Origin of the sequence: Pseudomonas sp. efr-133-TYG-103a (genome assembly GCF_030209235.1) — a bacterium.
Lineage (GTDB): Bacteria > Pseudomonadota > Gammaproteobacteria > Pseudomonadales > Pseudomonadaceae > Aquipseudomonas.
On record NZ_JARVSK010000001.1, the window covers coordinates 346,029 to 431,609 of the forward strand.

An 85,581-nucleotide genomic window follows, 5' to 3' on the forward strand; every position below is an offset into this window, starting at 1 on the left:
TGCGGAATAGCTGCCACTGAGGTTCTCGACGAATACGGCGCCCAGTCCCTGGATGCCATAACTGCCGGCCTTGTCGCAAGGTTCGCCGCTGGCCCAGTATGCCCGCGCTTCCTGCTCGGAAATGGGACGGAACCGCACGCGGCTGCTGACCACGCGGGTTTCGCAATGCTGCTCGTCCACCACGGCGACGGCGGTCAGGACATCGTGTTCGCGATTGGAAAGTGCCGCGAGCATGGCCAGCGCCTCGGTTTCGTCCGCAGGCTTGCCGAGAATCCGCCCATCGAGCACCACGGCGGTGTCGGCCCCGAGGACGCAAGCCGTCGAGTAAGCGGGATCGTTGGCGAGCTGCAGCAGACCGGCATCGGCCTTGCCGCGAGCAAGGCGCTCGACGTAGGCGGCGGGGGTTTCGTCTTTGAGCGGGGTTTCGTCGATGTCGGTGCCAAGGGTCTTGAACGGCACGCCGATCTGCGTCAGCAACTCACGACGACGCGGGGAGCCAGAAGCGAGAAGAAGTTGGGGCATGGGACGTCTCCGTGTCAGTGATCTTCAGCTTAGGCGTTGCGTGAAAACAGGTGACGCTTGCTCTGAGACATCGCTCCCACAGGAGGCTGCGCGCAATCTGCTGTTTCAGTTGATCTTCAAGCGCAAGCGTAGCCCGCGCAGGCCGTAACTGACCCACGGCCACAGCAATGCGCTGACCAACGCCGGCAGCACCAGCGCAAGCGTCGGCTGACGGTTGCCGGTCAGCGCGCTTAGCCACAGCTGCACCAGTTGCGCGAGGCCGAAAATCACCAGAATCACCAGGCATTGCTGCCACATCGGGAACATGCGCAACCGTTGCTGCAGCGACAACACCAAAAACGTGATCAGCGTGAGAATCAGGGCATTCTGCCCAAGCAGCGTTCCGTACAGCACATCCTCGGCCAGACCCAGCATCCAGGCGGTCACCATACCGATCTTGTGCGGCAGCGCGAGGGCCCAGAACGCCAACAGCAGCGCGAGCCACAGCGGGCGGAAGATTTCCATGAATTGCGGCAGCGGCGAAACGCTGAGCAGCAGGCCGATGACGAAGGTCAGCCAGACCACCCAGCCGTTTCTGGCCGGAGCGTGACGAGCCATTATTCTTCCCTCTCGCGGGGCGCTGCAGGCGCAGCGGCGGGCGCGGCCGGTTTAGGCGCCGCAGGCTTGGTCGCAGGTTTTGCGGGCGGTTTGCTGGCCGGCGGCTTGGCGGACGTTGCCGCCGGGGCCGTGGCCGGCGCTGCAGCCGGAGGGGTCGCACTGGCGGGTGCAGCCGAGGTGCCGTGCCCCGCAGCCGCGGGCTTGGGCACCGTGGCCGGAACCACTGGCTTGTTCGGTGTGGCGGCAGGTGCAGCACCCGGCACCGTCGCCGACGGCACGGCCGACGGATCGGCGGATTGACGGTCCAGCGATTCCTGCTGCTGGGCAGCGTCGGCGGCGCGCTCTTCCGGCGAGCGCCCATCGGAAAACACCAGCAACAGATAACGGCTGCGATTCAACGCCGCTGTCGGCACCGCGCGAACGATGGCGAACGGCTGACCGGAATCGTGAATCACTTCCTTGACCGTTGCCACGGGATAGCCCGCCGGGAAGCGCTGCCCCAGACCGGAGCTGACGAGCAGGTCGCCCTCCTTGATGTCCGCGGTGTCCGCCACATGGCGCAGTTCCAGACGCTCCGGATTGCCGGTCCCGCTGGCGATGGCGCGCAGGCCGTTGCGATTGACCTGCACCGGGATGCTGTGGGTGGTGTCGGTCAGCAGCAGAACGCGCGAGGTATACGGCATCAACTCGACAACCTGCCCCATCAGCCCGCGCGCATCGAGCACCGGCTGGCCCAGCACAACGCCGTCGCGCTCACCTTTGTTGATGATGATGCGGTGGGTGAAGGGATTGGGGTCCATGCCGATCAGTTCGGCCACTTCCACTTTTTCGTTGACCAATGCCGAGGAGTTCAGCAACTCGCGCAGGCGCACGTTCTGCTCGGTCAGGGCAGCCAGTTTTTGCAGGCGGCCTTGCAACAGCAGGTTCTCGGTCTTGAGTTTTTCGTTTTCGGCGGCAAGCTCGGTGCGGCTGCCGAACTGACTGGCAACACCCTGATACAAACGCTCCGGCAGATCGGCGATCCAGTAGGACTGCATCAGCACCAGCGACATCTGACTGCGAACAGGCTTGAGCAGCGTGAAGCGTGCATCCACGACCATGACGGCCACGGACAGGACGACCAGCACCAACAGGCGAACGCCCAGCGACGGGCCCTTTGAGAAAAGCGGTTTAATAGGCCGCTCCTTCCAGGGATGCTTGTGTTTGGCTGTGCTTATTCATGCGACATGAAACCGGCCTGGTGCGGATTGATGGAAGTACAGGGTGTCAGACTTGCAGCATCGCGCCTTCAATACAACAGCAGGACGTCAACAGGTCGGACACGAACAGGCAGCACCGTTAAGTGCCGCCCGTTACGCTCATCATGGTAGCGTTTCCGGCGAGTTATTCGCTGGAGAGCAGGTCCATGGTGTGCTTGTCCATCATTTCCAGCGCACGGCCACCGCCGCGCGCAACGCAGGTCAGCGGGTCTTCGGCAACGATGACCGGCAGACCGGTTTCCTGAGCCAGCAGCTTGTCCAGATCGCGCAGCAACGCGCCGCCGCCGGTCAGCACCAGACCGCGCTCGGCGATGTCCGAAGCCAGTTCAGGAGGCGACTGCTCCAGCGCGCTCTTGACGGCCTGAACGATGGTCGCAAGAGATTCCTGCAACGCTTCCAGCACTTCGTTGGAATTCAGGGTGAAGGCACGTGGCACGCCTTCGGCCAGGTTACGGCCACGAACGTCGACTTCACGCACTTCGCCGCCCGGATAGGCCGTACCGATTTCCTGCTTGATGCGCTCAGCGGTGGATTCGCCGATGAGGCTGCCGTAGTTGCGACGCACGTAAGTGATGATCGCTTCGTCGAAACGGTCGCCGCCAACACGTACGGATTCGGCGTACACCACACCGTTGAGCGAGATCAGGGCGATTTCAGTGGTACCACCGCCGATGTCCACGACCATCGAGCCGCGGGCCTCTTCGACCGGCAGACCGGCACCGATGGCGGCAGCCATGGGCTCTTCGATCAGGAAGACTTCACGTGCACCGGCACCCAGAGCGGATTCGCGAATGGCGCGGCGCTCGACCTGGGTGGATTTGCAAGGAACGCAGATCAACACGCGAGGACTGGGTTGCAGGAAGCTGTTTTCGTGCACTTTATTGATGAAGTACTGGAGCATTTTTTCGCACACGCTGAAATCGGCGATCACGCCGTCTTTCATCGGACGAATGGCAGCGATGTTGCCCGGGGTACGGCCCAGCATACGCTTGGCTTCCATCCCGACAGCAACAACGCTCTTCTGATTTCCGTGGGTCCGAATGGCCACAACCGATGGCTCGTTCAGGACGATACCGCGCTCACGCACGTAAATAAGGGTGTTGGCAGTGCCCAGGTCGATGGAAAGATCGCTGGAAAACATGCCACGCAGTTTCTTGAACATGGGAAAGGGACCCTAGGGAACGCGTGGGTAAAAAAGTGCGGCAAACTCTAACAACGACAGGGATTTTGGGCAAGGAGCCAATATGCTAAATTGGCTGTTTTTCCGAGCGCTACCCTCGACGATCGCGGCCTTATGACCGTCTGAAGGGCGTAGTGTTCCGCAATCTGACGTACGGCTCATTCCGTGCGCATTCCACTGGAGAACCCCATGGCGCTTGATCGCTCCGACGTGGAAAAAATCGCTCATCTGGCCCGACTGGGCCTCAATGACGCCGATATCCCGCGTACTACCGAAGCACTGAACAGCATTCTCGGGCTGGTCGACCAGATGCAAGCAGTCGACACTACCGGTATCGAACCCCTTGCGCACCCGCTTGAAGCGTCGCAACGCCTGCGTGAAGACGCGGTCAGCGAAGCCAATCACCGCGATTCCTATCAAGCCATCGCACCAGCGGTCCAAGACGGCCTTTATCTGGTTCCGAAAGTCATCGACTAAGGGAATGAGCCTGCAATGCATCAAATGACTCTGGCAGAGATCGCTCGCGGACTCGCCGATAAAAAGTTTTCTTCCGAAGAACTGACCCGCAGCCTGCTGCAGCGCATCGCTGAGCAGGACCCCAAGGTCAACAGCTTCATTACTGTCACCGAAGACCTGGCCATCACCCAGGCCCAGGCCGCTGACGCCCGGCGTGCCGCAGGTGAGACCGGCGCATTGCTGGGCGCTCCACTGGCGCACAAGGATCTGTTCTGCACCAAGGGCATCCGCACCAGTTGCGCGTCCAGAATGCTCGACAATTTCAAGGCGCCTTATGACGCCACGGTCGTTGCCAGGCTCGCCGCTGCCGGCACCGTGACGCTGGGCAAGACCAACATGGACGAATTCGCCATGGGTTCGGCCAACGAGTCCAGCCACTACGGCGCGGTGAAAAACCCGTGGAACCTCGAACACGTACCCGGTGGCTCGTCCGGCGGTTCGGCCGCGGCCGTTGCTGCTCGCCTGTTGCCTGCCGCGACTGGCACCGACACCGGCGGCTCGATTCGCCAGCCCGCCGCGCTGACCAACCTCACCGGCCTGAAGCCGACGTATGGCCGCGTCTCGCGCTGGGGCATGATCGCTTATGCGTCCAGCCTGGATCAGGCAGGTCCGATGGCGCGTACCGCTGAAGACTGCGCGCTGTTGCTGCAAGGCATGGCCGGCTTCGACATCAACGATTCCACCAGCATCGATGAGCCGGTGCCTGATTACAGCGCCGGCCTGAATGGCTCGCTGCAAGGCCTGCGCATCGGCGTGCCGAAAGAATATTTCAGCGCCGGTCTGGATTCGCGCATCGCCGATCTGGTCATGGCCAGCGTCGAGGAGCTGAAAAAGCTCGGCGCCGTGGTCAAGGAAGTCAGCCTGCCGAACCTGCAGCACGCGATTCCTGCTTACTACGTGATCGCCCCAGCGGAAGCCTCTTCCAACCTCTCGCGTTTCGACGGCGTGCGCTTCGGCTATCGCTGCGAAGACCCGAAAGACCTGACCGACCTGTACAAACGCTCCCGCGGCGAAGGCTTCGGGCCTGAAGTGCAGCGCCGGATCATGGTGGGTGCTTACGCGCTGTCCGCCGGTTACTACGACGCGTACTACCTGCAGGCGCAGAAGATCCGTCGCCTGATCAAAAACGACTTCATGAACGCATTCAAGGACGTCGACGTCATCCTGGGCCCGACCACGCCGAACCCGGCCTGGAAGATCGGCGCCAAGAATGCCGACCCGATCGCTGAATACCTGGAAGACTTCTACACCATCACCGCCAACCTGGCCGGCCTGCCTGGCCTGTCGATGCCCGCCGGTTTTGCCGACGGTCTGCCAGTGGGTGTGCAATTGCTGGCGCCGTACTTCCAGGAAGGCCGCCTGCTGAACGTCGCTCATCAATATCAGCAAGTCACTGACTGGCATCTGCGTTCACCTGCAGGCTTCTAAGGAGAAGACACATGCAATGGGAAGTCGTCATCGGGCTGGAGATTCACACCCAGCTCACCACCCAATCGAAGATTTTCTCCGGTAGCGCCACCACGTTCGGCTCCGAGCCCAACACCCAGGCCAGCCTCGTCGACCTGGGCATGCCGGGCACGCTGCCGGTGCTGAACAAGGAAGCCGTGCAGATGGCGGTCAAGTTCGGCCTGGCCATCGATGCCGAAATCGGCCAGCACAACGTGTTTGCCCGCAAGAACTACTTTTATCCGGACTTGCCGAAGGGCTATCAGATCAGCCAGATGGAATTGCCGATCGTCGGCAAGGGTCACTTGGACATCACCCTTGAAGACGGCACCATCAAGCGCATCGGCGTGACGCGCGCCCACCTTGAGGAAGACGCCGGCAAGAGCCTGCACGAAGACTACAGCGGCATGACCGGTATCGACCTGAACCGCGCCGGCACGCCACTGCTGGAGATCGTTTCCGAACCGGACATGCGTTCGGCCAAGGAAGCGGTCGCCTACGTCAAGGCCATGCACGCGCTGGTGCGCTATCTGGGCATCTGCGACGGCAACATGGCCGAAGGTTCGCTGCGCTGCGACTGCAACGTCTCGGTCCGCCCGAAAGGCCAGGTCGAGTTCGGCACCCGCTGCGAGATCAAGAACGTCAACTCGTTCCGCTTCATCGAGAAAGCGATCAACAGCGAAATCCAGCGTCAGATCGACCTGATCGAAGACGGTGGCAAGGTCATTCAGCAAACGCGCCTGTACGACCCGAACACCAACGAAACCCGCGCCATGCGCAGCAAGGAAGAAGCCAACGACTACCGTTACTTCCCCGACCCTGACCTGTTGCCGGTGATCATCGAAGATGCGTTCCTGGAGCAGACCCGCGCCAGCCTGCCGGAGCTTCCGCCGCAGAAGCGCGAGCGCTTCCAGTCTCAGTTCGGTCTGTCGCTGTACGACGCCAGCGTGCTGGCTTCCAGCCGCGAGCAGGCGGACTACTTCGAGAAAGTGGTCGGCATTGCAGGCGACGCCAAACTGGCGGCCAACTGGGTCATGGTCGAGCTGGGTTCGCTGCTGAACAAGCAAGGCGTGGAAATCGACGAATCGCCGGTCAGCGCCGAGCAATTGGGCGGCATGCTGCAGCGCATCACTGACAACACCATCTCCGGCAAGATCGCCAAGATGGTCTTCGAGGCGATGGCAAACGGCGAGGGCAGCGCGGACGAGATCATCGAGAAACGCGGCCTCAAGCAAGTGACCGACAGCGGCGCCATCGAGTCGATTCTTGACGACATGCTGGCCGCCAACGCCGAGCAGGTCGAACAATACCGCGCCGCCGACGAGGCCAAGCGCGGCAAGATGTTCGGCTTCTTCGTCGGCCAGGCGATGAAGGCCTCCAAAGGCAAGGCAAACCCAGGCCAGGTCAACGAGCTGTTGAAGCGCAAGCTGGAAGGTTGACGCATACCAACCCGATCCGGAACTTCCTTGGTCGGGACCGGCCAAACTCCACGATTGTTCCCATGCTCCGCGTGGGAACACATCCTCGGACGCTCTGCGTCCGTTTTTGTGACGCGGAGCGTCACGCGCGGCATTCCCACGCGGAGCATGGGAACGATCAAGGACTGTACCCATGTGGCGGCTACTCAGCACATGCGCCCTGCTCTCCATGCTGGCCGGTTGCGCCAGTGAAAGCATCATCGATCCACACGGCTACAACGCCACCGGCGGCGCCTCTTATTACGGCTCTCGCCACCAGGGCAAGCGCACCGCCAGCGGTGAACGCTTCGACCAGAATTCCCTGACCGCCGCCCATCGCCAGCTGCCATTCGGCACGCGCGTACAGGTCACCAACCTGGACAACGACCGCAAGGTTGTCGTCCGCATCAATGATCGAGGTCCGCACACGCGCGGGCGGCTGATCGATGTATCGCGTGCAGCCGCCGAACAATTGGGTATGCTGCGCAGCGGAACCGCCCAAGTGCGGGTACAAGCCCTCGACGACTGACAGGTGCCCTGAATTCTCGCCCTCTCCAACCTGCCACTGCCCACGCTGATCGAGCTGGTCTGTGGCCTTCTGCTGATGATCATCGGCGCCGAGCTGTCCGTGCGGGCTGCCGTGGTGCTGGCTGCCCTGCTGAAAACCCGTCCGCTGTTTCTCGGCCTGACTGTCATTGCGCTGGGCAGCAGCGCGCCGCAGATGGCGGTCGGTTTGCAGGCTGCGCTCACTGACAGCACCGATATCGCGGTGGGCAGTGTGATCGGCAGCAACATCTTCAATGTGCTGGTGACCCTGGGTTTATCGGCGCTGATCATTCCACTGCGCGTGGCGCGACAACTGGTGCGCGTCGACCTGCCGCTGATGATCGCCGCCACGGCGCTGGTCGCGGCGCTGGCCTGGAATGGCGTGCTGAGCGCGCTGGATGGCGTGCTGCTGTTGCTGGGCATGGCGGGCTATCTGTTTATCGTGCTGCGCCAGTTCGCCCACGGCGTACGTCATGTCGCCGCCACCGACACGGCGCCGCGCCGGCGGATCTGGCCGATCATCGGCCGTCTGGCCCTGATGTCCGGCGGTCTGGCGCTGCTGATTCTGGGCAGCCACCTGCTGGTCGGCGCCGCCGTGGTGGTGGCGGAGGATCTCGGCCTGTCCGAGCGCGTCATCGGCCTGACCGTCATTGCGGTGGCGACGTCGCTGCCGGCGCTGATGACCTCGCTGATCGCAGCCTTGCGCGGCGAGCGCGACATCGCGGTGGGCAATATCATCGGCAGCAACCTGTTCAACCTGCTGGGCGTGCTCGGGGTGACGGCGCTGATTTCGTCCGGCCCCCTGTCGATTTCGCCCAATGCGCTGGATTTTGACCTGCCGGTGATGCTCGGCGTCGCCTTCCTGTGCCTGCCGCTGTTTTATTCGGGATACCGGATCACCCGGCTGGAAGGGTTGTTGCTGCTGGGTCTGTACGCGGTTTACGGCCTGCACATCGTTTCGTTCGCGACCGGTATGCCTCTGGCTGAACGCCTTGAGCGGCTAATGGTGCACTACGCGCTACCGGTGCTGGGCTTGGGTGTGCTGATCAGTACGTTCAGGGCCTGGCGTCGGCAGCATTGAGAAACGGGTCAGGCGTAGCAGAGAGCGCGCTTGCGCTGTGCGGTCTTCCGACAATTGCGGCGCATCAAGCAACGTCATGGCACGTGACATGACGCATGCGCGCAAGCCCACTTTTCACCGCGACGGCGATAGTCGCTAGATCCAGCCGCCCCATTGCAAGATGAAGATGCCGATGTTAGTCGTCACGGCGGCGGCCAGCGTGGTGATGACGATGATCGACGCCGCCAGCTCGTGGTTGCCGTTGGCAGCGCGCACCATCACGAAGCTGGATGACGCCGTCGGCGCGCCGAAATACAGAAACAGAATTCCGAGTTCGGCATGCCGGAAGCCAAGCAACCATGCCCCCAGCGTACACACCAGCGGCAACCAGACCATTTTCATCATGCTGGCGCTGATCGCCAGCCCGCCACTTTCCCGCAGCGACTTGAGCGACAGCGTGCCGCCGATGCACATCAGCGCCAGCGGCAATGTCATCTGAGCCAGATAGCTGCCGGAGGTGTCGAGCCATTTGGGCAGCGGAATCTGAAAATACGCGAACGGCGTGGCGGCGACGATGCTGATGATCAACGGGTTCGCCATCACACTTTTGGTGATGCTCCACGGGTCGGACTTGATCACCGGGCTGTAGACCGCCAGCACCACTGTCGACAGCGTGTTGTAGAAGAGAATGACCAGCGCAGCGAGGATCGCCCCGAGGGAGATGCCGTAATCCCCGTACATGCTGGCGGCGAGCGCCAGGCCGATGACGCCGTTGTTACCGCGAAAGGCCCCTTGCGTGTATGTCCCGCGCTCGACGAACGGCACCCGATAAATCGCCCAGCCCCAGACCAGCGCGAAGCCTGCGAGCGTTGCCACGATGAAATAGATCAGCACACCCGGTTGCAGCGCTGAATGAAGGTCCGCGTGGATGATGCCCAGGAACAACAACGCGGGCATCGTGCAGTTGAACACCAGCGCCGATGCGGTATGGATGAAACCGTCGTTGATCCATCCGACCCGTTTGAGCAGCACCCCCAGAAACAGCATCGCGAAGACCGGAGCCGTGATGTTCAGGGTTTCCAGAAAAATTGCCAGCATGCACACCAAACCCTGAGCTGTCGTTAGGTGGCTAATGATAGGCCAGGGAACGGCTAAGTGTTACCGAGAATTGCAAAGTGATCGTACAACCACAGGAGGGAGCCGTCACATCGGCCCGTGCGGAAGTGTGGAAGTTTGGAAGTTTGGAAGTGAGCAAGCTTGCGAAGACTGACGCCGGGCCGGCGCATCTCCACAGCATGCACCGGCCTATTCCCGACTAAAGCCGGTCCTACAGATCGCAAACTTTTCGTAGGACCGGCTTCAGGGAAAGCGTCGGGTGTAAGGCCGTAGATCGAAGGCGGCGTTAAAGACCGTTGGCTCACTCCAAAGGCCTCACCCATTCATTCAGCGCCTGACTCAAACCTGCGCAGGCACGAGCTTCTTCTCGAACACCGATACGCCATCCAGATCCCGCAGGGTCACGGTCATTTCGCCGCTCCGACCGTCGATGTTCACTTCGCCAAAAAACTGAAATCCGGCAAAGGGCGACGTGTTCTGCGCAGGCGGCGCTTTCTGGAACACCAGTTCGGGACCAAAAGTCTTGTCCAGCGGATTGGGCCCGTAACTTCCTGCGTTGAGCGGCCCGGCGACGAACTCCCAGAACGGATCGAAATCCTGGAACACGGCCTGATCCGGATGATAATGATGCGCGGCGCAGTAGTGCACATCGGCGGTCAGCCAGACGGTGTCGCGAATCTTCTGCTGACGCATGAAACCGAGCAGCTCCGCGACTTCCAGCTCGCGACCTTTGGGCGCGCCGTTATCAGTGTTGGCGATCGCTTCCCAACGCATCACGCCGGGGCTGATCTCACCGTCCGGCACGCCGAGACCGATCGGCATGTCGGCGGCGATGACCTTCCACTGCGCCGTGGAACCCTGCAATTCGCGCTTGAGCCAGTCGAGTTGTTCACGCCCCAGAAAGGCCGTGGTCGGTCCGGGCTTGTCGGCCAGGTTGGCATCGTTGCCGTCGCGATAGCTGCGCATGTCGAGCACGAAGACGTCGAGCATCGGCCCGTAGCTGAGCTTGCGATAGACGCGGCCCCCGTTGTCGGCACTCTGCAAACGCATCGGCGCGTACTCGAGAAACGCCTGGCGGCCACGCGAGGCCAGCAACTGAATGTCCTTGACCTTGTACCGGTCATCCAGCTGCTTGCTTGGCGACCAGTTGTTGCTCACTTCGTGGTCGTCCCACTGCCAGATCTGCGGCACCTCGGCGTTGAAGCGGCGCAGGTTTTCATCCATCAGGTTGTAGCGGTAGGCGCCGCGATACTCATCAAGGGTCTCGGCAACCTTGCTCTTTTCTTCGGTGGTGATGTTGCGCCAGATCCTGCCGCCTTCGGTGACCACTTCGGCAGGCACCGGCCCATCGGCGTAAATGGTGTCGCCGCTGTGGATGAAGAAGTCCGGCAAGCGCAGGCGCATGGCTTCGTAGATGCGCATCCCGCCAATGTCCGGATTGATGCCGAAGCCTTGGCCGACGGTGTCGCCGCTCCAGACGAAACGAATGTCGCGGCGCGTCTGCGGCACGCTGCGCAGATGACCGAACCAGGGCTCGCTGGCAACGCCGGTCTGGGCGTCTTCGAAGAACACGCGATAGAAAATGGCTTGATCAGTGGGCAGGCCGGTGAGTTCGACGCGGGCCGTGAAGTCGGTGCGCTGATCGGCGAGCAGCGAAACCGCGCGGCGCGGCTGGGTGAACATGCTGCGCGTGTCCCACTCGACCACCATCCGCGACGGACGATCGCTGCGGCTCCAGACCATGGCACGATCGCCAAGCAGATCACCCGACTGCACGCCGTCGGTCATTTTCGGGCGGTCTTTCACCGAAGCGATCACCGCAGGCGCCAGCCCCGGTAAAAGCAGACCGGCACCGGCGGCCTGGATGATGCGGCGGCGGGTCAGGTCGAACTGAGTCATTTCTATCCCCCTCAAGCAAATGGCAAAAGAGGAACCTAACAACGCAATGTTGGGGGAATGTGACAGCGACGACGCATTGGAGGTACGCATCACCTGTGGGAGTGAGCTTGTCCGCGAAGCAGGCGTGTCCGGTGGAGATGCAGTGGCTGGAAGTCAGTCTTCGCGGGCAAGCGCGCTCCTACGGGAGTTGGGTGTGGCCGGAGAGTTCGGGAATACCCGGAGATCTCTGTGGGAGTGAGCTTGCTCACGAATGGGCCGGTACATCCAACATACGTTTAGCGTCCATCACACAGCCTTCGCGAGCAAGCTCACTCCCACAGTTGAATGTGATCCTCTGTAGGAGCGCGCTTGGCCGCGGGTGTCTTGCTCCGTTCGAGCATCAAGCGCCGGCAGGCACCGCATCCAGCTCCACGACTTCCGGGCGTTTGAGCAACGCGTACAGAACGCCGGTCACCACGCTGCCGGCGACGATCGCCAGCAGGTACAACAACGCATGGTTGATCGCATTCGGGATCAGCAAGACGAACAGACCGCCATGGGGCGCCATCAGCTTGCAACCGAAGAACATCGACAGCGCCCCCGTCAGCGCGCCGCCTGCGATGCTTGCGGGAATCACGCGCAGCGGGTCCTTGGCGGCAAAGGGAATCGCACCCTCGGAGATGAAGCACAGGCCGAGCACGAACGCCGCTTTGCCCGCTTCCCGCTCGCTCAGCGCGAACTTGCGCCGGGCCAGCAGCGCGGCGATGCCCATGCCGATCGGCGGCACCATACCGGCCGCCATGGTTGCAGCCATCGGCGCCCCGCTGCTCGATGCCAGCAGCCCGACCGAGAACGCATACGACGCTTTGTTGATCGGCCCGCCCAGATCGGCGCACATCATCGCACCGAGCAGAACCCCCAGCAGCACGGCATTGGCAGTGCCCATGGTGTCGAGGAAGTGAGTCAGGCCTTCGAGCATGTCCGCCACCGGCTGGCCGACGACGTAAATCATCACCAGCCCGGTGAACAGGCTCGCCAGCAACGGGATGATCAGAATCGGTTTGAGCGCCTCGACGCTGGCCGGCAACTTCGCATAGCGATTGACCGCCCAGGCGCTGTAGCCGGCGAGAAACCCCGCCACGATCCCGCCGATGAAACCCGCGCCCAGCGTGCTCGCCAGCAATCCACCGATCATGCCGGGCGCAAGGCCTGGTCGATCGGCGATGGAATAGGCGATATACCCGGCCAACAGAGGCACCATCAACTGAAACGCCGCACCGGCGCCGATCTGCTTCAGCGCGGCGGCGAGGCTGCCGGGCTCATCCGCGGCGTGAATGCCGAACACAAACGACAGCGCGATCAGCAAACCACCTGCCACCACCATGGGCAGCATGAACGACACACCGGTGAGCAAATGCTTGTAGACGCCGGTCTTTTCCTTCTTCGCAGGTGCCTTTGCCGCTGACTGCAAGGACTCGACTTCGCCCTCGGCCAAGGCTTTTTTCAGCGTGGCTTCCGCTTGCTTCAGCGCAACGCCGGTGCCGCAACGATAGATGCGCTTGCCGGCAAACCGCTCGGTCGCCACTTCAATGTCGGCGGCCAGCAACACCACGTCGGCGTCAGCGATGGCCTGCGCGGTGAGTGGATTACGCGCCCCCACCGAGCCTTGTGTTTCGACATCCAGGACGTAACCCAGCTTCTTGGCTGCCTGCTGAATTGCCTCAGCGGCCATGAACGTGTGGGCCACGCCAGTCGGGCATGCCGTGACCGCCACCAACCGAGGCTGAGCGCCAGTGCCGGTTGAGACCGGACCCGCCACGGCAGTGTGCACGGTCGCCAGTTCAGCCGCGGAACGCAGAAACCCGTCGACATCCTGCAACGCACGCGAAGGCGTGGCCTGGTACAGGCGTTTGCCAGAGAAACGGTTGAGGTCGAGCGGGCCGGTGTTGACGACCAGAATCCAGTCAGCGGCGTCGATGTCGGCGGCCGACAACTGCTTTTCCGGATGGCGCGGATCGTGAATCTCCACGCAGGTTTCCCAACCCTGACGCTGCGCAGCCGCATCCAGCAGACGCGCGCTGAGGACGCTGCTGATCTTGCCGTTCGGACAGGCCGTAACGATGGCTAACTTCATCACACTTCCTCTCTTGTCATGCGGTCAGGGTGCGTACGCTGACGCCGCTTTCCAGCCGTTTGAGCTGCACAGTGTCGTTGATGCCGAAGCCGATCTGGGTCACCGCCATCGCCGCGATGGCCGTCGCCGTGCGCAAGGTCTGCTCGGGCTTGTGGGCGCTGAGCAGGCCGTGAACCATTCCGGCGAGCAGCGAATCCCCGGCGCCGACCGTGCTAACCACGCTGACCTTGGGGGGCAATGCCTGAAGCGCGACGTTTGCGCTGAACCAGTGCACGCCTTCCGAGCCTTGAGAGATGACCACGTGTTCGATGCCGCGCTGACGCAACGCAGCGGCAGCCTGCGCCTGGGCCGCAATGGAGATGATCGGCGCATCGAGCGCGTCGGCCAGCTCCTCAGTGTTGGGTTTGATCATCCAGGGCGATGCCTCCAGCCCCGCGCGCAGCGCTTCGCCGCTGGTGTCCAGCGCGACTTTCAGGCCCAGCGCATTCAGGCGCAGCAACAGGTTTTTGAGCCACTGCGCATCGACGCCACGGGGCAGACTGCCCGCCACGACGACAACGTCGAAATCGCTGGCAATCTGTTCGATGCGGGTCGCCAGGGCCTGCTGTGCCTGCTCGCTCACGACCGGGCCTGGGCCGTTCAGGTCAGTGATCCGGCCGCTGCTTTCGGCCAGTTTGATGTTGCTGCGGGTCTCGCCCGGCACCCGCACGAACTCATCGACGAACCCGCGCCTGGCGAACAGCGTTTCGAACGGCTGCTGGTTGTCGACGCCCAGAAAGCCCGCAACGGTCAGCTCATGCCCGAGATCGGCCAGCACTTGAGCGACGTTGATGCCTTTGCCCGCCGCGTGGCAGAGCATGGCTTCGCTGCGGTTGACCTGGCCGACGTGCAGCGGGCCCAGCTGGACGGTCAGGTCCAGCGCCGGGTTCATGGTCAATGTCAGAATTCTCGCCATTACAGCCCCTCCACGAGGGCACGCACTTGCGCCGCGCTGCCGACCGCCAGCGCGGCCTGCGCCAGTCGCCGGGCATCGGCCACATTCAAATCACGGACGCAGGCTTTGACTTCGCCCACACTGCGCGCCGCGACACTCAATTCATCCACGCCCAGCCCCACCAGAACCGGCACGGCCAACGGGTCGGCCGCCAGTTCGCCGCACACACCGACCCATTTGCCATGGGCGTGGGCTGCGCGAACGGTGATGTCGATCAGTTGCAGGACCGCCGGGTGCAAGCCGTCGGCCTGGGCGGACAGGGTCGGATGACCCCGATCGATGGCCAGGGTGTATTGCGTCAGGTCGTTGGTGCCGACGCTGAAAAAGTCCACTTCCGCTGCCAGCACCGGCGCCAGCAACGCAGCCGACGGCACCTCGATCATGATCCCCAGTTGCAAATCGCTGACCGGGATCTGCGCACGCAGCCGCTCGGTCATGTCCCGGGCCTGGCGCCACTCCTCGACCGTGCCGACCATTGGAAACATGATCCGCAGCGGCCGGTTATCGGCAGCGCGCAGCAACGCCCGCAGTTGGCTTTCCATGATGTCCGGCCGTTGCAGGGTCAGGCGTATGCCGCGCACGCCGAGAAACGGATTCTCTTCCTTGTCGATCGGCCAGTACGGCAGCGGCTTGTCGCCACCGACATCCAGCGTGCGCACCACCAGCGGTCGCCCTTGCAGGTCGTCGAGCACACGCCGGTACTCGGCCTCCTGCGTGGCCTCATCGGGCGCGCTGCTGTGCGCCATGAACAGCAATTCGGTGCGCAACAGGCCGATGCCTTCGGCGCCCTGCTCCACTGCCGCCGGCGTGCCTGCGCTGTCGCCGATATTGGCGAAGACTTCCACGGCATGACCGTCCCGGGTGATCGCCGGCTCCATGCGCAATGCGGCCGCGGCCTTGAGCCGCTGATCGCGTGTGTCGCGGTCGAGCAAAGCGCGTTGCAGCGTCGGCTCATCCGGGGCGACGTCGAGACGGCCACGCTGGCCATCGATCAACAGCGTCGTACCGGACTTGATCAGCAGCACCGCATCGCCCGCGCCTACCAGCGCCGGAATACCCAGCGCCCGCGCCACGATGGCGCTGTGGGCCGTGGCGCCACCTCGCGCGGTAAGAATGCCGGCCACCCGCACCGGATCAAGCCGCGCCACATCGGAAGGCCCGACTTCATCCATGACCAGGATGTACGGCTCATCGGGTTCGACCAGGTCGTCAACGCCGCAGAGCTGCGCCAGTACCCGACGTCCGACGTCACGCAGGTCGGCAGCTCGCTCGGCCAGCAGTACATCTTTGAGTTGTTCCTGTTGCCGAGCAGCGTCCTCAATGACGCTCATCCACGCCGCCGCCGCGCTCTCGCCTTCCTTCATCCGCAGAGAAACGGCGTCCACCAGTTCCGGGTCGGCGAGCATTTCCTGGTGCGTGACGAAAATTTCCCGAATGGCTTTCGCGGTGCTCCGCTCAATGAGCTGTTCGATGTCAGCACGCACCTGAGCCAGCGCTGTGTGTAGCCGTTCGCGCTCGACGCCGTAGGATTCGCCCTGCAGCGGGTACTCGAACACCGGCAGCACGTGCACATGGGCAGGTCCCACGGCAATGCCCGGCGCGGCGGCGACGGCCTGGATCTGCGCGCCAGCGGCGGGCGCGACTGGTGATTTCTCGATGACCGCGGACATCGGCGTCGGCGCGCTGTGAGTCGCGAAAGGCTCGACCTCTTCGCCCAGCCCTTCGAGAACCGCGCCGACCAGTGCAGGCAAGGCATCGGTCGCGATCGTCGGCTCGACGATGAACTCAAGCAGCTGCCCACGGCTCACGCCCAGGCTCAGCAATTTGCTCAGGCTTTTGGCCGATACCGGGTTCTCGACGGCGTCCACCACGCGCACGCGAATGTCGCCTTCGAACCCTTTGGCCAGTTGCGCAAGGATCTTCGCCGGGCGGGCATGCAGGCCGTGGGCGTTGGCCAGCCTCACCCGCTCGCTCGGCCAGTCTGGCGGAACGTCGCCACCCAGCGCCTGGAGCACGGCACGGCTGCTGGTGGCCTGGCCCAGTTCATGACCCCGACCTTCAATCAATAATGCACAAAGGCGCTCGAGCAACGCCTGATGGGATTCGCCCAGGCTGGCAAGGCAAAACAGTCCGGTGAGTGGCTGCCCCAGATGACGCATGGGCTTGTCCGGCGTGACGAACGCCAGGCCCGGTTTGTTGACCATCTGCTCACTGTGCAGCCACCACAATCCCTCGCCCAAGGGCAACGGCTCGACTTGCTGCAAGACGGCAGCGAAACCGTTATTGACGCACTCCGCGCGGCGCAACAACCTGGCGCCGCGCCAAACCAGCTCTTCGAAATCGTCCACCGAGGCGCCGAGGCTGATCATCTGCGCATCCAGCGCCAGTTCCTGCGGGGCACCTTGCAGCAGGCCGAGCAACGCTTCAGGCGTTTTCGCCTGGCGCAGGGCTTCGCCCAGGTCGGTCTCGCCCAGAGCTCGGGTCAGTAATTGCAGCAAGCGCAGATGTTCGTCGGATTTCGCCGCGATGCCGATGGCCAGATATACGGTTTGCCCCTCGCCCCAGTCCACCCCTTGGGGGAACTGCATCAGACGCACGCCGGTGGCGAACACCTGATCGCGGGTCTGTGGCGTGCCGTGGGGGATCGCGATGCCTTGACCGAGGAAGGTCGAACCCTGCTGCTCGCGCGCTTGCAGGCCCTGCAGATAGCCTTCGGCGACCAGTCCGTCTGCGACCAGTCGATCGGCCAGCAGCTGCAGCGCGGCGGGCTTGTCCGCTGCCGACTGATCCATGGAAATTTGCTCAACGGTGAGTTCGAGCATGCCGTTCTCCTGTGCCGCGCACGGTGCGCGTGATTCTTGTTGTAGACCGGGCATCGTGACCGGGCGCTTCAATCGACATCGGTACGGACACCGAAGTTTTACCTGTTTTCAGCAATAAACACTCATGCTGAATCGTTTAATCTGATTCGCCGCGCACGTTACTCGATAATCTCGGCAGTTTGAAGCTCAGCTGGTCGAATGATGTAGGAAGAATCCTCAAAAACCCTGTAGCTTCAATCCTGACGACGGTCTGCTGTAATGATGCCCACGAATGGGTGAAAATCTCGGCACCTGCCAACGACAAAAGGAATGTTCGGCTTGAAACTCAGTGATATTGCGCGTCTGGCGGGTGTCTCCGTGACCACGGCCAGCTACGTGATCAACGGCAAGGCCGAACAGCAGCGCATCAGCAATGCAACGGTCGAGCGTGTGCGAGCGGTGGTCGAGGCGCATGGCTTCCGCCCTAATCCGCAGGCGGCGGGCCTTCGCAGTCGCCACACACGCACTCTGGGGTTCATCCTGCCCGATCTGGAAAACCCCAGCTACGCGCGCATTGCCAAGCAACTGGAGCAAGGCGCTCGCGCTCGCGGCTACCAGTTGCTCATCGCCAGTTCCGACGATGATCCCATCAGCGAATTGCAGTTGTTGCAGCTGTTTCGTGCCCGGCGCTGCGATGCATTATTCGTCGCCAGTTGTCTGCCCGCCAGCGACGACAGCTATCGGGCGCTGCAACAGCAAGGCACCCCGGTCATCGCCATCGACCGGGAAATGGACCCGGCGCACTTCTGTTCGGTGGTCAGCGACGACCACGACGCCAGCCAGCAACTGACCCGCAGCCTGCTGGAAACCCGGCCACAGCACATTGCCCTGATCGGCGCACGGCCGGAACTGAGCGTCAGTCAGGCGCGGGCCGGAGGTTTCGAGGACGCGCTGGAAGGCTTCACCGGCTCAGTCATCATCGAACACGGCGAGGCCTTCAGTCGCGCATGCGGCCTGCAGCTGGCCAGCGATATGCTGGACCGGCTCGGGTACTTTCCCGATGCGCTGATCACTACGTCTTACGTTCTGTTGCAGGGCGTCTTCGATCTGCTGCATCAGCGTCGGCTCAATCCCGATCAACTGCATTTGGGGACGTTCGGTGACACGCAGTTGCTCGATTTCCTGCCGCTCCCGGTCAACGCCATGGCCCAGCAGCATCATCTGATCGCAGAAAAGGCGCTCGCGCTGGCGCTGTCGGCGGTCGAGCAGGATCAGTACGAACCCGGCGTACACGCCATCGTGCGGACCTTCAAGCAGCGCATTCACGAGGCCTGAGCGTGAAGCTGATCGACACCCACACGCACCTGGATTTCGACGACTTCGACGACGATCGGGCCCGCGTGCTCGAGCACTGCCGGCGATTGGGCGTGGAGCGTCTCGTGGTGCTTGGCGTCTATCAGCGCAATCTGCAACGGGTGTGGGATCTGGCGGCGCGCGAGCCAGCGGTTTACGCCGCGCTGGGCTTGCACCCGATTTACCTGGACGAGCATCGCCCGGAGCATCTTCAAGACCTGCGCGACAGGCTGGCGCATCTGGCCGGGCATCCCAAACTGTGCGCCGTGGGCGAGATCGGCCTGGATTACTACGTCGAATCGCTGGATCGCCAGCAGCAACAGCGCCTGTTCGACGCCCAGTTGCAAATGGCCGCCGACTTCGACCTGCCGGTGCTGCTGCACGTGCGTCGCAGTCACGCCGACACGATTGCCGCCCTCAAGCGCTTCAGGCTCAGACGCAATGGCATCGTCCATGCGTTTGCGGGCAGTCGCGAGGAAGCGAAGGAGTACATCAAGCTGGGCTTCCGGCTCGGGCTCGGCGGCGCCGCGACCTGGCCGCAAGCCCTTCGCCTGCACCGCGTCATCGCCGAGCTGCCCTTGAGCAGCGTGGTGCTGGAGACCGATTCTCCCGACATGGCGCCTGCCATGTACCCCGGCCAGCGCAACAGTCCCGAGCATTTGCCCGACATCTGCGTGGCGCTGTCCGAATGGCTTAACGTAACGCCACAGCAACTGGCACAGGTCAGCACCGACAACGCCAGGGATGTCTTCGGCTGGACCTGACGCGCCGCTTGCCCGATTTAATTTTGTAAGAAGAAATTTCAACAACCTACTGTGGTCATTTGGATATCTCTTTCCAAAGTTAAGGACACCGGTAATGACATTTTCCAAGTTCGCACAGGCATTGTCGAAATGGACCGGCAGCCCTCGGACCTTTCTCGTCGCTGTGTTTCTGATCTGCGTGTGGGCGGCGACCGGGCCGCTGTTTCATTACAACGACACCTGGCAGCTGATCATCAACACTTCCACGACCATCATCACTTTTCTGATGGTGTTCCTCATTCAGAACACTCAAAACCGCGACACCGATCAACTGCACATCAAGATCGATGAGCTGCTGCGTGTCACCAAAGACGCACAGAACGCCGTACTCAGTCTGGACAATCTCGACCAGAAAGAGCTGCACGAGCTGCGCAAGAAGTACAAGGCGATGGGCGACCGAGAAGAAGCGGATCACACCAAACCGTTCCCCGAATGCGAAGCCGATGCGGCGCGGCAAATGGCTGGCGAGACCTCTGACCATTGATCAGCGCCGAGGAACTACGTGGCCTGATGCTCTTCATACGTCATGAGCGGCGCAGCACACGCGCCGCATCGAAATGAAATGGGAGACTGAAAATGCCCACACAAAATAAAGACAAGTACACCACCGAACAGAAGCGTAAAGCCGCGCACATCGAAGACAGCTACGAATCCAAAGGCGTGTCGAAAGGTGAAGCCGAAGCTCGCGCCTGGGCCACTGTGAACAAACAATCCGGCGGCGGCGAAAAGAAAGGCGGCTCCGGGACGAAAAAGTCCGCCAGCGCGAAAACCCACGACCGTAAGGACTCGGCCAAACGCGCGGTTGCCGCCAAGCAAGGCGCCCCGCGCAACACCGGCGGACAGTCGCTGGACGCGCAGACCAAGGTCGATCTGATGCAGCGGGCCCGTGGCCTGAACATCTCAGGTCGTTCGACGATGACCAAGCAGGAACTCATCAGCGCGATCCGCAAAGCGGCTTGACGCTGCCGGTGAATCTGGAGATGCGTCTGGCTTGCCGATGCAGCTCGATCACATCGAGATCGGCGGCAAGCTGGATTCAATAGTTCGTTGCATTGTCTCGGTTGCATCGTCGCCACACGTGCGCCAACAGGGAGTTAGCCCATGAGCGGATCACGCAGCACTGTTAAGTCTGAAGTTGTTCTGCTGGCCACCCACAAAAAACTCGCCACCCACGAAACCGTTGTTCAACAAGCTCTTGGCGACCGTATCGCCAGGCTGTTGGGCGCAACGTTCGCAGGCGCTTACGACCCAGCGCTGCACAAGGATCACGCGCTCTATTACATCCCTTCCGACACGCTGATCGGCAAGCGGCAAGGCGAAGCGCTGAACATTCGCACGGTCGACGATTTCTTCGGTGGACTGATCGATTACCCGTTTATGGCAACCAAAGCCATTTCCCATCCTTTGATCACTGACGCGACTTCGCGGCCCGAAGGCTGGTCTGATCGTTTCTTCGAAGACGCCGCGGACGCCGTACTGGCCGGTTTCAGCGTGTTCAATGAGGCCGATGCCAGGCGCGCAGGCCGCCTGCTGCTCAAGGACGGTCCCGTGCGCGTCAAGCCAGTGCTGGCGACGGCAGGACGCGGCCAGCGGGTCGTGACGTCCGAAGCGGAACTGGACGCCGCCCTCGCCCAGCAGGACATGCGCGAAGTGGAAGAATGGGGCCTGGTGCTGGAGGAGGACCTGACCGGCGTCATCACTTACAGCGTCGGACAGGTTCAGGTCGCCGGCATGACCGTCAGCTACCACGGCACTCAGAGCCTGACGGAAGACAACGCGGGCGAAACCGTCTATGGCGGATCGCAATTGTGGCTGGTGCGTGGCGACTATGACGCGTTGCTCAAACTCGACCTCGATCCGGACGTGCGTCGCTCGGTGACGCAGGCGATGTGTTACGAGCGCGCGGCGCTGGATTGTTTTCCTGACTTCCTGGCCTCACGCCGCAACTATGACATCGCCCATGGCACCAACGCGCGGGGCCAGGTCTGTTCCGGCGTGCTGGAGCAATCGTGGCGGATCGGCGGCGCGAGTCCAGCGGAAGTCGAGGCACTGGTCGCCTTTGCGGCAGACCCGCAATTGCAGCGTATTTCAGCCTCCAGCCATGAAGTCTACGGGCAAGCCACGCTGCCCGCCGATGCTCATGTTCTTTACGAGGGCGACGATCCGGATGTCGGCCTTATCAGCAAATTCACACAGGTCCAGCCTTATGACCGTACGCAGTGAAACCATCGACATTCGCGTCAGCGACGACCACATCTCCGGCACGATCCTCACGCCGGGCGCCAAGATGCCCGGCATTCTTTTCGTCCATGGATGGGGCGGCAGCCAGCAGCGCGATCTGGCGCGAGCCAAAAACATCACCGGTCTGGGTTGCGTGTGCCTGACCTTCGATCTGCGTGGACACGAACGCACCCATGAAATGCGTGCGTCGGTTTCCCGTGAGCACAGCATGGAAGACTTGCTGGCGGCGTATGACAGACTCGCGAGCCATCCTGCGGTCGACAACAACGCCATCGCCGTGATCGGCAGCAGTTACGGAGGTTATCTGGCGACCATTCTCAGCGGCATGCGCCCGGTGCGCTGGCTGGCCCTGCGCGTGCCGGCGTTGTACTGGGATGCCGATTGGGACATGCCCAAACAAGCGCTGGACCGCGACAAGCTGGCTCATTACCGACGCTCGGCGGTGACTGCGGCGGATAACCGGGCGCTGGCTGCATGCAAGGACTTCAAGGGTGATGTGTTGCTGGTCGAATCCGAACAGGACGACTATGTGCCCCACGCGACGCTGATGAGCTACCGAGCGGCCTTTGATCTGGCGCATTCGCTGACCTACCGGCTGCTCGATGGCGCTGATCACGGCCTGAGCAGTGACACCAGCCAGCACGCCTACACGACGCTGTTGACCGACTGGATCAGTGAAATGGTCATCGGCTCGCGTCTGGTGGATTATCCGCACCACGCCGCATCGTATTCCTGATGCTGGTGATGCAGCCAACCTGCGGAAGTGGTAACGCCCGCAGGTTGATGCAGCTGGCCGAATTCAGAGAAGCATTCAGCCTCAGAGCGCCTTACAGGTGTGCATCATTGACGGAAGGATCCACGCGACTGTCAAAGCCCGGGGTAAGAATGACCTTGCGGCAGTCCTCCTCGCGCTTGTCGAAGATGGCGTACCCTTCGGCCGCCTCTTCCAGCGACATCCGGTGCGTGATGATCGCTTCAGGCGCCAGCCTGCCCTCTTCGATGTGCTCGAGGAGCTCAGGCAGATAACGATGCACGTGGGTCTGACCCATTTTGAAGGTCAGCCCCTTGTCGAACGCGTCGCCGAACATGAAGCCGTGGATAAACCCGGCATAGACACCAGGCACGCTGACTGTGCCGCCGCGCCGCACGGCTGCGATGCATTGACGCAGCGCCTTGCCGCTGCTGCCTTCGAGCTTCAGCGTGGCAAGAATGGTTTCCGTCGTGCTGCCTTTGGCCTCGAAACCCACTGCGTCGATGACACCGTCCACCCCGCGCATGCCGGGGGTCTGGCGAATGATGGTATCGGCCGGGTCATCGTCCTCATCGAAATTGATCGGGATCACGCCGTACGTGAATTGCGCGTACGCCAACCGGTACGGGTGATGATCGACCATGAAGATCTTCTCGGCGCCGCGCATTTTCGCACAGGCTGCGCTGAGTAATCCCACCGGACCCGCGCCATAGATGGCAACGCTGGAACCCGCCTTCACGCCAGCATTCAGTACGGCCTGCCAGGCAGTGGGCAGAATGTCGCTCAGGAACAGCACCTTCTCGTCCGCCAGTGTGCCCGGCACTTTGAACGGCCCGACGTTGCCTTTGGGCACGCGCACGTACTCGGCCTGGCCGCCCGGCACGCCACCATACAAATGGCTGAAGCCGAACAACGCCGCGCCCGGTGGAATGGACTTTTTGTTGAGGATCGCTCCGCGCCCTGTGTTGGTGGTTTCGCAGGCGGCGAACGCATCCATCTGGCAAAAGAAGCAACTGCCACAGGCAATCACGAAGGGAATCACTACCCTGTCACCCGGTTTGACGGCGGTGACCTGTGGCCCCACTTCTTCCACGATCCCCATGAACTCATGACCGAAGATATCGCCCTGCTCCGTCGCCGGTATCTTGCCCCGGAACAAGTGCAGGTCAGAGCCGCAGATAGCTGTGGCCGTCACCTTCAGCAACACGTCATCGGGTTCCTGAATGATTGGGTCTGCAACGGTCTCGACACGCACATCGTGAGCGCCGTGGTAAGTCAGTGCACGCATGAACTTCTCCTTGTCTGGCAAGCAAACCACCCAGAGTTACGGCTTCTGAGGGACATGAAATAGGGATCAGCCGCGCGCGGACGAAGTTCGTGACAAGTGACCAGCGGACGCGTGGCTGCCGTAGAATCCTCGGCAGTCCAAGTCGATTCAGGCGATATTGCTCGCCTCGTCCAACACCGTTTCCGCATCACGGGAGTCATCATGGGTTTTCCCTCAACGCGCATTTGCATTGCCGGCGCGGGTGCCATCGGTTGCACGCTGGCCGCGCGCATCGCGCTGACCGGGCGCCCGGTCAATGTGTTCGCCCGCGGCCGCACGCTCGCGGCGCTGCAGCGCAATGGCATTCATCTGCAAGACCTGCAGGGTCGCCATCACGTGAAGGTCAATGCCAGCGACAGCGCTGCCGAGCTTGGCGAGCAAGACGTGCTGTTTCTGTGCACCAAGGCGCCGTCGCTGAGCGGACTGCTGCCCAACATTGCTCCGCTGATTGGCCCCGAGACGCTGGTCGTACCGGTCATCAACGGGGTTCCGTGGTGGTATTTCCATGGCGAGGGCGGCCGGTTCGAAGGCAATCGGGTGCACGCCGTGGATCCGGACGGCAGCCTTACTGACACGCTCGATCTCTCCAGACTGATTGGCTGCGTGGTGTTCATCACCGCGCAGAGTTCGGCGCCTGCCGTGGTGAAGACCCATAACCCGTATCGCATCATTCTCGGCGAACTGGACAATCAGCTGACGCCGCGCTTGGAAGGCCTGCGAGCGCTGATCGAAAGTGCCGGAATCGAGGCGCAGGGGACTGACCGGATACGCGATCAGCTGTGGACCAAGATCATCGCCAACCTGACATCGAACCCGGTGTCAGTGGTCACGGGCGCGACGCTTGAGCAGATTTATGGTCATGCGCAGATGCGCGAACTGGCGCTGGCGACGTTCAATGAAGCGATGCAAGTGGCGGCGGCTTACAAGGCGAAGCTGAGCATGGAGCCGACGACGTTCATGCAGTTCGGCGCCAGCATGGGCGCTGTTCGCACCTCGATGCTGCAGGACTTCGACAAAGGACTGCCGCTTGAGCTGGCGGCGATTGGAGACGCGGTTCTTGAACTGGCGGAGAAAGTGAACATACCGATGCCGATCACCCGAAGCGTGCTGACCCTGGCGCGTTTCTGCGCAGAGCATCCACACCATAAGGAGCATGGGCGGCATTAAGGCCTGACAGACGGCAGATGGAAGATATTGCAGGAGTATTTGCACGAGCGTGACTTGTCTCGCGATTGGCTGCAGGGCAGTCGCTGACCATCCAACTTATCCGGCACGTCCACTCTGCCGGGGTCACAACGACATCGTGCCGTTCGCGGGACAAGCCGCGCTCCTACAGGATGCGGCTTGTTCGCTGAGAGGGTTGAATCAGGTAATCGGTGCCGGGTTGAACAGGGTGATGTCGTTGTGCAGACGATAGTGCTCGGTCCAGGTCTTCTTCTTGCCGCTGGCGACATCAAGATAGAAATGGAACAGCTCCCAACCCAGGTCCTCGATACTGGCGCGACCGGTGGCAATGCGCCCGGCATCGATGTCGATCAGGTCAGGCCAGCGATGGGCCAGTTCGGTCCGGGTCGAAACCTTGACCACCGGTGACATCGCCAGGCCATACGGCGTACCGCGGCCGGTCGTGAACACATGCAGGTTCATGCCGGCTGCCAGCTGCAGCGTGCCGCAGACAAAATCGCTGGCCGGTGTGGCACAGAAGATCAGGCCTTTGCGATTGACCCGCTCGCCAGGGCCAAGCACCCCGTTGATCGCGCTGTTGCCGGATTTGACGATCGATCCCAGGGACTTCTCGACAATGTTCGACAACCCGCCTTTCTTGTTGCCCGGCGTGGTGTTGGCGCTGCGGTCCGCTTCGCCCTTGGCCAGGTAACGGTCGTACCAGTCCATTTCGCGCACCAGTTCTTCGGCCACTTGCGTGGTCTCGGCGCGGGAGGTCAGCAGGTAGATCGCGTCACGCACTTCGGTCACTTCCGAAAACATCACGGTCGCACCAGCGCGCAGCAGCAGGTCGGAGGCGTAGCCCAGGGCCGGGTTGGCGGTGATGCCGGAAAATGCATCACTGCCGCCACACTGCATGCCCAGAATCAGCTCGGACGCCGGCACGGTTTCGCGACGACGCTGATCGAGCTTTTTCAAACGGGTTTCGGCCAGTTCCATGATCTGCTCGATCATTTCATTGAAGCCGTGCTTGGAATCCTGCAGGCGGTACATCCACTCCTCGCTCAGATCGACCGAGGGGTCGTTCTGATGCATCACCTGGTCGGCCTGCAGTTTCTCGCAGCCAAGACCGATGACCAGCGCCTCGCCACCCAGGTTCGGGTTGCGCGCCAGGTTGCGCACGGTGCGGATCGGGATGTACGCGTCCTTGGCCGTGATCGCCACGCCACACCCGTAAGTGTGAGTGATTGCCACCACGTCATCGACGTTCGGGTACTTGGGCAGCAGTTCCTCGCGGATACGTTTGACGGCGAAGTCCAGCACGCCGGTGACGCACTGCACCGTCGTGGTGATGCCCAGGATATTGCGCGTGCCGACGGTGCCGTCGGCGTTGCGATAACCTTCGAACGTGAAGCCTTCCAGCGGCTCGCCCTTGCCCGGCACTTCGGTGGACAGCGGCAAGCTGTCCAACGGCGGCGCGCTCGGCATGCGCAACTGATCTTCCTTGACCCAACTGCCGCGCGGAATTGGCTGCAGGGCATACCCGATGGTCTGCCCGTAACGAATCACCGGACCGCCCTCAGGAATGTCCACAGTGTTGACCTTGTGGCTCTGCGGCACGTTATCGATGGTCACCAGACCATTGTCGAATTCTGTCCCCGCCGGAACGCCCTGGTCATTGACCACGACGACAACGTTATCGCGCTCATGCAAGCGGATGTAACGTGGCGAGTCGGCATGTTGAATCAAGTTCATCACGGTTTTCCTCAGTTTTTCGCTTCAGCTCAGCTTTTGGCTTGGGAAACTTCGCCTATTTCGCTGGCTCGCAATCCACCCTGCGCTGGGGTGTCTTTCAATTCCACACGTTTGATTTCGCCCACGATGAACACGTAGCTGATCACCGCCACCAGCGCGTTGGCGCCGACGAACACCAGTGCCCATTTGAAAGAGCCGGTGGAGCTGATGATGTAGCCGATGACGATCGGGGTGGTGATCGATGCGATGTTACCGAACATGTTGAACAGACCGCCGCTAAGACCTGCGATTTGTTTCGGCGATGCGTCGGACATGACCGCCCAACCCAGTGCGCCAACGCCTTTACCGAAGAAGGCCAGTGCCATGAAGCCGACCACGACCCATTCGATATCCACATAGTTGCAGGTCACGATAGAAGTCGAAAGCAGCAGGCCGCCAATGATCGGCGCCTTGCGAGCAAACGTCAGCGATTTGCCGCGACGCAACAGGTAGTCGGAAATGATCCCGCCGAGCACACCACCGATGAAGCCGCAGATCGCAGGCAACGAGGCAATGAAACCGGCCTTGAGGATGGTCATGCCGCGTTCCTGAACCAGGTACACCGGGAACCAGGTCAGGAAGAAGTAGGTGATGCCGTTAATGCAGTATTGGGCCAGGTAGATGCCAAGCATCATGCGGTTGGTCAGCAGTTGCTTCACGTAGTCCCATTTCGGGCCGCCGCTTTTGCCTTTGCCCTGATCGTTATCCATGTCGACCATGCCGCCGTTGCTGGCAATGTGGTCAAGCTCTTCCTTGTTGATCATCGGGTGAGCGCGCGGGCTGTGAATGACTTTCAGCCAGATCAGCGAGAACAGGATGCCGATGCCGCCCATGACGATGAACACGTGCTGCCAGCCGAAGGTGAACACGATCCAGCCCATGATGGGCGCGAACAGCACGGTCGCGAAGTACTGCGCCGAGTTGAAGATCGCCGAAGCCGTGCCGCGCTCGGAAGTCGGGAACCACGCAGCGACGATGCGGGCGTTGCCCGGAAAGGACGGCGCCTCGGCCAGCCCCACCAGAAAGCGCAGCATGAACAGCGCGACGATGGCGGTGGAAAGACCGAATTCACCGACATAGCCTTGCAGCACGGTGAACAGCGACCAGGTGAAGATGCTCAATGCGTAAACTTTTTTGGAACCGAAACGGTCAAGCAACCAGCCGCCAGGGATTTGACCGGCGACGTAGGCCCAACCAAAAGCGGAGAAGATGTAACCGAGGGTGACGGCGTCGATGCCGAGGCTTTTCTGCAGACTGGAGCCAGCGATGGCGATGGTGGCACGGTCGGCGTAATTGATTGTGGTCACCAGAAAAAGCATGAGCAGAATCAAATAGCGGACGTGCGTCGGCTTGGATTTTTGCATGTTCGAAACTCCCACTAATTATTTTTTTGCGCGGGTTAAACGATCTTTTATGTGTGTGCTGCTCGCCTCTGCCCCTAAATCCAGATGCGATTGAAGCATGTGTCACGGTGACGCCTGGGGTAAAACTCACGCACAAGCGGCCTTGCCTGCGCGAACTGCTCGAAAGATTCGGTACGTGGGAAAACAAGGCCCCGACGGCAAAAAACCGCTGATCGCTCAGCGGTTTTGCGAAGGGTCAGCGCTTACTGCTGGCCTTGCTTGTCCATCAGTGCAGCGAGCATTTCGAACTCTTCTTTGGTCAGGTCAGTCAGCGGAGCGCGGACTGGACCTGCGTCGTAACCGGCGATTTTCGCGCCCGCTTTGACGATGCTCACCGCGTAGCCGGCTTTGCGGTTACGGATGTCCAGGTAAGGCAGGAAGAAGTCGTCGATCAGCTTGCCGACAGTGGCGTGATCGTCCTTGGCGATAGCGTGGTAGAAGTCCATCGCCAGCTTCGGTACGAAGTTGAACACGGCCGAGGAGTAAACCGGCACGCCCAGCGCCTTATAGGCTGCTGCGTAAACTTCAGCGGTAGGCAGACCGCCGAGGTAGGAGAAACGATCGCCCATGCGGCGACGGATCGAAACCATCAGCTCGATATCGCCCAGGCCGTCTTTGTAGCCGATCAGGTTAGGGCAGCGCTCGGCCAGTTGTTCCAGCAGCGCAGGGGTCAGGCGGCAGACGTTACGGTTGTAGACAACAACACCGATCTTGACCGATTTGCAGACCGCTTCAACGTGAGCGGCAACGCCGTCCTGGCTGGCTTCGGTCAGGTAGTGAGGCAGCAGCAGCAGGCCTTTGGCGCCCAGACGCTCAGCTTCTTGAGCCATCTCGATGGCTTGACGGGTAGGACCACCCACGCCCGCCAGAATCGGCACGGACTTTTCGCAGGTGTCGACGGCAGTCTTGATGATTTCAGAATATTCGCCGCTGGTCAGGGAGAAGAATTCGCCTGTACCGCCCGCAGCGAAGAGTGCGGAAGCGCCATACGGGGCCAGCCACTCAAGACGTTTGATATAGCCAGCGCGATGGAAATCGCCCTGAGCATTGAAATCGGTAACCGGGAAGGACAGCAGACCGTGGGAAAGGATGGACTTCAGTTCTTGTGGATTCATTATTCGAACACCCTGAGAAGCTAATTGTATGAATGGATCACCAGTCCTGCGCTGATGTCGTAAGTCATCGTACAACTAGGAATGACATCTCTCAATAGGGGTGTGGAATTATTTATCTGTCGAAGGGATGAGCGGTGGTCCGGCGGGATTTCCCTGGCCCTGCGGCAGTCCTGTCTACAGGCAGCCACGCCATTCAACTTGCCACCGCCGGCAAGCCGGACGGCTACAACCGCCTGGCATCGTTGCGGTAATCAGGTCGTACGACCCCAAGCGCGCTGCGAATCGCCCCTCTCGCAGGACTGTTCCGTAGTCCACCCTCTCACCCGCTTGTAGGCCATCTCTGAAGTTGATCCGACACCCCCCTCTCCGCGCTTTGATGCGATGTCACCGGTCGCTACAGTTCCTTCGCAGCATCAACGGACCACTTACCGCAGGGACATAGCATGGCAATTGACGCATTTCTGAAGATCGAAGGCATCCCGGGCGAATCGCTCGACGCTCAATTCGGCGACTGGATTGAAATGGAAGACTTCGATGTCGGGGCAAGCCAATCAGCCTCCGCCACCAAGACCAGTTCAGGAGGTGCCACAAGCGGCCGGGCACGGATGAGTGATCTGTTCTTCCGCAAGGCCGTCGACAAGGCAACACCCAAACTTCACGAAGCCTGCTGCAGCGGCAAGCATTTCAAAGAAGTGAAGATCGCGCTCAATCGCACCGGGACCGAGAAGGTCAAGTACATGGAGATCACGCTGGAAGAGGTGATCATCTCCTCCGTATCACTGGCCGGAAATGGCAGCGTCGAGGGCGGATTCCCAAGCGAAATCGTTCGCCTGAACTATGCGCGGATCAAGATGGCTTACATCCAGCAAAAACGCTCGGATGGATCAGGCGGCGGTCAGGTGGTGGGCGGTTGGGATGGCGTGGCCAACAAGGTTTACGCCTGATCAGGGAGATCTGGAATGAGCAATAAGGAAGCATCTTCCGACCTTGTATATTGCACCTATGTACTTAATGGAGAGCCCTTGAGTCGATTGGTGTGTGATGGGGTGTCTTACGATGCGTTTTCTGGCGATGCTGCCAGTTATGTCAATGATGTTCGGTATCAGGATGTTCCAGATCTTGGTCCTTTGCCACTTGGGAGGTATTACATTCTCGATAGAGAGTCGGGAGGGTTGACTGGGTGGTTAAGGGATCCCATCCAAGACTACTTCGCGGGCACTGATAAAAGTGAATGGCTGAGCCTCTATCGCGACGATGATTTAGTTGACGACAAGACCGTCATCAACAATACAAAAAGAGGTGCATTCCGAATACACCCCATCGGACCACGCGGTATCAGTCAGGGTTGCGTCACGCTTTTCTCGCCACTTGCGTTCGTAGCACTCAGACAATACATACGTAACCGACGAGGGGAAACATTTCCTGGAAGGTGCGTTAAGTACTACGGAATACTTGACGTTATTCCTGAGAACAAGACAAGTGCACCATGAGGACGACCTCCATACTGCTTGCAAAAATCAGCTTTACGCTGGCACTGACCGTATTCTTAACCTACTGCATTATGAATATGGGACCTTTCAAGTGGATTCTCCAGACTTACAGCGGTATGCGAGCGTACGTCTGGCTACTGCATTCGTGGGGTGGTAGCGGAATTGAAGATGGTGAGGGAATGTTGACCATTCTCGCGTTCATCACGGCGCTGACATTATCCGTTTTAGCCTGCAGTTCGATATCGGCGCTCATAAAAAAAGTCGGACTTCGGCGTCGAAAACGCTAGCTCACCGCTTACCAGGGAGGGTTCTAGTCTTCGCGCTGGAGATCGTATTTACGCTCGGGCTTGTCAAACGACTGGCCTTTGTTCTGTTCAACCTTGGGCTCGCAGGATGGCTGTATGAGACCCGACTTGGCTCGAACGCACTGCGATGGCTGCTCCAGATGGGGTGGCAAGAAATCGAAGACGCACTGGACACACTGAGTTTCATGTCGTACGGCTCCGTACTGCCACCTTCGATATGGATCTGCGTCCTGCTGCTTCGTCGTTTAAAGAAACTCATACGTTAGATAAATAAAAATTGATCGACAAAAAGTTAATCAGGAACATATCAACAAAAGTCCTACAGAGTGCATTCACACTTGCGATGGTGATTCTTCTTGCCTATTGCATCATGAATTGGGGGCCTATTGACTGGATGCTTCAAACAAGTCTAGGGCGAGACGCCCTTTATTGGTTAATGAGCCAGTTTGACTGGGAGGGTTGCGAGAGCGCCTTGGATGCACTCGTCATCATGTCATGCGGTGCAGTGATGCCTCTGGCAGTCTGGCTGTGCATGTTGCTGACTCGTTACCTGCGCCAGAAGGTGCGCACTGCCCCCTCTGCTGAGCCGTAAGGCACTGCCCGCTTGCAGAGCCTTTCGCAAGAGAAATCATTCGACCTCAAGCGCGCTGCGATTCTGCCTCTTCATGAGCATGACGCAGGCGTTCGCGGCTGTTGGTCAGGTGCAGGCGCATGGCGGCGCGGGCGGCGTCGGAGTCCTGGCGGGCGATGGCATCGTAGATTTCTTCGTGCTCGCGGCTCAGGCGATTCATGTAGTGCTGGTGATCGTCATGGGCCAGACGCGCAGAATTCAGGCGCGTGCGCGGAATGATGCTGGTGCCGAGGTGATTCATGATGTCGGTGAAGTAACGGTTGCCGGTGGAGAGGGCAATCGCCATATGGAACTGGAAATCTGCCCCCACGGCATCGCTGGCATGCGCCGCGCTTTCATTGAGCGCATCGAGGGCGGCGCGCATGTCGGCCAGTTGTTCGTCCGAACGACGCTGGGCTGCCAGGCCGGCGGATTCGACTTCGAGGCTGATGCGCAGCTCAAGAATCGCCAGCACGTCGCGCAGTGTCACGATAGTGGCCGGATCGATGCGGAAACCGCTGGGGCTCGGCGTATCAAGAACGAAAGTGCCGATGCCGTGGCGTGTCTCCACCAGACCGGAGGCCTGCAAACGTGAAATAGCTTCACGCACGACGGTGCGACTGACGCCCTGCTCTTCCATGATCGCAGACTCGGTAGGCAGCTTGTCGCCGCGCTTGAGTTCGCCGTTGCGAATGCGCTCGGAGAGTTCGGTTACCAACTCTTGCGCGAGGCTGCGGTGCTTTCTGCGGGCGCGAGGCGGAGCACTCTGATTTTCCATATCCAACATGCATCTCTAAATCGGTGAAAGATTCATCATAGCTCACCGGGTTGTACGATCACATAACAAACCCGGCGAGTTCGTAGGTTTTTGCGGCACTTTGGCGTCAGCGACCTCAAACCACGCTTTCAGTCTGCGGCTGCTCACGCAACTGGCCGCCATCGATGCGCAAATGGCGACGATGGAAACGCTTCAGACTGCTGCGATGGCCGATGCTCAGTAAGGTCAGACCGGGCAACTCATCGAGCAAGGCCTGATACAACGCCGCCTCGTCTTCCTCGTCCATCGCCGATGTCGCTTCGTCCAGATACAGCCAATCGGGCGCGAACAGCAAGGCCCTCGCAAACGCGACCCGCTGTTGTTCGCCTGGAGACAGCATGCGCTGCCAGTGATTGCTCTCGTCCAGGCGTGAAACCAGATAGTTCAGGCGGCAGGTTTCCAGCACCTGGGCAAAGCGCTCGGCCGGGTACACTTCAGGCGCTTGTGGATAACTCAAGGCCTCGCGCAACGTGCCGATGGGCAGATACGGTTTCTGCGGCAGGAAAAACGCGCGTTTCGCCGGCAGCCGGACTGCACCGTGACCTTCGTTCCACAGCCCACCCATGGCGCGCAGCAAGGTACTTTTGCCGCTGCCGGAGCGGCCGCTGAGCATGACCTTCTCGCCAGCGGCAATGTCGATATTGGCGTTATCGAGCAACTGCCGGCCGCCCACCAGCGACAGCGCCAACCCTTCCAGATGCAGACCATTGCTCTCATGGCTGACCTTGATGTCCGGCACGCGCGCCTCGTTTTCATCCATGGCCTGGCGGAAGCTGAGCAGACGATCACAGGTCGCCCGCCACGATGCCAGCTGCGTGTACGCGTCGATGAACCAACTGAAGTTCTCTTGCACGTTGCCGAACGCCGAGTTGATCTGCATCAGCTCGCCCAGCTCGATCTTGCCGGCAAAGTAGCGAGGCGCGGCCACGACGAAGGCGAACACGATGGCGATCTGTGAATAGCCCGCGGTGAAGAACGTCAGGCGCTTCTGCACCTTCATGATGGTCCAGAAGTTGCTCCACACCATGCCGAACCGCGCGCTCAGACGCTGATTCTCGTTGGCCTCGCCATCGGACAGCGCGATGCTTTCGGCATTCTCGCGAACCCGCACCAGCGAGAAACGCATGTCAGCCTCATACCGCTGTTGCTGATTGCTCAGGACGATCAGCCGCTTGCCGATCAGATGCGTCAGCCAGCTGCCGACTGCGGCATAAAGGAGCGCGGCCCAGAACATGTACCCGGGAATCGTGATGCCGAACAGTTCAATGCTGCCGGATACGCCCCACAGAATGACCGAAAACGACACCAGACTGACCACGGTCCGGAGAAGACCAAGGCTCAGACTGAGGGTGTCGGACGTGAAGTTGTTCAGGTCTTCGGACAGGCGCTGGTCAGGGTTATCGGTGTACCCGCCCTGTTCCAGCCGGTAGTAATTCTTGTGTGCAAGCCATTTGGTGAAATGCTTTTCGGTCAGCCAGCGACGCCAGCGAATGGTGAGCATCTGCGTGAGGTAGAGGCGATAGACCGCGCCAAGAATGGCGATGGCAGCGATGCCGCAGAAATACAGGATCAGGTGGGTGAACGCTCCGAGATCCTTGTTCTGCAGCGCGTTGTAGAAGTCCCGGTACCAACTGTTGACCAGCACGGAGATGAACACGCTGAACAACGACAGCGCGATGACGGCAATCAGCAAGACCCAGGCCATGCCCTTTTCTTCGCTGCGCCAGTAGGGCGTGACCAACTTCCAGACCCTGGAAAAGAAACTTCCGGTCACAGCGTCGTTGACCCTGGATTCATCGATATCAAAATTCATGGTGAAGGCTCGGCGGCAGGCATTGAATGACGTTGGCACCAATGTGCCAGACGCCACTGACGGTCTTCCATGAAGAAATCTTTATGAAGCGATCCTTGCTTAACGACGGACCGGTCGCTTCTGCAGCTTGCGTTGAAGCGTGCGCCGATGCATGCCCAGAGCCCGCGCGGTAGCCGAGATGTTGCCTTCGTGCTCGGTCAGCACGCGCTGAATATGTTCCCACTGCAAGCGGTCCACCGACATCGGGTTTTCCGGCACAAGGGTATCCAGATCGGCATGCTCGGAGAGCAGTGCCGCCAGCACATCATCGGCATCGGCCGGTTTGCACAGGTAGTTGCAGGCGCCGCGCTTGATCGCTTCGACAGCGGTAGCGATGCTCGAATAACCGGTCAGTATCAGGACCCGCATTTCCGGGTCCAGTTCCAACAGCTTGGGCAACAGCACCAGGCCGGAGTCGCCCTCCATCTTCAGGTCGACAGTCGCATAGTCGGGAATGTCCTGCTGCGCGAGGGTCAGCCCTTCCTCGGCGGAGCTGGCGGTACTGACCCGGAAGCCGCGGCGGGCCATGGCGCGCGCCATCACGCGGGTGAAGGTGGCATCGTCGTCCACCAGCAACAGGTGCGGCAGTTCTTCGCCCTCGACCTGGATTTCATCAGTCATGCTTCATCTCCTGTTGCGTTCCGCGGCAGGCGCAGCTCGGTGAGCGTGCCGCCTTCCTCGTGAGGATAGAGTTTCACCGAGCCGCCTGCGCGAGTCACGCTGGCCTTGCTCAGAAACAGGCCCAGACCGAAGCCTTTGCCTTTGGTGGTAAAAAACGGTTTGCCAATCTGTTCTGCGACGGCCAGCGGCACGCCGGCCCCATGATCGCGGATGCTGATGCGAATCTCCGAAGCGTTCCAGTCCAGGTTCACTTCCAGCCCTTCCGGGCAGGCGTCCGCGGCGTTGTTCAGCAAGTTCAGCAGCGCCTGAGTCAGATCGGGCGGCGGCGCGACCATCGGTACTTCGCCCTGCCCCAGCCGCTGGAAACGATAGCTGGCTTCGGGACGCATCAGATGCCACCGATTGAGTGCCTGATCCAGCCAGTGCGTGACGGTTTGTTCCTGGACTTTGAGACGGCGGTTGGCCTCGGCGGCGCGCACCAGTTGCTGCAGCGTCTCCTTGCACAGCTTGACCTGATCCTGAAGCACCGAAAGATCTTCCTGCAGCGCCGGATCCTTGTGGTCCTGTTGCATCTCCTTGAGCAGCACGCTCATGGTCGCCAGTGGTGTGCCCAGCTCATGGGCCGCGCCGGCGGCCTCAGTGGCAACGGCGAGCAACTGCTGATCGCGGGCGCCTTCCTCGCGACGCAGCGCACGCATCTGCTCCTGACGACGTAATTCTTCCGCCATCCGCGCCGCGAAGAAGGTAATAACCCCGGCAGCCAGCGCGAAACTCAGCCACATGCCGTAGATCTGCATTTTTTCGCGGGCGATGGCGAAGGCTTCGACCGGGTAGAAGTTGGCCAGCATCAAGGTGTAAAGCGCCAGAGCGATACCGGAAAGAATCAGCGAATACCGCCACGGCAGCGTGACGGCGGCGATGGTCAAGGGCACCAGGTAATAAGAAACGAAGGGGTTGGTCGACCCGCCGGAGAAATACAGCAGCGCGCTGTGGATAAACAGGTCGAAGGCCAACTGCACGGCGTATTCGAGCTCGGTCACCGGCCAGGAAGTACGCAGCCTTATCGCGGTCAGCAGACAGACGATGGCCGAACACCCCAGCGTGATATCCAGCTGCAGCCACGGCAGATGCAACAGATCGAACAGGTAGGCGAAGCCGACCGAGCCGGCTTGAGCGCCCAGCACCAGAATGCGGATGAATGTGAGCCGCCAGAGGTTCTGACGGGTTGCGGAAAGCAGTTGTAAAGGGGCGAGCATGAGCTCTCCTGATGAGCGCTCCAGGCGAATCGAAGCGAGTATAACCAATGCGGCGCAGGTTTCCGTCAAAGTGCGTCAAAGCGCCACAGCTGTTGAACTGCCTGCGGCGCCAGTGTGCGAAAGGATCGGCCACATGACCGCAAAGGCATCCTGCCGATGTGTCGACCGACACGGCTGAGACAGGATCCCGAGTGCTGCGGTGGATGGTCGCTTGGGCCGGGTCAGGTTCAGATGAGCTTAAGGTACTTGAGCACGTCCCGGGTCAGCTTGCCAGCCGGCGTCAGTGAGTTGATGATCCACAGCGGCGAATTCTTGTCCAGTAACTCGCCTCGCAGAAACATGAGATATGCCTTGCCGTCTTTTCCCATTTGATCGACTGCGGCACGTCTGGCACCGCAGATGGCCTTGTAAATCTCGAACAGCTCAGTCTTGGACTGGCTGCGGCGCAAGTCCTCGGGGTTGGCATTTGCCCACGCCGCGATTTCTGCGTCTTGCCAGTGACTGTTTTGCGGATGGCAAAAATACGCACTTGCTACTCGAACCGGGTCCGCGCTCTTGTCCCCTTCCCAGTAAGCCACCATCGCCGCAGCCACTTGCCCGACAGCGTGTGATGCCAAAGAACCTGCGAGCAGATGCAGCGGGTGTTCAGTGTGATCTTTCGCCAGCTGTGAGTGCGTGGGATCCGTAGAACCACTGTCATGTGGATCCTGTCCGTAGCGGGTTTGCCAATCATCAACGCGCTCACCGAATTGCTTGAGCATCTCCGTCATCACGATGCCCACGGCATTACCCACGACGACCGCAGGTCCTTGCAGATAGAGGGCGCAGCGCTGCAGAAACTCGACGAAGGGCAAACCCACCCACTCGTCACGAGTATCCAGATAAGCCTTGAATATCTCCAGATACCGGGGGTTGTGATGCTCCTCGAGCAAGATCATCAGAATCTGCTCGCGAGGACTGCGCTCTCCGGGCTTCAGTGGCTGGTAGGTGACATCTTCAGTGGAAAACAGTACCTCTCCCAAAGGACCGGCCACGCTGGCAAGCACATCGGTCGCGCCGAACATTCCGGTTACCAGTGGCAAACCGGCTTTGCAGTCCGCCGGGGAAGTCCATGGCACCACGGCTTCGTGGCCTGCTTTGATCAGACCGAGCTCGACGAAATTGGAATGAGCGAAGAAATCCTCCAGGACATGCAGCGCCGACCCGAAAGCGCGTAAACCCTGTGCGTTTTTCTTTTCCGTCATCGCGATTCGAAGCTCGCTCTGCATGAAGCTCACAGAGCGCCCGATGTATCGCTTCATCGATGTGTCGTAATCCACTTCCAGCAAGGGACTTCCGGGCATGACCAACGGCTCGAAATCCGGGTCGCGCGTGGTGCGATCCGGCGCACGGGTATCGATGGTCTTGGGGTTGTCGATGTGCTCGCTCGGGCGATACACACCAAGCTTGTCCGGGGTCACTGTGAACAGGTGCGCACTGTTGTGACGCAACCAGTTGAACCGCTTGATGGACAGCACGTCGACGATTCGGGTCAGGGCATCGCGGGACAGCACGTCGGGGAAGTTCTTCGGCATGCTCGCCGCGCGAACGATTTTCGGATCGAGCAATTGTGAGTAGTCACGCAGCCAGTTGCCGAAGTAAATGGCCTCGAGCTCGACGTCGCGAAACCCGAATGGCTTGAGTACTTCTTCGATTTGCAGGTGGGTCATTTTGCCGCCGTCGCCATCGCCTGCCTCGAACGCTTCGCGGTCAGGGTGCACGTGCGCTGCATCGGCCCTGTCGTAGTCGGCGCGGCATTTCTCGATGATGCGCATGCGCGCCATGTCCCAGTCCATCTGAACGTCGAACATCTCTTGACCGGGGCGCAAGCGATAGCGCGCGATCGTCACGCGCGGCGAAGAGGTTTGCCCGAGCACTGCCATCCAGAACGCAAAGCGCACGCCCTCCTCGCCTGGGGCATCAGGGGCTGATTGTCGTTTGCCGCCGGCGCGTGGGTGGACGTCACGGCGCAGGATGTTGTCGACGTGATGGCCAGACTCGTGAAGCAGGATATCGAGCAACGTCGTGTCATGTGCGTCGTCAAGGGCCAGGCTCACCGCCTTGCGGTCGATGCGGATGACACGCTCGCGGTTGTCATAGTCGGCGACTGGACCGCCCGCGGTGACGATGATCGGCGGGCTGGCAATCCGCCCGGCCAGCAAGTCCTCGCGAAACTGCAGGCAGGTGTCCGGACCAATATCGGTGCCGAAAATGGTGGTCACGATGCGCACGAAGGCGTCGGCTGAACGGGTTGCGGCGACCTTGGTGAACAGGTCCAGCGCGAATGTGCTGTGGAGATGCTCGTTGAGCGGATCTTCCGGGGGAGCGGTTGCGTATTGATAAGCCACGATGAATTCTTCCTTGAGTAATAGAGATGCGCTGGCCTCTGCCTGAAGTGGAGGACCGTTCCGTGCGCTGTCATGTCAGCGGGTAATCGCGAGGTGGATTGTCAGCCAGCACCGCAGATTCGCAAATCAGTCAAATCAACGGCTTGCGTAGGAGAGCGGGAATCGTGCGGCAGGGAAAACGCGGCCTGTGCCTGCGAAACGGGAGGCGCGAAAAGCGAAAGCGCCTGATCCCGATTGATGGCCTTTGCGCCCGTCGCCAGGCATCCTGCTGCGGCACGCCGGAACAAGATCCCGGGATTACAGTCTCATTGGCATCCGTCCGACAAGCGATGTCACATGCGCAACGGACGGCTCGCCAAACAAGGAGTTTTTATGCTCAGCCTTCGCCCCACCGCCACACTTTTCACCTTGGGCGTTCTCGCTCTGGCCAGCGCCCCGGTCATGGCCGATGAGGTCCATTACAACCAGGTTTCCGTGCGTGCCGAAGTCAATCAGGAGGTCCAGCGCGACCTGATGACCGTCACGCTTTACACCGAATCTCAGAATTCCGATCCCGCCAAACTGGCCGCCGGCATCACCGAAACCCTGAACAAGGCGCTCGGCGACGCACGCAAAGTCAAGGAAGTGACCATTCGCCAAGGCAGCCGCAACAGCTATCCGATCTATGACGACAAAGGTCAGAAAATCACCGGCTGGCGTGAACGCGCGGAACTGCGGCTGGAAAGCGCCGATTTCGCAGCCTTGTCGAAATTGACCGGCGACCTGCTGGGCGGTGACATGAAAATGGGCGGCATGGACTTCTCCATTTCCGACCCGGCTCGCAAAGCCAGCGAAGACACCCTGCTCAAAGACGCCGTGAGCGCCTTCAAGACCCGCGCGCAACTGGTCACCGACGCACTGGGTGGCAGTGGCTACAAACTGGTCAACCTGAATCTGAACACGTCGGGTTACCCGCAGCCGTACCTGCGTGCGCCGGTCATGATGATGAAAGCGGCACGCGGCGACGCAGCGCCCACACCGGATGTCGAAGCCGGCACCAGCCAGGTCAGCGTCACTGCGGACGGCGTGATCGAAGTCGCGATTCCCTGATGCAAAACGGCGGCAGCTCTGGCTGCCGCCGGTTCCTCCCTTCCCCTCACGCCGACGCCAAGCGCTTTTCTCTGAACGCCATGGCCTGGCTTGCCCTTGCCCTAGCCCTTGCCCTTGCCCTTGCCCTTGCCCTTGCCCTTGCCCACCGAGACAATCGCCGACTCGCACCTCGCTCAGTCATAAGGTTAGAACGTCGCGTGTCTTGTCGAGCCGATAAACGGTACGGCATGCTCTGCGGTCTATCATCAGCCCGATGACTCAGGCATTACATGAATGCCACACTTTATGAGGTTCACATGGAGAAAACCTTCAAGCCCCTGCTTCTGGCGGCGGCAATCGCGCTGAGCGCACCCTCCGTTCAGGCCGCCAGCACGCTGGTGTACTGCTCCGAGGCCAGTCCCGCCGGTTTCGACCCCAGCCAATACACCAGCGGCACCGAGTTCGATGCGTCAGCCGAAACCGTGTTCAACCGGCTGACCCAGTTCAAGCGCGGCGGCACGGATGTGGAACCCGGGCTGGCAACCCAATGGGAAGTGTCCGACGACGGTTTGACCTACACCTTTCACCTGCGGCCCGGCGTGAAATTCCACACCACGGACTATTTCAAACCCACCCGTGACTTCAATGCCGACGACGTTTTGTTCACCTTCAACCGGCTGCTCAACGCCGATGATCCATTTCGCAAGGCCTATCCGTCCGAGTCGCCCTACTTCACTGACATGGGCATGAACACCACGATCAAACAGGTCGAGAAAGTCGACGAGCAAACGGTCCGGTTTCATCTGAACAACATCGATGCCGCGTTCATCCAGAACCTGGCGATGAGCTTCGCGTCCATTCAGTCCGCCGAATACGCCGCGCAGTTGCTGAAAGAAGGCAAGGCCGGCGACATCAATCAGAAGCCGGTGGGCACCGGGCCGTTCGTGTTCAAGCGTTATCAGAAAGACGCCCAGATCCGCTACGCCGGCAACAAGGCGTACTGGAAGCCGGAAGACGTCAAGCTCGACAATCTGATCTTCTCGATCAATACCGATGCGGCCACACGTCTGCAGAAGCTCAAGACCGGCGAATGCCAGATCAGCGGCTACCCTCGCCCGCAGGATATCGAAGAGGCGCAGAAGGACCCGAATCTGAAGGTGCTGAGTCAGGCGGGCTTCAACCTGGGTTTCCTCGCGTACAACGTGACGCACAAGCCGCTGGATCAGCTGAAGGTCCGCCAGGCGCTGGACATGGCCATCGACAAGCCGGCGATCATCAAAGCGGTCTACCAGGGCGCGGGGCAGTTGGCGCAGAACGCCTTGCCACCGGCACAGTGGAGCTACGACCCGACCATCAAGGACGCGCCCCACGATCCCGAGAAAGCCAGGCAACTGCTCAAGGAAGCGGGCGTTGCGCCAGGCACGCAGATCAATCTATGGGCGATGACCGTACAGCGCGCCTCCAACCCGAACGCGCGCATGTCGGCGCAGATGATTCAGTCTGACTGGGCGAAGATCGGCATCAAGGCCAACATCGTCAGTTACGAATGGGGCGAGTACATCAAGCGCGCCAAGGCCGGCGAGCACGACGTGATGATCTACGGCTGGACAGGCGACAACGGCGATCCGGACAACTGGCTCGGCGTGCTCTACAGCTGCGCGGCGGTCAACGGCAGTAACTACGCCAAGTGGTGCAATACCGGTTACGACAAGCTGGTGACCCAGGCCAAACTGACCAGCAATCGCGACGAAAGGATCAAGCTGTATCAGCAAGCGCAGAACATCCTCAAGAACGACGTGCCGATCACGCCGATCGCCAATTCCAAGGTGTTCCAGCCGATGCGCAAGGAGGTGCAGGACTTCAAGCTGAGCCCGTTTGGCCTCACGCCCTTCTATGGGGTGAGCCTCGCCAAGTAGCACCGGCGAAAAGCAACAGCGAAGTAACACTTATGATACAAGCGGGTGCATTCGCAACGGCGCAATGCACCAGAAAAGCGCAACAAAAATATCGATATGCGACACGCAAACGTTCAACAGCGTCAGGAATTATAGTTTTGCGACATTCCTGTACGTTCGTGCCACTCTTTGACACTTCGTTGGCGCCAGCATCTTGCTTTGGGTATGGCGCCTGCATAAGTATCCTCGGGATCGGCCCAAAAGGCCGTACCCTCAATTAAAAAATGACAACAACTGAGGCCACCATGCTCAAAAAAGCGGTCATTCCGTTTCTTCTCGGCGCAGGTTTGATCGCCAGCGCTCCCTTCGCTCATGCAGCATCGAATCTGGTGTTCTGCTCCGAAGGCAGCCCCGCTGGTTTCGACCCAGGTCAATACACCACCGGTACCGACTTCGACGCTTCGGCCGAGACCGTTTTCAACCGTTTGAGCCAGTTCGAACGTGGCGGCACCGCTGTCATTCCTGGCCTGGCCACCAGCTGGGACGTGACCCCGGATGGCCTGACCTACACCTTCCATCTGCGTGAAGGCGTCAAGTTCCACACCACGCCGTACTTCAAACCGACTCGTACCTTCAATGCCGACGACGTGCTGTTCACGTTCAATCGCATGATCAACAAGGACGATCCGTTCCGTAAGGCGTACCCGACCGAGTTCCCGTACTTCACCGACATGGCGATGGACACCAACATCACCAAGATCGAGAAGATCGACGAGCACACCGTCAAGATGACGCTGGGCACTGTCGATGCCGCCTTCATCCAGAACCTGGCGATGAGCTTCGCGTCCATTCAGTCCGCTGAATATGCCGCCCAGTTGCTCAAGGAAGGCAAGGCCGAAGACATCAACCAGAAGCCGATCGGCACTGGCCCGTTCGTGTTCAAGAGCTACCAGAAAGACTCCAACATCCGCTTCACCGCGAACAAGGACTACTGGAAGCCTGAAGACGTCAAGATCGACAACCTGATTTTCGCCATCACCACCGACGCTTCGGTTCGTGCACAGAAGCTGAAAAAGGGCGAATGCCAGATCACCGCTTATCCACGTCCAGCGGACCTCGCGCCACTCAAGGCCGATCCTGCGCTGAAGATGCCTGATCAGGCTGGCTTCAACCTGGGTTACATCGCCTACAACACCCTGCCGACCATCAAAGGCGACTCCAAGCCGAACCCGCTGTCCAAGCTGGAAGTTCGTCAGGCGCTGGACATGGCGGTCGACAAGAAAGCGATCATCGACGCGGTCTACCAGGGCGCAGGCCAACTGGCCGTCAACGCCATGCCGCCGACCCAGTGGTCCTACGACACCACCATCAAAGATGCGCCGTTCGACGTCGCCAAAGCCAAGGAACTGCTGAAAAAGGCAGGCGTGGCTGAAGGCACCGAAATCACTCTGTGGGCGATGCCGGTTCAACGTCCGTACAACCCGAACGCCAAGCTGATGGCTGAAATGCTTCAGAACGACTGGAAGAAGATCGGCATCAACGCCAAGATCGTTTCCTACGAGTGGGGCGAGTACATCAAGCGCGCCAAGAACGGCGAAAACGGCGCGATGCTGATTGGCTGGAGCGGCGACAACGGTGACCCGGACAACTGGCTCGGCACCCTGTTCGGCTGCGACGCGGTCAACGGTAACAACTTCGCCAAGTGGTGCGACAAGCCGTTCGACACCTTGATCCACCAGGCCAAGGAAACCACCGATCAGGCCAAGCGGACCGAGCTGTACAAACAGGCTCAGCACTTGCTCAAAGACGCTGTCCCGATGACGCCTATCGCTCACTCGACTGTTTATCAGCCGATGCGCAAGGAAGTTCAGGACTTCAAGATCAGCCCATTCGGTCTGAACTCGTTCTACGGCGTGAGTGTAAGCGGTAAGTAATTTATCCATATGACTTCACGGTCGCGTTACCTTCGGGTATCGCGACCGTGTCGTTATGTGCGCACGATCTAAATGAAAATGAATATCGTTAGATGCGTAATCGATTGCAGTAGGATCTTGCCTACTAACAATATTCACTTTTCCTACAAACATTGAAGTATTCGTCACTGTTTACTGTGCGGCCAGACAGACATACCTTCTGACGCCCGCACCTGATATTTGTCGTCTATCTGAACGGCGGGGTTATCCCTGAACGTTAAATCCATTTGCGCAAACGATTGCCATGGGTTTTCCGGTCATTTCAGGTTATTCACGATAAGGATTGTCATGCGCAAAACTATTGTTGTTCCGTCGCTTTTAACTGTTGGGCTATTAGCCACTATTCCTGCGGTCCAGGCCGACACGAAAAGCCTGGTGTTCTGCTCCGAGGGCAGCCCCGCCGGCTTCGATATCGCGCAGTACACATCGGGCACCGACAACGATGCAGCAGAACCGATCTACAACCGCCTGGTCGAGTTCGAACGCGGGGAAACCAGCGTCGTGCCTGCTCTGGCGACGCGCTGGGACGTATCGGCGGACGGGCTGACCTACACGTTTCACTTGCGCGAAGGGGTGAAGTTCCACAGCAACAAGACCTTTACGCCAACGCGCGACTTCAATGCCGACGATGTTCTGTTCACTTTCAATCGCATGCTGCAGAAGGATCATCCATTCAGGGTCGCTTACCCGACGGAATTTCCTTACTTCACCAGCATGGGCCTGGATAAGAATATCAAGTCGATTGAAAAGTCCGGCCCGATGACGGTCGTCTTTACCTTGAACAAAGTCGACGCGGCATTCATCCAGAATGTGGCGATGAACTTCGCCTCCATTCTGTCGGCAGAATATGCTGACAAACTGATGGCATCGGGTAATGTTCGCGATATAAACCAATCCCCTATTGGTACCGGACCATTCGTATTTCAGCGTTATCAGAAAGACGCGCAGATCCGTTATGTGGCCAACAAACAGTTCTGGGATCCGGAGAGAGTGAAGATCGATCAATTGATTTTCGCCATCAATACCGATGCATCGGTGCGGGTGCAGAAACTCAAGCGCGATGAATGCCAGGTCACGTACAACCCAAGGCCCGCCGATGTGCAGGCGCTGAAGGCCGACAAGCAGTTGAAGGTCATTGAGAAGCCCGGCTTCAACCTGGGTTACATCTCCTACAACGTGCGGCATGCGCCACTGGATAACCTGCAGGTTCGCCAGGCGCTGGACATGGCCGTGAACAAGCCGGAGATCATCAAGGCGGTGTATCAAGGCGCCGGTCAGCTGGCGCAGAACGCCATGCCGCCGACCCAATGGTCCTTCGATGACACCGTCAAAGACGCGCCCTACAACCCTGAAAAAGCACGCGAGCTGCTGCGCGCGGCGGGTGTGAAGGAAGGGACTGAACTCACGCTTTGGGCCATGCCTGTCCAGCGCCCTTATAACCCCAACGCCAAGCTGATGGCGCAGATGCTTCAGGCGGACTGGGCGAAGGTGGGCATCAAGACGCGCATCGTCAGCTACGAGTGGGGCGAATACCTCAAACGCAGCAAAAACGGCGAGCACGACATCTCCCTGATCGGCTGGACCGGCGACAACGGCGATCCGGACAACTGGCTCGGCACGCTGTACAGCTGCGCGTCCATCGGCGGCAACAACTACTCGATGTGGTGCGACGAGAAATACGACGCGCTGATCAAGGCCGCCGTGGCCACCGCTGACAAGGACCAGCGCATCGGGCTTTACCAGCAAGCCCAGCATTACTTGAAGCAACAGGTCCCCATTACGCCGATTGCCCACTCGACCGTCAGTCAGCCACTGCGCGCCGAAGTCCAGGGATTCCAGGTGAGTCCGTTCGGTCGCAATAACTTCTCGGGCGTCAGCATCACCGAATAACCAGAAAAAAAGGCCAAGGGCGATGTTCGCCCTTTGGCACCGCTTTACCCGCATTCAGCGGACAGGAGCAACAAAGGCCCACGAGGCCGAACCATAAAGCGGGCTAAACCATAAAAAGCCCGCCTCTATAAAAGCAGTAAACGGGAGCTTCAAAACGTGAAAAAAGCCAGCACCGCTGTATTCGCCTTTTCCGCCATCGCGTTGAGCGTCGCGGCCCAGGCAGAGCCGACCAGTCAGGCGTTTGTACCGACCACACTGGCCACCACCAACGCCCAAAGCGAAGCGAAGGGTTTCCTGGAAGATTCGAAAATCACCGGATCGACCAGAAACTGGTACGCCAACGAACTGTTGCGTCGTGGTGGCAACTTCAGCCGCAGCGAAAACGGTGTCGTGGTCGATCGCGATCCACGCCGTATCAACTGGGTGCAAGGCACCATCGTTGATTACAGCTCGGGCTTCACCCAAGGCACGGTCGGCTTCGCAACGCAGATGGCGGTCTACAACGCCGTCGCGCTGGACCGTGACAAGGATGACCTGATGGGCGGCGCCAACCGTACTCTCACCAAGAACAACGGTGACGCAGTCGGTCAGTGGAGCAAGCTGGGCCTGGGCAACATCAAGGCACGCATCTCCAACACCACCCTGACCGCAGGCCGTCAGTCCCTGAACACACCGGTGCTGGCTTACATCGGCAACCGTGCGCTGCCTTCGAGCTTCGAGGGTGTGAGCATCCTCAGCGAAGAATTCAACAACCTGTCGTTCACTGCCGGCAGCTTCGACCGTGTGTCTCCGCGTTCCGAGCAGAGCCTGACCAAGTTCCGCTCCGAGTACACCGCCAACGCGAACATCGAAGCCGACCGTGTGGACATGGCCGGCATTGACTACAAGCCGTTCAACAGCCTGACCACCAGCTTCTACGCGTCCAATGTTCAGGACTTCTGGCACCAGTACTACTTCTCGTTCCTTCATGAGCTGGGCGACACCGACGTACTGGGCCTGTCCACCAACCTGAACTACTACAAGACCAAAGATTCCGGCTCGAAGAAAATGGGCCCGATCGACAACGACACCTACTCCCTGTCGTTGACCGCAACGCATAAGGCGCACAGCTTCAGCATCGCGTATCAGGAAGTCGAGGGCGACACCTACTTCGACTACGTGCACGACAGCAACGCCATCTTCCTGGCCAACTCCCTGCTCTCGGACTTCAACGGACCGAACGAGAAGTCGGTGCAACTGAGCTACTTGCTGAACATGGCCGACTACGGCGTGCCAGGCCTGAAGTTCAACCTCTACCAGGCCCGTGGCTTTGGAATCGACGGCTCTCACTACAGAGGCACAGCCTACGATGAGACCGGTCTCGATGGCACTGTCGCTCACTATGAATACGGTATCGGTACGTCCTACACAATGCAGTCGGGCCCGCTCAAAGCGTCGACCATGCGCGCGACATATACCACTCATCGAGCAAACTCGACCGCGCAAATCGACGGCAGCATCAACGAGTTCCGTCTGGTGACAACCATTCCGTTCAACATTCTGTAAATCAAAACCGACCGGTGCTTCAGGCGTTTCCCCAAGGGCCTGAAGCACCGGTCTACTCATGGCTTCATCACTTGCGGAGGGCGTTTACGTGAAATCGACATTCAAACTCGCAACATTACGCAACGCGGTCGCACTGGCGCTGTTCAGCGTCGCGGTCGGGGTTTCGGCCAAGCCTCTGGTGGTCTGCACCGAAGCCAGCCCGGAAGGCTTCGACACCGCGCTTTACACCACCGCCGTCACGGCCGACGCTGCGGCGGAAACCATTTACAACCGTCTGGTGGACTTCAAGCCCGGCACCACCGACATCGAGCCTGCGCTGGCCGAGAGCTGGGACATCAGTGAAGACGGCCTCAGTTACACGTTCCACCTGCGCAAAGGCGTCAAGTTCCACACCACCGAATCCTTCAAACCAACCCGCGACATGAATGCCGATGACGTGGTCTGGAGCTTCCAGCGTCAGCTGGACCCGAACCATCCGTGGCACAACCAGTCGCAGGTCGGCTATCCCTACTTCGAAAGCATGGGCTTCAAAGAGCTGCTCAAGAGCGTCGAGAAGGTTGACGACAACACCGTCAAATTCACCCTGACGCGTCGTGAAGCGCCATTCCTGGCCGACGTCGCGATGGCGTTCGCATCGGTTTACTCGGCTGAATACGCCGACCAGTTGCTCAAGACCAACAAGACCGATGAGCTGAACAGCCACCCGGTCGGCACCGGCCCGTTCGTCTTCCAGCGTTACGCCAAGGACGCTCAAGTGCGCTTCAAGGCCAACCCGGACTACTTCCGCGGCAAGCCGCCAGCCGACACGCTGGTGCTGGCCATCGCCACCGACAACAACGTGCGCCTGCAGAAACTCAAGGCGAACGAGTGCCAGATCGCGCTCTACCCCAAACCTGACGACATCCCGAGCATCAAGAAGGATGCAAATCTGAAGGTCGATGAGCTGGAGGCGATGACCACCGCCTACATCGCGATGAACACGACCCACAAGTACATGAGCGACGTACGCGTGCGCAAAGCCATCGACCTGGCCTTCGACAAAGAAGCCTATGTCAACGCGCTGTTCGGCAAGGGCAACGCGCTGGTGGGGGTCAACCCGTATCCGCCAACGCTGTTGGGTTACAACAAGGATCTGAAAAATCCGGCTCACGATCTGGACAAGGCCCGCGCCTTGCTGAAAGAAGCCGGCGTGCCCGAAGGCACCGTGTTGACCCTGTTCACGCGTAACGGTGGCGGTCCGACCAACCCGAATCCGATGCTGGGGGCACAGATGATGCAGGCGGATTTAGCGAAAGTCGGCATTAAGTTAGATATTCGCGTCATGGAATGGGGCGAAATGCTCAAACGCGCGAAAAACGGTGAACACGACATGGTGTCGGCAGGCTGGGCAGGTGACAATGGCGACCCTGATAACTTCCTGACCCCGAACCTGAGTTGCGAGGCCGCCAAAAACGGCGAAAACTACGCGCGCTGGTGCAATCAGAAGTTCCAGACGTTGATCGATCAGGCCCGGGAAAAAACCGACCCGGCCGAACGTGCCGCGCTCTACGAGCAGGCTCAAGCGGTCTTCAATCAGGATCAGCCATGGATCAGCATGGCGCACACCAAGATGTTCACTGCAATGCGCAAGAACGTAGAGGGCTACCACATCAGCCCTCTCACCACTAATAACTTCGCTACCACCCAAGTGAAGTAGAAGAAGAATCCGGCGGGCTCCTGGCTTGGAACGAAACGTTTTGACGCGAAGGTGAGGCTGTTTGAACGCAGCATCACCAAGTGTCGGACGTTTCGGACCCAGCCTGACAGAGACCCGCAGGAACACGCCTAACCGGCAGATGAGGTACACGAGAAGATGTTTAGTTTTATCGCTCGCCGAGTGGGGTTACTGATACCCACCTTCTTCGGCATCACCTTGCTGACCTTCGCCTTGATTCGTCTGATTCCAGGCGATCCAGTCGAAGTCATGATGGGTGAACGCCGGGTCGATCCGCAAATGCACGCCCAAGCCATGGAACGTCTTGGCCTGAACAAACCCCTTTATGCGCAATACATCGACTACGTCGGCAAGCTCGCCCATGGCGATCTCGGCGAGTCGCTGCGTACGCGCACGAGCGTGTGGACGGAATTCACATCGCTGTTCCCGGCAACACTGGAACTGTCGATTGCGGCGCTGATATTCGCTGGCATCCTCGGGCTTCTGGCCGGGGTTATCGCGGCCCTCAAACGAGGGTCCCTGTTCGACCATGGGGTCATGGGTGTTTCGCTTGCGGGATACTCGATGCCGATCTTCTGGTGGGGCCTGATTCTGATCATGTTCTTCTCGGTGACGCTGGGCTGGACCCCGGTGTCCGGGCGTATCGACCTCTTGTACGACATCGAGCCGAAAACCGGCTTCATGCTGATCGATACCCTGCTCAGCGATGAAGAAGGCGCATTCATGGACGCACTGCGTCACCTGATTCTGCCGGCCATCGTGCTGGGCACCATCCCGCTGGCGGTCATCGCCCGGATGACCCGCTCCTCGATGCTCGAAGTGCTGCGTGAAGACTACGTGCGTACCGCGCGGGCCAAAGGCCTGTCGCCGGCTCGCGTGGTGTTCGTGCACGGCCTGCGCAACGCGCTGATCCCGGTGCTGACCGTTTTCGGTCTGCAAGTGGGCACGCTGCTCGCCGGTGCGGTACTGACCGAAACGATCTTCTCCTGGCCGGGTATCGGCAAATGGCTCATCGAGGCCATCGGCGCCCGCGACTACCCTGTCGTGCAGAACGGCATCCTGTTAATCGCCTGCCTGGTGATTCTGGTCAACTTCGTAGTGGACATCCTCTACGGCTTTGCCAACCCACGCATTCGTCACCAGCGCTGAGATCACTTTTTTATGAGCACACCTACTCCCGTAGTAGCAGTCGATCAAAGCCTGCTCTACCCGTCCGTATACAAAGAGTTCTGGCAGCATTTCGCCAAGAACAAAGGCGCCGTGGCCGGTCTGGCATTCATGCTGCTGATCGTGTTCTGCGCCATCTTCGCGCCATGGGTCGCGCCTCACGACCCGAGCGAGCAATACCGCGACTTCCTGCTCACCCCGCCGGTCTGGCTGGAAGGCGGTCAGTGGCAGTTCCTGCTGGGCACCGACGAACTGGGCCGCGACCTGCTGTCGCGACTGATCCAGGGCTCGCGCCTGTCGCTGCTGATCGGTCTGTCGTCGGTGGTGATGTCGCTGATTCCGGGGATCCTCATGGGTCTGCTGGCCGGTTTCTTCCCCAAAGTGCTTGGCCCGACGATCATGCGCCTGATGGACATCATGCTGGCGCTGCCATCGCTGTTGCTGGCAGTGGCCATCGTCGCGATCCTCGGCCCTGGCCTGATCAACACCGTGATCGCCATTGCGATCGTCTCGCTGCCGTCGTATGTCCGCCTGACCCGTGCTGCGGTGATGGGCGAACTGAACCGCGACTACGTGACCGCTGCCCGTCTGGCCGGCGCCACGTTGCCGCGCCTGATGTTCATCACCGTGCTGCCCAACTGCATGGCGCCGCTGATCGTTCAGGCAACCTTGAGCTTCTCCTCGGCAATCCTCGATGCCGCGGCGCTGGGCTTCCTGGGTCTGGGTGTGCAACCGCCGACGCCTGAGTGGGGCACCATGCTCGCTTCGGCCCGCGACTACATCGAACGCGCCTGGTGGGTGGTGAGCCTTCCGGGTCTGACCATTTTGCTCAGCGTGCTGGCAATCAACCTGATGGGCGACGGTCTGCGCGATGCGCTGGACCCGAAACTCAAGAACGCCGCCTGAGGACGTCCGAATGCCACTTTTACAAATCAAGAACCTCAACGTTCGCTTCGGCGATGCCAACGCCACGCCGGTTGTCGATGGCCTGGACCTGGCCGTGGACAAAGGCGAAGTGCTGGCGATCGTCGGCGAGTCGGGCTCGGGCAAATCCGTGACCATGATGGCGCTGATGGGCCTGATCGATCATCCCGGCATCGTCACTGCCGACGCCTTGACCTTCGACGGCAAGGACATGCTCAAGCTCAACCCGCGTCAGCGTCGTCAGATCGTCGGCAAGGACCTGTCGATGGTGTTCCAGGACCCGATGACTGCGCTGAACCCCAGCTACACCGTCGGTTTCCAGATCAAGGAAGTGCTCAAGCAGCACCTGGGCCTGTCGGGCAAAGCCGCGCATCAACGTGCGCTGGAACTGCTGCAGAAGGTCGAGATTCCGGGCGCCGCGCAGCGTCTGGATGCTTACCCGCACCAACTGTCCGGCGGCATGAGCCAACGTGTCGCGATCGCCATGGCGATTGCCGGCGAGCCCAAGCTGCTGATCGCCGACGAACCGACCACGGCACTGGACGTGACCATTCAGGCGCAGATCATGGACCTGCTGCTGGCGTTGCAAAAAGAGCAGGACATGGCGCTGGTCCTCATTACCCACGACCTGGCGGTGGTTGCCGAAACGGCGCAGCGCGTCTGCGTGATGTATGCAGGCCAGGCGGTTGAAGTCGGTCAGGTCCCCGGCCTGTTCGACGTCCCGGCCCATCCGTACAGCGAAGCGCTGTTGGCGGCGATTCCCGAGCACAGCATGGGCGCCGCGCGCCTGTCGACGCTGCCGGGGATCGTGCCCGGTCGTTACGACCGCCCAAGCGGGTGCCTGCTGTCGCCGCGCTGCCCGTACGTTCAAGACAAATGCCGCCAGCAACGCCCAGCCCTGGACCCTAAAGCCCAGAGCCTGGCGCGTTGCTTCTTTCCGCTGAATCAGGAGGTGGCGTGATGAGCGAAATCGTACTGACCGCCCGTGACCTTACTCGTCACTACGATGTATCCCGTGGTCTGTTCAAGCCACACGCAACCGTTCGCGCCCTCAACGGCGTGTCGTTCGAACTCGAAGCCGGCAAGACCCTGGCCGTCGTGGGCGAATCAGGTTGCGGCAAATCCACCCTCGCCCGCGCTTTGACCTTGATCGAGGAGCCGTCGTCGGGCTCGCTGAAAATCGCCGGCCAGGAAGTGGCCGGCGCGACCAAGGCACAACGCAAGCAACTGCGCAAAGACGTGCAGATGGTGTTCCAGAGCCCGTACGCATCGCTGAACCCGCGTCAGAAGATTGGTGATCAACTGGGCGAGCCGCTGCTGATCAACACCAGTCTGTCGGCGGCCGAACGTCGCGAGAAAGTGCAGGCGATGATGAAACAGGTCGGTCTGCGGCCTGAGCATTACCAACGTTATCCGCACATGTTCTCCGGTGGTCAGCGTCAGCGTATTGCGCTGGCCAGGGCGATGATGCTGCAGCCCAAGGTGCTGGTGGCGGACGAGCCGACCTCCGCGCTGGACGTGTCGATTCAGGCGCAGGTGCTGAACCTGTTCATGGATCTGCAGCAGGAATTCAACACCGGTTATGTGTTCATTTCGCACAACCTGGCGGTGGTGCGTCATGTGGCGGATACCGTGCTGGTGATGTACCTGGGCAGGCCTGCGGAAATGGGGCCGAAGGAGGAGATTTATAACCGTCCGCTGCACCCGTACACCCAGGCGCTGCTGTCGGCCACGCCGACGATCCATCCGGATCCGTCGAAGCCGAAGATCAAGATCGTCGGCGAGCTGCCTAACCCGCTCAATCCGCCTTCGGGCTGCGCGTTCCACAAGCGTTGCCCTTACGCGACAGAGCGTTGCAGCACCGAAGTCCCTGAACTGCGCACGGTGGACAACCGCCAGGTCGCGTGTCATTACGCGGAGCAGTTCGTGGCGTAACGTGCTGCTGATTGCTGAGTGAGCAAAGGCCGTTGCGTGTGAGCGCAACGGCCTTTTTTGTTTCAGTGCTCCGCCCCGAAATAGGGGGATTGTCGGATGTTCAGAGGTGGTCGGTTTTACGACTGCTGCGCAGCCGATCGTCCGAGTGCGGCCCAGAGCAAGCGCGCTCCTGCAAGGGTTATGTGGCACTGACGGATCTCGGGAACGGGCCACAACACCTTGTGGATCAATACACGTCCCGCCGATACCGTCCTTGCTCGATCAGGGTCTGTACGCCCTCTTCACCCAGCAGGGCGTTCAATGTCCCATCGACGCCTGTGGCCATGCCCTCGAGACTGCCGCAGATGTAGATGACGGCGCCCTCGGCCACCCAGCGACGCAGCTCTTCAGCGGCCTCGCGCAGGCGATCCTGAACATAGATTTTCTCGGCCTGATCACGTGAAAACGCCAGGTCCATGCGCGCCAGATCGCCCGACGCCAGCCAGCCTTTCAACTCACTGGCGCAGTGAAAATCATGCGCGGCGTTGCGCTCACCAAACAGCAGCCAGTTACGCCGCTCCCCTTGAGCGATGCGAGCTTTGAGCAGGCTGCGCAAGCCCGCAAGCCCGGTGCCGTTGCCGATCAGAATCATCGGCACCGACTCGCTCGGCAGGTGGAAAGCGCTGTTGCGACGCACCCGCAGACTGACCGAAGCCCCCACGGCGGCATGCTCGGTCAACCACCCGGAGCCCAGCCCGATGCTGCCATCCGGGTGCCGTTCCTGACGCACGATCAACTCCAGCGAGCCGTCTTCGGGCATCGACGCGATCGAATACTCGCGCATCGCCAACGGCACCAACGCATCTACCAGCGCCTGCGCATGCAGACCGACCAGATGACTGCGACTGGCCGGCAACTGGCGACTGAGCAGCGCCTGGCCGAGCGTCTCGTTCAGACCCTCGACCTGAACCGGCGTATCTGCCGCGATGCCGAGCCCGGCAAGGAAGTGCTCGACTGCCGCCTGCGCGTTACGCGGAAGTACCTCGACCAGATCGCCGGCTTCCCACCGCGTACCGGACGTCGACGTCAGGCGCAGCAAGAACACCTTGGAGCCGACACTGCCGACGTTGAGCCAGTCGCGCTGACTCAACGTCCAATGCTCGTACTCGGAGGCTTTCCAGGCTGCGGGTGGCGTCGATCCAGTCAACTCGCCCAGTTGCTGCTGCCAGTGTTGCAAAGCAGCGCTGTCGCCACTGTCCACTTCGACCGGCGCGAACAATGTGCTGCCGCCGCGCTCGGCCAGCCAGCCGTGCAGGCGCTGGGCAAAACCGCAGAAATGCTGATATTGCCGATCGCCAAGGCCCAGCACCGCGTAGTTGAGCTTTTCCAGCGACAGCGGTCGCCCTAGCAGCTTGCGCTCAAAACCGCGAGCGCTGTCGGGAGCTTCGCCGTCGCCGAAAGTGCTGACCACAAACAGCGCGTTATGGCTCTGGTTGAGGTCTTGCTCGGTCATGTCCGCCAGAGGCTGCACGCGCACCGGCAGCCCCGCCGACTGCAGTTGCCCGGCGGTCTGCCAGGCCAGTTGCTCGGCGAACCCACTCTGGCTGGCGAAGCCGATCAACCAGGCCGGTCCCTGACTGCCATAGGCCGCCGTGCTGCTCGCCACCTCGCCACGGGCCGCACGGATCTCGCGTTTCTTGCGACGACGATCCAGATACAACAGCCAGCCTGTGATGAAAAACAGCGGCATCAACAGCGCCGCGACCGTGATGACGATCCGCCCGGTCAGGCCGAAGTAGCTGCCGGTGTGCAATGCGTAGTTACTGACCAGCAATTGCGCGCCGACGCCTTTGTCCGCGTAACGCGACACGGCCTTGAGCTGCCCGCTGACAGGATCGAGCGTCATCTGGTTCAGCGCGCGCGGATGCGGTGCGTCCTTGAGAAGGTAGAACACCGTCGCCATCTGTCCTGGCGCCTGAGGCATGCGCAGGTTGTAGGTCTTCAGGTCCGGCCCGGCCGTCTTCTGGAGGGTCTGCCAGATCGCGTCATAATCGGGGACAAGCGCCTCGACCGGCGCAACGTCCCTGGAAGCAGGCCCCGGACGCGGGCCACCGCCACCACGACGCTGCTCGCCCGCGACAGGCGGGTCGCCGATCAGCTTGGTCATGCCGTTGTTGAACCAGTCGTAAGACCACATCAGGCCGGTGACGGCCAGCAACAGATAGACGATCAGGCACCAGGTGCCGAACACCGAATGCAGGTCCCAATTGAAACTGCGTCCCTTCTTCGCCCAGTCCAGCGTCAGCCACACGCGCCAGTTCAGCGCCTGGCGCGGCCAGCGCAGGTACAGCCCTGACAGGCAGAAGAACACCAGAATCAGCGTGCAGGCCGCCGTCACTTGTTTGCCGTACTCGCCGGCAGCAAGGAAGCGGTGCAGGTTGAGCACGAAACCGAAGAAATCCTGGCCTGTTGCGTCCTCGGTGAACGCTCCGGTGTAGGGATCGAAATTGTGCATCTGGCCCCTACGCTCGCCCGGTGCGGGCTTGAACCAGACCTGAGCGATCCGGTCACTGTCGACCTCGACGCGAAACATCGAAACGGTGTCATGGCCCTGCGCCTCGACCTTGCGGACCATGTCGGCCAGCGAAAGCTGATGATCGCCCGGCTGGACGAACAGGGTCTCGGGGTTGAGTGCGTCGATGATCTCGTCTTCGAACGAATAGATGGCCCCGGTGATGCCCATCAGGGCAAGGACCAGACCGGCCGTGATGCCGAAGAACCAGTGGACTTGAAACAGGACTTTCTTCAACACCCTCGATCACCTCGATAACCCGCTACGGCGCGCATTATGCGCAGAAACGGCATGTATTCTCATCTGTGGCTGATTCTTAATGCAAAACTGCGGGAGTCAGCATGCTCACGAAAACATCGGTTCAGGCGCTGCAAATTCCGGCGACTGCTCCGACCCTTTCGCGAGCAAGCTCGCTCCTACAGGAGATGAATCTGTCCTGACCCACCGCAGTCGACCGACTCGCGCAAGACTTGTGGGAGTGAGCCGACTATTTATAAAGCCCCCTGCGATCAACGGCGTAACGCCCGACGCCTTCCCGGCTAAAGCCGATCCTACGAAACTTGCAGCGTCTGTAGGACCGGCTTCAGCCGGGAAGAGGCCGGGGCATGCCGTCAGGTGCAGTGGTTGGCAATCAGCCTTCGCGAGCACGCTCGCACCCACAAAGGCTGGATGCGCTGCCAGATCAGAAGTGGAAGCTGGCGCTCATCAGCGCGGTCCGGCCGGCAGCCATGTGCGCATAGTGAGTGGTGAACACCTGATCGTAGTAGCGCTTGTCGGTCAGGTTTTGCACGTTCAGCTGCAGGTCGACGTTCTTGGTAAGCGCGTAGGTTGCCATGGCGTCATAGCGCCAGTAAGACGGGACTTCCACCGAGTTGGCCTCGTTACCAAAACGCGAATCCACGAAGGTCGCACCGCCGCCGACTGTCAGCTTTGGAAGCAGCTCATAGGTCGACCAGAAGTTGAAGTTATTACGCGGCGTGCTCGGCATATGATTGCCCTCGTCGGCCTGGTTGCTTGCCTTGACGATCTCGCTCTCCATATACGTGTATCCGCCATACACCTTCCACTTGCTGGTGATGTTGCCGCTGTAGGTCAACTCCAGACCATCGACGCGCTGCTCGCCGTCAAGCACCTGGAAGGTCGCGTTGTCGGGGTCGGTGATCCGCGCGTTGGTTTTTTCGGTGCGGAACAGCGCTGCGGTCAGCGACAGGTTGTCGTCGAAGAAGTCCCACTTGGTACCGATTTCATAATTGCGGTTCTTTTCCGGATCGAGGTTGGCGTTGTTCGCCGCAATCTCCAGACCGCCGTTACCGCTGGTTTCCCCGGACGGGTTGCTGGATGTCGACCATGCGGCATACACACTGCCGTTCGGCAGCGGCTTGTAAGTGACGCCCACCTGATAGTTCCACAGCTGGCTGGTGTTCTCGCGTTTGAAATTTCCGGCGACGCTGCCCCGGCCGCCAGTGCTGTAACCGCTCGAGCGCACTTCGTAATCGTCGTAACGCAGACCCAGGTTCAAGGACCACTGATCATTGAACTTCAACGTGTCGAACACATAGCCCGCGCTGGTCTTGGTATCGGTATCGGTGTAAGCGAGGCTGTCAGTGATCTGACCGTCCCACGAGTCTTTCGGTGACGGGTCATACAGGCTGGTGCAGTTTCCCGAAGCCAGCAGTGCCGGGGTACAGGTGGAGCCAATGGTCCCACCGCTCGCGGACAGCACGTTGTAGCCGCGGTTGTGAGTGTCCTGATACGAGAATTCGATACCGGTGACGAGGCTGTGCTCTACGAAACCGGTGTTGAACTTCGCCTGAAGATCCGTCTGGTTGACGAAACCGCTGGAGGTCGAGTTGCGGCTCTTGGCGGAGCGCGAGACCAGCCCGTTTGCCACGTTGCCCCGGCTGTCGTCGGGGTTGGTGACAATGTAATCCAGGGTCGAGCGCGACATGCGGAAGCTGTTGGAGAGGGTCAGATTCTCATTGAGGTCATGTTCGATGCGGAACGTGCCGCTGTCGTTGACGCTCTTGCGATAATCGCGATCAGTCAGTCCATAGAAGTTGTTTTCGTTGACGTGCGCCGGCTTGTCCACCACGTATTTGCTGCGACCGGGCGTGTTAGTCAGCGGAATGCCGTAGTCAGGCATGTCGTCGGTGGACAGATGGTAGTAGTCGAGCTTGACCCGCGTGTCTGTCCCCAGTCCGAAGGCGAACGACGGCGCGAAGCCCCAGCGACTCACGTCGACGTCGTTACGACCGGCCACGTTGGCGTCGTGCTTCATCAGGTTGAGGCGAACGGCAGAGGAGTCGGTCATCTGCTTGTTGACGTCCAGCGTATAGCGTTGCGTCTGATCAGAGCCGAAGGTGTAGCCGCCGTTGTAAGCGTCGCCCAGATGAGCGCCTTTGGTAATCAGGTTCAGGCTGCCGCCGGTCGATCCGGCACCGGTAAAGGCAGAGCCCGGACCTTTGCTCACTTCAACCGACTCGACGTTGAAGATTTCGCGGCTTTGAGCAGCCACGTCGCGCATGCCGTCGATGAACACGTCGCTTTCGGCGTTGAAGCCACGAATGATGGGGCGGTCTGCGTTCGGGTTGCCGCCCTCGCCTGCACCGAATGTGATGCCCGGGGTAGTACGCAGCGCGTCAGCCAGACTTGTTGCGGCTGTGTCGCGGATCACTTGTTGCGGGATGACCGTCACGCTTTTAGGCGTTTCCCGCAATGGAGCGGTGTACTTTTTCGATGTCGATTCATCGGTCCGGTAGGAGGTCTGCGCCCGCTCGCCATCGATGGTCGTGGCGCCGATATTGAGCGCGTTGTCGGACGAGGCTTCAGCCGCCTGGGCCATGTGGGCAGCTGACATCGCTGCAATGGCAACGCCCACTGCGCCGGTGATGGAACGCGACGTGAGTACGGATGCTGGTTGTGATTGGCGCGACATTTTTCCTTCCCCAAGGAATACTGAGGCCGCGGAGAATATTTGAGACTGATTCGCATTCGTAGAAAACTTACAATCTTTACAATTTCGCTTTACGAATTTTTCACCGCCATTTGTCTACGCGCGCCCGCAGGGTTTTACACAGTCAATAAGAATCACTACCATTCGCCCTCTTTCGATCCAGAGTCGCGATGCCATGCTGTTACACATTCCCGGCCTGTTCACCCCTGAGGAAGTGCTGCGCATACGCGAGGCTCTCACGCAAACCGAGTGGGCGGACGGCAAGATCACCGCCGGGCATCAATCGGCAAAGGCCAAGCGCAACCTGCAACTGCCCGAAGGCCACCCGCTGGCGGTGGAAATCGGCACGGCCATGCTCGAACGGCTCTGGCAGAACCCGCTGTTCATGTCCGCCGCGCTGCCCCACAAAGTCTTCCCGCCCTTGATCAACTGCTACACCGGCGGCGGCAGCTTCGATTTCCACATCGACAATGCCGTGCGGCAAAGCAAAGGCAGTGTCGAACGTGTGCGTACCGACCTGTCGTCGACGCTGTTCTTCAGCGAGCCCGAGGACTACGACGGCGGCGAACTGGTGATTCAGGACACCTTCGGCACCCGGCAAGTCAAACTGCCCGCCGGCGACATGCTGCTCTACCCTGCCACCAGCCTGCACAAGGTCAACGCCGTCACCCGCGGTGCGCGTTACGCCTCGTTCTTCTGGACGCAAAGCCTGGTCCGCGATGACGGCCACCGCACGTTGCTGTTCGAGATGGACAACGCCATCCAGCAACTCAGTCGCGACGTGCCTGATCATCCGTCCCTGATTCAGCTCACCGGCACTTATCACAACCTGTTGCGTCAGTGGGTCGAGGTTTGACGATGGGCTGGAATCTGCGACGTGAGGAAGTCCTCGATGGCGAGCAGCTGCGCGCGATGCTGGAGGAAAATCCGGCGAGCGCGGCGCGGGCGATCCTGATCGCTGCGCAACAGAACATCGTCGATGCTCAGGCGCTGCTCGGGCAGATCCTGCTCGACGGAAGCGGGATCGAGCAAGATGCGGCGCTGGCGCTGACCTGGTTCCAGATCGCAGCACGCAACGGCCACGTGATGTCGCACAACATGCTGGGGCGCTGCCATGAACATGGCTGGGGCTGCGAGCCCGACGTCGCCAAGGCTGCCGAGCATTACCGGGTTGCGGCGGAATCCGGGCTCGACTGGGGCTTTTACAACTACGGCAACCTGCTGGCAACCGGGCGCGGCGTCAACAAAGACCAGGCACGCGCCCTCGCCTGCTATCGCAAGGCTGCACAGATGGGCCACGCAAAGTCGATGAACCTGCTGGGGCGCTACCTGGAAGAAGGCGTGTGCTGCGAACAGGATCTGGCAGGCGCTTACGACTGGTATCGGCGTTCTGCCGAGGGCGGCGACTTCCGCGGACAGTTCAGCCACGCCGCGGTGCTGGCCGAACAAGGCCGGGTCGAGGAAGCCGTCGAATGGCTGGAAACCGCGTTAAGCATCGGCAACCTCAACTTTCTGCGTGTCAGTCGCCAGGTGCTGCTCTCTTCCCGGCATCCCGAAATCCGTTTACTGGCGCGGGATTACCATGCAAAAGCGGCACACCTGGGGGACGAAACGGACGCTGCCAAATATCGTGACCTCTTGAATGGCTCATAACGGCCAATTGTAAGTTCCATTTTCGAAATTCCGCCCTGTAAAGCGCGTCAAACACCACGAAAGTACGGGTTTCAGAGGAGTTGCCGGGCGCAACTTCTCAGTGACTGGAATTCTCCTACAGACTTAAACCTGTTTTCCACTTTGACCTCTGCAAAAGCACAACTTACTCTCCTGTTCGTGCAGACAACTTTACCCGCCTGCATCCGGAGCGTTGACGAACTTCGGAAAAAGTAACGAGACATCATTAAAGGACTAATGATATGTCACAAGCAGAAAAAGACCTTTCAACCGATGCGGCCACAGACCCTGTGGCACTTTTCAGTTCATCCGTTGCAACGCCTGAGCGCGATGCTCGGGATTCTGGGCTGTTATTGACCAAAGACCAGGTCAAAAAACTCAAGAAGTATGAAATAGCCGGACTGGCGCTTCCCACCGACCTGAAGGATGTCATTGCCTATCTGGGCTATGAGTCCGGGGCTGGCAGCGGTCTGGAAGCGAGGGACTTTCAAGAAACGTTTCAACTCGTGAACGGCCACGCCCGACTCTGGAATCCACTGCGCACGGATATGCTGACCGTCAATGACGAACTTGTGGTATTCGCTGGATCAATGCAGGTCTATGGCGAAAGCATGAACGACGTATTCAAAGATATCGCCACACTTGACCTGATCGAAAAACACGACATCAAAACACTTCAGGACCTGCGCAACGTCGAAATGGAGCTAGGGATCAAGTTTCCCGGCATCGAAAAAACGGACCGCGAAGACCTGGGTTATTACCTCAACCAAATACTTGCAAAAGTTAATAAACGACAGGACGAAGCATTCAACATAAAACGACGGCTGGACGCATTCGGCAAGCAACTGGCCGAAGAAGTCGGCCCGGCCATCAAGCTCAAACTGTCTTTGATTGACAACAACTCTCTGGGCAGCGAAATCAAAGCGCTGCAGGTAAAAATCGATAACCGCGCGACGGATATCGAGGAGAAGAACAAAGAATACAAAGAGCTGGTGAAGCAAGCCATCGGCGCGGTGGTCGGTAATTTGATCATGATGATCTACTCCAGCGTCGAGGCTGAGAAGATCCGAAAGGAACGCAACAAGCTCTCGGAAGAACAGGAAAAAGACCTTGCGCTGATGGCGGAGAAAAACAAGATCCTGGCAGCGTTGGGCCGTGTCCGAATGGACTTTCAGAACCTCGATCTGATTGTCATCGATGCCGACATCGCCACTAAAAACCTCATCAGCGTCTGGAACTCGCTCAGCACATTCATCGCCGCTTCCGCCGAAGAAGTCAAAAAAATTGAAGACGGGCTCTCCCTGCGCAGATTCCGCAACCAATTCAATCTGGTGGTCAAGCCCTGGGAAACCATCGAGGTCGATGCCGAAAAACTGCGAGACGTGTTCGCTGCAGCCGACCGCGAATTCAAAGAAGAATACGGAGTTTAAAATGAACAATATTTCTCAATTTCCAAGTGCCATCGACTACCCGACGCTGAATCCGAAAGCGGTTCGAGAGACGAGAAGCAAAGCCAATGCTGCGACCGTTGAAGTCAAACGTCTATTCATTCAGACACAGTACCTTCCTTCTCTGCACAGCCGCGTCTCTGAACAGAATGATGCGCTGTGTACCGCTGACTCTGAACTTCGCGAGACCGTTGAATCACTGAACACCAAAATGGGTATTCAGATTGACACGATCCGAGGGCTTCAATCCGAGCTACGCGATGCGCCTGAATCTGACCATGAAGATATCATTGAAGACATCACCCTTCGGGTTCAAGAGGTCATGGAAACTGTGAGCCAAAAGGAGCGGGCGCTCAAAGAGCTTATTCCTGCCATGGCTGCTCCACTCGATCGCATGGCCACGGGGAAATACGTCACTCAGCTCGAAGCAGAATTGACGCGCCTGCCGGCAGAAGTCCTCGAAATCAAGGCACGTCAGGACGCACTGGAAACGAAACGCAAGGCGCTGACTGACGCGATGACGCTGATCGAAGCCAAGGGCTTTACCCAAGTCGCAAAAGAGGCAGCGTTGACCACTCAGGAACTGGCCAAACTGGGAATGGCTCCGCCTGAGGTGCAGGCAGTACAAGCGGCTATTGATCTGGCCACGCAGGTCCTGGAGCGGGCCGAGAGCCTGATCAATTATGTGAGCATGATCGAAGCCCGTGACACGCTGCGTAAACGGATCAACGATCTTGTCGACAGCACGTCTGAGAAGACCGAAGAACTGCGTCTGGCGACGTCGAAAAAAGAACTGATCACCGAGTCCCATCATTTCGACGATCAGCGAGCGCAGTACGTTGCCGAGTTCGAAAAATACATCATGGCCACCGCCTCATTTCTGAGCACTCACAGCACGGTCAACTGTGCTGATCAGGACAGTGTCGCTCAGTTTGGCGCGGACGTATTGTCGCTCGCGAAGCATCTGAAGGTCATGGCCTGACTTCATCCGCTCATGCGCAAAGTGCGGCCGGGAAGTTCAAGGATGTTCGTCCCGGCCGCATCCCCGGAGTGCACGGGTCATGGCTGCGCTCTGCGTCGCCCCTTATCCCATTAAAGGATTAACAACATGAAATCATCCGACCCCTTGGATGACGCCCCCATTCGCGATGAGAGATTTGACTTGGCAGAGCGACTGCCCGAGCTTTTGATTTCTGCCGCAGCAGGGACGTCAGAAGACGTCTTTCGCGCGCCTGGGCTTATTCTTACAAAAGCACAATTGGTTGATCTAAAGCGGTATGAAACCCGCGGCCTCGCACTTCCGACGTCGCTCAGCGATGTCATTGTTTATCTCGGCTACGCCACCGGCGCGGGCTCCAATCTAGAAGCCCGGGACTTCCAGACGACTTTCAATCATATCCATCAACACGCCTCGCAATGGAACCCGCTTCGCACCGACCTGATGAACGTCGGCAGCGAACTCTGGGTCTTCGCCGACCAGATGATGACTCACGCCAGCGGCGTTCGACAGCTGTATGACGAGGTCAAAGCCAAGCCTTCCGGAAACGTTGATCCGCAAGATTTGGCGGACGTCCTGCAGTACATCCAGCAAGTTGCTTCGCTCGTGCTCCAGCGTCGAAACGGGACAGAATCACTCAAGCGCCGACTCGATGCTTTCTCCAAAGAGTTGTCCACTGCAGTGATGCCCCAGGTGCAGCTCAAGCTACGAAGCATCGACACCAGCCACTTGCAGCCCGACATTCAAGCCCTGATCGACACCATTGAAAGACGGGGCGCTGACATCGAAGAGAAGCAACGGGAATACAAAACGCTGGTGAAGAAGTCGTCACTGAACATTTTTGCCTTGCCGGGATTAGGCCTCTATTACAGCGACGAAGCCGATAAAGTGCGCAATCAGATCAGCGCACTGCGTCAGCAACAGGAGGCCAGCGTTGTTCGGCTTGAGCAGAAAAACAGGATTCACGCCTCACTTCATCGTGTTCGCTGTGACTTGCATGATCTGTCACGGGTCATTCTCGATGCAGACATCGCCACTCAAAACATGGTCATTGTGTGGAACGGCCTGCACACCTACCTGACTCACTCGATTGAGGAAGCCGGAAGAATCGAGGACGCACTGTCCCTGCGCCGCCTGTTGAACGCTTTTAACCTCGTGGCCGAGCCTTGGGGTCAAATAAAAAGAGACGCGGATACATTACTCAACGTGTTCAAAGAGGCCGATCAAGCCTTTCGCAAGAACTACGGACATCAGTAGCAATCCCGATTTCACCCGCAGCGCCATGGAGGGCGAATAATGACCACGCATCTTATCGAATACGACGACATGGCCTATCTAGGCTTCCACATGGGCTACCTGAAAAAGCTGCCCGAATACATTGAAGCCTTCAAGATCACGCTGGGGCTGGTGCCGGAAGCCGAATATGGCCGCTACGACGAACCGGCAATGGATCAGGTCGTCACCCTGGCGGAGCAAGGCAGCTCACTCTGGACCGCCAGCGCAACGCAGATACGTTCAATCCACCAGGACACCAAAAAGAGTTTGGCGCAGATAATCCTCATATTGGATAGCAACTCGCTCGACAGCCGACTTCCACCGCTTATCAAGGAGCTGCTGCGCCATAAAGCAGCCTTCGAGCGCCAGCAGGCGGAATGCGATGGCATCATCGAATGCGCGCAGCAGACAACTCCTCGATTCATGGACTTCATGGCCTTGAGGATGTATGAACATGCGAAACGCAAAGGGCTGCTGGTCACAAGCACGTCGAGCAACGCACCGGATACGCTGGTCAGCGCGTTGATGGACGAGAGCAGCCTGGCTTCGGCGCGCAACAAACTGGAATGGCATCGCCGCGCGTACAACACGGCACTTCTCTCGGCTGGAAATATGGGCGCTTACTGCTCGCGCCTGTCGTGTCTCTTGACCGCGACCGTCGAGGATATTCAGGCGATCGAGGCCGACCTCTCACCTCGACACCTGGCGGTGTCCTGTCAATCAGCGGCCAGTTCAGCGCGCGAAGCACTGCGCCTGATCGATTACACACACGACCTCATTCTTCGATTCCGCTTCTGAACTGGCAAAAAAAGACGGCACCGCGATGGGTGCCGTTTTTCATCACAGCGGTCGTTACACGTAGTAGGACTTCAGCGGCGGGAAGCCATTGAACTCGACTGCGCTGTAGCTGGTGGTGTACGCGCCGGTGGACAGCCAATACAGGCGGTCACCAATGGCCAGGTTCAGTGGCAGACCGTACTTGTAGTTCTCGTACATGATATCGGCGCTGTCGCAGGTCGGGCCGGCGATGACGACTTCTTCGACTTCGCCTTTCTTCTCGGTCCAGATCGGGAACTTGATCGCTTCGTCCATGGTTTCGATCAGGCCAGAGAACTTGCCCACATCGGTGTAGACCCAACGCTCGACGGCGGTGCGCGACTTACGCGCGACCAGCACGACTTCGCTGACCAGAATGCCGGCGTTGGCAATCAACGAACGGCCCGGCTCCAGAATGATTTCCGGCAGATCGTCGCCGAAATCTTCTTTCAGGAAACGGATGATTTCTTCTGCGTACGTTTCCAGGCTGTTGGTACGGGTGATGTAGTTGGCCGGGAAGCCGCCGCCCATGTTGATCAGCTTGAGCTCGATGCCGTCTTCTTCCTTCAGGCGCTCGAAGATCACTTTGACCTTGGCGATCGCAGCATCCCAGACGCTGATGTCGCGCTGCTGGGAACCGACGTGGAAGGAGATGCCGTAAGGCACCAGACCCAGGTCGCGGGCCAGGATCAGCAGGTCCATGGCCATGTCGGTCTGGCAGCCGAATTTGCGCGACAGCGGCCAGTCGGCGGTGGTCGAACCTTCGGTCAGAATGCGCACGTAGACTTTCGAACCCGGTGCTGCCTTGGCGATGTTGCGCAGGTCAGCTTCGGAGTCGGTGGCGTACAGGCGCACGCCCTTGTCGTAGAAGTAGCGGATGTCCTTGGATTTCTTGATGGTGTTGCCGTAGCTGATGCGCTCCGGGCCAACGCCGCGACCCATGACCTTGTCCAGCTCGTAGATCGACGCGATGTCGAAGCTCGATCCCTTTTCCTTGAGCAGATCAATGATCTCGACAGCCGGGTTGGCTTTGACGGCGTAGTAAACCTTGGCGAATTCGAAACCGGCGCGCAGGTCATCGTACGCCTGGCTGATCATCGACGTGTCGATGAGTACGAAAGGGGTTTCTTGCTTGTCGGCGAACGCCTTCATTTTTTCGAAGGTGCTCTTTGCGAAATAATCTTCGACCTGAATCGACATGCGGGGACTCCTGTTGGCAAACGGTAAAAAACAATGGGTGCGAGGGCCTGGCCCTCATGAACGTCCTCCGTATCCCCACTTTGGTTCGCCTACTTCCCAAGGCCGATCGCCGAAAGCAAAAAAAGCCATGGGAAGCGGGTTCCCTTGGCCTTGCTGTCTCGTCGTCAGTACTTGAGCCGGATGGATCGTTTCCAGCATGGACGTTCGGCGCGAACTTTAGGACCTGAGGGGTTCAAGATCAACAAAAAATGTCGCTTTTATGCCCGTTTTTGCCGAGCGGGCATTGGCCACATCTCACTCACCCTGTAGTAACCGACCGATGTGACAGGGTGATGTTCCCAATGAAGGCCAATTTCAGCGACTAGGCAGACTGGCGCCCGAATGTTGCGAGGTTTTGAGGGCTGCGCTTGCGGTCCGGGAGCTGTCGCCAGCCATTCGGCTTGCGACGGCGTTCAGCAACACGCCCTTTCAAAGATCTGACATTGATCAGCGGTAGGATTACCTTCGATCAATCGGCAATTAAAACAGCCACGCCTACTTCGAAATATGCTCACCACTGTTAGTTCTGACAGTTGTCCACACCTGGCCGTACGAATACTCTGAATAAGGAAATCAGATGAAGATTAATTAAATGTTCTGTCCGCTAACGGACGAGGGCTATGCCATGGATCGCGCCTGTATAAAACCCTGTTTCCTCATAATGGCTTTACCGGCCGTTTTTATATTCACTGAAGTTCACGCCGGCGTCGGCAGCGACACCGTATGGCAGATGAGATATTACTATAATCGAACCCTTGAAGACTGCGGCAGCGGGCGGCCACTGGATCAATGTTCCGGATTAAGAATGCGCGGTACTGACAGCATGAAGTCTTTCGAGCCATGGGACCCCAGCCCTGCGTCCGTCAACAGCAAAGGCGTATCGATGTCATTTACCCGTCAGGACATTAAATATCAGGACTTGGGACTCAGGAAAAACAACGGGTTCGTATTGAAACCCAATGATTTCATCTCCGACTCAGAAAGAAAGATCTATACGTTGTGTTTTTTCCCCATTGACGCATGGACCGACGACCGCAACGACGCTGGCTGCAGCGACAACCGTACGACAGTTGAAGTAGAGAAAAGCTGCCAGAGTATGGGCGTCGACTCCGCAGCGCAGTGGGTGGAGAATTACAAAAAAGTCGGATTCAATCATCAGAAGCAATGCGGCTTTGAAATCAAAGGCCGAGAAGATGACGCGCAGGCTTACTGGCAGGGCGTCCGAGCGCGGCAAGGAATAAAGGACCGTTACGACACGATCCAGACGCAAACCGAAATCAGGGTACCTACCTGGAAAGACGACGAAGATGCGCAACTGCCCATTCTCGCGTTTATCTACACGCCCACCGACAGAGTCAGAGATATAAAAGGCCTGCGCGAGGCCAAGGATGACCAGTTGCGTTATTACAATAAAACTGGCAAATGGGTACCGGTGGTCAGGGTTGATCTGCCAAGGAATAACAACCAGGAAGCCGTGTTCACTTACTACGATGCGGATCAGGCAGCGCCCATTCCGACCGTTGAGAACAACTGCAAAAGTTACATTGAAAACGCCACATGGGAACGCCGCGAAGATCCCTACCTGAAAGGTAATCCCTGGTCGCTGATGATCAAACCCACCGAATGCGGGAAGAAGATGAACAAAGCTCAACAGCATGCGGCCTACGCCGAGCTGTTCAGCAAGTATGCAAGCGACCCGCGCTGGCAGCCGGACAACGGCAGCATGGAACGTCAGTTCGTCTGCCATCTGGAATGGAGCGGTGATGACCGCGGCAAAAAGATATTCGCACGCGATAAGCCCACTTGGAATCTGGAACCCAGCCGCCCTGTGGCCTCATGGGATGAGGTCTTCAAACAAGGCTGCAATCCGTATTGAATAAAACATTGCGGTTGCCGGGTGCACACCTGTAGCAGCGCGGCCTGCCGGCGGTAGCCCATCGAATGAAAGCTACCGTCGACAAAGCGGACTTCTGCAGGCTTTCGCCCGCGATCAAAAAATCAAGAAGCCGCCTGCTCCGCCACTTCCGCTGGGGAAACGATGCTGGTCTTCTTCCCGCGGGACTGGCCGGAGCTCAGGTAGGCGGCGATCGACTCCTGGGTCACTTCACCCAAGAATACGTTTTCGGCATCCAGTACCGGTAGCCAGGAGCGGTTGAATTCGTACATGCGCGACAGGAGGATGCGCAGGTGTTCGTCGTAGGCCGCCGTGGCGTTGAACGGGCGCAGGTATTGCTCGCAAGTGCCGCTCTGGCGGTGCAGGTCGCGGCGCCGCACGTAACCCATCGCTTTGTTCTCGCCATCGGTGACCACGACGTACCGGCGATCCTGTTCGTCCATGGTTTCCAGGGCGTCGGCCACCGGCGTTTCCGGGCTGACCGATGGCGCGTTGTCGGCGGCGTCTTCGGCCTTGACCAACAGCAGTCGCTTGAGCGTGCTGTCCTGCCCCACGAAGTTGCTGACGAAATCGTCCGCCGGGTGCGCCAGCAGGGTGTCCGGGTGGTCGATCTGCAGCAACTTGCCAGCGCGGAAAATGGCGATCTTGTCACCCAGTTTGATGGCTTCGTCGATGTCGTGGCTGACCATGATCACGGTCTTGTTCAGCGCACGTTGCATCTCGAAGAACTCGTTCTGGATCATCTCGCGGTTGATCGGGTCGACCGCGCCAAACGGCTCGTCCATCAGCAGCAAAGGCGCATCGGCCGCCAGCGCACGGATCACGCCGATGCGCTGTTGCTGACCACCGGACAGCTCGCGTGGATAGCGATGCAGATATTGCTTGGGCTCCAGCTTGATCATGCTCATCAGTTCACGCGCACGGTCGTGGCATTTCTGCTTGTCCCAGCCGAGCAGCTTGGGCACCACCACGATGTTTTCTTCGATGGTCATGTTCGGGAACAGGCCGATCTGCTGGATCACGTAGCCGATGTTCCGGCGCAGGGTCACTTCATCCAGGCCAGTGGTGTCTTCGCCGTTGATCAGGACTTTGCCGGAGGTGGGCATGATCAGGCGGTTGATCATTTTCAGCGTCGTACTTTTGCCGCAGCCGGACGGGCCGAGGAACACACAGATCTCGCCTTCGTTGACGGTCAGGCTCACCGAGTCGACGGCTTTGACTTCTTTGCCGTTGCTTTGAAAGGTCTTGCTGAGGTTCTGCAGTTCAATCATTTGTTTAGCGATCATTTGAGCAATCCTTTTGGAGTCAGCGAGCGTTGCAGCCATTGCAGAAGCAGGTCGGCGAAGATGGCCAGAATGCTGACCAGTACGGCGCCGACGATCAGCATCGACATGTCGCTGCGGCTGATGGAAGCGAGGATGAGTACGCCCAGACCGCCAGCGCCGATCGTGGCGGCAATGGTCATGACGCCGATGTTCATGACCACGGCGGTGCGCACGCCGGCGAGGATCACGGGCACGGCGATCGGCAGTTCGACCATGCGCAGGCGCTGGCCGAAGGTCATGCCGATGCCTTTGGCGGCCTCGCGGATACCGGGTTCGACGCCGGTCAGCGCGAGATAGGTGTTACGCATGATGGGCAACAGCGAATACAGGAACACCGCCGTGATCGCCGGCATCGGGCCTAGCCCCTGGCCGAACTTGGAGTAGAACGGCAGCAACAGGCCGAACAGGGCGATCGACGGGATGGTCAGCAGCACCGTGGCGCTGGCTTGCAGCGGGCCGGCCAATACCGGGAAACGTGTCATGAACACGCCCAGTGGCACGCCGGCGAGGATCGCCAGCGACACCGCGATGCCCACCAGCGCGATGTGTTGCAAGGTCAGGTGCATGACCTGATTCCAGTCCAGATGGGAGAAGGCGCTGAGGAAGCTCATAGTTTCTCCTCTTGTTGCTTTTCTACCGGCGTCTGCCTGATCGGCACGCTTTCGGCGGAAGGATTGATCGGGTGGCTTCGCAGGAAGTCAGCTGCCACGACGGTAGGACTTTCGTGATCGACGTCGACGCGCGCGTTCAGATCGATCATCGTCTGGTTGTCCAGCAGCGCGGCCAGCGGTTTGAGCTGGTCGGCCAGTTGCGGGTGCTGGTCCAGGTATTCCTTGCGGATCACCGGCGCGGCGGTGTAATCGGGGAAGTAGTGCTTGTCATCGTCCAGCACCTTGAGCTTGAACGCATTGAGTCGTCCGTCCGTGGTGTAGACCAGACCCGCGAACACTTGCCCGTTGCGCAGCGCGGTGTAGACGAGACCGGCATCCATCTGACGAGTGTTTTCACGGCTCAGGTTCATGTCGTAGTGCTTGACCATGCCCACCAGCCCGTCGGAACGGTTGGCGAATTCGGTGTCGAGCGCGACGATATGACTCTCCTTCGCCTCATCCTTGAGCAAGGTTGTCAGTTGGGAAACGTTGTTGATCTGTGGATACGCTTTGGCAACCTTGTCCGGCAGCGCCAGCGCGTAGGTGTTGTTGAACTTCGAGGGGGACAGCCAGACCAGGCCCTTTTTAGCGTCCAGATCCTTTACGCGCTGATAGGTCTGTTCGCTGTCGAGTTTTTCATCGACATGGTTGTAGGCCACCAATGACACGCCGGTGTACTCCCAGAGCATGTCCAGCTGGCCGGATTCCTGCGCACTGCGCGCAAGGTTGCTGCCCAGCCCCCCGGTGATCTGCACCTGATAGCCCTTGTCGCGCAGGTATTGCGCGGTCAGTTCGGCAAGGATGGTTTGCTCGGTGAATACCCGGGCGCCGATGCGCAGGACAGGCATTTCCGCCGCCTGGGCGAACCCCGCCAGCAGCAGGCCCGCGCCTGCGATGAGTGTGCATAACTTCTTCATTCCAATTCCTTCTTCAGCGCGGCGGCTCAGCGAGCCAGGCCACGTTCCAGCCAGAGGCGACTCGCCAGGGTCACGGCGCCGTCGAGCAACAGGGCCAGCAGCGCGGTACACGCAGCGCCCAGCACGAGCTGTGGCTGGTTGTTCAGGGCAATGCCGGGGAAGATCAGGCTGCCAAGGCTGTTGGCGCCGATCAGAAACGCCAGCGGTGCGGTGCCGACGTTGATCGCCAGTGCCACCCGCACGCCGCCGACGATGATCGGCACCGCATTGGGCAGCTCGACACGCCACAGCACCTGACGAGGCGTCATGCCGATGCCGGTGGCCGCTTCTTTGAGAGAGCCCTGGACGTTTTTGAGGCCTTCGTAGGTGTTGCGCACGATCGGCAGCAACGAGGCGAGGAACAGCGCGAAGATCGCAGGTCCGCTGCCGATGCCCAGGATGCCCAGAGCAATGGCCAGAACCGCAAGAGGAGGAACGGTGTTACCGATGTTGAAGATCTGCATGAAGCGTTCGGCGCGGCCAACCATGTTCGGTCGGCTCAAGACAATGCCAGTCGGAATTCCGACCAGCAGATCATCCTGATACTGCTTGAGGGTACTGATGCCGATCCACTGGATCAGCAGGGCCAGAAGCACGACGACAATCGCACCTCCCAATAGCCCCTTGCCATAGCGATTAGCCACAGGCGGACTCCTTATTTCAGTCGGCGAACGTCTGGCGGGCGACGGGCCTGTTCAGGCCGTCAGCGAACGTTCGCGAAGAGCAGCGGGTGGATCGCCGGAAAGGGTGAAGCTTCGGCGAAGACACAAGCCATGAGCGCAGCTTCGTCAAGCTAACTTGCTGATTTTGCAACCCTTGGCGCTTTGCATTGCCTGGGAATGGACGTCTCCATAACCGCAAAGGTTCCCACGTGAGATGCTATCTGGCCACCCCTGATTGACTGAACGGTTCGGTTATTGCATTGAGTTGGGCTATAATCGCCGCCCTTTTTTGAATCACCTTTCGGGCGATTTCCCATGACCAGACAGGCCGCCGAAGTCGCGAAACGCCGCACTTTCGCCATTATTTCCCACCCGGATGCGGGTAAGACGACCATCACCGAAAAACTGCTGCTGATGGGCAAGGCCATTGCCGTCGCCGGTACGGTGAAGTCCCGCAAATCCGACCGTCACGCGACATCCGACTGGATGGAGATGGAAAAGCAGCGCGGCATTTCCATCACCACCTCGGTCATGCAGTTCCCGTATCGCGACCACATGATCAACCTGCTCGACACCCCGGGCCACGAAGACTTCTCCGAAGACACCTACCGCACGTTGACTGCGGTTGACTCGGCATTGATGGTGCTCGACGGCGGTAAGGGTGTAGAGCCCCGCACCATCGCGCTGATGGATGTCTGCCGCCTGCGCGACACGCCGATCGTCAGCTTCATCAACAAGCTGGACCGCGACATCCGCGACCCGATCGAGCTGCTCGATGAAATCGAAGCGGTCCTGAAGATCAAGGCTGCTCCGATCACCTGGCCGATCGGTTGCTACCGCGACTTCAAAGGCGTTTACCACCTGGCTGACGACTACATCATCGTCTACACCGCCGGCCATGGTCATGAACGCACTGAAACCAAGATCATCCAGAAGCTGGATTCGGACGAAGCCCGCGCGCACCTGGGTGATGAGTACGACCGTTTCGTCGATCAACTGGAACTGGTTCAGGGCGCTTGCCACACGTTCGATCAGCAGGAGTTCCTTGACGGTCAGCTGACCCCGGTGTTCTTCGGAACGGCGCTGGGCAACTTCGGTGTCGATCACGTGCTGGACGCCGTCGTCGACTGGGCCCCCCTGCCGCTGCCGCGGGTCGCCAACGAGCGCACGGTGGAGCCGGTGGAAGAGAAGTTCTCGGGCTTCGTGTTCAAGATCCAGGCGAACATGGACCCCAAACACCGCGACCGCATTGCCTTCATGCGCATCTGCTCGGGCAAGTACGACAAGGGCATGAAAATGCGCCATGTCCGCACCGGCAAGGACGTGCGCATCGGTGACGCGCTGACCTTCTTCTCCAGTGAGCGTGAACAGCTCGAAGAGGCCTACGCCGGCGACATCATCGGTCTGCACAACCATGGCACGATCCAGATCGGCGACACCTTCACCGAAGGCGAAGCACTGGGTTTCACCGGTATCCCGCACTTCGCGCCAGAACTGTTCCGTCGCGTGCGTCTGAAGGATCCGCTCAAATCCAAGCAGCTGCGTCAGGGCCTGCAGCAGCTCGCCGAAGAAGGCGCCACTCAGGTGTTCTTCCCGACGCGCAGCAACGACATCATCCTGGGCGCCGTCGGTGTGCTGCAGTTCGATGTGGTCGCCAGCCGCTTGAAGGAGGAATACAAAGTCGAATGCGCCTACGAGCCGATCACCGTGTGGTCAGCCCGCTGGATCGACAGCAGCGACAAGAAGAAGCTTGAGGAATTCGAGAACAAGGCCGTGGAAAACCTGGCAGTCGATGGCGGCGGTCACTTGACCTACCTGGCGCCGACGCGGGTCAACCTGAGCCTGATGGAAGAGCGCTGGCCGGACATCAAATTCCGCGCGACCCGTGAGCACCATTAAGGGCCATTGAGCCATAACGGCTGGTGATCGTTCCCACGCTCCGCGTGGGAATGCCGACCGTGACGCTCCGCGTCATCTACTGCGGGACGCGGAGCGTCCAGGATGCATTCCCACGCAGAGCGTGGGAACGATCATTCAATGGGTGACCAACGCCTTTGCCCTGAGAGCGAAACGATAGTTACTTCACCACCATCCCCACGCCTCGCCCGCGCGGGTCGGACGCCGTTTCGACTTGGGTGCCGTTGATCCTGATCGCCTGCACGTTCCCCATCGACCAGCCTTGATCCTTGATCGTATACCTCATGGCCTTCAGCTCGTTGGCGACAGGTTCGGGCATCGGGGCAAATTTCTCGGTGAAAATCGTGTCCTTCGGCAGCAATTGATGATGCACGCGCTGAGCCGCGACGGCGTCTTTCAATGGCATGTGGAAATCGTAAATGTTGTTCAACACCTGAAACACCGTGGTGAAAATTCGCGAGCCGCCGGGCGTCCCCAGCACCAGCGTGACGGCGCCGTCGCGGGTGACCAGGCTCGGGCTCATCGATGACAGCATGCGCTTGCCCGGCTCGATGGCGTTGGCATCGCCTCCGACCACGCCGAAAGCATTCGCAACGCCCGGCTTGGCACTGAAATCATCCATCTCATCGTTCATCAGAAAGCCCGCGCCTTTGACGACGACGCCGCTGCCGTAATCCCAGTTCAGCGTGTATGTATTGCTGACCGCATCGCCTCTGGAATCAACGATGGAAAAGTGCGTGGTCTGGTGCGATTCAAGCCCTGCCTTGACGTTTTCGGTGGGTGAAATGGCGTTCGGGTTTACCTCATGGGCGCGCTGGACGAGGTAGGTATGGTCGGTCAACTGGCTGACCGGCGCCTGGGAGAAATCCGGGTCGCCCAGATAGTTGGCGCGGTCGGCGAACACGCGCTTTTCGATTTCCGCGAGCAGGTGAACATAGCGCGCCGAATTGAGCGGCACGCCTTTGAAATCGTCGCTCAGCTGTTGCTTGATGCCGATCAGTTGCGCGAGCGCCACACCGCCTGAGCTCGGCAGCGGCGCTGTGTACAGGGTGTTGCCGTCGAAATTGACGCGCAACGGTTTGCGCCACACCGCTTTGTAATCGGCCAGATCCTGCCGGGTGATCAGCCCGTTGTCGTTCTGCATCTGCGCAACAAGCAGGTCAGCGGTCTCACCTTTATAGAACTCGTCGGCGCCTTTGTTTGCGATGCGCTCAAGGGTCTTGGCCAGCTCGGGCTGACGGAAGATTTCACCCGCCTTCATGTTGCCGAAATAGTCGCCGAAATTGGTCTTGCCGTTCAGTTGCTTGATGGCTTCGGCGCCGTACAGGTATTGCTTGTCCGCCACGGTAAAGCCGTTCCTGGCGTAGCCGATCGCCGGCGTCAGAAGCTCGGCCCATTTCAGCTTGCCAAACTTGCGATGCGCTTCCCATAGCCCCATGACCGTACCGGGCACCCCGCTCGCTCGCGCGCCCACCAGGCTCATGCCTGGAATCACCTCGCCCTTGGCATCCAGATACATGTCGCGCGAAGCGGCCTTGGGCGCGGTTTCGCGGTAGTCGAGAAAGTACGGCTTGCCTTTGATGAACAGAGTCATGAACCCGCCGCCGCCAATGTTCCCGGCCTCGGGATAGGTTACTGCGAGGGTGAAGGCGGTGGCGACAGCGGCGTCGACTGCGTTGCCGCCTTTCCTGAGGATCTGTGCGGCAACTTCAGCGCCGTATTGGTCCGGTGCCGCAACGGCGCCGCCTTCCAGCGCGATGGCATAAACCGGTGAACTGGCGGCAAAGATCACCGCAAGGGCGAGGGTTTTCAGGGTCACGACTCGCATAAGGCATCCTTTGTAGGCGGGCGGCGACAGCTTGTGTCAGACGGGCTGTCCAGTGGCTGTCGAGACTAACGGTACGACTCCTCATTAATGATGAAACTTCCCGCAAACGCAAACGGCCACCCGAAGGTGGCCGTTATCCTGCGCAGCGCTCACAACACGCTTTGAAGATCGCAGGATCAGGCTTTGATCATGTCGTGCTCGATCCAGTCGATCACCGACGTGCGTTTCGGCACCCAACCCAGCAATTCCCGAGCATGCTTGCCACGCACGCGGCTGTTGGAACCCAACCCGTAATTGGCCATCTCGTAGCCCCATTCGGCTTCGGCGTCCTTGAGCGGCCAGTCTTGCGCCGTGCCGAGCCCCATGGCCTTGGCGATCGCGTTGCTCATGTCGAGGAAAGATGCTTCGCCGCTTTCGACGAAATAGAACGTGCCTGCCGGATTCTTTTCCAGCGCCAGCGCGTAAACCTCGACCACATCGTCGATGTGAACGTTGGACCAGATATTGCCGCCCGTTCCGACGTGGCGCACGATCCCGCTCTTGCGCGCCTGTTTGACCAGTCGTGGCAACTGCACGCTGTCACGATTGACGCCCAGGCTGTGGCCGTAAATGAGGGTGTTGCACAGGACAGCCGAGCGTACGCCGTCTTTGGCGGCGGCCAGGACCAGATCATCGATGGCGACGCGAGCAGCCTTGTCCGGGGTCGCGGCGGGCAGTTGGCCTTCGTAGTAAATCTTGTCACTGCCTTTGCCGCCCGATGCATCGCCGACAATGCTCGAACCACTGGTATGCAGGAAGGGTTTGTTCGACCCTTTCAGGCCTTCGATCAGAGCCTCGACCGCGCCGCGATGGTCGCTGCTCGCCGCATTGATCACGCCATCGGCCTTGCGCGCCTGTTCGATCAGCATGTCCTTGTCGTCCAGCGTGCCCACCACTGCAACGATGCCCAGCGCCTTGAGTTCCTGCGCCTGCTCGGCACTGCGCACCAGACCTATGACGTGATGGCCTTTCTGGACCAGGCCGGTTGCGATGGAGCCACCGATAAAACCTGCGGCGCCGGTAATGAAGATGTTCATGGGGTGACTCCCGTTGGCTGTGAATGATGGACTCAGTATCGACCGATGATTCGGTACGAAAAAGAGAGGTCAGCCCAAAAGAATCTTGCGCGCAGGTCACGAATCCCCAGTTTGCCGTTACCCCGGCAGCCGCCGCTCCCGACGCAGATTCAGCGCCAGCACGCTGCTCAGCACCACGATCGAACCCACGATGACCATTGCCGACGGCATTTCACCCAGCAGCGCCGAGGCGATGGCAATCGCCATAGGCGGTGTCAGGTACAGACTCATGGAGGCGCGGCTGACCTCCATGTGCTGCAACACGTAAGCCCACGCCAGATACGCCAGCGCGCTGGGGAAAAAGCCCAATACCCCCACGGCAACGTTGACCCGCATTGGCGCATTGAGAATTTCGCCCCACAACCCCGGCAGGTAGACGAGCAGGAAGACCGTCCCCGCCCAAACCGTGTAACAAACCATCGTCAGCCCGTCATAACGATGGCTGTAGCGCTTTTGCAGCGAGAAATACACGCTCCAGGAAAACGCCGCGAGCAACACCAGCAGCCCGCGCACGTCGATGTGTCCGAATCCGCGATCGCCGGTGATGACAATGCCCACGCCCACCAGCCCCCACGCCACGCATGTCCAGCGCCATGCACTCACCCGCTCCTTGAACACGAAATGCGCAAGCAGCGCCGTGAACAGCGGCATCGACTGGATCAACACGCTAGAGGCCCCGGCGCTGACACCGGCCTGACCGAAGTTTAGGGCGATGTGATGCAGGCTGACGGCGAAGAAGCCGAGCACAGCCAGCAGCGGCAAATCCTTGAGGCGCGGGAGAGAAATGCGCAGCGACGACGCGATCAGCGCCATGAACACCGAGGCGATGAGAAACCGCAGCAGCGCCAGATGACCCGGGTCGTAGCCTTGCAGACCGATGCGAATACCGGTGGGCGAGAAACCCCAGCATGCCACCACGAAAACGGTCGCCAGCGCGACCTTCAGGCCCTGCCAGCGCAGCCTGGCCAAGCCTGGATCAACGGCTATATTCACCGGTTCGTTCGCGACGCTCATTTCGATCCTCCTGCCGAACGGCCCAATGCCTGCTCGTGCAGAGGAGTATCGAAATAACTTATGCTCACCACAACCGAACGATAATGACTCAACCATTCACTTTTGGTGACGCATGGAATTGGCCCAGATTCGCATGTTCAAGACGGTTGCCGACACCGGCAGCATCGCCCGCGCCGCCCAGGTTCTGCATTGCGTGCCATCCAACATCACTGCCCGGATCAAGGCACTGGAATCGGAACTGGGCACCGAGCTGTTCTTTCGTCAGGGACGCGGTTTGCGCATCAGCCCGGCAGGCGAGATTTTCCTGACCTACGCCGGGCGCATGCTCAGTCTGGCGGACGAAGCAAGGCGCGCGGTGCATCCCGATGCGGCGCCGTCCGGCCCCTTGCGCATCGGCGCCATCGAATCCTCAGCCACCTCGCGCTTGCCGCGCCTACTCGCCAGATTCCATGCGCGTTTCCCGCAGGTCTCGCTTGAGTTGACCACTGGCACCGGGCCGCAATTGCTTGAGGCCACCCTGAACCAGAAACTCGACGGCGCGATCGTCGCCATCGACGTCAAACGTGCGCGCCTCAAGCGCATCTCGATGTACCGCGAAGATCTGGTGCTGATTGCCGCCGAATCCCTGGGGCCGATCAACAGCGCCGCCGACCTGCAGGGCAAATCGATTTTCATGTGGCCGGAAGGCTGCCCATACCGTGCGGCACTTGAGCGATGGCTGCTCAACCATGGCCAGGCGCATCCAATCATCAGCATTGCCAGCTATGGCACGATTGTCGGCTGCGTGAGCGCAGGCGCGGGCGTCGCGCTGGTGCCCAAAGGCGTCTTCGAGCAGTACCGGAAAGGCTCAGGCTGGGTGGGCTATGAATTCCCTGAGCTGACGTCCATCGATAACCTTTTCTACTGGCACGAAAACGCCGAACACCACCCGGCGAGGGATGCGTTCGTGGAGATGTTGAAAGCGGAATTCAGCGCCGTGAGCCCAGGCCCCTTCCCGGCCTAAGCCGGTCCTGCTAACGCAACGCGCAATTCTGTAGGGAATGGTTAAGGCCGCCTGCGCGGGCGGTCTCAGGCTGCGTAATTCGCCAGCTTTTGCTGGATGAAATCCAGAAAGCACTGGATTCGCAGCGCCAGTTGCGAGTTGCGGTAATACACCGCGTGAATTGGCTGCCGATAACCGCTGTTGGATTCCGGCAGGATGACTTTCAGGCGGCCCAGGCGGATGTCTTCGTGGGTCATGAAATGCGACAGACAGACGATCCCTTCACCCGCCAGAGCCAGTTGACGCAGGGTCTCGCCACTCGACGCAGACACCGTCGGCTGGATGAACAAACGATCCCCGTCGGCGTGGCGCAGCGGCCAGTGGTTGAGGGTTTCGGTCTGAGTGAAGCCCAGTAACGAATGCTCGCTCAGCGCCTGAACGCTCTTCGGCGTGCCATGCTTTTTCAGGTATTCGGGGCTTGCCAGAATATTCAGCGGGCTGGTGCCCAACGCGCGAGCGTGCAGCGTTGAATCTGCCAGCACGCCGATCCTGATCGCAACATCGGTGCTCTGTTCCAGCAGGTCGATGATCAGATCGTTGCTGTTCAGCTCCAGCTGGATATCCGGATACAGCGCCCGAAATTCCGCCACATACGGCACGATGGAATGCAGCATGAATGGCGACGCCGCATTGATGCGCAAGCGACCCGACGGTGTCTGCTGGCGCAGCGACATCCGCTCTTCCAGCTCTTCCATCTGCCCCAGTATCTGCTTGGCCCGCTCGAGGAAAAACTTGCCTTCCTCGGTCAGGTCCATGCGCCGCGTGGTGCGGTTGATCAAGGTGGTGCCCAGTTTGCTTTCCAACCGCGACAAAGTGCGGCTGATGGCGGAGGGCGTCTGACCGACCTGTTCGGCGGCCGCCGAAATCGAGCCGCTTTCAATCACTGAAACGAACACCTGTAACTCATCGGATCTGGCTTTCACTGTTGACCTCCGCTCAAAACAGCCTGGATATTAGCCCTGTTTCAAGCAAAAGCCACAGAGATCACCGCTGCCGCCCGCTGAGCAGAAACACCCTGAGTGCGCCACCGAATGCGCGGCTGGCCCTGCGCTTGCGGGCCAGTTGTGCCTAGTGGGTTGCGCGATGTTCCTCAGAGGCCGAACACCGATACCAGGTGCGCTTCGTAGCGTTTTACGTCGGCGTCGATCTGCGGCACCTTCATTACGTCAACGGCCAGAAAGGTCGGCAGACCGGTCATGCCGAGAAACTGATTGGCTTTGTGGAACGGGAAGTAAACGGCGTCCACGCCCTTGGCTTCGAAGAAGTCGCTCGGGTCGTCAAACGCTTGCTGCGGCGCGTTCCAGGTCGCCGAAATCATGTACTGCTTGCCGTGCAGCAATCCGCCGCTGCCGTATTTCTGCGAGCTGTCGGAACGGGTGCGGCCGTCGTTCGCGTAGAGGCTGCCATAGCCCTCTGTGAACACCTCGTCGACGTACTTTTTCACCGTCCACGGCGCGCCCATCCACCAGCCCGGCATTTGCCAGACGATGACGTCGGCCCAGAGGAATTTCTGCACTTCCTCGGCGACGTCGTAACCCCCGTCGATGAAGGTTTGCTGCACGTCAAAACCTGCGCGATCCATGAACGCCAGGCCCGCGTCGTGCAACGTTGCGTTGTAACGGCCTTCAGAATGTGCGAACTGCTTGCCGCCGTTGATGAACAGAATCTTTTTCATGAAAACCTCGTCGTTGCCCAACCTCAGAGCCGCTGAGGAAGCGTCTGAACCGGGCGTCATAAATGGGAATGGACGGCAGGATAACGATGCAGGACGAGACAGAAAAGTAGGTTCGCAGCAAAGCTCATTTGCGCTGAAGTCACGAATGAACGAAGGATTGTTGTCTTAGAATTCGTGCACTTCCATTCGAGGACACACCATGAGTGATCTGCACGGGTTCATTCTTCACGCCCAGACAAAACCTGAAAAATCCGCGGAATTCGAAGCGCTGTTCAGCGGCTACGTCGCCGCAAGCCGCAGTGAAGAAGGTTGCATCGAGTACCACATGCTTCGGGATCAGCAGGACCCGACGCTGTTTATCTTCTACGAGATCTGGCAATCGAAGGCCCATCTGGACGTGCACTCGGGGCTGCCGCACATGGCCGAATTCTTCGAGAAGCGCATGGAGTATCTGGCGCGGGATTTTGAAATACGCCGCGTCGAGATGATCAGCCCGTCTTCGGCTGTTCGCTGATCTCTGCTAACCCGCAACGATCAGATGAGCGCCCAGCAGCGCCATGCCGATAAAGAAAACACGCTTGAACAACAGAGCGCTGATGCGTTGGCGCAGCCACTGCCCGAACACCATGCCAAGCAATGCCGGGATCAGCGCCAGCAGCGAAGCGCCCATCTCGGCGCCGCCCACGGCACCGTTCCAGAACAACCCGGCGCCCAACGCCAGGGTGGACACGGTGAACGACAAACCCAGCGCCTGAACCAGCTGATTGCGGTCCAGCCCCAGCCCCTGAATGTAGGGCACGGCCGGAATCACGAAGACGCCGGTGGCCGAGGTGATCAGGCCGGTGACCACACCACACAGCGGCCCGAGCCATTTCTCTGCGGCAGGCGGCACGTGCAGCGTGGGCAGGAACAACCCGCACAGCGCGTATGCCAGCAGCGCAACGCCCAGCGCCCGGCTCATGCCGTGACCGCTTCCAAGTCCCAGCGCGTACGACCCCACTACCGTGCCGACGACGATCATCAGCAACAGCGGCCAAAGACGTGCGCACAATCCGCGCAGGTGCCCACCCGCCGCCAGTTGCCAGAGATTGGTGAACGTTGAGGGAATCAACAGCAATGCGGCTGCCTGTGTCGGCAACATAGCCACACCCAGCAGCCCCATCGCCACTGTCGGCAAGCCCATGCCGATCACGCCCTTGACCGCACCAGCGAGCAGGAAGGCCACCATGACCAGCAATGACAGGCCCCAACCGATATTTTGATACAGCGCAAGGAATGTATTCATGGGCATAGGGTGAGCGAATCGGGCAGGCGTTTAAATCTGCAATATATTGAGGCAGACTTCGGCGTGGACGTAGGCACACTCCATCTGCTGCCAGGCATTCATCCGCGCACAGGCGAACTGCACCTGAATCTGCTGTGATTCGTCGCACGGGTGACGCCTCTCCGGACGCTCAGGATGTCCGATGTGATCCCTCGCCTACTGAGACTTATCGAGCCGCGCCATGCATTTCGACCTGACCGACCTGAAGCTCTTCCTGCATGTTCTTGATGCGGGCAACATCACCGCCGGTGCGGCTCGCACCCACCTGTCACTGGCCTCGGCCAGCGCGCGAATTCGCGGGCTGGAAACCTCGCTCGGCGTTGCGCTGCTGGAGCGCGGTCGTCGAGGTGTCACGCCCACGGCGGCAGGCAAGGCGCTGGCTCAGCACGCCCGGCTGATCCTGCAACAGGTCGAGCGCATGCAGGCTGATCTCACCGATTACGCGCAGGGTTTCAAAGGTCAGATACGCCTGTTGTGCAACACCTCGGCGCTGAGCGAGTACCTGCCGGAGCGGCTGGCAGCGTTTCTCGTCAGCCACCCCAACATCAACATCAACGTCGAAGAGCAGCCCAGCCTGCGCATCCTCCACGCAGTGCGCCAGGGCGCTGCGGAGCTGGGCATCATTTCCAATGCCGTCGACGCCAGCGATCTGCAAACCCTGCCCTTCTGTGCCGATCCGTTGATGCTCGTCACGCCCGCCGGGCACCCATTGGCCGGACTGGCGAGCGTGCGTTTCGGGCAAACGCTGGCATACGAATTCGTCGGTCTGGGCGCCAACAGCGCCATGGCCATCTACCTGGAAGAGCAGGCGCTGCATTTGGGTCGTCGGCTGAAAACCCGCGTGCGCGCGGAAAGCTATGACGGCGTGATGCGCATGGTCATGGGTGGCGCGGGGCTGGGCATCGTGCCGCTCGCAGCGGTCGAGCGATTTCAGCAGGCGGGAAAACTCAGCGGCGTTGCGCTGAGCGATGACTGGGCCGATCGCAAGCTGTTGCTCTGCGCGCCAGATTTCAACGCCCTGCCGGAATACGCAAAAGCGCTGGTGCGCACGCTGAGCGGGCAGACTGCGTTTCTGGACACCTCAATGTCGAGCCCAGACAACTGACCGTCGCGGGACCTCCATAAGGTGAGCAGGCGCAACATTCGCCACTCAACCGGAGCTGAAATGAACAAGCCGATCACCGTACTTCGCGACACCACGCCCCTGCCCGTCGTCGACGCCTGCAAATGGGAGCGCATTGGCGGCGACCCGCACACCGTCAACCTCAACGCCTACACCAGCGACGATGGCACAAAGATCATGGGCACCTGGATATGCACGCCAGGCAAGTGGCTGGTCGAGTACGTGAAGTGGGAATACTGCGACTTTCAGGAGGGCTACTGCATCATCACGCCGGAAGGTCAGGCGCCTATTCATCTGAAGGCCGGTGACAAGTTCATCGTCGAGCCCGGCATGAAAGGCACGTGGGAAGTGGTCGAAACCGTGCGCAAGTATTTCGTCTTCGCCTGAAAATACGCCCCGTTCCGCCGACCTCATGAACAGGTCGGCGGCGGGAGTCTCTGCATCCCGCCTTCGCCAAACGCTGCACCATCCAGCCGCTCTATCGACTTCATAAATGTTTTTGCTGCTCGACTTTTCTCGATAACCGCTAAGATGACAACCGTAATAAATGCCCGAACAACCTCGCGGCATTTGCGATCGCATCCAGGGCTGCTGCACAGGCCCGACCACGGAGCTCATTGTCATGTCTGAAGTCACCCTCTACACCACCAACAGCTGTCCTTACTGTGTCGCCGCCAAGAACCTGCTCAAAGCCAAGGGCGTGGAGTACACCGAGATCAACGTCCAGACGTCGATGGAACAGCGCAACATCATGATGGCGCGCAGCGGCCGTCGCACCGTGCCGCAAATCTTCATCGGCGACCATCATGTCGGTGGCTTCGACGACATGGCGCTGCTTGAGCGCAAAGGCGAACTCAACGCGCTGCTGGCGGGGTAAACGCCCCGTTCGCCAAGCGTCATCGGTGGGAGCGAGCCTGCTCGCCCCATCGGCGCTCAGGTCGTGAAGATTCACTGGATGTGCCGGCCAGTTTGTCCGACGCTGAAGTCGTTCATGAACGTTCCCGCAGCCGCGTCCACTTGACGGTGAAATGGCAGGTTTCCATTTCTGCCAAGTGGACTTGCCATTTGTAACATTTCCCCGCAAGCGCGTTTTTCCTAGCATCCCTCGACGTCGTCGACGCCTGGTTCGCCAGCCACCACGTACTTGAGGAGAGAATGCATATGTCTGATGCCACCGAGCGTCTATGGGGCGCGCGCTTCAAATCGGCGCCTGCCGAGGCCATGGCCAACCTGTCGCGCTCGCCCAGCGTTTACTTCCGCATGACGCCGTATGACGTCGCCGGCTCCAAGGCCCACGCCCACGAACTGGAGCGCGCCGGGCTGCTGGACGCTGACGAAACGCAGCGCATCATTGCCGCATTGCAGTCGATCGACGAAGACTTTGCCGCGGGCAGGGTTCAGCCCATTGCCGCTGACGAGGACGTGCACACGTTCATCGAGCGCCTGCTCACCGAACGACTGGGTGCGCTGGGCGGAAAACTGCGCGCCGGACGCTCGCGCAACGATCAGACCGCCAACGACATGCGGCTATTTCTCAGGGATCAGATTCGCGTGCTGACGCTGTCCATCCTTGATCTGCAGAACGCACTCGTCGTGCAGGCCGAGGCGCACATCGATACCATCGCGCCGGGCTTCACGCATCTGCAACAGGCGCAACCGATTGTCTTCGGTCACCACTTGATGGCCCACGCTCAGGCCATTCACCGCGACCTTCAGCGGCTGCAAGACTGGGACCGACGCTTCAGCCTGTCGCCACTGGGCGCCGCCGCGCTGGCAGGTTCGGCCATCGCCCGCGACCCGCATCGCTCGGCGGCGGAGATGGGCTATCAAGGCCCGTGCGAAAACTCCATCGACGCGGTTGCCAGCCGCGATCACGTCGCCGAATTCCTGTTCTGCGCCAGCATGCTGGGGATCAACATTTCGCGCATGGCGGAAGAGTTCTGCGTCTGGACATCGCGGCAATTTCGCTGGGTCGAACTCGACGATGCCTACGCTACGGGCAGCTCGATCATGCCGCAGAAGAAGAACCCGGACATCGCCGAACTGGCACGCGGCAAGTCGGGCCGGCTGATCGGCTCGCTGACCGCCATCCTGTCGGTTCTCAAGGCTCAGCCGCTGTCCTACAACCGTGACCTGAGCGAGGACAAACACGCCATATTCGATGCCGTGGACACCTTGAATCTGGTGTTGCCAGCGTTCGCCGGGATGGTCCGGACGATGAAGGTGCGCAAGGAAGAGTTGCTGCGTCAGGCGCCACTGGGATTCACCCTGGCGACCGAGGTTGCTGATTGGCTGGCCGTGCGTGGCGTACCGTTCAAGGAGGCTCACGAGATCACCGGGCAACTGGTGCAGCTGTGCGAAGCGCAAGACATCGGCCTAGAAGACCTGACACCGGAAATGCTGGCGCAGACCGATGCACGTCTGACCCCGGAGGTGCTGGAAGCCCTGACGCTGGAGGCGGCATTGACCGCGCGCAATGGCTGGGGCGGCACGTCACCGGTGCGAGTGGCCGAACAGATCCAGCGCTTCAAGCAGCATCTGACGAGCCACGAACAGTGGGCCAAGGACTACAGCGGCCCGCGCGGCTGACTCGAATCTGGCAGGGCACAGGTTTTTACGACGACTGCGTCGCCGATCGCGGGACAAGCCACGCTCCCACAGGTTTTGCGGCGTGTCTTCGCGAGCAAGCGGCCCACGGGTTTTACGTTTGACACAAATTCTGATAACGCCACAAATCCCTTGTAGGAGCGTGGCTTGCCCGCGATCTGGCGCTCAGCGGCAGCAGAATCGGATGACGCGGTACTTCAGGCAGATCGCATAGCCCGGGATTCACGACGACTGCGTCGCCGATCGCGGGACAAGCCACGCTCCCACAGGTTTTGCGTCACGTCTTCGCGAGCAAGCTGGCCCACAAGTTCTGCGCTCGACACAAATTCTGACAACGCCACAAACCCCTTGTAGGAGCGTGGCTTGCCCGCGATCTAGCGCGCAGCGGCAGCAGAATCGGGTAACGCGGCACATCAGGCAAACCGCATGGCCCGGTTCACGACGACTGCGTCGCCGATCGCGGGACAAGCCACGCTCCCACAGGTTCTGCGTCACGTATTCGCGAGCAAGCTGGCCCACAAGTTCTGCGCTCGACACAAATTCTGGCAACGCCACAAACCCTTGTAGGAGCGTGGCTTGCCCGCGATCTGGCG

At 59.9% G+C, this 85,581-nt stretch carries 69 protein-coding genes (1 of these 69 cut by a window edge); 38 read left to right on the forward strand and 31 right to left on the reverse strand.

Features of this window, described 5'->3' with window-relative positions:
* The 4 genes from QRN36_RS01600 to mreB all read right to left on the reverse strand — a co-directional run.
* Window positions 1-522: the 5' portion of a nucleoside triphosphate pyrophosphatase gene (locus QRN36_RS01600; protein WP_285422525.1), read on the reverse strand. The gene continues 90 nt to the left of window position 1, outside the view; only the first 522 of its 612 coding nucleotides appear in the window; its start codon is at window positions 520-522; its stop codon lies beyond the left edge, outside the window.
* 105 nt (window positions 523-627) lie between these two features.
* Entirely contained in the window at window positions 628-1,119 is a 492-nt protein-coding gene (gene mreD / locus QRN36_RS01605; protein ID WP_037012599.1) for a rod shape-determining protein MreD, read from the reverse strand.
* On the reverse strand, window positions 1,119-2,264 hold the full coding sequence (gene mreC, locus QRN36_RS01610) for a rod shape-determining protein MreC (RefSeq protein WP_342655861.1): 1,146 nt from the start codon (window positions 2,262-2,264) through the stop codon (window positions 1,119-1,121). Before mreC ends, mreD begins: the two co-directional genes overlap by 1 nt.
* A 238-nt stretch (window positions 2,265-2,502) precedes the next feature.
* On the reverse strand, window positions 2,503-3,540 hold the full coding sequence (gene mreB / locus QRN36_RS01615) for a rod shape-determining protein MreB (RefSeq protein WP_020292894.1): 1,038 nt from the start codon (window positions 3,538-3,540) through the stop codon (window positions 2,503-2,505).
* A 207-nt stretch (window positions 3,541-3,747) separates the two neighbouring features.
* On the opposite strand from mreB, the gene gatC reads away from it, so the two are divergent.
* The 5 genes from gatC to QRN36_RS01640 all read left to right on the forward strand — a co-directional run bounded on the left by gatC (window position 3,748) and on the right by QRN36_RS01640 (window position 8,604).
* Window positions 3,748-4,035, forward strand: coding sequence for an Asp-tRNA(Asn)/Glu-tRNA(Gln) amidotransferase subunit GatC (gene gatC, locus QRN36_RS01620; RefSeq protein WP_093462841.1), 288 nt, complete (start codon window positions 3,748-3,750; stop codon window positions 4,033-4,035).
* Between the two features lie 15 nt (window positions 4,036-4,050).
* Window positions 4,051-5,502: an Asp-tRNA(Asn)/Glu-tRNA(Gln) amidotransferase subunit GatA gene (gene gatA / locus QRN36_RS01625; RefSeq protein ID WP_285422526.1), complete on the forward strand. Its 1,452-nt coding sequence runs from the start codon at window positions 4,051-4,053 to the stop codon at window positions 5,500-5,502.
* Window positions 5,503-5,513: 11 nt separating this feature from the next.
* Entirely contained in the window at window positions 5,514-6,959 is a 1,446-nt protein-coding gene (gene gatB, locus QRN36_RS01630; RefSeq protein ID WP_093462835.1) for an Asp-tRNA(Asn)/Glu-tRNA(Gln) amidotransferase subunit GatB, read from the forward strand.
* Window positions 6,960-7,131: 172 nt separating this feature from the next.
* Window positions 7,132-7,506, forward strand: coding sequence for a septal ring lytic transglycosylase RlpA family protein (locus QRN36_RS01635; RefSeq protein WP_093462832.1), 375 nt, complete (start codon window positions 7,132-7,134; stop codon window positions 7,504-7,506).
* A 45-nt stretch (window positions 7,507-7,551) separates the two neighbouring features.
* A complete protein-coding gene (locus QRN36_RS01640; protein ID WP_285422588.1) occupies window positions 7,552-8,604 on the forward strand; it encodes a calcium/sodium antiporter in 1,053 nt (350 codons plus the stop codon).
* A 135-nt stretch (window positions 8,605-8,739) separates the two neighbouring features.
* Here QRN36_RS01640 and QRN36_RS01645 read toward each other — a convergent pair whose 3' ends face one another.
* From QRN36_RS01645 to ptsP, 5 genes are all read right to left on the reverse strand, one after another.
* Complete coding sequence (locus tag QRN36_RS01645) at window positions 8,740-9,681, reverse strand: AEC family transporter (protein ID WP_285422527.1); 942 nt, start codon at window positions 9,679-9,681, stop codon at window positions 8,740-8,742.
* A gap of 357 nt (window positions 9,682-10,038) precedes the next feature.
* Window positions 10,039-11,598 carry an alkaline phosphatase gene (locus tag QRN36_RS01650; protein ID WP_285422528.1) on the reverse strand — a complete coding sequence of 520 codons (1,560 nt, stop codon included), beginning with the start codon at window positions 11,596-11,598 and terminating at the stop codon, window positions 10,039-10,041.
* 379 nt (window positions 11,599-11,977) lie between these two features.
* Window positions 11,978-13,711, reverse strand: a complete 1,734-nt coding sequence (locus QRN36_RS01655) for a PTS fructose-like transporter subunit IIB (protein ID WP_285422529.1) — start codon at window positions 13,709-13,711, stop codon at window positions 11,978-11,980.
* Between the two features lie 16 nt (window positions 13,712-13,727).
* Window positions 13,728-14,666 carry a 1-phosphofructokinase gene (gene pfkB / locus QRN36_RS01660; RefSeq protein ID WP_285422530.1) on the reverse strand — a complete coding sequence of 313 codons (939 nt, stop codon included), beginning with the start codon at window positions 14,664-14,666 and terminating at the stop codon, window positions 13,728-13,730.
* Window positions 14,666-17,527 carry a phosphoenolpyruvate--protein phosphotransferase gene (gene ptsP / locus QRN36_RS01665; RefSeq protein ID WP_285422531.1) on the reverse strand — a complete coding sequence of 954 codons (2,862 nt, stop codon included), beginning with the start codon at window positions 17,525-17,527 and terminating at the stop codon, window positions 14,666-14,668. Before ptsP ends, pfkB begins: the two co-directional genes overlap by 1 nt.
* A 318-nt stretch (window positions 17,528-17,845) precedes the next feature.
* On the opposite strand from ptsP, the gene cra reads away from it, so the two are divergent.
* The 6 genes from cra (at window position 17,846) to QRN36_RS01695 (ending at window position 22,639) form a co-directional block, all read left to right on the forward strand.
* Window positions 17,846-18,841: a catabolite repressor/activator gene (gene cra / locus QRN36_RS01670; protein ID WP_285422532.1), complete on the forward strand. Its 996-nt coding sequence runs from the start codon at window positions 17,846-17,848 to the stop codon at window positions 18,839-18,841.
* Window positions 18,838-19,623 carry a TatD family hydrolase gene (locus QRN36_RS01675; protein ID WP_285422589.1) on the forward strand — a complete coding sequence of 262 codons (786 nt, stop codon included), beginning with the start codon at window positions 18,838-18,840 and terminating at the stop codon, window positions 19,621-19,623. The genes cra and QRN36_RS01675 overlap by 4 nt, the downstream gene beginning before the upstream one ends.
* Before the next feature lie 94 nt (window positions 19,624-19,717).
* A complete protein-coding gene (locus QRN36_RS01680; protein WP_285422533.1) occupies window positions 19,718-20,146 on the forward strand; it encodes a low affinity iron permease family protein in 429 nt (142 codons plus the stop codon).
* Window positions 20,147-20,238: 92 nt separating this feature from the next.
* The gene (locus tag QRN36_RS01685; protein ID WP_285422534.1) at window positions 20,239-20,622 is read left to right on the forward strand and encodes a Rho termination factor N-terminal domain-containing protein; all 384 of its coding nucleotides are present in this window, start codon (window positions 20,239-20,241) and stop codon (window positions 20,620-20,622) included.
* A gap of 141 nt (window positions 20,623-20,763) precedes the next feature.
* The gene (locus QRN36_RS01690; RefSeq protein WP_285422535.1) at window positions 20,764-21,885 is read left to right on the forward strand and encodes a DUF3182 family protein; all 1,122 of its coding nucleotides are present in this window, start codon (window positions 20,764-20,766) and stop codon (window positions 21,883-21,885) included.
* Complete coding sequence (locus QRN36_RS01695) at window positions 21,869-22,639, forward strand: S9 family peptidase (protein WP_285422536.1); 771 nt, start codon at window positions 21,869-21,871, stop codon at window positions 22,637-22,639. Before QRN36_RS01690 ends, QRN36_RS01695 begins: the two co-directional genes overlap by 17 nt.
* A 91-nt stretch (window positions 22,640-22,730) precedes the next feature.
* Here QRN36_RS01695 and QRN36_RS01700 read toward each other — a convergent pair whose 3' ends face one another.
* The gene (locus QRN36_RS01700) at window positions 22,731-23,942 is read right to left on the reverse strand and encodes a zinc-dependent alcohol dehydrogenase (protein ID WP_285422537.1); all 1,212 of its coding nucleotides are present in this window, start codon (window positions 23,940-23,942) and stop codon (window positions 22,731-22,733) included.
* 201 nt (window positions 23,943-24,143) lie between these two features.
* On the opposite strand from QRN36_RS01700, the gene QRN36_RS01705 reads away from it, so the two are divergent.
* On the forward strand, window positions 24,144-25,148 hold the full coding sequence (locus QRN36_RS01705; RefSeq protein ID WP_285422538.1) for a ketopantoate reductase family protein: 1,005 nt from the start codon (window positions 24,144-24,146) through the stop codon (window positions 25,146-25,148).
* 198 nt (window positions 25,149-25,346) lie between these two features.
* Here the strand turns inward: QRN36_RS01705 and garD are convergent, their stop codons facing one another.
* From garD to kdgD, 3 genes are all read right to left on the reverse strand, one after another.
* Window positions 25,347-26,900 (reverse strand): galactarate dehydratase, encoded by a 1,554-nt coding sequence (gene garD, locus QRN36_RS01710; protein ID WP_285422539.1) that lies wholly within the window; start codon window positions 26,898-26,900, stop codon window positions 25,347-25,349.
* A gap of 29 nt (window positions 26,901-26,929) precedes the next feature.
* Entirely contained in the window at window positions 26,930-28,303 is a 1,374-nt protein-coding gene (locus QRN36_RS01715; RefSeq protein WP_093462786.1) for an MFS transporter, read from the reverse strand.
* A 242-nt stretch (window positions 28,304-28,545) separates the two neighbouring features.
* Window positions 28,546-29,457, reverse strand: coding sequence for a 5-dehydro-4-deoxyglucarate dehydratase (gene kdgD, locus QRN36_RS01720; protein ID WP_093462783.1), 912 nt, complete (start codon window positions 29,455-29,457; stop codon window positions 28,546-28,548).
* Between the two features lie 443 nt (window positions 29,458-29,900).
* Here kdgD and QRN36_RS01725 point away from each other — a divergent pair, with 443 nt between their 5' ends.
* A complete protein-coding gene (locus QRN36_RS01725; protein ID WP_285422540.1) occupies window positions 29,901-30,401 on the forward strand; it encodes a type VI secretion system tube protein Hcp in 501 nt (166 codons plus the stop codon).
* 15 nt (window positions 30,402-30,416) lie between these two features.
* Window positions 30,417-30,947: a DUF2778 domain-containing protein gene (locus tag QRN36_RS01730; protein WP_285422541.1), complete on the forward strand. Its 531-nt coding sequence runs from the start codon at window positions 30,417-30,419 to the stop codon at window positions 30,945-30,947.
* Window positions 30,948-31,890: 943 nt separating this feature from the next.
* Here the strand turns inward: QRN36_RS01730 and QRN36_RS01735 are convergent.
* The 5 genes from QRN36_RS01735 to QRN36_RS01755 all read right to left on the reverse strand — a co-directional run bounded on the left by QRN36_RS01735 (window position 31,891) and on the right by QRN36_RS01755 (window position 38,795).
* Window positions 31,891-32,640, reverse strand: a complete 750-nt coding sequence (locus QRN36_RS01735) for a FadR/GntR family transcriptional regulator (protein ID WP_093462762.1) — start codon at window positions 32,638-32,640, stop codon at window positions 31,891-31,893.
* A 115-nt stretch (window positions 32,641-32,755) separates the two neighbouring features.
* Window positions 32,756-34,492 (reverse strand): ABC transporter ATP-binding protein/permease, encoded by a 1,737-nt coding sequence (locus tag QRN36_RS01740; protein WP_285422542.1) that lies wholly within the window; start codon window positions 34,490-34,492, stop codon window positions 32,756-32,758.
* 99 nt (window positions 34,493-34,591) lie between these two features.
* Window positions 34,592-35,152, reverse strand: a complete 561-nt coding sequence (locus tag QRN36_RS01745; protein WP_074756039.1) for a response regulator transcription factor — start codon at window positions 35,150-35,152, stop codon at window positions 34,592-34,594.
* On the reverse strand, window positions 35,149-36,408 hold the full coding sequence (locus tag QRN36_RS01750; RefSeq protein WP_093462759.1) for an ATP-binding protein: 1,260 nt from the start codon (window positions 36,406-36,408) through the stop codon (window positions 35,149-35,151). Before QRN36_RS01750 ends, QRN36_RS01745 begins: the two co-directional genes overlap by 4 nt.
* Before the next feature lie 227 nt (window positions 36,409-36,635).
* Window positions 36,636-38,795 (reverse strand): HET-C-related protein, encoded by a 2,160-nt coding sequence (locus QRN36_RS01755; protein WP_285422543.1) that lies wholly within the window; start codon window positions 38,793-38,795, stop codon window positions 36,636-36,638.
* A gap of 372 nt (window positions 38,796-39,167) precedes the next feature.
* Here QRN36_RS01755 and QRN36_RS01760 point away from each other — a divergent pair, with 372 nt between their 5' ends.
* The 10 genes from QRN36_RS01760 (at window position 39,168) to QRN36_RS01805 (ending at window position 52,906) form a co-directional block, all read left to right on the forward strand.
* Window positions 39,168-39,884 (forward strand): SIMPL domain-containing protein, encoded by a 717-nt coding sequence (locus QRN36_RS01760; RefSeq protein WP_285422544.1) that lies wholly within the window; start codon window positions 39,168-39,170, stop codon window positions 39,882-39,884.
* Between the two features lie 296 nt (window positions 39,885-40,180).
* Window positions 40,181-41,779: an ABC transporter substrate-binding protein gene (locus tag QRN36_RS01765; RefSeq protein ID WP_285422590.1), complete on the forward strand. Its 1,599-nt coding sequence runs from the start codon at window positions 40,181-40,183 to the stop codon at window positions 41,777-41,779.
* Window positions 41,780-42,063: 284 nt separating this feature from the next.
* Window positions 42,064-43,692 carry an ABC transporter substrate-binding protein gene (locus tag QRN36_RS01770; RefSeq protein ID WP_285422545.1) on the forward strand — a complete coding sequence of 543 codons (1,629 nt, stop codon included), beginning with the start codon at window positions 42,064-42,066 and terminating at the stop codon, window positions 43,690-43,692.
* 327 nt (window positions 43,693-44,019) lie between these two features.
* A complete protein-coding gene (locus QRN36_RS01775) occupies window positions 44,020-45,621 on the forward strand; it encodes an ABC transporter substrate-binding protein (RefSeq protein ID WP_285422546.1) in 1,602 nt (533 codons plus the stop codon).
* 156 nt (window positions 45,622-45,777) lie between these two features.
* Window positions 45,778-47,166: an OprD family porin gene (locus QRN36_RS01780; protein ID WP_285422547.1), complete on the forward strand. Its 1,389-nt coding sequence runs from the start codon at window positions 45,778-45,780 to the stop codon at window positions 47,164-47,166.
* Between the two features lie 88 nt (window positions 47,167-47,254).
* Window positions 47,255-48,862 (forward strand): ABC transporter substrate-binding protein, encoded by a 1,608-nt coding sequence (locus QRN36_RS01785; RefSeq protein WP_285422548.1) that lies wholly within the window; start codon window positions 47,255-47,257, stop codon window positions 48,860-48,862.
* A 156-nt stretch (window positions 48,863-49,018) separates the two neighbouring features.
* Window positions 49,019-50,029 carry an ABC transporter permease subunit gene (locus QRN36_RS01790; RefSeq protein ID WP_285422549.1) on the forward strand — a complete coding sequence of 337 codons (1,011 nt, stop codon included), beginning with the start codon at window positions 49,019-49,021 and terminating at the stop codon, window positions 50,027-50,029.
* Between the two features lie 12 nt (window positions 50,030-50,041).
* A complete protein-coding gene (locus tag QRN36_RS01795; RefSeq protein WP_285422550.1) occupies window positions 50,042-50,953 on the forward strand; it encodes an ABC transporter permease subunit in 912 nt (303 codons plus the stop codon).
* A 10-nt stretch (window positions 50,954-50,963) separates the two neighbouring features.
* Complete coding sequence (locus tag QRN36_RS01800; RefSeq protein ID WP_285422551.1) at window positions 50,964-51,932, forward strand: ABC transporter ATP-binding protein; 969 nt, start codon at window positions 50,964-50,966, stop codon at window positions 51,930-51,932.
* Entirely contained in the window at window positions 51,932-52,906 is a 975-nt protein-coding gene (locus QRN36_RS01805; RefSeq protein WP_285422552.1) for a peptide ABC transporter ATP-binding protein, read from the forward strand. Before QRN36_RS01800 ends, QRN36_RS01805 begins: the two co-directional genes overlap by 1 nt.
* Before the next feature lie 226 nt (window positions 52,907-53,132).
* Here QRN36_RS01805 and QRN36_RS01810 read toward each other — a convergent pair whose 3' ends face one another.
* On the reverse strand, window positions 53,133-55,694 hold the full coding sequence (locus QRN36_RS01810) for a sulfite reductase flavoprotein subunit alpha (protein WP_285422591.1): 2,562 nt from the start codon (window positions 55,692-55,694) through the stop codon (window positions 53,133-53,135).
* Window positions 55,695-56,139: 445 nt separating this feature from the next.
* Window positions 56,140-58,392: a TonB-dependent siderophore receptor gene (locus QRN36_RS01815; protein WP_285422553.1), complete on the reverse strand. Its 2,253-nt coding sequence runs from the start codon at window positions 58,390-58,392 to the stop codon at window positions 56,140-56,142.
* A 193-nt stretch (window positions 58,393-58,585) separates the two neighbouring features.
* On the opposite strand from QRN36_RS01815, the gene QRN36_RS01820 reads away from it, so the two are divergent.
* From QRN36_RS01820 to QRN36_RS01845, 6 genes are all read left to right on the forward strand, one after another.
* On the forward strand, window positions 58,586-59,266 hold the full coding sequence (locus QRN36_RS01820) for a Fe2+-dependent dioxygenase (RefSeq protein ID WP_285422554.1): 681 nt from the start codon (window positions 58,586-58,588) through the stop codon (window positions 59,264-59,266).
* A 2-nt stretch (window positions 59,267-59,268) separates the two neighbouring features.
* On the forward strand, window positions 59,269-60,063 hold the full coding sequence (locus tag QRN36_RS01825) for a tetratricopeptide repeat protein (protein WP_285422555.1): 795 nt from the start codon (window positions 59,269-59,271) through the stop codon (window positions 60,061-60,063).
* A 260-nt stretch (window positions 60,064-60,323) separates the two neighbouring features.
* Window positions 60,324-61,511, forward strand: coding sequence for an alpha-xenorhabdolysin family binary toxin subunit A (locus QRN36_RS01830; RefSeq protein ID WP_285422556.1), 1,188 nt, complete (start codon window positions 60,324-60,326; stop codon window positions 61,509-61,511).
* A gap of 1 nt (window position 61,512) precedes the next feature.
* Window positions 61,513-62,511 carry an alpha-xenorhabdolysin family binary toxin subunit B gene (locus tag QRN36_RS01835; RefSeq protein ID WP_285422557.1) on the forward strand — a complete coding sequence of 333 codons (999 nt, stop codon included), beginning with the start codon at window positions 61,513-61,515 and terminating at the stop codon, window positions 62,509-62,511.
* Between the two features lie 126 nt (window positions 62,512-62,637).
* Window positions 62,638-63,783 carry an alpha-xenorhabdolysin family binary toxin subunit A gene (locus QRN36_RS01840; protein WP_285422558.1) on the forward strand — a complete coding sequence of 382 codons (1,146 nt, stop codon included), beginning with the start codon at window positions 62,638-62,640 and terminating at the stop codon, window positions 63,781-63,783.
* 39 nt (window positions 63,784-63,822) lie between these two features.
* A complete protein-coding gene (locus tag QRN36_RS01845; protein WP_285422559.1) occupies window positions 63,823-64,599 on the forward strand; it encodes a hypothetical protein in 777 nt (258 codons plus the stop codon).
* Between the two features lie 54 nt (window positions 64,600-64,653).
* On the opposite strand, the gene QRN36_RS01850 is transcribed toward QRN36_RS01845, so the two are convergent.
* Window positions 64,654-65,817, reverse strand: coding sequence for a type III PLP-dependent enzyme (locus QRN36_RS01850; RefSeq protein WP_093462711.1), 1,164 nt, complete (start codon window positions 65,815-65,817; stop codon window positions 64,654-64,656).
* A 664-nt stretch (window positions 65,818-66,481) separates the two neighbouring features.
* Here QRN36_RS01850 and QRN36_RS01855 point away from each other — a divergent pair.
* Window positions 66,482-67,732, forward strand: a complete 1,251-nt coding sequence (locus QRN36_RS01855; RefSeq protein WP_285422560.1) for a DUF2599 domain-containing protein — start codon at window positions 66,482-66,484, stop codon at window positions 67,730-67,732.
* Between the two features lie 122 nt (window positions 67,733-67,854).
* On the opposite strand, the gene QRN36_RS01860 is transcribed toward QRN36_RS01855, so the two are convergent.
* The 4 genes from QRN36_RS01860 to QRN36_RS01875 are packed head-to-tail and all read right to left on the reverse strand — an operon-like array spanning window position 67,855 to window position 71,325.
* Window positions 67,855-69,021 carry a betaine/proline/choline family ABC transporter ATP-binding protein gene (locus QRN36_RS01860; protein ID WP_285422592.1) on the reverse strand — a complete coding sequence of 389 codons (1,167 nt, stop codon included), beginning with the start codon at window positions 69,019-69,021 and terminating at the stop codon, window positions 67,855-67,857.
* Between the two features lie 11 nt (window positions 69,022-69,032).
* Window positions 69,033-69,686, reverse strand: coding sequence for an ABC transporter permease (locus QRN36_RS01865; protein WP_285422561.1), 654 nt, complete (start codon window positions 69,684-69,686; stop codon window positions 69,033-69,035).
* Complete coding sequence (locus QRN36_RS01870; protein WP_285422562.1) at window positions 69,683-70,642, reverse strand: glycine betaine ABC transporter substrate-binding protein; 960 nt, start codon at window positions 70,640-70,642, stop codon at window positions 69,683-69,685. The genes QRN36_RS01865 and QRN36_RS01870 overlap by 4 nt, the downstream gene beginning before the upstream one ends.
* A gap of 26 nt (window positions 70,643-70,668) precedes the next feature.
* A complete protein-coding gene (locus QRN36_RS01875; RefSeq protein WP_285422563.1) occupies window positions 70,669-71,325 on the reverse strand; it encodes an ABC transporter permease in 657 nt (218 codons plus the stop codon).
* Between the two features lie 333 nt (window positions 71,326-71,658).
* Here QRN36_RS01875 and QRN36_RS01880 point away from each other — a divergent pair, with 333 nt between their 5' ends.
* Complete coding sequence (locus tag QRN36_RS01880) at window positions 71,659-73,242, forward strand: peptide chain release factor 3 (RefSeq protein ID WP_285422564.1); 1,584 nt, start codon at window positions 71,659-71,661, stop codon at window positions 73,240-73,242.
* A 178-nt stretch (window positions 73,243-73,420) separates the two neighbouring features.
* Here QRN36_RS01880 and ggt read toward each other — a convergent pair whose 3' ends face one another.
* The 3 genes from ggt to QRN36_RS01895 all read right to left on the reverse strand — a co-directional run bounded on the left by ggt (window position 73,421) and on the right by QRN36_RS01895 (window position 77,217).
* Window positions 73,421-75,088, reverse strand: coding sequence for a gamma-glutamyltransferase (gene ggt / locus QRN36_RS01885; RefSeq protein WP_285422565.1), 1,668 nt, complete (start codon window positions 75,086-75,088; stop codon window positions 73,421-73,423).
* Between the two features lie 176 nt (window positions 75,089-75,264).
* Window positions 75,265-76,164 (reverse strand): NAD-dependent epimerase/dehydratase family protein, encoded by a 900-nt coding sequence (locus QRN36_RS01890; protein ID WP_285422566.1) that lies wholly within the window; start codon window positions 76,162-76,164, stop codon window positions 75,265-75,267.
* Window positions 76,165-76,281: 117 nt separating this feature from the next.
* Window positions 76,282-77,217, reverse strand: a complete 936-nt coding sequence (locus QRN36_RS01895; protein WP_285422567.1) for a DMT family transporter — start codon at window positions 77,215-77,217, stop codon at window positions 76,282-76,284.
* 112 nt (window positions 77,218-77,329) lie between these two features.
* Here QRN36_RS01895 and QRN36_RS01900 point away from each other — a divergent pair, with 112 nt between their 5' ends.
* A complete protein-coding gene (locus QRN36_RS01900) occupies window positions 77,330-78,220 on the forward strand; it encodes a LysR family transcriptional regulator (RefSeq protein ID WP_285422568.1) in 891 nt (296 codons plus the stop codon).
* A 65-nt stretch (window positions 78,221-78,285) separates the two neighbouring features.
* Here QRN36_RS01900 and QRN36_RS01905 read toward each other — a convergent pair whose 3' ends face one another.
* Entirely contained in the window at window positions 78,286-79,182 is an 897-nt protein-coding gene (locus QRN36_RS01905) for a LysR family transcriptional regulator (protein ID WP_093462687.1), read from the reverse strand.
* A 167-nt stretch (window positions 79,183-79,349) separates the two neighbouring features.
* Window positions 79,350-79,934, reverse strand: coding sequence for an NAD(P)H-dependent oxidoreductase (locus QRN36_RS01910; RefSeq protein WP_285422569.1), 585 nt, complete (start codon window positions 79,932-79,934; stop codon window positions 79,350-79,352).
* Between the two features lie 199 nt (window positions 79,935-80,133).
* Between QRN36_RS01910 and QRN36_RS01915 the strand changes: the two genes are divergently transcribed.
* The gene (locus tag QRN36_RS01915; protein ID WP_093462681.1) at window positions 80,134-80,448 is read left to right on the forward strand and encodes a putative quinol monooxygenase; all 315 of its coding nucleotides are present in this window, start codon (window positions 80,134-80,136) and stop codon (window positions 80,446-80,448) included.
* A gap of 6 nt (window positions 80,449-80,454) precedes the next feature.
* On the opposite strand, the gene QRN36_RS01920 is transcribed toward QRN36_RS01915, so the two are convergent.
* Window positions 80,455-81,219, reverse strand: coding sequence for a sulfite exporter TauE/SafE family protein (locus tag QRN36_RS01920; RefSeq protein WP_285422570.1), 765 nt, complete (start codon window positions 81,217-81,219; stop codon window positions 80,455-80,457).
* A gap of 220 nt (window positions 81,220-81,439) precedes the next feature.
* Here QRN36_RS01920 and QRN36_RS01925 point away from each other — a divergent pair, with 220 nt between their 5' ends.
* From QRN36_RS01925 to argH, 4 genes are all read left to right on the forward strand, one after another.
* Window positions 81,440-82,363 (forward strand): LysR substrate-binding domain-containing protein, encoded by a 924-nt coding sequence (locus QRN36_RS01925; RefSeq protein ID WP_285422571.1) that lies wholly within the window; start codon window positions 81,440-81,442, stop codon window positions 82,361-82,363.
* A gap of 60 nt (window positions 82,364-82,423) precedes the next feature.
* Window positions 82,424-82,768: a cupin domain-containing protein gene (locus tag QRN36_RS01930; protein WP_285422572.1), complete on the forward strand. Its 345-nt coding sequence runs from the start codon at window positions 82,424-82,426 to the stop codon at window positions 82,766-82,768.
* Window positions 82,769-83,003: 235 nt separating this feature from the next.
* Window positions 83,004-83,258, forward strand: coding sequence for a glutaredoxin 3 (gene grxC, locus QRN36_RS01935; RefSeq protein ID WP_093462672.1), 255 nt, complete (start codon window positions 83,004-83,006; stop codon window positions 83,256-83,258).
* Window positions 83,259-83,542: 284 nt separating this feature from the next.
* Entirely contained in the window at window positions 83,543-84,970 is a 1,428-nt protein-coding gene (gene argH, locus QRN36_RS01940; RefSeq protein ID WP_285422573.1) for an argininosuccinate lyase, read from the forward strand.
* Window positions 84,971-85,581: the final 611 nt, after the last annotated feature.

What these genes read in the sequence shown, in the direction of transcription:
- mreD (WP_037012599.1), bottom strand. Translation starts at nt 1,119, where the DNA reads ATGGCTCGTCACGCTCCGGCCAGAAACGGCTGGGTGGTCTGGCTGACC.
- mreB (WP_020292894.1), bottom strand. Translation starts at nt 3,540, where the DNA reads ATGTTCAAGAAACTGCGTGGCATGTTTTCCAGCGATCTTTCCATCGAC.
- gatC (WP_093462841.1), top strand. Translation starts at nt 3,748, where the DNA reads ATGGCGCTTGATCGCTCCGACGTGGAAAAAATCGCTCATCTGGCCCGA.
- gatA (WP_285422526.1), top strand. Translation starts at nt 4,051, where the DNA reads ATGCATCAAATGACTCTGGCAGAGATCGCTCGCGGACTCGCCGATAAA.
- gatB (WP_093462835.1), top strand. Translation starts at nt 5,514, where the DNA reads ATGCAATGGGAAGTCGTCATCGGGCTGGAGATTCACACCCAGCTCACC.
- QRN36_RS01635 (WP_093462832.1), top strand. Translation starts at nt 7,132, where the DNA reads ATGTGGCGGCTACTCAGCACATGCGCCCTGCTCTCCATGCTGGCCGGT.
- QRN36_RS01645 (WP_285422527.1), bottom strand. Translation starts at nt 9,681, where the DNA reads ATGCTGGCAATTTTTCTGGAAACCCTGAACATCACGGCTCCGGTCTTC.
- QRN36_RS01650 (WP_285422528.1), bottom strand. Translation starts at nt 11,598, where the DNA reads ATGACTCAGTTCGACCTGACCCGCCGCCGCATCATCCAGGCCGCCGGT.
- QRN36_RS01655 (WP_285422529.1), bottom strand. Translation starts at nt 13,711, where the DNA reads ATGAAGTTAGCCATCGTTACGGCCTGTCCGAACGGCAAGATCAGCAGC.
- pfkB (WP_285422530.1), bottom strand. Translation starts at nt 14,666, where the DNA reads ATGGCGAGAATTCTGACATTGACCATGAACCCGGCGCTGGACCTGACC.
- ptsP (WP_285422531.1), bottom strand. Translation starts at nt 17,527, where the DNA reads ATGCTCGAACTCACCGTTGAGCAAATTTCCATGGATCAGTCGGCAGCG.
- QRN36_RS01680 (WP_285422533.1), top strand. Translation starts at nt 19,718, where the DNA reads ATGACATTTTCCAAGTTCGCACAGGCATTGTCGAAATGGACCGGCAGC.
- QRN36_RS01685 (WP_285422534.1), top strand. Translation starts at nt 20,239, where the DNA reads ATGCCCACACAAAATAAAGACAAGTACACCACCGAACAGAAGCGTAAA.
- QRN36_RS01690 (WP_285422535.1), top strand. Translation starts at nt 20,764, where the DNA reads ATGAGCGGATCACGCAGCACTGTTAAGTCTGAAGTTGTTCTGCTGGCC.
- QRN36_RS01695 (WP_285422536.1), top strand. Translation starts at nt 21,869, where the DNA reads ATGACCGTACGCAGTGAAACCATCGACATTCGCGTCAGCGACGACCAC.
- QRN36_RS01700 (WP_285422537.1), bottom strand. Translation starts at nt 23,942, where the DNA reads ATGCGTGCACTGACTTACCACGGCGCTCACGATGTGCGTGTCGAGACC.
- QRN36_RS01705 (WP_285422538.1), top strand. Translation starts at nt 24,144, where the DNA reads ATGGGTTTTCCCTCAACGCGCATTTGCATTGCCGGCGCGGGTGCCATC.
- garD (WP_285422539.1), bottom strand. Translation starts at nt 26,900, where the DNA reads ATGAACTTGATTCAACATGCCGACTCGCCACGTTACATCCGCTTGCAT.
- QRN36_RS01715 (WP_093462786.1), bottom strand. Translation starts at nt 28,303, where the DNA reads ATGCAAAAATCCAAGCCGACGCACGTCCGCTATTTGATTCTGCTCATG.
- kdgD (WP_093462783.1), bottom strand. Translation starts at nt 29,457, where the DNA reads ATGAATCCACAAGAACTGAAGTCCATCCTTTCCCACGGTCTGCTGTCC.
- QRN36_RS01725 (WP_285422540.1), top strand. Translation starts at nt 29,901, where the DNA reads ATGGCAATTGACGCATTTCTGAAGATCGAAGGCATCCCGGGCGAATCG.
- QRN36_RS01730 (WP_285422541.1), top strand. Translation starts at nt 30,417, where the DNA reads ATGAGCAATAAGGAAGCATCTTCCGACCTTGTATATTGCACCTATGTA.
- QRN36_RS01735 (WP_093462762.1), bottom strand. Translation starts at nt 32,640, where the DNA reads ATGGAAAATCAGAGTGCTCCGCCTCGCGCCCGCAGAAAGCACCGCAGC.
- QRN36_RS01740 (WP_285422542.1), bottom strand. Translation starts at nt 34,492, where the DNA reads ATGAATTTTGATATCGATGAATCCAGGGTCAACGACGCTGTGACCGGA.
- QRN36_RS01745 (WP_074756039.1), bottom strand. Translation starts at nt 35,152, where the DNA reads ATGACTGATGAAATCCAGGTCGAGGGCGAAGAACTGCCGCACCTGTTG.
- QRN36_RS01750 (WP_093462759.1), bottom strand. Translation starts at nt 36,408, where the DNA reads ATGCTCGCCCCTTTACAACTGCTTTCCGCAACCCGTCAGAACCTCTGG.
- QRN36_RS01760 (WP_285422544.1), top strand. Translation starts at nt 39,168, where the DNA reads ATGCTCAGCCTTCGCCCCACCGCCACACTTTTCACCTTGGGCGTTCTC.
- QRN36_RS01765 (WP_285422590.1), top strand. Translation starts at nt 40,181, where the DNA reads ATGGAGAAAACCTTCAAGCCCCTGCTTCTGGCGGCGGCAATCGCGCTG.
- QRN36_RS01770 (WP_285422545.1), top strand. Translation starts at nt 42,064, where the DNA reads ATGCTCAAAAAAGCGGTCATTCCGTTTCTTCTCGGCGCAGGTTTGATC.
- QRN36_RS01775 (WP_285422546.1), top strand. Translation starts at nt 44,020, where the DNA reads ATGCGCAAAACTATTGTTGTTCCGTCGCTTTTAACTGTTGGGCTATTA.
- QRN36_RS01790 (WP_285422549.1), top strand. Translation starts at nt 49,019, where the DNA reads ATGTTTAGTTTTATCGCTCGCCGAGTGGGGTTACTGATACCCACCTTC.
- QRN36_RS01795 (WP_285422550.1), top strand. Translation starts at nt 50,042, where the DNA reads ATGAGCACACCTACTCCCGTAGTAGCAGTCGATCAAAGCCTGCTCTAC.
- QRN36_RS01800 (WP_285422551.1), top strand. Translation starts at nt 50,964, where the DNA reads ATGCCACTTTTACAAATCAAGAACCTCAACGTTCGCTTCGGCGATGCC.
- QRN36_RS01805 (WP_285422552.1), top strand. Translation starts at nt 51,932, where the DNA reads ATGAGCGAAATCGTACTGACCGCCCGTGACCTTACTCGTCACTACGAT.
- QRN36_RS01815 (WP_285422553.1), bottom strand. Translation starts at nt 58,392, where the DNA reads ATGTCGCGCCAATCACAACCAGCATCCGTACTCACGTCGCGTTCCATC.
- QRN36_RS01820 (WP_285422554.1), top strand. Translation starts at nt 58,586, where the DNA reads ATGCTGTTACACATTCCCGGCCTGTTCACCCCTGAGGAAGTGCTGCGC.
- QRN36_RS01825 (WP_285422555.1), top strand. Translation starts at nt 59,269, where the DNA reads ATGGGCTGGAATCTGCGACGTGAGGAAGTCCTCGATGGCGAGCAGCTG.
- QRN36_RS01830 (WP_285422556.1), top strand. Translation starts at nt 60,324, where the DNA reads ATGTCACAAGCAGAAAAAGACCTTTCAACCGATGCGGCCACAGACCCT.
- QRN36_RS01835 (WP_285422557.1), top strand. Translation starts at nt 61,513, where the DNA reads ATGAACAATATTTCTCAATTTCCAAGTGCCATCGACTACCCGACGCTG.
- QRN36_RS01840 (WP_285422558.1), top strand. Translation starts at nt 62,638, where the DNA reads ATGAAATCATCCGACCCCTTGGATGACGCCCCCATTCGCGATGAGAGA.
- QRN36_RS01845 (WP_285422559.1), top strand. Translation starts at nt 63,823, where the DNA reads ATGACCACGCATCTTATCGAATACGACGACATGGCCTATCTAGGCTTC.
- QRN36_RS01850 (WP_093462711.1), bottom strand. Translation starts at nt 65,817, where the DNA reads ATGTCGATTCAGGTCGAAGATTATTTCGCAAAGAGCACCTTCGAAAAA.
- QRN36_RS01855 (WP_285422560.1), top strand. Translation starts at nt 66,482, where the DNA reads ATGGATCGCGCCTGTATAAAACCCTGTTTCCTCATAATGGCTTTACCG.
- QRN36_RS01860 (WP_285422592.1), bottom strand. Translation starts at nt 69,021, where the DNA reads ATGATTGAACTGCAGAACCTCAGCAAGACCTTTCAAAGCAACGGCAAA.
- QRN36_RS01865 (WP_285422561.1), bottom strand. Translation starts at nt 69,686, where the DNA reads ATGAGCTTCCTCAGCGCCTTCTCCCATCTGGACTGGAATCAGGTCATG.
- QRN36_RS01870 (WP_285422562.1), bottom strand. Translation starts at nt 70,642, where the DNA reads ATGAAGAAGTTATGCACACTCATCGCAGGCGCGGGCCTGCTGCTGGCG.
- QRN36_RS01880 (WP_285422564.1), top strand. Translation starts at nt 71,659, where the DNA reads ATGACCAGACAGGCCGCCGAAGTCGCGAAACGCCGCACTTTCGCCATT.
- ggt (WP_285422565.1), bottom strand. Translation starts at nt 75,088, where the DNA reads ATGCGAGTCGTGACCCTGAAAACCCTCGCCCTTGCGGTGATCTTTGCC.
- QRN36_RS01890 (WP_285422566.1), bottom strand. Translation starts at nt 76,164, where the DNA reads ATGAACATCTTCATTACCGGCGCCGCAGGTTTTATCGGTGGCTCCATC.
- QRN36_RS01895 (WP_285422567.1), bottom strand. Translation starts at nt 77,217, where the DNA reads ATGAGCGTCGCGAACGAACCGGTGAATATAGCCGTTGATCCAGGCTTG.
- QRN36_RS01900 (WP_285422568.1), top strand. Translation starts at nt 77,330, where the DNA reads ATGGAATTGGCCCAGATTCGCATGTTCAAGACGGTTGCCGACACCGGC.
- QRN36_RS01910 (WP_285422569.1), bottom strand. Translation starts at nt 79,934, where the DNA reads ATGAAAAAGATTCTGTTCATCAACGGCGGCAAGCAGTTCGCACATTCT.
- QRN36_RS01915 (WP_093462681.1), top strand. Translation starts at nt 80,134, where the DNA reads ATGAGTGATCTGCACGGGTTCATTCTTCACGCCCAGACAAAACCTGAA.
- QRN36_RS01920 (WP_285422570.1), bottom strand. Translation starts at nt 81,219, where the DNA reads ATGAATACATTCCTTGCGCTGTATCAAAATATCGGTTGGGGCCTGTCA.
- QRN36_RS01925 (WP_285422571.1), top strand. Translation starts at nt 81,440, where the DNA reads ATGCATTTCGACCTGACCGACCTGAAGCTCTTCCTGCATGTTCTTGAT.
- QRN36_RS01930 (WP_285422572.1), top strand. Translation starts at nt 82,424, where the DNA reads ATGAACAAGCCGATCACCGTACTTCGCGACACCACGCCCCTGCCCGTC.
- grxC (WP_093462672.1), top strand. Translation starts at nt 83,004, where the DNA reads ATGTCTGAAGTCACCCTCTACACCACCAACAGCTGTCCTTACTGTGTC.
- argH (WP_285422573.1), top strand. Translation starts at nt 83,543, where the DNA reads ATGTCTGATGCCACCGAGCGTCTATGGGGCGCGCGCTTCAAATCGGCG.